Genomic DNA, 115,343 nt, shown 5'->3' with positions numbered 1-115,343 from the left:
GCCCGGTATCGCGTAGCCGACGATGATGACGGCGGAGGTGACGATGTCGAAGGCCGATCCCGCCTTCACCGCCTTGCGGATGCCGAGCGGGATGGAGATGGCGTAGGAGATCAGCGTCATCCAGAGGCCCAGCGAGACCGAGACCGGCAGCGCTTCGACGATGAGTTCCACCACGCGGCGGTCGCGGAAGAAGCTCTCGCCGAGGTCGAAGGTGAGGTAGTTGCCGATCATGATGCCGAAGCGCTCGACCGGGCCTTTGTCGAAGCCGTATTGGCGTTCCAGCTCGGCGATCAGCTCAGGGTCGATGCCCTGGGCGCCGCGGTAGCCGGAATCGCCGCCGCCCGCCCCGGCCCCGGTGCCTGCGAAATCACCCGCCGATGTGCCGCCGGAGATGCGCGCGGTGGAGCCGACATCGGTCCCGCGCAACTCGGCGATGGCCTTCTCCACCGGTCCGCCCGGCGCGAATTGGATGACGACGAACGAGATGAGCATGATGCCGAACAGGGTCGGCACCATGAGGGCCAGGCGGCGGACGATGTAGGCGAGCATCAATCAGGCTTTCGGCGCGGCGGAGCGGGGCACGGGAGGGCGAGGCGGCGTCGACGCGGCATCATGCGGAGGCGGACCACCACGTTTCGGCCACGGGAAGCTCGTACCGCGGTTTGGTTTCCGGAATGCCGAAATCGGCCTCCCAATAGGCCACCGTGTGCGAACCCTTGTACCATTGCGGGATCCAATAGTGGCCGACGCGCGTCACGCGGTCCATGGCGCGCGCGGCGGCCAGCATTTCATCCCGCGTGGAGGCCGCAAGCATCGCCGCCAGCATCGCGTCGACCACTGGGTCGGCGATGCCGGCGAGGTTGTAGGACCCTTCCGTTGCCGCCGCCTCGGACGAAAAATATTGCCGGATCGTGTCGTAAGGCGTCGGCGCGAAGGCGAAGCGCTGGGTGAGAATGTCGAAGTCGAAGTTGACGCTTCTGAGCTGGTACTGGGTGGCGTCGACAGGGGTTAACCGCGCGTCGATGCCGATCGCCCGCAGCGTGTTGGCGAAGGGCAGGAAGATGCGCTCGGACGTCGGCTCGGACGGATAGAGATATTCGACCACCAGCGGCTCGCCCGCGGCGTCGACGAGCTGGCCGTCCCGCCGCGTCCATCCGGCTTCGCTCAAAAGCTCGATGGCGCGGCGCATGTTGGTGCGGTCGCGGCCCGACCCGTCGGCCACAGGCGCGGTCCAGGCCGGGCCGAAAACGGCGGGGTCGACCTGATCGCGGAACGGCTCCAGGAGGGCGAGTTCGGCGGCGGAGGGCTCCCCCTCGGCCATCATGTCCGAGTTCATGAAGAAGGACTGGGTGCGCTTGTAGGCGCCGTAGAAGAGGTTCTGGTTGGTCCACTCGAAATCGAACGCCCAGGCGAGGGCTTCGCGGGTGCGCGGATCGGCGAACTTCGGCCGCCGGGTGTTGATGAACCACCCTTGCGCGCCGGCGGGACGGTCGTCGGGAAATTCGCGCCGCACCACGTCGCCGCGCTGGATCGCCGGGAAGGTGTACTCCGTCGCCCAGACCTTGGAGGTGAACTCCTCGCGGAAATTCTCCTTGCCGGTCTTGAACGCCTCGAAGGCCAGCGTCCGCTCGCGGTAGAAGTCCACCCGCACGCTGCCGAAATTGTTGTGGCCGCGGCCGGACGGCACATCGTCGCCCCAGAAGTCCGGCCGCTTGACGAGGGTCACGTAGCGCCCGGCGGCGAAGTCGCCCACGGTGTAGGCGCCGGAGACGACAGGCTTGTCGAGCCGCGCGGCGGTGAAGTCGTTCGCCTCGTAGTAGGCCTTGGAGAGCACCGGATAGGTGGCGACCAGCGGCGGCATGCGGTTGGAGGCGCCCTCGCGGAAGGTGATCACCGCGGTCGCCTCGTCCGCGACCTCGAGGCTGTCGATGTCACTCAGCGGACCCGCGTAGATCGGGTGACCGTTCTCGCGCAGCGTCTCCAGCGTGAAGATCACGTCGGCAGCGGTGATCGCCGTGCCGTCCGAAAAGGTGGCGCCGGGGCGTAGCGTGAAGGCGTAACGCGGCCCGTCGATCTCCACCGCCTCGGCGATCTGTCCGTAGACGGCGTCGGGCTCGTCCAGCCCGCGCACCATCAGCGAGGCGTGGCAGAGCTGCATGAGGGGCGGCGAATCCCCCCGCAGGATGAACATGTTGAAGGTGTTGAAGGTGGTGGGGTTCTGGTTGCCGCCGAAGGACGAGGGGACGAGGCGCAGCTCGCCCCCCTTGGGCGCGTCCGGGTTCACGTAGGAAAAGTGGGTGAAGTCCGGCCCGTGGCGCGGCTCGCCGAAGACGGTGAGGGCGTGGGTCGTGCGCGGGTCGGCTGTGGCCCCGGCGGCCGTGCCGTCCACGCCGGCCTGGGTGCCTTGGGCGAGGGCGGGGGTGAGGCGCCAGGCGAGCGCCCCGGCGGCGGTGGCGCCGGTCAGCTCCAGCATGCGGCGGCGGGTGAAGCGCGGCCCGGCGCGGCTCACGGGCGGCCCTCTACGGTGGCGGCCTTCGCCTCGTCGTACCACCACACGGTCGGGAACAGGGATCCAAACGGGGGCAGCGTCTCCGGGTGGGAAAAGATGTTCCACCGCGCGGTGCGCTGGTTCGGCGAATAGAACAGCGGGATGACGTAGTTGTGGGCGAGAAGCACCCGGTCCAGCGCGCGGGTGGCGGCCACCAGCTCCTCGCGGTCCTTGGCGAGGATCACCTTCTCGATCAGCGCGTCGACACCGTCGTCCTTGATGCCCGCGTAGTTCTGGCTCTGCTCCTGGTCGGCGGCCTCCGAGCCCCAGAAATAGGCCTGCTCGTTGCCGGGCGAGGTGGATTGGCCCCAGGCGAGAACCGTCATCTCGAAGTCGCGGCTGCGCACCCGCTCGACGTACTGGGTGGAGTCGACGATGCGCACGTTCATCTCGACGCCGATCAGCTTCAGGCTGTTGGCATAGGGCAGGATGTAGCGTTCGGCCGCCGGGGAATTCTCCACCATCTCGATGGTGAAGGGCTGGCCGGTGGCCGAGTTCACCATCTGCCGCCCGCGCAGCTCGTACCCGGCCTCCTGGAAGAGGGCGATGGCCTGGCGGGCATTGTCGCGCACCGCCTCGCGCGTGCCGTTCACGGGGTTGGCATAGGGCTCGGTGAAGACCTCCGGCGGGACGAGGTCCTTCACCTCCTCCAAGATCGCCAGCTCCTGCCCCTCGGGCAGTCCGGTGGACGCAAGCTCGGTCCCCATTAAGAAGGACGAGATGCGGTCATACTGATCGTAGAAGATGGTGCGCTTTTGGGCCTCGAAATCGTACATGAGGTTGAGCGCGCGGCGCACGCGCTCGTCCTGGAATTTCGGCAGGCGCAGGTTCATCACGAAGGCCTGCATGACGCCCTGGTTCTGGATCGGGAACTCTTCCTTGACGATGTCGCCCCGCTCCAGCGCGTCGCTTTCATAGGCCGTGGCCCAGTTCTTGGCGCTGTTCTCGCTGCGATAGTCGAACCGGCCGCCCTTGAAGGCTTCCACCAGGATCGTCTGGTCGCGGTAGACGTCGTAACGCATGGCGTCGAAATTGTTGGTGCCGATCTGGGTCGGGTGGTCCTTCGCCCAATATTCCTCGGCGCGCTCATATTCGACGAAGCGGCCCGGCTCGAACGCGGCGATCTTGTAGGGGCCGGAGCCGAGCGGCGGCTCCAGCGTGCCGCGGGTGATCGAGCGCTCGGTTCCGTCCGGCGCGGTACCGGTCCACCACGCTTTGGGCAGCGGCTGAAGCTGGCCGACGATGTGCGGCAGCTCGCGATTGCCGGGGCGCGCGAAGGTGAAGCGGACGACACCTTCGTCCACCACCTCGGCGGACACGACGTCCTTGTAATAGAAGGCGCGGTTGGGGTCGGCCTCCTTCTCGGCCGTCAGCGTCCATGCGACGTCCTCGGCGGTGATGGGGGTGCCGTCGTGCCACTTGGCGTCCGGGTCGATGCGGTATTCCACCCACGAATAATCGTCCGGATAGCGCATCGCGTCGGCGATCAGGCCGTAGGCGCCGGAGATGTTCTGCTCGTCCAGCGCCGGGGTCATCAGCGAATCGTAGATCAGCGACAGGCCGGGCGCCTGGTTGCCGCGCTGCAGCACCGGGTTGAACGTGTCGTAGCCGGTGGGGTCGGCGAGGCGGATGCGTCCGCCTTTGGGCGCATCCGGGTTGACGTAGCCGAAGTGGGTGAAATCGGCGGGGTAGCCGGGCTCGCCCGTCAGCGCGCTGGCGTGGCGCCATGCGGGCTCTTGCGGCGAGGGGGCCGCCTCCTGTGCCAGCGCATTCGGCGCGACGGCGATCGTCAGTAAGAGCGCCCATAGCGTGGCACGCATGTCACATCTCCACATCGTGTCTCGTGGCTTCGGACCTTATCGCCCGAAGGCAGGCGCGCAACCCGGCGCGCGTCAGTCTGTCCGAGATGTAATCGCGCGCAACGACTCGGGTTCGCTGTGATCTCGCCTTATATTGCAGCTTCTTGCGGGTGCGGCGGGCGGTGGATCGGCCTCCGGCATACGGTTCGGCCTCGCCGCATCATCGCGCCCGCCGAGAAGGCGAGACGGAAGGACGCAGGGCGTGCGGCCCGGCGGGCCGCCGCGCGCGGGGCGGGGCATCGCCGGATCGCGCTCGGTGCGGCCGGTTCCGTCAGGCGAGACCGGCCAAAGCGAGGCGGTGCATGCTGCCGGTTCGGTCTCGCAATTGTGAGACAATCGACTTTGCGCTCGATTTGCATGGGGCGTAAGTGATCCCCAGCCTGGGAGAACCCTGCCGCATGACCATGCTCTTGCCCCGCCTTCTGTCCGCGCTCGCCGTGGGCTTTGCCGCGCTGACGGCGGTCCCTGCCGCTCATGCGGGGGAGGTGGCGGCGATCGCCGGTGACCATGTGGCCGCGCGGGTGCTGCTGAAGAACGCGGCCACGGCACCGGGCGAGACGGTGGACGTCGCTCTGGCCCACCGGCTGGACGCGGGGTGGCACACCTATTGGGTGAACCCCGGCGATTCGGGCGGGCCTCCCGTGGTCACCTGGACGCTGGACGGCGGGGCGCACGGCGAGACGATCTTTCCGGCGCCTGAGCGTCTGCCTTATCCGCCGTTGATGAACCATGGCTATTCCGACAGCTTCACCCTTCTCACCAGCCTGACCGTTCCGGCGGACTGGCCCGCGGGGCGGCCCTGGCCGGTCACCCTGGCGATGGATTGGCTCGTCTGCGAGAAGATCTGCATCCCGGCGAGCGGCACGACCACATTCGACGTGCCGACGGCCGCCGCGAGCGCCGAGGATCCCGCCGTCGCCTACGATTTCGTCGAAGCCGGGTGGGATATTCCGGCAAAGAGCGACGTCGCCGCCACCTATGTGCGGGACGGCGCGTCGATCCGCCTGACGGTTCCGGGCGCGGACGCCGGCGTGGCGAGCGGCGAGGACGCCCACTTCTTCGCCTTCAACGACCGCGCGCTCGACCATGTGGCGGACCAGCCCGCGGTCGTGGCGGACGGCGCTCTGACCCTGACCCTCACACCCGGACGCGGCCGCCTGACGGGTGAGCTCGGCGGTGTCCTCACCACCTCCAAGGGGGCGATCGAGATCGTCGCCGGTGGCCCTGCCGATCCCGAGCCTGTCGCCGCGCCCGCCATCGCCACCGCCTCCACCTCCAGCGGGGCCGGCGCGGGCGAGGTCGGGGCGATGGGGGCCGGAGCGAGCGGGGCCGGAGCGAGCGGGGCCGGGGCGAGCGGTGGCGGCGGCACGACGCAGAGCGCGGCGCCCTCCTTCCGCCTGCCCGTCGCGGCGGAGAAGGCGGACGCGCCGCCGGCAGGTCCGGCAGGGCTCGGAATGTGGCAGGTGCTCGGCCTCGCCTTCCTCGGCGGTATCATCCTCAATCTGATGCCCTGCGTCTTCCCGGTGCTGGCGGTCAAGGCGCTCGGCCTCGTGTCGCATGCGGCGGCCCCCTGGCGCGCGCGGGCGGCGACGGGGGCGGCCTATATGGCGGGCATCCTCGTCAGCCTGATGGCGGTGGCGGCGGCCATGCTGGCACTGCGCGCGGGCGGCGAGGCGGTCGGCTGGGGCTTCCAGCTCCAGAGCCCCGCCTTCGTCGCGGCGATGACGCTGATCCTCTTCGCCTTCGGCCTCAACCTGTCCGGCGTCTACGAGATCGGCACCAGTTTCACGCGGCTCGGCACGCGGGGCGGCACCGGGCCGGCGGCGGCCTTCTCCACCGGCCTTCTCGCGACCGTCGTCGCGACGCCCTGCACGGCGCCCTTCATGGCCCCGGCCATGGGCGCGGCGCTGATCGCATCGCCCGCCTTCGCGCTGGCCGTGTTCGCGGCGCTCGGTCTCGGCCTCGCGCTCCCCTTCGTGCTCCTCAGCCTGATGCCGGGGCTCGCCCGCGTTCTCCCCAAGCCGGGCCTGTGGATGGTGCGCTTCAAGCAGGCCCTCGCCTTCCCGCTCTACCTCACTGCGGCGTGGCTCTTCTGGGTGCTCGCCCAGCTCGTCAGCGTGGAATCGCTGCTGCCGGCGATGGCCGCGCTTGTCCTCCTCGCCATGGCCGCGTGGCTCTATGGACTGTCGCAGCGCGGGTCCGGCTCGTCCCACCGGGTGGCCTTCGGGCTCGCGGCGGGCAGCCTGGCGCTCGCCCTCGCGGCGCTGTGGCCGGCGGTCGGCCCGTCCGCCTCGCCCGCCATGGCGCTCGGCCGGCCGGACGGCGCGCCGCTCGGCCAGCGCGTGGTGGACGGCGGCGCCGAGGAGGCCTTCAGCCCCGCGCGCCTCGCCCAGTTGCGGGCCGAGGGGCGGCCGGTCTTCCTCAACGTCACCGCGGCGTGGTGCATCACCTGCAAGGTCAACGAGCGCGTGGTCCTGTCCGGCGACGACTTCCGCGCCGCGCTCGAGGCCCGCGGCGTCACCTACATGAAGGCCGACTGGACGCGGCGTGACCCCGAGGTGACGCACCTCATCGAAGAGTTCGGACGCGCGGGCGTGCCGCTTTATGTTTACTTCCCCGCCGGGGCCGATCCCGTGGTGTTGCCGCAGCTTCTGTCCGACGACACACTGCGGGCCGCCTTCGCCAGCTGAGACGAGACCGACACCGCCGATGCGCCAGACCCTCGCGGCCCTTCTCGCCGCCTTCCTGACCGCCGCGCCCGCCACCGCGCAAGAGGCGCCGGACCCGGCCGACTGGGCCGCCGTGCTCGCCGATGCGAAGGGCGAGACCGTCGACTGGTACGCATGGGGCGGCGAAACCCACATCAACGATTATATCGCCTGGGTGGGCGAGGAGGTGGCCGCCCGCTACGGCATCACCCTCAACCACGTGAAGCTCGCCGACACGGCGGAAGCGGTGACCCGCGTCCTGGCGGAGAAGACGGCGGGGCTGACCGAGGGCGGCGCCGTCGACCTCGTGTGGATCAACGGCGAGAACTTCGCCGCGATGCAGATGAACGGCCTGCTGATGGGCGGGCGCTGGGCCGAGGCGCTGCCCAACCGCGCCCTCGTCGACATGGACCGCTATGGCGCGGCGATCGAGCGGGACTTCGGCGTCGACGTCGCCGGAGAGGAGAGCCCGTGGGGCCGGGCCCAACTTGTGATGATCTACGATGAGGCGCGCACCCCGCAGCCGCCGCGCTCGCTGGCGGAGCTGGAGGGCTTCGTGGCGGATCACCCCGGCCGCTTCACCTATCCGCAGCCGCCCAACTTCACCGGCACCACCTTCCTCAAGCAGCTCCTTCTGGACCTCGTGCCCGACCGCGCGGTGCTCTACGCCCCAGCCGGCGAGGACGCCGACGCTCTGGTGCGCGACACGCTGGTTCCGGTGCTGACGCGGCTTCATCCCAACCTGTGGCGCTCCGGTGCGGCCTTTCCCTCCGGCGTCGCGGAGACGCGGGCGCTTTATGCGGACGGTGAAATCCTTCTCGCCCTGACCGGCAATCCGTCCGACGCGGTGGCCGGAGTGGCGGACGGGCTGCTGCCACCCGCCAGCCGCGTGGCGGCGTTCACGGGCGGGACGATCGGCAACGTGCATTTCGTGGCCATCCCGGCCAATGCGGGCGACAAGGCCGGGGCGCTGGTGGTGGCCGACTTCCTCTTGTCGCCGGAGGCGCAGGCGCGCAAGGCCGACCCTGCCGTGTGGGGCGATCCCGCGGTGATCGGCCTGGAGGCGCTGGACCCGGCGGATCGCGCGCTGTTTTCGGGCGAAGTCGCGGTCGACGCGCCGACACTCGCCGAGCCGCACGTTTCGTGGACGGAGGTGATCGAGCGGGTGTGGGACGAGGCCTTCCTCCGATGACCGACGACACCGGCGCGCCCGCCCCGAAGCGCACCCGCAGCGCGAAACCCGCCGCGCCCGAGCCGCGCGCCGCCGCGCCTGTGCCGGCCGAACCGATGCCGGCAACGCCCGCAACGGCGAAGCCTCTGAAGACCAAGCCCGTGGCGACGAAGGCGGCGACCAAACCCGCGGCGAAACCCAAGGTGCCGGCGAAGACGCTGAAGCGCAGGCGCTATTCCCGGGCGGAGGCCGACGCGCTCTTCCAGCGCCTGGCCGATGCGCTGCCCGAGCCGCAGACCGAGCTCGAGTTCACCAACCCCTACACCCTCGTCGTCGCGGTGGCGCTGTCGGCCCAGGCGACCGACGTCGGCGTCAACCGGGCGACGCGCGGCCTCTTCGCCGTGGCCGACACGCCGCAAAAGATGCTGGACCTCGGCGAGGACGCGCTGAAGGAGCACATCAAGACCATCGGCCTCTTCAACACCAAGGCCAAGAACGTGATGGCGCTGTCGAAGATCCTCGTCGAGGAGTTCGGCGGCGAGGTGCCGCAAAGCCGCGAGGCGCTGCAGATGCTCCCCGGTGTCGGCCGCAAGACCGCCAACGTGGTGCTGAACGTCGCCTTCGGGCAGCCGACCATCGCGGTGGACACGCATATCTTCCGCATCGGCAACCGGCTCGGCCTCGCCCCCGGCAAGACCCCGGACGATGTCGAGGCGGCGCTGGAGAAGATCGTTCCCGAGCGCTATCTGCGCGGCGCGCATCACTGGCTGATCCTGCACGGGCGCCACGTCTGCAAGGCGCGCCGCCCGCTGTGCGAGGCGTGCGTGATCTACGACCTGTGCAAGGCGCCCGACCGCCGCGAGCTGCCGCACGCCTGATCCCGCCCCGGCCGTGGCGGAGATGGGCCTTTGCCCCGCCACGAAAAAAGGGCCCCGAAAGGCCCTTTCGTCACGTCCGCGGGTCCGCCGCCGCTCACTTGCGGCGGGGCGACCATGCGGGGTCGGAGGCGAAGCTCTGCGTCTGCAAACGCCGCTCGTTGCGGCCTGACACGTTGACGGTCCAGATGCTCGGCCCCCCCTGCGGGCCGCCGGAATCGCGGAAGAAGGCGATGACGCGGCCGTTGGGCGCCCAAGTGGGCCCCTCGTTGTGGAAGCCCGAGGTGAGAATGCGCTCGCCCGACCCGTCAGGGTTCATCACGCCGATGGCGAAGCGCCCCTGGTCCTGCTTGGTGAAGGCGATGAGGTCGCCCTTGGGGGACCAGACCGGCGTCGAATAGCGCCCCGAGCCGTACGAGATCCGCTCCGCGGGGCCGCCGTTGGCGCTCATCACGTAGAGCTGCTGTGTGCCGCCGCGGTCACTCTCGAAGACGATGCGCGAGCCGTCAGGGGAGTAGGACGGAGCGGTGTCGATCGAAGGCGAATTCGTCAGCCGGCGCGGCTGGCCGCCGTTCAGCGGCATCGCGAAGATGTTGGAGTTGCCGCCTTCCTGCAGGCTCATCACCACGGTTCCGCCGTCGGGCGAGAAGCGCGGGGCGAAGCTCATGTTGGCGGCCTTGGACAGGAGCTGGCGCCGGCCGGTCTCCACGTCGAGCAGGAAGACCTGGGGCTGGGCGCCCTCGTAGCTCATGTAGGTGACCCATTGGCCCGCGGGGCTGAAGCGCGGGGTGAGCACCAGCGTGCTGCCGTCGGTCAGATAGGTGGTGTTGTAGCCGTCCTGGTCCATGATCGCGAGGCGCTTCACGCGGGCATTCTTCGGCCCCGATTCGGCGACGTAGACGATGCGGGTGTCGAAGTAGCCCTCCTCGCCGGTGAGCCGCTCGTAGATGGCGTCGGCGACGATGTGGGCCACACGCCGCCAGTTGTCGGGCGTGGTGAAGAACTGCTGGCCGACGACCTGCTGGCCCTGAAGCGGGTCCCACAGGCGGAAGTCGACACGCAGCCGCCCACCGCCTTCCTGGACGACGGAGCCGGCGACGAGCGCCTCCGCCCCGCTGGCGCGCCAGTTGGGGAACACCGGGACGGTGTCGACGCCCATGGTGGCCGCGGCATAGGTGGCGCGGTCGACCTCGGCGAAGAGGCCGGAGCCGACGAGGTCGGCGAGAACCACCTCGGAAATCTGCTGGCCGAGAGCGTCGCCGGCTTCGAACCAGGGGATGGCGATCGGCAGCGGGCGGACGTCGCCGCCGGTGACTTCGATCGAGACGAGCGCGCGCGCCGGGGTTGCGGCGGTCCCGATCACGGCCGCGGCCGCGACCAGGAGCTGACCGAGGGCCACGGCGATTGGCCTGATGCGCGAGATCATGAGCACACCCTTTATAAATTCATCTTCGTCCTAGGGCAGGAGGGCGGCGGCGGCCACCCCGCGAGGGCCCGGACAGGGGTTTCGGCGATGTGATGGACGATGGAAGGACGGTCGGTGCCGCCGGAGCGTCGGCCCCGGCGGATGGTCTGTTGCCGGGGCTGTCCGGCGGCGGCTCACCCGAACTCGCGCGGGTCGAAGGTCACCTGGAGCTCGCGCCACAGGTCGTACTGGCCGGGCGGCAGCCAATCATAGGGCGCGCAGCGGATGACGGCGCGGCGGGCGGCTTCGGCGGCGACGTCGAAGATCGGGCCGATGCCGCGGGCGCGTACGTCGTCGATGCCGAGAAGCCCGCCGTCCGGCGCCAGGCGGAACTGGACGACGATGGCCAGCTCCTCCTCCGCGCCGATGGCGACCGGGCGGATCCAGCACTCCCTCAGGCGGTTCATGAGAACATCCGTGAAGGTCGCGGTCTGGGGCGCATCGGCGCGTCCGTTGGCGGTGCCGGCGCTCGCCTGTGCGGCGCCGCTGCCGCCGCCGGACGGCGCCGTGCGGTTGATGAGGGACGAGATGCGGTCGGCGCTGAAGGCGTCCTCGCGCGGGGTCTCGGCCCGTGCCGTGCGGGTGCGGCGGGGCGGCGGCGTGGGGCGGCTGCGCGGCACCACGGTCTCGGGCACCGGCGGGGCGGCCTCCGCGGGTTCCGCCGGCGCCTCCGCGGCCTCGACGGGTTCGGGCTCCGGCGCGGGCTCCGGCGCTTCCACCACCTCGGCGGGCGTCTCGGCCGGCTCGGGCAGCGGCTCGGGCTCCGGCAGCGGCTCGGGCTCCGGTGCAGGCGGCGGGCTTTCGACCACCTCTTCCACCGGCTCGGCCTCCTCCGGCTGCGGCTCCGGCTCGCCCGCCTCCTCGGGAGCGCTCGATTCGGCCGCGTCGGCAATCGCGTTCTCCAGCGTCGCGATGCTGTCGGCGGGCTCGTCGGTGGTGCCGGGCATGGTCTCCGGCTCGGCCGGCGTCTCGGTCTCAACCGTTTCCGGGGCGGGGGCCATCACGACCTCCTGCTCCTCCGGATCGCCCGCGGTCACGTCCGTCGCCTCGTCGATGGTGATGATCTCGATCGGCAGGGCGGCGACGGGGGGCGTCGTGAATGCCTCGCTGTTCGGCAGCGTGAGGATCGCCGCGAGCAGGATTGCCAGATGCATCAGCGCCGAGGCGATGAACGCGGCGCGCATCTCAGCTCGCCTCCTCGGTCGTCACCAAGGCGAGGCGGTGATAGCCCGCCTGATTGAGCCGGCCCATGACGCGCATGATGATGCCGTAATTGGCCGCCGCATCACCGCGCACCTGAACGCGCTCTTCCAGGTTGCCGTTCGCCTCCTGGCCGAGACGGTCGACGAGCTGGGTGATCGCCACCTCCGCGTCGTTGACGTAGATCGCCCCGTCCGTGGTGATGGAGATGGTGATCGGATTGGTGCGCCCCTCGATGGGGTTGGCGCGGCTTTCCGGCAGGTCGATCGGCACGCCCACGGTGAGGAGGGGGGCCGCGACCATGAAGATGATGAGGAGCACCAGCATCACGTCCACGAAGGGCGTGACGTTGATTTCCGCCATCGGTTGGAAGCGTTGGCGGCGGCGTCCGCGGCGGCCGCCACCTCCGCCGCTGGAAGGCATACTCATACCCATGAAAGCCTCCTAAAGCTTGGACGGGCGGTGCGCCCGATGGGAGAGGCGACGCACCCGCTGGGACGGGCGATGCGCCCCGGAATGCGGCGCCGTGCGGCGCGGCCGAGGATAGAGGGGGCGGATGAACGGGGCCTAACGGCGCTCATCGATCTCGCGCGAGAGGATCGCCAGGAACTCGTCGGCGAAGCCTTCCATCTGGCCGGAGATGCGGCCGACATCGGTGGCGAGCTTGTTGTAGAAGATGGTCGCCGGAATGGCGGCGAGAAGTCCGAGCGCGGTGGCGAAGAGCGCCTCGGCGATGCCGGGGGCGACCACCGCGAGGTTGGTCGATTCGGACGCGGCGATGGCCTGGAACGAGGACATGATGCCCCACACCGTGCCGAACAGGCCGATGAAGGGACCCGCCGAGCCGACGGAGGCGAGCACCATGAGGCCGCGCTCCATCTGCTCGCCCTCGCGCGCCAGGGTCATCGACATCACGCGGTCGATGCGGTCGGCGAGGGAGGCGAGGGCGGGGCGGTTGCCCTCGTGGCTCTTCTTCCACTCGCGCATCGCGGCGACGAAGATGGCGGCCGTTCCGTCCGGCTCGTCCTCTTCGCGCGCCTGGTAGAGCTCCTCCAGCGACTGGCCGGACCAGAAGTCGTCCTCGAAGGCGTGGATGCGCGAGCGGATGCGCCGGAACGCCACGAGCTTGTAGAAGATGATCGCCCAGCACCACAGCGACGCGAACGCAAGCCCGATCATCACGAGCTTGACGACGATGTGCGCCTGCAGGAACAGGGAGAGCAAAGAGAATTCGTCACCCATGGGGCAGATTCCTCGCGCGAGCGAAAGGAGTCGCGCCGGCAAGGGCAAGCGGTCGTCGGGCCAACCGGCTGCACGTCACGTCGAAGCACTCCAAGAACAAAAGTCACAGTCAAGCGGTCTGGCACCGCATCGAGCCGCGGTCCCTCTAACGCGTTGCGCAGTGTGTGGCTAGAGCCATGCCAGGTTGCTGATCCGCTTCAGTGTGCCGATCTGACGCGGTGTTCTCGCACCGTTCGTGGTGGTGGCGCGACGGCGCGCGAAATGCCGCGCCCCGTCCCTCGGCCGGGCATGGCTTCGCGGCGGGGTGGCGCCGTCAGATGGCGGCGAGTGCGCGCAGCACCGAGGCGTCCTCGATGCAGTAGTAGCCGGAGATGCGCGAGACGTGTCCCTCGCGTTTCCAGTCGTTGAGGACGCGGCTGACATTTTCGCGCGCGGCACCCACCATCGCGGCGAGGTCGGCCTGGCTGATCTTGTGGTGAATGAGCGTGCGCCCCTGGCCCACATCCTTGCCGAAGAGGTCCGACAGGTGCAGCAGGGTCTGCGCCACGCGGCCCGCCAGCGGCAGCAGCGAGCGCGCCGCCAGCGTCGCGTTGGATGCGCGCAACCTCTTGCCGACGATGGTCAGCATGTGCCGGTAGACGGCGGGGTGATCGTCGGCGAAGCGGTAGACGGCCGCCTTGTCGAAGAAGGCGACGCGCGAGGCTTTCGCCGCGACCACGCTCGCCGACCGCGCCTCGCCGTCGAACAGCGACATTTCGCCGAAGATGGCGCCGGGGGAGAGGAGCGCCAGCACCTGCTCGCTCTCCTCGCCGCGCAGGACGACACGGAGCGAGCCTTCGAGCAGAGCATAAAAGCCGTCACCCGGATCGCCCGCCTCGAACACCGCCTGGCCGGCCTTCACCGGCCGCGTGCGAGCGACCTTGATCAGCTCCTCGGCCAGCTCCTCGGGCAGACCGTCGAGCGCGATGCTCTGGGACAGGACCTGCGGGTTGACGCGCATGATGCCTCCCTGTGCGGCCCCGTGGCCTCTCCTGCGGCGGGCGACAACTTAGGAAGGTCTCAACCTCCTTGGCAACGCAGAATCTTGTAGGCCGGTGCTACAAATATAAAAGCCGGGCCGCGGTGGCGGTCCGGCTTCTCGTCGCGTCAGACGGGGCGGCTCAGCGCTTGACGACGACCGTCGTGCCGACCCCGACGCGGTCGTAAAGATCCATGACGTCCTCGTTGCGCATGCGGATGCAGCCGGACGACACCTCGTGGCCGATGGTCCAGGGCGCGTTGGAGCCGTGGATGCGGTAGAGGGTCGAGCCGAGATACATCGCGCGGGCGCCGAGCGGGTTCTCCGGGCCGCCTTCCATGAAGGCCGGCAGCTCGGGCTGGCGCTTGCGCATCTGCGCCGGCGGGGTCCAGCCCGGCCACTCGCGCTTCATGGTGATCTTGTGCGTGCCGGCCCACTGGAAGCCGGGGCGACCGACGCCGACGCCGTAGCGTTTGGCCATGCCGCCGTCCATCTGCAGGTAGAGATACTTCTCTTCCGTGTCGATGACGATCGTCCCCGGCTTGTAGCCGGAGAAGGACACCTCCGTCGGCAGGAAGGCCGGGTCGATCTGGCGCGAGATCGGCCGGGTCATCTGCGGCGTCACCGCGGCGGTGCGCAGCGCGGGGGCGGCCTGCACCGGCGGCGGGGCCTGACGCACGGCCGTGACGGTCCCGTTCACCGGGACGAGGCGGCCGCTGATCATGCGATATTGCGGTGTCGGGGTCGCCACGGCGGCGGACATCACGGCCGCGTCCCGCGGGTCACGCTGGGCCGTGGAGGAGGTGACGCCGGGGGCCGTGGCGGTCACCGGGGTGGCCTCGACGGTGGCGCCTGCGCGCTGCTCCTGCAGCGTCTGAAGCCACCACCGGCGGTCCGCATCGGCGGCCGCGGGCAAGACGAATGACACCGCCAACGCCACACCGATCGTGCCGCTGGCAAGATTATAGAAAGGTTTGGACATACGGCACACTCCTCCGCGCATATGCTGGTCACTCACGCTGACAGGCATGGGCATACGAGAACACCATATGTCCGCGCTGGTTATTGGTTCCCAGTCACGGGCCCGTGAGGTCGCCTTTTCACGGCCGAATGTGGCCTTATGGTTACGGCCGGGTAAACGCCGCGTGGGCTGCAATGGCCGGACGGTGCGCCATGATTTCGGGCAGTCGCAGTCGCGCATCGGCGATCACGGCCGGCAAAATCGCCGAAACCTGGTCGATCGTCATCCCGGCTTGCACCCGCGGGTCGTACAGCATGTTGAGGATATACCAGTCAAACACACTGAAGACGTTCACGTCGGAACTGTCGTTGAAGATGCTGTCGGGTAACAAATCGCTGTCGTTGGCGGGGCCGAGCGACTGGGCGATTTCCTCGACCATGCAGTGGGCGAGCGGCAGGAAGCCTTCGTCGGCGACGAGGAAGACGAACGCCTTCTCGATCCCCGCGCGACGCGCCGCGATCACGGCCGAGCAGGCATTGCTCTCCAGGAACGCCGTATCGACGCCCGGCCAGACCTTGGCGCGGATGGTCGGCACATAATCGCGCCGGGCGACGAGGAAGACGGTCATCGCCGGGTCTTCGCCGGGTGCGGCCTCGACCAGGGTGAGGCCCTCCACCGCGCCCGACAGCTCGGCCATGAAGGCCCGCACGCTGGCCGACTGGTTGGGCCGCGTCGCCGAGACGATGGTGTAGCTCACCGGGCCGGTGAACTTCTTCACGACGCTGGCCGCCTCGATATCGCGCGGGGTGGATCCGACCTCGGCTCCGAAGACGGTGAGGAGGAAGCCCTGGATGAGCTCGTCGTCGCCGTAGGGTGTCTGTGCCGCGGCCGGTGACGGGGCCGCGGACAGCGCCAACAGGGCGCAAAGGCCGATGCGTTGCACGAGGCGGGTGATCGGCCGGGCGCTCCGGCGGATCCGTCCCATCACGCAAGGGCCGCGTTGGTGCGGATGGCCGCCATCGCCGCGCGACGCCGCTCCACCGGCCACTCGCTGGTCGACTGGATGAGCACCGCGACATGGTCGCCCGTCAGGCCGTGGAGGAAGGCGTCGTAGCCCTCCGGGGTGGCGGTGTCATAGACCCAGTCGCCGAGGCAGAAGCTCTTCGTGGTCTCCGCGTGGCCGGTCTCGCCCTTCAGCACATGGCGGCAATAGATGCCGTAGATGACGTATTCGGCAAACGACGACTGGCGCAGCAGCGTCTCGTGGAAGGGCCGCCCGCCGACCTCCTCGATGCGCGCGCGCACCTCCGCCAGACGGTCGGCCCGCCAGCAGATGCCGGCGCCGATATAATTGTCGTGCGCGAACGGGAAGCGGTCGATGCCGAGAAGGTCGCAGGCGACGTCCTGCCACCCCTGGTACTGGGCGACGTTCTCGTAGATGCAGTCCGGCTCGTAGAGGAAGCGCAGCTTGCCGTCGATGAGGAAGGTCTCGGCCGAGAAGGGGCGCACGAAGGCGATGTCACTGTCGAGGAAGACGGTGCCCTCGGCGTCGGTCACCCTGTGGGCGGACATCTTGATGACCTGCTGGATGACCCAGCCGCGCGTCACCGTGAAGGACGGCGTCATGTAGAGCGGGCGCAGGCGCTTGTGCCACAGGCCGGGGATGCCGATCCGCGTCGGCAGCGGCAGCTTGGTGAGGCGCGTCGGCAGCACCTCCTCGTCGGCCATGATGCGCCGGTTCGGCCCGCCGAGCGGGGCGAACAGCGCCCGGTCCGCCGCGGGGACGATCAGGATGTGCTCCATGTCGTCGGTCATGTAGGTGTCGATCGAGCGGCAGAGGTCGGCGCAGAGGGGATAGTCGCGGCTGAAACTCGGCGTGATCAGCGCGAGGCGCATGGCGTTTGGTTCTCCCTCGCCCTCCCGCGGGGCCTCCGCCGGACGGATCCTGCGGCGCTCCGATTATGTCGCGCCTGCACGGTCAGGCAAGCGCCCGTGGTCCATTGGCCACAGGCGCCGCGCCGATCGGTGCGGGGGCGTTGGTCGAAGGCGGGCCTTATTGGGGAAGCTGGCCGTCGACGCCCTCGACGTAGAAGTTCAGGCCGAGAAGCTCACCCTCTTCGGCTTCCACGCCGTCTTCCAGCCAGACCGTGCCGTCCTGCTTGTTGATCGGCCCGGTGAAGGGCTCGAGCTCGCCGGACGCGATCGCAGCGACGGTCTCGGCCGCCTTCGCGGCGACCTCTTCGGGCATGTTGGTGAAAGGCGCCATGGCGACGTTGCCGGTGTCGAGGCCGTGCCAGCTGTCCTGCTGCTCCCACGTGCCGTTCATCACCGCGCCGACGCGCTCGATGTAGTAGGGCGCCCAGTCGTCGACGATCGCGGTGAGCTGCGTCTCAGGGCCGAAGGCGATCTGGTCGGACGCCTGGCCGAAGGCGTGCACGCCGCGCTCGGCTGCCACCTGCATCGGCGCCGTGGAGTCGGTGTGCTGGGTGATGATGTCGACGCCCTGGTCGATGAGGGCGCGGGCCGCGTCCGCCTCGCGCGGCGGGTCGAACCAGGTGTTCACCCAGATGACCTTCAGCGAGAAGTCCGGATCCACCGACTGCGCGCCCAGAAGGAAGGCGTTGATGCCGCGCACGACCTCCGGGATCGGGAAGGAGGCGATGTAGCCGGCCATCCCGGTCTCGGACACCGCGGCCGCGATCTGCCCGATCACATAGCGGCCTTCGTAGAATTTCGAGTTGTAGGTGGAGACGTTCGGGTGGTCGCGCTTGTAGCCGGTGGCGTGCTCGAACTTGATGTCGGGGAAGCGGCCGGCGACCCGGTTCGTGGCGTCCATGAAGCCGAACGATGTGGTGAAGATGATGTCGCAGCCGGAGCGGGCCATGCGCTCGATGGCGCGGGCGGCGTCGGCGCCTTCGGCCACGTTCTCCAGGAACGCGGTCTCGACCTTGTCGCCATACTCCGCTTCGACCGCCTTGCGGCCCTGGTCGTGCTGGTAGGTCCAGCCGAAATCGCCGACCGATCCGACATAGATGAAGCAGGCCTTGGTCTTGTCCTGCGCGGCGGCGGGCGTGACGGCCCCTACCGCGGCCCCGAGGGCAGCCGTGGCGGCCAGAGCGAAGAGTGGCGCAAAACGCATCATATCGGGCTCGTCTGTTGTGCGTGACGCGGGACGGTAGCGTCCCCGCAAGGCGGGCGGAAGAGCCTCGGTTGCGTCATTATTGGGCGTATTGTGCCGTTCTGGGCGGCATAAGGCCGGAGATCGTCCGGTTTTTGCCCTGCGGCCGCAGACGGCGCTTGCGTCGCAGCGCAGACTGACCGATTTTGCCCAGCGATGGTTCCCGCCCCGGCAAACGCTGTGGGGCGGGTGAAAAGGGAACACGGTGCGGCGTACCCATCAGGGACCAAGACCGTGGCTGCCCCCGCAACTGTGAGCGGTGAGCGAGATCCCCGAATGCCACTGGCCCCGGTTCATCCCGGCCGGCCGGGAAGGCGGGATCGAGCGGCGACCCGCAAGCCAGGAGACCTGCCATCGACGCCGCGGGGTTCGCCCCGCATCCCCAACTCCCTGCACGGTGGGTGCAGAAAGGACAACACATGCATATCGAACCCGGAATCGTCCACGGCGCCAAGATGATGCTCAGCCTGGCGACGGCCGCGGGCGGCGCCGTCGTCGCCGGCAAGCTCGCCTTCGACACGGTCCGCCAGGACGGTGTGAGCGCGCTTCTGAGCCGCAGCGTCATCGCGACGGCGGCCGTCTTCTGCTTCTTCCAGGTGCTGCCGCACTATCCGGTCGGCGTCTCCGAGGTCCACTTCATCCTCGGCTCCACGCTGTTCCTGATCCTGGGCGGCGGCCCGGCCGCGATCGGCCTCGCCGCCGGCCTCCTCCTCCAGGGCCTCTTCTTCGCCCCGGCGGACCTGCCGATGTACGCCGTCAACGTCACCACGCTGCTCGTCCCGCTGTGGGCCGTCAGCGTCATCGCCAAGCGGATCATCGCGCCGAACACGGCCTATGTGGACCTCACCTACCGTCAGGCGCTGGTGCTTTCGACCACCTACCAGGGCGGCATCGTCGCCTGGGTCGCCTTCTGGGCCTTCTACGGCCAGGGCTTCGGCGCGGCGAACCTCGAGAGCGTGGCCTCCTTCGGCGGCGCCTACATGCTGGTGGTTCTGGCCGAGCCGCTGGTCGACCTCGCCGTGCTGGCGGGCGCCAAGATGGGCGCGGGCGTGCTGGGCTCGGCGCTCGTCTCGCGCCGCGTCTATCAGGCGGCCTGATCCGGCGCGCCGGGCGCTGCGGCGCCCGGCGTCTCGCAAGGTCGTTTCAGAGGCTCGTTTCGGGCCAGGGCAGGGCGGCGAGCCGCCCTTCCACCGAGCGGCGCAGCGGCCGCTCCATCAGCCGGTGACGCTCCACCGGCCCCGGCATCTCCACCTGGTTCCAGATCTGCACGAAGCCGGACGGCGCATAAAAGGCCGGGTCGCCGACGAGAAGGATCGCATCCGCCTTCGTCTCAGCCGCCGCGGCAATCGACTGGTGCAGAAGCGCGCGGCCGATCCCCTGCTTGGCCGCCGTCTCCGCCACCGCCAGGGGGCCGAGAAGGTAAGCCGGGCGATCCCCCACCATCACCGCAGTCTGCCGGATGGCGCCGATCACCAGTCCATTGCGGTCGGCGACGAAGGACACGCGCGGGTCGTGCATCACCCCCTCACGCAGCCGGTAGGCCGTGCGGGAGAAGCGGCCCGGCCCGAAGGCGATGCCGTAGAGGGCTTCGACGTCCTCGTCGTCGTCCTCGTCTTCAGCGCGGATGATGAGGCCGGGCGGCAAGGGGCGTCCGCGAATGTCCTGAAAATTATGCAGCGGGAGATTATGCAGCGGAGCGAGCCGTCAGCCGGTTGAGCGTATCGTCATGAAGGCCGCTACCACGCAGCGCCGGACCCCGGCAAGAGACCGGCGCGCGCCCGAGCACACGGCGCGCGGCCTCACCGCTGGTAGGTATAGCCGCGCGCGATCTTCTCGGCGAACTCCTCGGCCGCGCGCGCCGACATCGACCCGCACCACAGGTCCTTCGTCTCGTCGATCGTGACGCCCTCGGCGGCGATATCCTCGATCTTGCGCGGGTTGCCCGTCACGAGCTGAACCGACGCGATGTCGAGCGCCTTCAAGAGCTTGCCGGCGATGTCGAAGGAGCGTTCGTCCACGTCGAAGCCGAGCGCGAGGTTCGCTTCGTCGGAGGTGTGGCGGCGCGCGGTGCGCTTGCCCTTCACGAAGCCATATTGGAGCGCCAGGCAGTCGAGCTTGGCACGCATGCCGATCCCCCGCCCCTCCTGGCGAAGGTAGATGAAGAGGCCTTCCCCGCGGGCCTGCATCTCCTCCATCGCCACGCGCATCTGGCTGCCGCAGTCGCACATGGAGGAGCCGAACGCGTCGCCCAGCAAGCATTCCGAATGGAGCCGCGTCAGAACGTTCCGGGCGCCGGAAAATTCCTGCATCACCGCCTTGTGGATGTCCGCCTCGCCCGCCCAATCGCGTTTGCTGAAGAGGATGGCGAGGTGGGGGAAATCGCCCATCGACAGGCCGAGCGGCTCGAAGGCGACGCAGGCGACGACTTCCCGCCGGATCTCCAGCGGCGTGACGGCGACGAGGTTCAGCCCGGCGAAGGAGAGGGCTTCGGACAAGTGCATCAACGTTTCATCTCCAGCAGCCCATTTAGGAATTGGGTTTGCCAATGTCGTCCCGACACACCATGGTCGGGCGGCGCCGTTATGCAACCCAGGCGCACAGCGGCGGAAGCACCCGCGACCGCCGACATGGATAGTTTGGGGCTGAACGACGGTCGCGACCAGATGGGCGACAGACCGCCGCAGGGAGACCCGCGATGACCACAACGCCCGCCGCCGGCCCCCCGGCTCACCTTCATTATGGGGCGCTCGCACGCACCTTCCACTGGGTCAGCGTGCTTGCGGTCGCCTTCATGCTCGTAACCGGGCTGACGATGACATGGCGCGGCAACGATCTCGGCATCTGGGACGGGCTCACCAACGGGCTCTATTCCAGCCACAAGCTGGTCGGCTTCCTCATCCTGTGGCTGACTCTCCTGCGGGTGCTTAACCGCTTGATATTTGGGGCGCCTCCGCCCGTGCCGATGCCCGCCTTGCAGAAGGCGGTGGCCGGGCTGACCCACGTTGCCCTTTACGGGCTCCTCGTCCTCCTGCCGCTGCTCGGGTGGTATGCGGTTTCCCTCTTCCCCGCCCGCACGGTGTTCGGCTGGTTCGATCTGCCCGCGCTCGCCGCGCCCGACAAGGTGTTCTACGAGACCGTCGCCGATTGGCACGCGACGGCGGCCTTCGTGCTGATGGGGGTCGCGGGACTTCACATCGCCGCTGCTTTTTATCACCTCATTGTGAAGCGGGACGGCGTGTTTCAACGCATGTGGGGCGGCCGTTGATCCCTCCTTCGGCAACCGTCACCGCGCTGGCCGAAGCGGCGCGGCGGGGCGACCCGATGGTGGTGGCGCAGCTCGGCCAGTCGCTCGACGGGCGCATCGCCACCCCCACGGGACATTCCCACTACATCAACGGACCGGAGGCGATCGCGCTGCTGCATGCGTTGCGCGCCAACGTCGATGCGGTGGTCATCGGCTCAGGCACCGCGCGGGCGGACGATCCGCAACTCACCGTGCGCCATGTGGAGGGACCGAACCCTGCGCGCGTCCTCATCGACCAGCGCCGCTCGGCGGGGGCCGCGCTGCGGCTGCTGGCCGACGACGGCAGCCGGCGCATCGTCTTCGGCCCGGCGCTCGCGGACGATCCGGCCGGCGTGGAAACGATCGACGCGCCCGCGCCGCTGTCGCCGGCGACGATCGTCGGCGCTCTGGCCGAGCGCGGCATGAGGCGCCTCCTCATCGAGGGCGGCGCTGCGACGGTGAGCGGCTTCATCGCCGCCGGGGCGATCGACCGGCTGATGGTGCTGGTCGGACCGATCATCATCGGCTCCGGGCCGACAGGGATCGCGCTGCCGCCGATCGCCCGGCTCGACGAGGCGATCCGCCCGGCGATGGAGGTCACGCTCCTCTCCGGCGGTGACGTCGTGTTTGATTGCGACCTGCGCCGCGGACACCGCTGAGGCTGGACACCGCTGAGGCTGGACAACGCCGAGGCTGGACACCGTCGAGGCGGGCGCCCCTGAGACGGGGGGCGCCGGAACGCGGCTGTCAGAAGGTGGCGAGGTGGTCGCGGTGGCCGACGAAGACGGTGGCCGCGGTGCGCCGTGCGGCCCGCCAATTGTCGATCGCGTCGGCCTGGTCCGGCATCATCTCGCGCGCGGCGGCGGCCCAGCCGTCGAACTTGGCTTGCATCAGCTCGTTGTCCTGACGGGCCTCCAGCCGCCACGGGCTGTCGTCCTCCAGCACGGTGGCACCATAGCGGCGCAACGTGGCGGTCAACGTGTCAGAGGCGTCCGGCCCCAGCGCACGGCCGAACGATTTCTCGCCGCGCTGGTGAGCGTTGAAGGCGTCGATCATCGCCGCGTCGAAGGGGTGATCGGGCGTCACCTTCAACCGACCGTCGTAGGTGAGAACCGAGAAGAGCGGCGTCTTCTGGCGGGCGAGGGCGCTTGCCAGCCGGTCGACGAAGGCTTCGGACACGATGTCGAACAGCGCCGAGGCGGTGACGATGTGGGGGTGCTCGGTCCACAACGGTTCGACCATCAGGTCCGCGTGGTGAAGCGCGATCCTGAGCCCGCCATGATGCTCCAGATTGACCTTGGCGCGTTTCAGAAGCTCGGCGTCGGCATCGACCAGCGTCCAGTCCTGGGGCGGGCGGATCTTGGGGAAGAGCTCGCGCACGTTGGCGCCGGTGCCGGACCCGAGGTCGATCACCTTGAGCGGCCGGGGGAGCGCGTCGGTCAGGTCGGCGAGGCGTTCGGCGAGGTCGGACCGGGCCCTGCGGTCGGCCTTCGCGCGCAGGGCCAGCCAATCGGCACTGAAGCTCATGAGAGGACCGTCTGTGTGGCGGTGGCCGATGGCGCGGTGCCGTCGCCGGCGGCGGATGGCGTGGCGCTGTGCGAGGCCGGGGCGCGGGAGGCGGCCTCCAGCCGGCGGGCGATGAGGGCGGCCGATTCGGCCCAGCTCGACGCGGAGCGGGCGGCCTCACGCGCACCGTGCGACAGGCGGGCGGCTAAAGCCGGTTCCGTCAGCACACGGCGCAGCGCTGCCGCGAGGGCGGCGGAATCGTCGACGTCGACGAGAAGGCCGGCGCTGTCCGGCACGACGGAGGGCACGGCACCTCCGCGCGTTCCGACGACCGGCAGGCCCGAGGCCATCGCTTCCAGGAAGACCATGCCGAACCCTTCATAGCGCGTTGCAAGGGAGAAGACGCTGGCGGCCCGGTAATGCGCGCGAATGTCCTCCTCGCTCAATGCGCCGGCGAGAGAGGCCCGGCCACCGAAATGCGAGATCTGCCGCTCCAACGCGGCAGTCAATGAACTATCCCAGGTTTTAGAGCCGATGACAACGGCACGCCAAGGGTGATCCATCAGGCGGCCGAGGGCATCCAGCAGAACATCATGGCCTTTGCGGCTGATGATCGAACCGACCGAGACGATCAGCGGGACCGCGTCACCCTCCGGGGACGGGTCGCGTTGCTGGAACCACGACGGATCGAGACCGGGGACGGCGACGTCGATCCGCTCCGGCGGCACGGCGTAGTCCGCCAGCAGAGTGTCGCGGGTCGGCTCGCTGGTGACGACGACACCGGCGGCGGCGGTGAGGGCCGCCGTCTCGCGGCTGCGGTGGGCGGCCGCGGCGGCGGGGGAAAGGCCCGTCTCCAGCGCCAGCGGGTGATGGATCAGCGCGACGAGCGGCGCGCGCACGCTCCGCAGCCCCTCCACCGGCAACGCGCTGAAGGCGAGGCCGTCCACCAGAACGGCGTCCGCCTCCAGCGCGGCAAGGGTCGCGATTGCCGCCTCGGCCTCCTCCGGCAGCGGGTCCGGGAAGCCGCCGTTCAGCACGACGTGGTCGACCTCGTGCCCCGCCGCGCGAAGCTCGGCGAGGATGCGTCGGTCGTAGCGATAACCCCCGGTCGGCGTGTCGATGTCGCCGGGAATCGCGAAGGCGATGCGCATCAGAGCGCGGCCTCGTACCAGGCGCGGGCGATGTGCGACTCGTTCAGCGTGACGCGGATCTTGGCGACGGCTTGTCCGTCCTCGCCGAGCGTGCCGTCACGGCAGGCGGCGGCCAGCTTGTCGAAGATCCAGCGGCACAGCACCTCGGTCGTGGAGCGCTGCGAGGCGAAGTCCGGCAGTTCGTCGAGGTTGGCGTAGTTGAGCGTCGACAGGATCGCCTTCAGCGTGTCGGTGGCAAGGCCGATGTCGATGACGATGTCGTTCGGGCCGAGCCGTTCGGCGAAGAATGCGGCGTCCACCACGAAGGTCGCCCCGTGCATCTTCTGGGCGGGTCCGAACGCCTCGCCGGGCAGACTGTGGGCGATCATGATGTGGTCGCGGACTTCGAGGGCGTACATTCAGGTCTCCGAGGAATAATCGAGGGTGATGGCGAGGGGGCCATCGTCCCGCAAGAGACGCGGCAGTGCGGCCGGCGCCTCGCTGAGCGTCAAAGAATGGGTCAGGAGATGGTCGAGGCGAGGGTCGGCGAGCAGCGACAGGGCCGCGGCGATGCGGCGCGCGAAGTCCCAGCGCGGCGCCTTGGCGGCAGGCAGTCGGCCGACTTGCGAGGAGACGATGGAGAGGCGGCGCGCGTGGAAGGGGCCGCCGAGGGGGACCGCTGTCTCACCCTCGCCGAGCCAGCTCGCCTCGACGATGCGCGCCTCGACGCCCGCCGCCTCGATCGCGGTGGCGAGCGCCGCACCGTTGCCGCTGGCGTTGATCGCGACGTCGACGTCCCGCGGCGGCTCGGCGGCGAAGCGCGCGCCGATCGCCTCGGCCACGGCGCCCTTGGCGGGGTCGCGGTCGACCACCGTCACCGTGACGGCGGGCATGCGGCCGAGGATATGGGCGACGCACAGCCCCACCACGCCGGCGCCGATGACGAGCACCCTGTCGCCGGGCGCCGCCCCCGAATCCCAGACGATGTTGAGCGCGGTCTCCATGTTGGCGGCGAGGGTGGCCCGGCGCGCCGGCACATCCTCCGGCACCCTGTTGGCGGCCCCCTCCGGAACTACGCTGAGGCTCTGATGCGGGTGGAGGGCGAACACCCGCTCGCCGATGCGCGCGGCAGGGCCCGCGACGATGCGTCCCACGAGGGCGTAGCCGTACTTCACCGGGAACGGGAAATCCCCCTCCTGAAAGGGGCAGCGCATTCGCTCGGCCTCCGAGGCGGGCACGCGCCCTTCGGCCACGAGACGCTCGGTGCCGCGGCTGATCGCGGAGTGTTCGGCGGCGATGGCGACCTCGCCCGGCCCCGGCGCGGCTGAGGGGGCGGTCCGGACGCTGAAGCGGTGCCTGCCATCACACCAAAGTGCTTTGGCTTGTCGCACCGTCATGGACGAATTCTGTGCAGTGTCCATATCGCCCGTCGTGAGGTTGAACGTCATTTCGTATCGCGCGGATGGCGCTGTCCTTGCTACGTGGTGCAGGAAGAGAAAAGGCCAACATTGCAATGGTTGAAATGACACCGGCCGGGAAACCCGCGTGGCTCTCGCCCCTTCGCGAGATCAGCGGCGGCGATGACCTGCCGAAGCGTCTCTTCCGGCGACGGATCATCTTCGCGGTCCTCAACCTCGTCACGGTGGCGGGTCTGGGGGCGGCAATGGCGGGCCTCATGTTCGGCGGCGGCATCAGCCTCAGCGGTGCGGTGATGTGGGTCGCCTTCGTCATCACCCTGCCGTGGCTCTCGATCGGGTTCTGGAACGCCATCATCGGCACCCTGCTGATCGCCCGCGGGCCGGTGCCGAACGATCCCTTGGCGTTGGACGAGGCGACCGGCAGCGCCATCACCACCCGGACCGCCATCGCGATGACGCTGCGCAACGAGGACGTCGCGGTGGCGACGCGCCGCCTCAAGCTGATGTTCGAGGAGCTGGAGGCCGAGGGCGAGGCGGAGCATTTCGACATCCACATCCTGTCCGACACCAACGACCCGGCGATCGCCGCGGAGGAGGTCGACACCGTCGCCCGTTGGCGGCGCGAGAGCGCGCGGCCGGGGCAGATCTTCTACCGCCGCCGGATGGACAATGCGGGTTACAAGGCCGGGAACATCCAGGAATTCTGCGGCCGTCACGCGAACGACTACACCTTTTTCCTGACGTTGGACGCCGACAGTTACATGTCCGCCCGCACCGTGCTGCGCCTGGTGAGAACCATGCAGGCGGCGCCGCGGGTCGGAATTTTGCAGACGCTCGCCATCGGCACGCCGTCGACGTCGATGTTCACGCGCACCTTCCAGTTCGGCATGCGCCACGGGATGCGGGCCTTCACCGCAGGCTCGGTGTGGTGGACGGGCGATTGCGGACCCTACTGGGGACACAACGCGCTGATCCGCATGGCCCCTTTCCACGCGCACTGCCACCTGCCGGTGCTGTCCGGGACGGGGCCTCTCGGCGGGGCGATCATGAGCCACGACCAGGTCGAAGCGGTGATGATGCGCCGCTGCGGCTACCATGTGCGCGTGATCGCCGAGGAGAGCGAGAGCTGGGAGGAGAACCCGCCGACGCTGCCCGACTATGTCCGCCGCGATCTCAGATGGTGCCAGGGGAACTTCCAGTATTTGTGGCTCATCGGCATGCCGGGGCTGAAGCCGATCAGCCGTCTGCAGCTCGCGCTCGCGGTCGTCATGTTCCTCGGCGCCCCGGCGTGGATGACGTTCATCGTGTTGGGTGCGCTGACCATCCTCGGCGGCGGCGTTGCGGGGGTGCCCGAGGGGTGGGGGCTCGCCCTCGTCGGCGTGGTTCTCTTCATGTGTTTCGCGCCGAAGATCATGGGCCTGCTCGCAACCATTGCGAGCCCCAACCAGTCGCGCCGTTATGGCGGGCGGGTGAAGACCGCGCTCGGCGGCCTGTTCGAGCTTTTCGCGTCGACGCTGATGGCGCCCGCGGTGGCCTTCGCGACCGCCGTCTTCGCCTTCGGCCTCCTGTTCGGCAAGCGGATCGAGTGGCAGGCGCAGGCGCGGTCCGTGCGCAGCATCACCTGGGGCGAGGCGCTGTCCACCTTCCTGCCGCAGACGCTGTTCGGCACGGCGCTCCTCGTCATCATCCTGAGCGGGGCGCCGCAGATGATCTGGTTCGCGCTGCCGGTGGTCGCCGGGCTCGTCCTCGCCGCGCCCTTCGCGGTGGTGACGGCACACCCCGCCGTCGGCCGGGCGATGACGCGGGCGGGGATCTGCGCCATCCCCGAAGAGCACGCCGAGCCGGTGTCGTTGACGCGCCTGCGCCAGACGCCGATGCCGCCCGCCGAGGTCCAGGCCGCGGCGGCCTGAGGCGGATCCGTCGATAGTGCGGATTCCCCGGCGCCTTAATCCGTCTTAGGACGGGACGGCGCCGGGTGGCGGCGATCGACGACGGATGGACGGACTATGACGGATTTACCTGCCGGTCTCGCGGCCTTTTCGCTGACGGGGCGCACCGCCCTCGTGACGGGGTCCAGCCAGGGGATCGGCTACGCGCTTGCCGAGGGTCTCGCAGCTGCGGGCGCCGCGGTGATCCTGAACGGACGTGACGCGGCCAAGCTGGACGCCGCAGCCGCCCGCCTCGCCGATGCCGGAGCCCCGGTCACGACCCTCGCCTTCGACGCGACCGACCACGCCGCCGTGCGCGCCGCGGTGGACGCGGTGGAGGCCGACGGCCGCGCCATCGACATCCTCGTCAACAACGCCGGGATGCAGCATCGCGCGCCGCTGGAGGAGTTCCCCGCCGAGGCGTTCGAGCGGCTGCTGGCGACCAACGTCACCAGCGTGTTCAACGTCGGCCAGGCGGTCGGGCGGCACATGATCGGCCGCGGGCGGGGCAAGATCGTCAACATCGCCTCGGTGCAGACGGCGCTGGCGCGGCCGGGGATCGCGCCCTACACGGCCTCCAAGGGCGCTGTCGCCAACCTCACCAAGGGCATGGCGACGGACTGGGCCAAGCACGGCCTCAACATCAACGCCATCGCGCCCGGCTATTTCGACACGCCGCTGAACGCCGCCCTTTCCAGCGACCCGGTGTTCACAGGGTGGTTGGAGAAGCGCACGCCGCAGGGCCGATGGGGCCAGCTTCCCGAGCTCGTGGGGGCGTGCGTCTTCCTGTCCTCGGAGGCGGCGAGCTTCGTCAACGGCCAGACGCTGTTCGTGGACGGCGGCATGACCGCCTGCGTCTGACCGCGGGAGGCCAGTCAGGCGGCCATGGCGGAGGGGCGGGCGATCGCGACCAGCGCCGCGTCCGCCCGGCGCCAGGCCGCGCCGGTCCAGGTGATCGGGTGAACCTCCAGGCGGCCGCCCTCGATCTCGATCAGATTGAACGAGTTGGCCTCGTCGCGGGTGCGCGAGGAGAGCGCGGTTCCGGCCTGGATCACCGTCACCTTGTGGGCAGGCTCGCCCGCCTCGGCGACGACGGCGGATTGGCCCGCCTCGGTCTGGAAGGCGGCGGCATAGGTGCGGTGAAGGTGGCCCGCGGTGACGAGGTCGACACGCTGGGTGACGAAGGCGTCCAGCGCCTTGTCGGCCCGGTGGACGATCGCCTTGGGCCGGTTGGCAAGGTCCGCACCCTCCTCGTCGAGGAAGGGGTGGTGCGCCACGACGATGCGAAAGGCACCGGGCTTGGCGCCGCGAAACCGCTCGCCGAGCCTGTTGATCTGCGTACGCGACAGGCTGCCGTGCGACCAGTCGAGCTTCAGCCGCATGCGCCGCGCGGTGTTGAGGCCGACCACGGCGACGTCGGGCCCGAACCAGGACGGCTCGAGTTCCTCGCCGACATAGCGGTGCCAGCGGCGATAGGGCCGCAGCATGCGCTCGGGGATGTTCCAGGGCGTCAGGTCGTGATTGCCGGGAACCGACAGGGTCGGGGCGTGAAGGCGGTCGATGAAGGCCCGTGCGCGAGCGAATTCGTCATGCTTTGCGGCCAGCGTCAGGTCGCCGGACAAAATCACGAGGTCGAGCTTCAGGCGGTTCAGAAAGTGGAGAAGGGACTCGGTGGTGGCCGGGTCTTCCGATCCGAAATGCAGATCGGAGACCTGTGCGATGCGCGTCACGACGCCTCCGTTACTCGGGTCTCAGGGGGGTGCTCGGCCACGGGCGGGGCGAACACCTGGATCTCGCCTTGCACGATGGTCACCTCGGCGGGGGAGGGGATCAAGGTGTCTTCGCCGTCCAGCATCGCATGCATGCGCCGGCGCGGGCCTTTGATGGTGGCGCGGGTGGCGACCACCTTGTCGATCTGATCGTCGCTGGCGAGTTGGCCGAAGGCGCCGCGCAGCAGCATGCGCGCGACATCGGCGCCGGTCTTGGGATGAATGGCGAAGATGGTCATGTTGCCGCCGTCCACCGTCTCGCGCCGGGGTCGGGGCAGCATCTGCGTGCCGAGCGTGCCGACGAGGAGGGCGAAGGACGGCGACGTCAGCTCCGTCATGCCGCCTTCGTCCCGCAGCGCCGACAGGGAGAGCTTGGGGTCGCGCGGCAGCGTCGTCAGCGCGTGAGCGGCGAGCCAGATGCGGTCGAGCGCGCTCATCTTGCCGCGGCGCGCCTCGCGGTGGACGCCGATGCGCACCGGCAGCCCGGTGAAGAGCGTGTGCAGGAAGACGTGGTTTTCCACGCAGCCATAGTCGACGTTTCGGGTGTGGCCGCTCGCGATCACCTGCGCAGCCTCGTCGGGGTCCTCGGGAATGCCGAAATCGAGGGCGAGGAGGTTCATGGTGCCGGCGGGCAGGATGCCGATCGGCCGGCCGTGGCCGCGGTGCGTCTCGATGGTGGCGCGGATGGTGCCGTCACCGCCGGACACGATGATGATGTCGTCCGGCGCCTCGCGGCTGGCGACGAGCTGCTCGCCGAGGTCGCCGGGCATCGGGTTGACGGTGATGCCCGCACGCTCGAGCGTCGCGATCGTCGCGTCCCTGGCGCCCTGCGAGGTGAGGTGGCGGCCGGAAGAGGCGTTGAAAATCAGAGCTGCCGACGGCATCGGTTTTTCCGCGAATGGTGTAAGCGTCCAACGCGCGAGGCTTGTGATTTGTTGCGTGGCGGCGTGTTTTGCGTGCGGTGGCCCCATCGCCGGGTGTTCACGCGGGCCATTGGCGCTTAAGGGGACGGGAGTCGGCGAAGGGGGCTGTTCGTGCGTGAGCGTTGGCGGCGGATCGGTGATGAGGCCTTGTTGGCGGCGGGCGCCGTGGGCGAGCGGCTGGGCGAGGCTTTCGCGCCGTCGCTGCGGCTCGGCGTCACCGGCCTGTCGCGCTCCGGCAAGACGGTGTTCCTGGCGACGCTCGTTCACAACCTCGTCCATGGCGGCCGCCTCCCCTTGTTCGCGCCCTATGCCGAGGGGCGTCTCTCCTCCGCCGGGCTCGCCCCGCAGCCGGACGACGAGGTGCCTCGCTTCCCATACGAGGACCACGTCCGCGCGCTGGTGGACGACAGGGTGTGGCCGCGCTCGACCCACAAGATCGCCCAGCTTCGGGTGACGATCGAGTATGAGAGCGCGCGGGTCTTCTCGCGCCGCTTCGGTGCCGGGAAGCTGCACCTCGACCTGGTGGATTATCCGGGCGAATGGCTGCTCGACCTTCCCTTGATGCATCTCGACTACCGCCAATGGTCGCGCGAGGCGATGGAGGAGGCGGCGCGCCGTCCGGCCGACGCCGCGCCCTTCCGCGCCGCGCTGGAGGGGATCGACCCCGAGGCCCCGGCGCGCGAGGCGGACGCCCAGCGCCTCGCCGAAGCCTTCACGCGCTACCTGAAGGACGCGCGGGCGGACCCCAACGCGCTCGCCTCGCTGCCGCCCGGCCGTTTCCTGATGCCGGGCGACATGGAGGGTTCGCCCGCGCTCACCTTCGCGCCGCTGCCTCTGAGCGCCGAAGAGGCCGCGCAAGGCTCGCTTCACGCCATGATGGAACGGCGCTACGAGAGCTATAAGACCCACGTCGTCAAACCCTTCTTCAAGGATCACTTCGCAAGGCTCGACCGGCAGATTGTTCTGGTGGACGTGCTGGCGGCGCTGAACGGCGGGCCGCAGGCGCTGGACGAGCTGCGCCGGGCGCTGCGCGCGGTTCTCGCCTGTTTCCGCACCGGCAAGATGTCCTTCCTCGGCGCGCTGGTGGACCGGCGGATCCAGAAGATCCTGTTCGTCGCCACCAAGGCCGACCACATCCACCACGCCGATCACGACCGGCTGGAGCGCATCCTGCGCCACCTCGTCGCCGAGGCGATAGACGCGGCCGAGTTCGCCGGGGCCGAGGTGGACGTGATGGCGATGGCGGCGGTGCGTGCCACCCGCGAAGCCTCGGTGACGCGCGGCGGGGAGACCTATCTCACCATCGCCGGAACGCCGATGGAGGGGCAGAAGATCGGCGACCGCGTGTTCGACGGCATCAAGGAAGTCGGCCTCTTTCCGGGCGATCTGCCGGACGATCCGCGCGCCGTGTTCGAGGCGCCGCGCGACGAATATGGCGTCACGACGCTCCGCTTCCGGCCGGGCAAGATCGAGACGGAGGGGGCGCTGACGCTCTCGCTGCCCCATATTCGTCTGGACCGCGTGCTTCAGTATCTGATCGGGGACCGTCTGCAATGACCAAGCGCCGCCCCATCGTCTTCGATATCGAAGATGTCGAGTTCGACGAGGACGACGACGATTTCGCGCCGGAGTCCGACGCCTTCGGGGCACTGTCCGACCCCGATCCGCGTCAGCCGCACATGCAGCCGCCGCCCGCGGCCGCGCCGGCACCGCGGCGGGGGCCGGCGGCCGAGCCGCGTGCCGCCTTCGCGTCCGACAACGCCGCCGCGCGGGGCTCGGCCGAGCCCGCTTCGGAGCGTGCGCGGCCGTCCGCGGTTGGTCAGAACGCGCCGTTCGAGGCGGACGATCGCGCCGCCGGCGGCTGGGACGGCGAGGATTGGGACGATGCCGCGGACGCCGCCTATTCCGGCGCCGCGACGGCCGAGGGCGCGCCGTCCGGCGGGGCTGCGGCGCAAGGCGGGCGCACCGCTGGGCGCACCGCCCCGCGCGACGGGGGCGGCCTCTTCCGCCGCCGCGGCACCGCACGGCAAAGGGGCGATGCACGGTCCCGCCGCGAGGCGGAGCCGATCGCCGTGCCCGAGGCGCGCGGCGCCGCCGTCGTCACGCCAGAGCCGCTGAAGCGCCGCCGCCGCTGGAGCTGGCTCGGCCTCTTCACCGCCGGCATTTCCGGCCTCACGGGCCTCGCCCTCACCGTCTCCCTCTTCGCCTTCGTGGAGGACCTCTTCGCCCGCGGGCCGTGGCTCGGCTACCTCGCCGCCTCGCTGGCGGTGCTGGCCACCACCGGCCTCGTCGGCATGATCCTGCGCGAGTGGCTGGCCATCCGCCACCTCAAGGTGCTGGAGGACCTGCGCCGCCGGGCCGACGACGTCATCACCACCGACGACCCGCGCGACGCGAGAGCCGTCATCACCGACCTCATCGCCACCTACGAGGACCGGCCGACCTTGGCGCGCGGCCGCAAGTCGATGAAGGGCCACATGCGCGAGGTGATCGACGGGCGTGACCTCATCGCGCTGGGCGAACGGGAGATGCTGGCCCAGCTCGACCGGCAGGCGGTGACGCAGATCGTCTCGGCCGCGCGCCGTGTGGCGGCGGTCACGGCGCTGTCGCCGCGCGCGCTGGTGGATGTCGGCTACGTCATCTTCGCCTCGCTCTCCATGGTGCGGCAGATCGCGACGATCTATGGCGGGCGGCCTGGGACGCTCGGCTTCCTGCGCGTGCTGCGCCACGCCATCGCCCACCTCGCGGTGACCGGCGGCATGGCGGCCACCGATTCCCTCATCGGCGAAGTGATCGGCAAGGGCATCGCGGCCAAGCTCTCGGCGCGCCTCGGCGAAGGCATCGTCAACGGCCTCATGACGGCGCGCCTCGGCCTCGCCGCGCTCGACGTGTTGCGCCCGCTGCCCTTCCACGGCACCCGCCGCCCGCGCATCAACGACGTGATGAGCGAGATCGCCAAGATCGCGCCCAAAGACGACAAGTGAGCGACGGCGGCGGCCGGTCCGCCGCCCGCTGGCGCGCCGTGGCCGCGTGGGGCTTCGCGGTCTTCTTCCTCACCGCGGGTGTCCTGCATTTCGTCGCGGTGGAGGCGTTTGCGCGCATCGTCCCGCCGTGGCTGCCGGCGCCGGAAGCCATCGTGCGGCTCACCGGGGCGATGGAGATCGCCTTCGCCGCCGGCCTCGCCGTCCCGCGCTGGCGCCGCGTCACGGGCCGGGTGCTGGCGCTCTATCTCCTCGCCGTGCTGCCGGCCAACGTCTACATGGCGCTGGAGCGCATCCCGGTCGGCGGGGCCGTTCTGCCGGACTGGGCGCTGTGGGGCCGCGTCGCGCTGCAATTCCCGCTGATCGCCGCCATCCTCGCCGTCACCGCCGCGCCGCTCCGCTCCTCGCACAAGGAGCGCTCGCCGACAGGCCCGTCCTGATGCTACACCGATGGGACCGAGGCGGAGGCCGGCGATGTTCACACCCCTGTTCGAGGGCCTGCGCGCCGAGGGCGTCCCGGTCTCCCTGCGCGAATATCTCACGCTGCTGGAGGCGATGAAGGACGGCCTGGGCGATGGCGACGTCGAGACCTTCTACTACCTCGCCCGCGCCACCCTGGTGAAGGACGAGACGAAGATCGACGCCTTCGACCGCGTGTTCGGCCGCGTCTTCAAGGGCCTTTCCGCCCTGTCCGACGCGCCGGACGGGGTCGACGTCGCCGAGCTGCCGGAGGAGTGGCTGAAGCTCCTCGCCGACCGCGTGTTCACGCCGGAGGAGAAGGCGGCGATCGAGGCGCTGGGCGGGTTCGAGAAGCTGATGGAGACGCTGAAGGAGCGCCTGAAGGAGCAGGAAGGGCGCCACCAGGGCGGCAACAAGTGGATCGGCACCGGCGGCACGTCGCCCTTCGGCCACGGCGGCTACAACCCGGAAGGGGTCAGGATCGGCGGGCCGGGCCGCCATCGCCGCGCGGTGAAGGTCTGGGAGAAGCGCGAGTTCCGCGATCTCGACGGCGACACGGAGATCGGCACCCGCGCCATCCGCATCGCCCTGCGCAAGCTGCGCAAGCTCGCCCGCACCGGCGCGGCGGAGGAGCTGGACCTTCCCGAAACCATCTCCTCCACCGCGCGCGAAGGTTTTCTCGACGTCAAAACCCGGCGCGAGCGGCAGAATTCCATGCGTATCCTGCTGCTTTTGGATATCGGCGGGTCGATGGACGACCACGTGAAGGTCTGCGAAGAGCTCTTCTCTGCGGCCAAATCCGAGTTCAATTCGCTGACGCAGTTTTATTTCCACAATTGCGTTTATGAAGGGCTGTGGACCTCCAACGCCCGGCGCCGGACCGAGCAGACGCCAACGCTCGACATCATCCGTCGCTTTCCCGCCGATACGCGGCTGATCATCGTCGGTGATGCGGCGATGAGCCCTTATGAAGTGGTCGCGCCCGGCGGCTCCGTGGAGCATTGGAACGCCGAGGCTGGCGCGGTTTGGATGCAACGTCTTCTCGGACATTTTACCAAAGCTGCATGGATCAACCCCGTTCGGGGTGATTTATGGCAGTATACGCAGTCGACGGAGATCCTGCGGGAGGTGATGGGCGGGCGCATGTACGAGTTGACCCTGTCCGGCCTCGATCAGGCGGTCGACGCGCTGCGACGCTGACGTGTGACGGCGGGGCGGACGAGGCGAGGCCGTCTGTCGCCCGCGCAAAGCTGACGGGGCCGACGATGGACGCCATGCATTCGACCCAGCCGAGGACCACGGCGCCCGCTGCGGACCCGCACGAGGCGCCCGCCGCCGCGCCGGGACCGCGACGGCCGCTTCTCATCTGGCTGCGCGAGTTCGCGGGCTTCCCGATCCCACCCGACCACGAGGCGCCGCGGCGTGCCCTGCCGCGCTCGCGTTTCATACCGCTGTCGCGCCAGGCGGTGGCGGTGGACCTCTGCCACGACATTCCGGGCGAAAAGGACGGCCAGACCTTCGCCATGATGGCGCTGAAGCTGGAGCGTCACCGCAACCACGACTATCGCCAGCTCGCCGCCGAGCTGCGCCGCGTCTACCTGCCGTTCAGCCCGGACACCGACACGGTGAAGGTCTGCCAGTTCACCGCCGAAGAGGCCGCCGCGATGCAGGCGCGCCTTGCCGAGATGACCGCGCATCTTCTGACGCGGGCGAACTATTCGCCCCTGTCCACCGCCGAGATCAACGCGATCCTGAATGAGCAGTCGAGCTATTCCCTGCGGATCGAGGTGGATCTGGACGAGTACGACATTCTCCAGGTCTACGGGCGCGACGTCTATTCCACGCACCATACCGTGCGGCGGCCCGAGACGGCCTATCTGCTGTCCTACAGCTATGACGTTCCGGTCTATCGCCGCCTCTTCGTGCTGTTGAAGCTGAAGTCGAACGCGGACCGGGCGGCCGAGATCGCCGCCGCCGAGAACGTGCCGCTGAAGACGGCCGAGAAGAGGGTGGCCAAGCGGCGCAAGGGGCTGCCGACGGGCACCTCGACCGAGAACATCTACATCAAGGTCTTCAAGGACATGCCCGAGCATGACCTGCAGATCCTCTTTCCCCTGCGCCGCGTGCAGTTCCGCCCGTTCGACAAGCTGAAGTTCTATGCGACGGCGGGCGGCGGCACGCTGTTCGGCCTCTTCTCCACCACCGGCAAGGTGGTTGCGGCGACCAACCCGTTCGCGGCGGTGGGCGCGCTGGTGGCCTTCGGCGGTCTCGTCGCGCGGCAGGTGACCGGCTTCTTCAACCAGCGCAACCGCTACATGATGGAGCTGTCGCAAAAGCTCTTCTTCCACAACCTTGCCAACAATCGGGCGGCGATCACGCTTCTGGTCGACCGTGCGGAGGAGGAGGACATGAAGGAGGATCTCATCACCCTCTACCACCTCGCCGGGGAGACGGTGGAGCAGGCGGACGTTGCCCGCCGCAAGGCCGAGATCGACGCTCTTCTGGCCGAGCGCTACAAGGTCGAGGTGGACTTCGAGATCGACGATGCCTTGCGCCGCCTGACGGCCGACGGCGCCGTCACCCAGAGCGGAACGAGCTACATTTTCCCGACCTTCGCCGCCGCCGCGCAGCACTATGACAGGCTGATCAAGCTGCACGATGCGGAGGATGTGCGCCACATCCAGGAGGACGAGGCGCCGGGTGCGTGCGAGGCGGTGGAGGCGGTCGAAGCCTGACCGCCGCCGCGTACGGGACCGGCGTCAGGGGTTGATCAGACCGTCGAACTTCAGCGTGTCGAGCCCGAAGCCGAGGGTGAAGACGGCGGCCGTGGCGGTCGGGAAGCCGCGCGACAGGGCGCCGCCGTCCTGGCCGGCGAAATCCATCGACAGCTCGTGGACGGTAGGATTGTGGCCGATGACGAGAACGCGCTGGCCGCTCGTCTTGCGCAGCATGTCGCGCAGGTCGACCGTCTCGGCCTCGTAGATCGAGCGGCGCAGGTGGACCACGCAGTCGCCCGGCACATGGCGCATCACCGCGGCCAGCGTGTCGCGCGTGCGGCGGGCGGCGGAGCAGAGCACCGTGTCGGGGGCGAGGCCGTGGGCGGCGAGCTGGCTCGCCGTGGAGTCGGCCTCCGCCCAGCCGCGCTCGACCAGCTCGCGGTCATAGTCGCTCTTGCCCTCGCCGACCTCGGCCTTCGCGTGGCGCATGATGATGAAATAGCGCATCAGCGGCGGGCCCTGTCGAGGAAGGCGAGGCGCTCGAACAGGTGGACGTCCTGCTCGTTCTTCACCAGAGCGCCGTGCAGCGGGGGCAGGATGTTGCCGGACTTCTTCTCCGCGATCGCCGCCGGGTCGAGGTCTTCGACGACGAGGAGCTTGATCCAGTCGAGCAGCTCGGACGTGGACGGACGCTTCTTCAGGCCCGGAACCTCGCGGATCTGGAAGAAGGTTTCGAGCGCGACGCGCAAGAGGTCCTTCTTCAGGTCCGGGAAGTGGACGGTGACGATCTCGGCCAGCGTCTCGGCGTCGGGGAACTTGATGTAGTGGAAGAAGCAGCGGCGCAGGAAGGCGTCCGGCAGCTCCTTCTCGTTGTTGGACGTGATGATGACGATCGGCCGCCGCACCGCCTTCACGTGCTCGCCGGTCTCCAGAACGTCGAACTCCATGCGGTCGAGTTCGAGGAGGAGATCGTTGGGGAACTCGATGTCGGCCTTGTCGATCTCGTCGATCAAGAGGACCGGGCGCTCGGGCGCGACGAAGGACTCCCAGAGCTTCCCGCGGCGGATGTAGTTGGCGATGTCGGACACGCGCGGGTCGCCGAGCTGGCTGTCCCGCAGCCGGGCGACGGCGTCGTATTCGTAGAGCCCCTCACGCGCTTTTGTCGTCGATTTGATGTGCCATTCGATGAGCGGGGTGCCCATGGCGGCGGCGACCTCGTGGGCGAGGACGGACTTGCCGGTGCCCGGCTCGCCTTTGACGAGGAGCGGCCGCTCCAGGGCGATGGCGGCATTGACGGCGATCGCGAGGTCCTTCGTCGCGACGTAGGTGTCCGAGCCTTGGAAACGCATGGCACCTCTCGTGCAGCGGGGATGATCTGGGGCCGTGGAAAGGGGGGAGACCGGGGAAAAATGGCCTCTTCGGCGTGTCCGGACCGGCTCTGTCTCGGCACCGATTTGCATGAGGGCTGGCCGCACCTTCGGTGTCAAGGCGAGAGGCTGAAAATCCGCGTTGCGGCTGTTTTCGGGCAAACGGCGCCGATCCTGCATTCGCGACGGTAGTCGGGTGCACCGACGGATATGCAAGCGCGGCACAAGCATCATTAATCGCTTAACGGATTGTCCTATTTGCCCCTTCCAGCTTGCATTTGTTCCGTAAGAGTGTATTGCGAAGGCGCACTAGCGGGGGTGATCACGCGTGGTTGAGACGGTCAAAGAACGGGTCAACGACGACTATCGTCCGAGCGAGGACGAACCGTTCATGAACGAGCGGCAGAGAGAATATTTTCGCAAGAAACTGCTGGATTGGCGGTCGGATATATTGCGGGAATCGAAGTTCACATTGGATCAGATGGCCGAGCGGGAACGGAATCATCCGGACCTGACGGATCGTGCGACGTCGGAAGCCGATCACGCGATCGAGCTTCGGGCCCGCGACCGGCAACGCAAGCTGATCGCCAAGATCGACGCCGCCTTGTCGCGGATCGACGATGGTTCTTACGGCTATTGCGAAGAGTCGGGCGAACCCATCGGCATCCGCCGGCTGGACGCGCGGCCCATCGCCACGCTCTCCATCGAAGCGCAGGAGCGGCACGAGCGCCGCGAGCGCATCCACCGGGACGATTGATCCACCGCGCGGGGTGCCGATCGGCGCCCCATCGCGTGTTCGACCGGTCGAGGCTTCCGCGGCACACCCGCAGAGGCCCGCCGTGCGCACCCCGTCAGCGGCTGCGCACCCGTCACGATGATCGGCCCGGCGTCTCATAGAGGCGGTCGGCCGGTGCGGCGGCAGTAAAGCGCCGCGCCGGAGAGCGACAACGGCGCCGCCCTGACGTGTGACACCAGCGACAGAGCGTGACTTAGTCGCCGAGCCGGAGCGCGACACGGACGTCGCGCCGAAGAGGGGCAGCAATGCCGCCGTGGAGCGGGCGAAACCGCGACGAATCAGGCAAAATGGAGCGATGAACGCAATACCGCCCCGTCTCGCCGAAGATCGACCGCCGCATGGGACGCAGCCGGCCTCGACCGCCGGCGCTTCAGGCCCTCTCGGCTCCTCCGCGGCGACGAGGGCGCGGCCGACACTCGACACCAGCGCCCTCACCGCACTCGCCTTCGCAGGGCTCTCCGCCGCGGCGATAACCGTTGCGTTCGACGGGCCGGACGTCCTCGCCGGTGTGATGGCGATCGCCTCAGCCGGGGCCGCAGCTCTCGGCGCCTTCCGCCTCGGCCGTCCCCCGGCCCGTGACCTTCCCGCCGCGCACCTTTCCGCCGCAGACCTGCCGGGCGCGCACCTCACGGCCGCCGCGCCGATGGCCGTCACCACCATCACGGGCGACCTCGTCGCCGCGAACGCCGCCTTTGCGGACCTGATGGCCGCCCGCAGCGCCCCCGCCCATCCGGACGCTCTCGCCGCCAGCCCCGAAGCGGCGCTTGCCCTCTTCACCCTGCGGCGCGAGGCCATCGCCACCGGTCATGCCGAAGGCTTCCTGCCGCCGGACCTCTTCGCCCGCCTCACCGTGCGCGACAACCGCCTCGTCCATACGTTCGAGCCGTCGGTATCCGCGGGCGCGGCGGCCGAGGGGCTTTCGGCGGGGATCGTCGACATCATCCCCGCGGCGGCCGCCGTGGTGGACCGCACTGGCGCCGTCCTCGCCGCAAACGCCCGCTGCCACGACCTTCTCGGCCACGCCGCCCCCGCGGCCAACTTGGCCGAGGGTCTCGCGGCGGAAGAGGGGGTTTTCGCCCGCCTCGTCGCCCAGGCGCACAAGCACGGGTCCGGCCGGGCCGACGCTGCGCTCAAGGCCATCGAAGGGCGCCGCGTGCGCCTCACCGCGAGCCCCTTTCCGGGCCGCGAGGACGCCGCCATGGTCGTCCTCGCCGACGTGACGGACCAGTCGGAGCTGGAAGCGCAGATCGCGCAGAGCCAGAAGATGCAGGCGATCGGCCAGCTCGCCGGCGGCATCGCCCACGATTTCAACAACGTGCTGCAGGCGATCATCGGCTTCTCGGACCTGCTCCTTCAAAGCCACAGGCCGTCCGACCCCGCCTTCCGCGACATCATGAACATCAAACAGTCGGCGCAGCGCGCGGCGGGGCTGGTCAAGCAGCTCCTCGCCTTCTCGCGCCGGCAGACGCTGCGCCCCACCGTCCTCAACCTCAACGACGTGATCGCCGATTCCTCGATCATGCTCGACCGCCTGCTGGGCGAGACGATCAAGCTGGAGGTCGCCTACGGGCGCGATCTGTGGCCGGTTCTGGCCGACCTGTCCCAGCTCGAGCAGGTGGTGATCAACCTCTCCGTCAATGCGCGCGACGCCATGAAGGGCGGCGGCAAATTGATGATCCGCACCCGCAACGTGCCGGCGGGCGAGATCGAGGGCGACGGTGCCGAGGACCTCGCCGGCGACGCGGTGCTGATCGAGGTGGAGGACGTCGGCACCGGCATGCCGCAGGACATGCTGGACAAGATTTTCGAGCCCTTCTTCACCACAAAGGCGACCGGCGAGGGCACGGGGCTCGGCCTGTCGACGGTCTACGGCATCGTCAAGCAGACCGGCGGCACGCTCGCGGTGACGAGCCGGGTGGGGGAGGGCACAACCTTCCGCATCTATCTGCCGCGCACCGAGGCGGTGGAACGCGCCCCCTCCGCGGTGTCCGATGGTGATCGCCCGTCCCAGGCCGCCGACCTCACCGGCTCGGCGACGCTGCTCCTGGTGGAGGACGAGGAGGCCATCCGCGCCTTCGCCGCCCGCGCATTGTCGGCCAAGGGCTACACGGTGCTGTCCGCCTCGTCGGGCGTGGAGGCGTTCGAAATTTTCGAGGAGGAGGGCGGCGCGATCGACCTCTTGGTGACCGATGTCATCATGCCCGAGCTCGACGGGCCGAGCCTCGTCAAGAAGGTGCGCGAGGTGCGGCCGGACCTCAAGGTGCTGTTCATGTCCGGCTACGCGGACGGCGCCTCGCTAGACGAGCTTCCCGCGGCGCAGTTCCTCCCCAAACCCTTCACCCTCAAGGCATTGGCCGAAGCGGTGAAGCGCGAGCTGGGCCGTTCCTGAAGCGACCGCGCCGCCGGGGTGCGCCATCCTTCCTGTGTGAATCTCGGCGGGCGGGTTCAGCGTCCCCCGTCCGGCGCGTTAGGTTGGCGCTGCCAGAGCAGGTCACGCGCTCAATTTTGTTTGGTAAACGCAATCTTAACGTGCCGAACATATTGCGAACGCTGAATTTTTGTGAAACACTGAAATCAGTCAGGATGGGCTTAACAGAATGAAGCGCAAAGGATCCGGCATGGCGCAATCAGATCTACGCCTGGTTGAGGGGTCGTCCGTGGATAAGACCAAAGCGTTGACCGCCGCGATCAGCCAGATCGAGCGCTCCTTCGGCAAGGGCTCGATCATGAAGCTCGGCGCGGGGCAGACGATCGAGGTGGAGACCGTATCCACAGGGTCGCTCGGCCTCGACATCGCGCTCGGCATCGGCGGTCTGCCCAAGGGCCGCATCGTCGAGATTTACGGGCCGGAATCGTCGGGCAAGACGACGTTGGCGCTGCACACCATCGCCGAGGCGCAGAAGAAGGGCGGCATCTGCGCCTTCATCGACGCCGAGCACGCGCTCGACCCGATCTATGCCCGCAAGCTGGGCGTCCAGGTGGACGATCTCTTGATCTCGCAGCCCGACGCGGGCGAGCAGGCGCTGGAAATCGCCGACACGCTGGTGCGCTCCGGCGCGGTGGACGTTCTCGTCGTCGACTCCGTCGCAGCCCTCACCCCGCGGGCCGAGCTTGAGGGCGAGATGGGCGACCAGCTCCCCGGCCTCCAGGCGCGCCTGATGTCCCAGGCGCTCCGGAAGCTGACCGGCTCCATCTCGCGCAGCCACACCATGGTCATCTTCATCAACCAAATCCGCATGAAGATCGGCGTGATGTTCGGCTCGCCCGAGACGACCACCGGCGGCAACGCGCTGAAATTCTACTCCTCCGTGCGTCTCGACATCCGCCGCATCGGCGCCATCAAGGACCGTGACGAGGTGGTCGGCAACCAGACCCGCGTGAAGGTGGTGAAGAACAAGCTCGCCCCGCCGTTCCGCGAGGTCGAGTTCGACATCATGTACGGCGAGGGCGTCTCCAAGCTCGGTGAGCTTCTGGACCTCGGCGTGAAGGCCGGCATCGTCGAGAAGTCGGGCGCCTGGTTCTCCTACGACACCCAGCGGCTCGGCCAGGGGCGCGAGAATTCCAAGCAGTTCCTGCGCGACAATCCGGAGATTGCCAACGCGATCGAGATGGCGGTGCGCCAGTCCGCCGGCATCATCGCCGACAAGATCGCCGGTGCGCCGGAGCCCGACGGCGACGCCGAAAGCCCGGACGACGACGACAGCTTCGCCGCCGAATAAGCCCGCGGCGGCACGCGACACCTGAGGAAAGGCCGGAGCGATCCCGCCTTTTTTCGTGCCGCAGGCCCGCGCGGCCGGTGCCGGATCACGGTCCCCGCGGGCGGCTATTCGTTTCGCAGAAATCAGCTTCGCGCGAGCCTCGGCCGCTACCGTCGTCTCACCGTCTCGGGCGGATCCGGGCGAACGGAGGCGATCCATGACTGCTGCACTGCCGATCAACCGCATCCTCATCTCGGCGCAGAAGCTCGCCGACGCGGGCCAGTACCTCGAAGCGCACGCGGCCTACCTCGAAATCCTCTCGCGATTCCCCGAAAATGTCCGCGCCCGCGACGGGCTGAAGGCGCTGACCGAGCCGGCCCGCATCGTTCCGCACGAGGGCGACTCAGCGGCCAATCTCGCCAAGGCGATGGGCCGCATGAAGGCGCTCGCGGTCGCCGGCGCGCATGCCGAGGCGCTGCAGATCGCGCGCCCCCTCGCCGCGCGCTACCCGGACGCGGTGGAGTTGCAATTCGCCCTCGGCATCATCGAGGAGCGGCTCGGCAACCGCGCCGCCGCCATCGCCGCCCACACCGCTGCCATCAAGGCCCAACCGACCTTCACCGCGGCCCTCCTGCGCCTCGCGACGCTGCTCGCCGACATCGGCGAGTTCAAGGCGGGCATCGCCTTCAACATGGAAGCGGTGCGCGTGGAGCCGTTCAACGCCGACATGCACCGCCTTCTCGGCGCGGCGCTGATGCGCGCGGGCGACGCGGCGAAGGCCGCCTCGGCGTTCGGCGCCGCGATCGCGCTCGCTCCGGCCGAGTGGACGCTCCTCACCGACCGCGGCCTTGCCCACCACCACGCCGGCGCCTACGCCGCGGCGCTTGCCGACTATGACCGTGCTCTCCACCTCGTCCGCGACGATGCGGCGGCGGCCGAGATCCACATCAAGCGCGGCAACGCCCTGCGCGACTGCCTGCGCCACGAGGACGCGGCCGCCGCCTTCCGCACCGCGCTGGCGCACGAGCCGCAGTCCGAGGTCGCGCTCTGCAATCTCGGCCAGGTGCTGGGCGAGATGGGCCGCGCGGGGGAGGCGGCGGAGACGCTGCGGGCGGCCCTCGCCATCGACCCGGCCTACGCTAGCGCCCACGCCAACCTCGCCAACTGGACCACCTACCGCGCCGGTCACCCGCACATCGCCGAGATGGAGGCGCTGCTGGAGCAAGAGCAGCGGTCAGGCGCGCGCACCCGCCTGAACTTCGCCCTCGGCACCGCCTACGACGCGACCGGCCAGTCCGAGCGCGCCTTCGCCCACCTTTCCGCCGCCAACGCCGCCCGCTATGCCGAGCGGCCCTACGACCCGGACCATGTGGAGCGTCAATTCGCGGCGATCGCCAAGGTGTTCGAGGCGGGGGCCCTGCCCGCCTGGCAGGGGAGGACCGACGACGGCCCGCGCCCCCTCTTCATCGTCGGCATGCCGCGGTCCGGATCCAGCCTCGCCGAGCAGATCCTGGCGGCCCATCCGGAGGTCGACGGAGCAGGGGAAACCGGCGCCTTCGAGAGGGCCGCGCAGCCGTTGATCGCGGGTCTCGAAGCCGGGGAGGCGCCGTGCCAGGCGATCATCGGCGAAGTGCGCGCGGCCTACCGTGCGGCGATCGCCGAACTTCCGCTGTCGGCTCCGGTGGTGGTGGACAAGAGCCTCTCCAACACGCGCCGGGTCGGCCTCATCGCGGCGGTCTTCCCGGAAGCCCGCTTCGTCCTCATGTCGCGCGACGCCGTCGCCACGGGCTGGTCGATCTATAAGCACGACTTCACCGGCGCCGGGAATTCCTATGCGAGCGATCTCGCCGCGATCGGGCATTATATGCGCCAGGAGGCCGCGCTGGTGGCCCGCTGGGGTCAGCTCTTCCCCGGCCGCATCCTGCCGCTCGACTATCGCGATCTCACCGAGGAACCCGCGGTGACGACGCGCATGCTGCTGGCCTTCTGCGGCTTGAAGTTCAACCCGGCCTGCCTCGCCCCCCATATGGTGGAGCGCCCGGTGATGACGGCGAGCGCCGGGCAGGTTCGTCAGCCCATCTACGCCGGAAGCTCGGCGGTGTGGCAGCGTTATGCAGCGCACCTCGGCCCGCTCATCATGGCGCTGGGCGACCTCGGCGGCGATGCCGCGGCGGTGGCACGGGCCGCACGCAGCGCCGTCCGCGCCGCCTGAAACAGGCCGGGCGCGGCCCCGCCCACGCCCGCCGCGTGTGGCCTTCCCGCATCAATAGGCCGGCCACAACCTGTTCAGGCAAAAAAGTGCCGTTGCACGGTGCAGGATCAGCTTATACCGCTCCTCAGAAACGTGCGTGGGGAGCTAATTTATGTTCAAGCGAAGCATGGCCGCCTTGGCCATGGTGGTCGGCCTCGCGGGGCCGGCGTCCGCCGATACGATCGGCTATGCCGACGCGATCACCCTTCTCGCCAACAGCTGCGGCAGCGATATCGGCAAATATTGCCCTAAAGCCAACCTCGGCAATTGGGAGATCGGTCGCTGCCTCATGCAGAACCGTGCGAACCTTTCCGGCCAATGTGCGGCCGACCTCGTGCGGGTGGGCCAGTCGATCGAAGCGCGCAAGGCGGCTCAGGCGAGCGCCGAGCAGATTTGCGCCACCGATATCCGCCGCCGCTGTCCGATGACCGAGGCGGGGCGTGGCCGCGTCCTGCAGTGCCTGCTGAAGGCGGAGCGTACCGTCAGCGCGGCGTGCAATGCCGCCATCACCAATGCCGGCTGGCGCTGAGGGGAAGATCTGACATGAAGCACATCGTTCTTCTCGCCGCTCTGGCGCTGGCCGCCTCCACGGGCGCGAACGCCCAGCAGCGGATCGACCGCAACCAGATCATCAACAGCCTCTACCAGACTGAAGCGACGGTGGCCCGGCTCGATCCGATCGCGCTCGAGGCGGCTGCGGCTGCCGCGGCGGCCAGCGGTGGCGACAACGCCCCCGGCCCGCTCTCGGACAGCCTGTCCGCCTACCCGCAGCTCAGCATCGAGATCAACTTCGACCGTGGTTCGGCGCGTATCCGGCCGGAAAGCTACCACGCGGTCGGCCTCATCGCGGACGCGCTGCACACGCCTTATCTGATGGGTCAGCGCCTCGTCATCGTCGGCCACACCGACGCCACCGGCGGGCGGGAGTTGAATTTCAACCTCAGCAAGCAGCGCGCTGCGTCGATCTACGACGCGCTGACGACGACGTTCAACGTTCCGGCCGCAGGTCTCGTGGCGATCGGCCTGGGCGAGGAGCAGCTTCAGGACCCGGCCAATCCGGACAGCGGCGTGAACCGCCGCGTCCAGATCATCAATCTGGGCGAATGACCTGCGCGGCCGCCACTGGGGCGGCCGCCTTTTTTGAACAGACGGGCCGCCGCTCAGGCGGCCACGCTCGGACTATACGGGCCGCCGCTCAGGCGGCCGCGCTTGGACCCCTCCGGCCGCTGCTCAGGCGGCCGCACGCTCGTCCTTGAGGCTGGCGGCGAAGTCAGGATAGGTCTCCGCCAGCTCGTCCAGAACGCGGCCGTGGAGGAGGCGCATCGCCTCCGCCCGCGGCTGCGGCGTTTCGGCCGGGGCTGCCGCATGGTCGAAGCCGAAGCCCGTAGCGGCCTCGATCTCCCGCAGGCTGTGGCCGGGGTGGACGCTGCGCAGCGCGAAGCGGCGCCGCTCCTTGTCGAAGTCGAACAGCCCCTTGCCGGTCAGGAGCGCGTAAGGCCCGCCGGTGCGGAAGGTGCCGGGATCGCTGACCCCCGGCGCGGACACGAAATCCACCTTCGGCACGAAGACCCGCGGGCTGTGCTCCTCGCGGAAGAGGATCACCCGCGGCACCACGAAATAGAGGTAGGCCGAGCCGAAGGAGCCGGGCCAGCGGACGTCGGTCTCAGGATAGGTGCCGGTGCCGACGAGGTTGATGTTGGCCTCCCCGTCGATCTGGCCGCCGCCGAGGAAGAAGGCGTCGATGCGCCCCTGGGCGGCACAGTCAAACAGCTCCACCCCGCCGTTGGTGAAGAAGTTGTGGCGCACCGAGCCGAGGATGGAGAGCCGCACCGGCGGCTTGCCCTCCGTTTCGTTCAGCGCGCGCCGCAGCATCGCCCCCGCCGCGGGGATGGGCGAGGACGCGCCGACGGCGACGTGGCGCACGCCGTCCAACAGGTCGGCGATGGTGGCGATCAGGATCTCGCGGGGGGAGGCGCCCGGCGCCGCGCTCATGCCGGCACCTCACCGGTGAGGGCGGCGACGTAGTCGGCGAACGCGGCCGGATCGCGCGCGGCTTTGGCGTAGGCGCGCATGGCGGCGGTGTCGGTTTCGTACTCGCCCCACAGCGCGCAGGGGGCAGCACCGCCGGGGGCGACGCCGATCGCGTCCACATAGAGCGCCGGGAGGGTGCCCGCCGCGCTCTCCTCGCTCGCCATCAGGTCGCCTTCGACGATCCGTTCCACGGTGACGATGGTGGAGCGCGCCGCATAGGCCATGGTTGCGAGCTCGCGGCGACGGCCGATCTTCACGTTGCCGAAGCGGTCGGCGGCTGGCGCGTGGAAAAGCGCCACGTCGGGGGCGAGGGCGGGGATGAGGACGACGGGATCGCGCTCATCGGCGAAGGGATTGTCGATCACCCGCCAGTCCTGGCGGTTGGCGAGGATGTCCGAGCCGATGAGGCCGCGCAGCGGTAGGAATGGCATCCCTTTTTGCGCGGCGATGAGCCCGGCGTGGATGGCCGGGCAGGTGGCGTCCATCAGCCGGATCGTCCCGCTTTTAACCGCGCGATTAAAAGCCGGGGCACCTCCCGCTTCGCCGAGGGTCACGGCGCTGGTCTCGACCGTGGCGACGGCCCCGGCGCCGATCAGAATGTCGGCCTGGATGCCGCTGGTGGGCACGCACACGAGGTGAAGGCCGTGGGCACCACGTTTGAGCAGCGGCGCCACCATCGCCATGGAAACGCCCGCATAGTCGGCCGGGATGGCGAGGCGCGCGCCGTCGGGGATCAGCGCCGCCAAAACATCGAGCGGTTGGGAGATGGGCATCGGGCCTCGCGCGGTCCTTCTCTTGGTGTGGCGGATGTTGTCTCGCGAAGCCGGGGGACAGGGCAAGAGGCCGAGTGAAGAGGAGGCGCAGGTTACGCGGCGGTGAACCACGGGAACCGGGTGGTCGCGACGGAATTATTACAGCGAAGGAGATTTTTCATTATGGCACCGACCATCACGATGCGCCGTGGCCGTGACCGAACCTATTCGGCAGCGCCGTCTACGGCGGAACTCGACAAGCTTGCCCACCTCCTCGACTCGAAGTTCAGCTTTATGGGGATCCGGTTCGGCCTCGACTCGATCCTCGGCATCGTTCCGGGCATCGGCGATGCGGCGGGTCTCGCCATCTCGGCCTATATTCTGGGCCAGGGGTACCGGATGGGCGCCCGCAAGCGCACCCTTGCCCGCATGGCCATGAATGTCGCCGGTGATACGGTGGTGGGGTCGATCCCCCTCGTCGGCACCGTGGCCGATGTGTTCTGGAAGGCCAACAACTCCAACATGCGGATGTTGAAGCGGGATCTGGCGCGGCCTGGGGTCGTCCGGCGCCACTGACGCTCCAACGATCCCGAAAAAGCGGCGGGCCCGGCAAAACCGGGCCCGCTTTTTCGTGTGGTCTGGAGGGGAGAGGTGCGTCGGCCGCGGGGCCCCCTCCGTCACATCCGCCTCCGGCTGAGGCGCCGCCGTTAGTTCAGGCGGCGCTTTCCATTGCGGCGGCGATGGCGGCGATCGCTTCGTCCGCCTTGTCGGCATCGGGGCCGCCGGCCTGGGCCATGTCCGGCCGTCCGCCGCCGCCCTTGCCGCCCAGCGCAGCCGAGCCGACGCGCACCAGGTCGACGGCGCTGAACCGCGCGACGAGGTCCTTCGACACGGTGACGACGACCGAGGCGCGGCCCTCCTCGCGGCCGACGATGGCGACCACGGCGGAGCCCGCCGCCTCGCGCGCCTCGTCGGCGAGGCCCTTCAGCGCCTTGCCGGGGAGGCCGTCGACCACGCGGCCGACGAAGGCGACGCCGCCGATCTCGCGCGCAGCCTCCGCCTGGGCGGGACCGGCGAGGGCCAGCTTCTTCTTCGTCTCCTCGAGCTCGCGCTCCAGGCGGCGGCGCTCTTCCACCAGCACCTCGACGCGCGCGGGCGCCTCGTCCGGTGCGACGCGCATGGCGGAGGCAACGGCGCGCAGGCCGGTGCGCGCGGCCGTCAGATGGCGCCGCGCGGTCTCGCCCGTCAGCGCCTCGATACGCCTGACGCCCGAGGACACCGCCGATTCTTCGACGATGGTGATGAGGCCGATGTCGCCGGTGCGGGTGACGTGGATGCCGCCGCACAGCTCCACCGAGAAGCGGCGGTTGCCCTCCTGCCGACCGCCGCCGGGGGCGGTGTCCCTGCCCATGGAGACGACGCGGACCTCGTCGCCATACTTCTCGCCGAACAGGGCGCGGGCGCCGGACTCGATGGCATCGTCGACGCCCATCACGCGGGTGTCGACGACGTCGTTGGCGCGCACGGCCTGGTTGGCGGCGCGCTCCACGGCGGCGATCTCCTCCTCGGTGATCGGTTTCGGCTGAGCGAAGTCGAAGCGCAGCCGTTCCGGCGCCACCAGCGAGCCCTTCTGGGCGACGTGATCGCCCAGCACACGGCGCAGGCACTCGTGCAGGATGTGCGTGGCAGAGTGGTTGGCGCGGATCATGTCGCGCCGCGCGTCCTCCACCTGCAGCGTCACAGCGTCGCCCACCTTCAGCGTGCCGGCTTCGAGCGTGCCGCGGTGGACGAAGAGCCCGTCCGCGGCCTTGGTCGTGTCGCTGACGGCAAAGCGCGTGTCACCCACAGTGACGGTGCCGGTGTCGCCCACCTGGCCGCCCGATTCGGCGTAGAAGGGCGTCTGGTTAAAGACGAGGCGGGCCTCCTGGCCGGCGGTGAGCGTCTGAACCTCCGCCCCGTCCACCACGATGGCGGCGACGGTGGCGTCGGCCCGCGTGGTGTCGTAGCCGAGGAATTCGGTCGGCCCGGCGCGGTCGCGCACGGCGAACCAGACGCGCTCGTCCGCCGCGTCGCCCGAGCCCGACCAGTTGGCGCGGGCCTTGGCCTTCTGCGCCTCCATCGCGGTCTCGAACCCGGCGCGGTCGACCTTGATGCCGCGCGGGCGCAGCGCGTCCTCGGTCAGATCGTAGGGGAAGCCGTAGGTGTCGTAGAGGGTGAAGGCGGTCTCGCCCGGCAGCGCGGCGCCTTCGGTGAGGCCGGTGGTGGCCTCCTCCAGCAGCGAAAGGCCGCGCGACAGGGTGCGCCCGAAGCGGACCTCCTCGGCCTCCGTGGTCTCGACGATCAGCGCCTCGGCCCGCACCAGCTCGGGATAGGCCTGGCCCATCTCGCGCGTCAGCGCCGGGACGAGCTTGTGCAGCACCGGCTTGGTGGCGCCCAGCATGTTGGCGTGGCGCATGGCGCGGCGCATGATGCGGCGCAGCACGTAGCCGCGGCCCTCGTTGGAGGGCAGCACGCCGTCCGCCATCAGGAAGCCGAGCGCGCGCAGGTGGTCGGCGATGACCTTGAAGGACGGGTTGAGCGTGCCGTCCTCGTTCCGGGACTTCACGCCGATCGCGTCCTCGGTGGCGGCGATCAGGCCGCGGAAGAGGTCGATCTCGTAATTGTCGTGGACGCCCTGGAGGATGGTGGCGATGCGCTCCAACCCCATGCCGGTGTCGATCGACGGGCGCGGCAGATCCAGCCGTTCGGACGGCGAGAGCTGCTCATATTGCATGAAGACGAGGTTCCAGATCTCGATGAACCTGTCGCCGTCTTCCTCCGGCGAGCCCGGAGGCCCGCCCCAGATGTGGTCGCCGTGGTCGTAGAAGATTTCCGAGCACGGGCCGCAGGGGCCGGTGTCGCCCATGCGCCAGAAGTTGTCGTCGGTCGGGATGCGGATGATCTTCGAGTCCGGCAGGCCGGCGATTTTCTTCCACAGCTCGAAGGCTTCGTCGTCCTCGGCATAGACGGTGGCGAGGAGCCGGTCCGCGGGGAGGCCGAATTCCTTGGTGACGAGGGTCCAGGCGAGCTCGATCGCACGATCCTTGAAATAGTCGCCGAAGGAGAAATTCCCCAGCATTTCAAAGAAGGTGTGGTGGCGGGCGGTGTAGCCCACATTTTCCAGATCGTTGTGCTTGCCGCCGGCGCGGACGCACTTCTGGGACGTGACCGCGCGGTTGTAGGGCCGGTGTTCGGCCCCCGTGAACACGTTCTTGAACTGCACCATCCCTGCGTTGGTGAACAGCAGGGTCGGGTCGTTGCGTGGCACGAGCGGCGACGAGGCGACCGGCTCATGGCCAGCCTCCTCAAAATATTGCAGAAACTTCGTGCGGATCTCGTTGACGCCGCTCACGAATGACCCCTCCGACGGTCGTGCCGGCCGATCGCCGCGGCGATCCCATGCGGGCACTGATGTTTTTCATGGTTCCTCAGGTAGCGAGAGTGGCCCGTCTTGTCACCCTCGGACGCGGGGGTGGCGGGTCCGCCGCGTCACCCAAGTGCCGCATTTGCATAAGGTTTGGTCTTGCGAAAGACGTTTCCGCATGCATTGTAGCGCTAAGTGAAAGAAGGATCTAAAAAGATCCAAGGGGAGGTTCGGTGGCGTTCGATCCAATCGATTGGCCACGCGCTAAGGACGGTTCCGCCGCTCTTAGCCGGCTTTGTTGCGCGCACTGGGGTGGACCTTCTGTGGACATCACAGAGCGAGGCCCTGAACATTGACGGATATCGCGATCGAGACTGAAGGGCTGACGAAGCAATTCGGCGGTTTCTATGCCGTTCAAGGCGTCAATCTTCAGGTTAAACGGCACACCATTCATGCGCTGATCGGTCCCAACGGGGCCGGGAAGAGCACCTGTTTCAACCTTATCACGAAGTTCCTTCAGCCGAGCTCGGGGAAAATCCGGCTCAACGGACAGGACATCACGACCACCAAGCCCGCTGCCCTGGCGCGCCGCGGCATGGTGCGCTCGTTCCAGATTTCCTCGGTCTTCCCGCACCTGACGTGCGCGGAGAACGTGCGCGTCGCCCTGCAGCGGCAGATGCACAACTCGTTCAAGTTCTGGAAGCCGGAAAGCGTGCTCCACGAACTCGACGACGAGGTCGACGAGATTCTGAAATCGGTCGGGCTGTGGGACATGCGCGGCGCCATGGCGGTGGAGCTGTCCTATGGCCGCAAGCGCCTGCTGGAGCTTGCGACGACGCTCGCCCTGAAGCCCGAGGTTCTCTTGTTCGACGAGCCGATGGCGGGGATGTCCACCGGCGACATCCAGATGGTGGTCGACCTCATCCGCAAGGCGGCCGAAGGGCGCACCGTGCTGATGGTGGAGCACAACATGGGCGTGGTGGCGGACCTGTCGGACACCATCACCGTTCTGCAGCGCGGCCAGGTGCTGGCCGAGGGGTCCTACGAAGAGGTCTCCAACAACCCCGAAGTGCGCGCCGCCTACATGGGAGGCCACGCATGACCGAGCCGCTGCTGAAGGTCGCCGGCCTCAACGCCTGGTACGGCGAAAGCCACATCCTGCACGGCATGGATTTCGAGGTGCGGCCGGGCGAGGTCGTCACGCTGATCGGCCGCAACGGCGCCGGCAAGACGACGACGCTGCGCGCCATCATGGGGATGGTGAAGAACCGCACCGGCTCCGTCCTTCTGGGCGGCACCGAGACGGTGAAGATGCCGGCCGAGCGGGTCGCCCGCCTCGGTATCGCCATCTGCCCGGAGGAGCGGGGGATCTTCTCCTCGCTCAACGTGACGGAGAACCTGACCCTGCCGCCGGTGATCGCCGAGGGCGGCATGTCGCTGGAGGAGGTGTACAGCCTTTTCCCGATCCTGAAGGAGCGCGGCAAGAGCCAGGGCACCAAACTCTCGGGCGGTGAGCAGCAGATGCTCGCCATCGCCAGAATTCTGCGCACCGGCGCCAAGCTCCTGATGCTCGACGAGCCGACGGAGGGTCTTGCACCGGTGATCGTGGAGCAGATCGGCAAAACGATCCAAGAACTGAGAAAACGCGACTTCACCATCCTGCTGGTGGAGCAGAACTTCCGCTTCGCATCGTCCGTGGCGGACCGGCACTACGTCGTCGAGCATGGCAACGTGATCGACGAGATCGCCAACGAGGCGATCGACCAGAACCGTGAGAAGCTGACCCAGTATCTGGGCGTCTGACGGTCGAACCAACGAAAATTCAATAAGGGGAGTGAGTCACATGGGTCTGAAGAAAGCCCTTCTGGCAGGTGTCGCGGGTCTGGCGATGACTGCGAGCGCGCAGGCGCAATATTCCAACGACGGCATCACCATCGGCGTCCTCACCGACATGTCCGGCGTTTATGCCGACGTCGGCGGCCAGGGCTCGGTCGTGGCCGCGCAGATGGCGCTGGAAGATTTCGGCGACTTCAACGGCAAGCCGGTGAACCTCGTGTCCGCCGACCACCAGAACAAGGCCGACATCGGCGCCAACATCGCCCGCCAGTGGGCCGATACTGACGGTGTCGACGCGATCTTCGACATCCTGAACTCGGCGGTGGGCCTCGCCGTGCAGCAGGTCGCGACCGAGAAGAACATCGTGTCGATGAACTCCGGCGCCGCCACCACCGCGCTCACCAACGAGCAGTGCTCGCCCAACGGCGTCCACTACGTCTACGACACCTACGCGCTGGCCACCGGCACCGGCGGCGCGATGGTGAAGGAAGGCGGCGATTCCTGGTTCTTCATCGTCGCCGACTACGCCTTCGGCCATGCGCTCGAGGCCGACACCTCCAACGCCGTGAAGAACGCCGGCGGTGAGATCCTCGGCTCGGTGCGCGCGCCGCTGTCCAACCAGGACTTCTCGTCCTTCCTGCTGCAGGCCCAGGCGTCCGGCGCCAAGGTCATCGGCCTCGCCAACGCGGGTGGCGACACCGTCAACTCCATCAAGCAGGCGCAGGAATTCGGCATCGTGGCGGCGGGTCAGTCGCTGGCCGGCCTCCTCATCTTCCTCACCGACATCCACGCCCTCGGCCTCGAGACGACGGCCGGTCTGACGATCACCACCGGCTGGTACTGGGACCTCAACGACGAGACCCGCGCCTTCTCCGAGCGGTTCGCCGAGCGTCACAACGGCGTCAAGCCGACGATGGTTCAGGCGGGCGTCTATTCGTCGGTGATGAACTATCTGAAGGCGGCGCAGGATGCCGGCACGGACGACGGCAAGAAGGTCGTCGACCAGCTCCAGACGATGGAGATCAACGACGTGTTCGCGCAGGGCGGCAAGATCCGCGAGGACGGTCTGCACTTCCACGACATGTACCTGGCTCAGATCAAGAGCCCCGAGGAGTCGAAGGGCCCCTGGGACTACTACAACATCGTCTCGACCATTCCGGCGGCCGAAGCCTATCAGGCGCTGGAAGACGTGCGCTGCCCGACGCTGAACAACTAAGCCACCCCTCCGGTAACGAGAGCCGGCCCCGTCGCCCGGGGCCGGCAACCCCGCGAAAGGTTTCCTCGTGATCGAATTCCTTGGCGTCCCGCTGCCGCTCTTCATGGGCCAGCTGCTCATCGGGCTTATCAACGGGTCGTTCTATGCCGTCCTTTCGCTGGGGCTGGCTCTGATCTTCGGCCTTCTCAACATCGTAAACTTCGCCCACGGCGCGCTTTACATGGTGGGGGCCTTCGTCGCCTATCTTCTGCTGCAGTTCATCGGCATCGGCTATTGGCCGGCTCTGATCCTGGCCCCGGTCATCGTCGCCGGGCTGGGCATGCTGATCGAGCGCTTCCTGCTGCGCCCGCTGCACGACCTCGACCATCTCTACGGCCTGCTCCTGACCTTCGGTCTGGCGCTGGTGCTGGAAGGCACCTTCCGCCACTTCTACGGCGTGTCGGGCATGCCCTATTCCATCCCCGATTCGCTCGCCGGGGCGCAGCGACTGATGGTGCCCACCTGGCTGACGGGTGAAGACCCCGTCTTCATGATGGCGCTGCCCAATTATCGCGCCTGGGTGATCGTCGCCTCGCTCATCGTCTGCACCGCCACCTGGATCCTCATCGAGCGCACCAAGCTCGGCGCGCTGATGCGGGCGGCCACCGAGAAGCCCGACCTCGTGCGCGCCTTCGGCGTCAACGTTCCGGCCCTCATCACGCTGACCTACGGGCTGGGCGTCGGCCTCGCCGCCTTCGCCGGCGTGCTCGCCGCGCCGATCTACTCGGTGAACCCGATCATGGGCTCCAACATCATCATCGTGGTGTTCGCCATCGTCGTGATCGGCGGCCTCGGATCCATCGGCGGGGCGATCGTCTCCGGCTTCCTGCTCGGCGTCATCGAGGGCATCACCAAGGTCTTCTATCCCGAGGCGTCCAACGTCGTGATCTTCGTCGTGATGGCCATCGTTCTCATCGTCCGCCCGGCGGGCCTGTTCGGAAAGGGCGCGTGATGGCTTCCAAGACCAGCGGAAACTGGAAGGGCTGGGCGCAGTTCGCCGTGGCGATCGCCGCGCTCATCGTGCTGCCCTTCTTCCTCTACCCGGTGTTCCTGGCGAAGGTGTTGTGCTTCGCGCTCTTCGCGGCGGCCTTCAACCTCCTGCTCGGCTTCGCGGGGCTTCTGTCCTTCGGCCATGCCGCCTTCTTCGGCTTCTCCGCCTACGTCTCGGCGCACGCGGCCAAGGAGTGGGGCTTCACCCCGGAGCTCGCGATCCTGGCGGGGACCGTCGTGGCGGCCTTCCTGGGCGCGGTCATCGGCCTTCTCGCCATCCGCCGGCAGGGCATCTACTTCGCCATGGTGACCTTGGCGCTGGCGCAGATGGTCTTCTTCATCTGCATCCAGGCCCCGTTCACCCACGGTGAAGACGGCATCCAGGGCGTGCCGCGCGGCCACTTCCTCGGCATCGTCGACCTCGAATCCAACTTCGCCATCTACTACTTCGTCCTCGCCGTCTTCCTGATCGGCGTGATGGTCATCTACCGGACGGTCCATTCCCCCTTCGGCCAGGTGCTGAAGTCGATCCGCGAGAACGAGCCCCGCGCCATCTCGCTGGGGTATGACGCGGACCGGTACAAGCTGATGGCCTTCATCCTGTCGGCGACGATCGCGGGGATGGCCGGGTCCACCAAGGTGCTGGTGTTCAAGCTCGCATCGTTGACGGACGTGGCGTGGCAGATGTCGGGAGAGGTGGTGCTGATGACGATCCTCGGCGGTGTCGGGACGATGCTGGGGCCGATCGTCGGCGCCTCGATCATCGTCACCATGCAGAACTATCTCGCCGAGGTGGGGCAGTTGACGCTGATCATTCAGGGCCTCGTCTTCATGTTCTGCGTGCTGCTCTTCCGGCGCGGCATCGTCGGTGAGATCAAGCACCGCTGGACCCAGATGCGCGGCGGCAAGGACGAGCCGGCGCACCTCAGCCCCGGCAAGGCCACCGGCGAGACGGACGGCGCCCCGGTCACCCATGGCTAAGCTGGTCCGGGGCGCGCTGCACCCCGGACAGCACTCTGTCGCCGAAGCGCGAACGCCCGGATCCAGCCGCGCTTCGCGGGCGCGGACGTCCAAATTCTGCCGCGCCTCGCGGGCGCGGCGATGACCCACGTCCTGATCACCGGAGCGGCCGGCTTTATCGGCCGCGCGGTGGTCGACGCCCTGGCCGCCCGCGTGGCGGCGGGGGGATCGGGCCGCCTCGCTCAGCTTTCGACCCTCACCCTGTTCGACCGCGCCCCGGCGAACGCGCGGGTCGAGGGGGCGGCCACCAAGGTCGCGCTCGGCAACATGGTCGCCACCGACCTTGCCGGTCTCGTCTCCCCGGCGGACATCATCATCCACCTCGCCGCGTCGCTGACCTTGGCGGCCGAGACCGATGTGCCCGGTGGGTTCGACATCAACCTTCACGCCGCGCTGCGGCTCATCGAGGCGGCGGGGCGGAGCGGGCGCCATCCCGTCCTCGTCTTCTCCTCCAGCATCGCCGTCTTCGGCGGCGCGCTCCCAGAGCGTGTCAGCGAGGCGACCCGTCCTGCACCGGCGACGTGCTACGGCACCGCCAAGGCGATGGTGGAGCTTGCGCTGGCCGACGCCACCCGCCGCGGGGCGGTGGACGGGCGAACGCTGCGCATCCCGATCGTCGTCACACGGCCGGGCGTGCCCACCAGCATGGTGTCCGACATCGTCGCCGAACTGATCCGCGGTCCGCTGCTCGGCCGCGACGTGGTGTCCCCGTTGGACCCGGACCGGCCCTTCGCGATCGTCACCGCCGAGCGCGTCTCCAACACCCTGCTGGACCTTGCCGAGCGTCCCGCCGCGCACCTTCCCGCGGACCGTGTCGTGCATCAGCCGGGGTTGACGGTGACGCCGCGCATGCTGGTCGACAGCCTGGCCCGCGTGGCTGGGACGGACGTCGCCGAGCGTGTCACCTTTGCGCCCGACCCGGCCGTTGCCGCGGTCGTCGCCGGCTGGCCGAGCGTCTTCGCCAGCGATGCGCCGAGCCCGCCCGGCGCCGACGCCGACGTCGACAAGGTCGTCGCGGCCGCCGCACGCCGGTTCTTCAAAGCCTGACAGTCCGGACCAGAGGGTCTCGTCGAAGCACCTGCGTGGCAGACGCGGGCGGCAGCGGTCCCGGCCGCGAGGCCCCATGGTCGGAAGGGTTCGCCCGTCACGCCGCGCTGCGGGGCGGGCCGCTGGGGACGCGGCGCCTCATCCCCTTTCCAATCGGCCGCCGCGTGCTCTAAGCCTCGCTGTCTGGAGGATGGCGTGGCGACTTTTCGTTTTCTGCACGCGGCCGACCTGCACCTCGGCAGCCCCTTCAAGGGCCTCACCGTGCGCGACGCGGCGGTCGCGGCGCGCTTTGCCGAGGCGACCCGCACCGCCTTCACCCGCCTCGTCGACGAGGCGCTGGCCGCCCGCGTCGCCTTCGCCGTCATCGCCGGCGACATCTATGACGGGGCGTGGAAGGACAACAGCGTCGGCCTGTTCTTCAACCGCGAGATCGCGCGCCTGTCGCGGGCGGGGATCCCGGTATATCTCCTGCGCGGCAACCACGATGCCGAAAGCGTCGTCACCAAGACCATCGCGCTCCCCGACGGCGTTCACGAATTCCCCACCGGAACCGCCGCGACGTTCACGCTGCCGGAGCTGAAGGTCGCGCTCCACGGGCGCGGTTTCGCCGAGCGCGCCGCCGAAGAGAACCTCGTCGCCACCTATCCGGCGCCGGTGGCCGGTCACCTCAATATCGGCGTCCTCCACACCTCGCTGACCGGCCACACGGCCCACGCCACCTACGCGCCCTGCACCGTCGAGGAGCTGGCCGCGCGCGGTTACGACTATTGGGCGCTCGGCCACGTCCATGACTTTCAGCGCGTGGCGGAGGATCCGGTGGTGGTCTTCCCCGGCAACATCCAAGGCCGCAGCGTGCGCGAGACGGGGGAGAAGGGCGCCGTCATCGTCACCGTGGAGGACGGGCGGGTGGCGGACGTGGAACGGCTCATCGTCGACGAGGCGCGCTGGGGCCTCGCGGGGGTGGACATCACGGGCGCGCAGGAGCTGGCCGAGGTGCTGACCGCCGTGGAGGCCGCCGTCGCCGCGGAGACCGCGGGGCTCGGCGAGCGCACCATGGCGCTGCGCGTGCGGCTGACCGGGACCACCCCTTTGCGGGCGGCGCTCCTCGGCGCCCGCGGCCAATTGCGCGACGATGTCGAGGCCGCCTGCCAGCGCGTCCACGCCGATGTGTGGCTGGAGGCGGTCAAGCTCGACCTCACCGCACCGGACGGCCCGGCGCCGGACCTCGGCTTCGACCTCGCCGCCTCGCTGGACGCGCTCGCCGCCGACCCGGAATTCACCGCCCGTGCCGAGGCGCTGGTCGGCGAAATCGCCGTGAAACTGCCGGGCGGGCGCGCCGCGGAGGAGGCGCCGCTGGGTGACGACCTCGCCGCCTTGATCGCCGAGGCGGCGGCCCTCGTGGCGCTCAGGGCGCGCGGCTGATGCGCTTCTCCCGTCTCGCCTTCATCCGCTATGCCGGCTACACCGACCGCACGTTGACATTCGCGCCGGACGCCGCGCTCCACGTCGTCTACGGTCCCAACGAGGCGGGCAAGTCGTCCGCCCTCGCCGCGATCTCCGACCTTCTGTTCGGCTTTCCGCACGCCATCTCCGCCGACTTCCTGCACGATGCGGGCAAGCTGAGGCTGGGCGCCACGCTCACCGGCCGGTCGGGCGAGACGATCGCCTTCCGCCGCCGCCGCGGCCGCAAGGACACGCTGCTTGAGGACCAGGACGGCGACGTCGCGATGCGCGACGATGCGCTGGCCCCGTGGCTGGGCGGGCTGACGCGCGACATCTTCGCCGCCTCCTTCGGCCTCAACTCCGACACGCTGCGGGCGGGGGCGGAGGATATGCTGAAGCCGGGCGGCGAGCTCGGCTCGGTGGTGATGGCGGCGGCGTCCGGTCTCACCGGCCTCGCCGCGTTGCGCGGGGCGCTCGATGAGGAAGCGGGCCTCCTCTACAAGCCGCAGGGCCGCAAGCTCGCCCTCAACGAAGCGCGCGACAGGTTCACCGTCGCCGAGAAGGCGGAGCGGGCCGGCGAGTTGAAGGGCAGCGCCTGGCGCGAGCTGAACAAGGCGATCGCCGAGGCGGAGGCGACCCTCGCCGAGACGCGCAAGGCGCGCGAGGCGGTGGTCGCCGAAGAAAAGCGCATCGACACCCTGAGCGCGCTGCGCAGCGTGGTGGCCGAGATCGACGCGGGCGCCGAGGTGCTGGCGGGCTTCGCGGACCTTTCCGCCGTGCCGCCGGGGCTGGCGGACGACCTCTCCGCCCACCTCGCCGCCCTCGCCGAGGCCGAACGGCGCCGCGGCGAGGCGGCCGACGCTGTGGACGCCGCCCGCCGCCGCCACGGCGCGATCACGGTCGACGAGGCGATGGCGGCCGCCGCAGCGAAGGTGCAGGCGGTGCTGGCCGAGAGCGGCGCTTACGCTGCGGTGCTGGACGAGCGTCCCGCCGTGGTGCGAGCGCGCGAGGAAGCGGCGGCCGAGATCGCCGCCTGTGCGCGCCGTCTCGGCCTTCATGCGGCGGGCGACGATCCGCCGGGGCTCGCCGCGCGCCAGCCTGCCGACGCCGCCCTCGGCCGCGCCGCGGACGCCGCCGCCGCGGTGCGCGAGGCGGATGCGGCGCTGCAGGCCAACGCCCGCGCCGCCGCCGCGGCCAGGAGCGCGCTCGCCGGCCTCGGCGATGCCGCGGGGCCGTCCCTCACCGATCCGCGGCCCGCCAAGGCGAGCCTTGCCGCACTCGCCGACCGGCTGACCGCGCTGAAGGCACGCCCCGGCATGGCGGCCGCCCTCGCCGGTGTGCGGCGCGCGGTGGAGGAGGGGGCCGCGGCGCTCGTCCCCGTCCCCGATCTCGCCGACCCCGGCCTTGCCGCGTTGCCCGAGGCCGCCCGCCTCGCCAGTCACGTCGAGCGGCTGCGCGAGATCGAGCGCACGGGACGCGAGGCGCAGGCGCGACTGCGCGAGCAGAAGGCCAAGCACGATGTCGTGGCCCAGCGCATCGCCGCCGCGGAAGCCGCGGGGCCGGTGCCGAGCGCCGAGGCGATCACCGCCGCCCGCAGAGCCCGCGACGCCGCCCTCGGCGCGCTGGCGGACGCCGCCACCGGCGCCGCGCCGCTGCTGGACGCAGGCGCCGCCGACACCGGCCGCCGCCTGACCCGCGAGGCGGACGACCTGTCCGACCAAGCCTTCGCCGAGGCAAAGCGGGTCGAGACCTACGCGGCGCTGAAAGCCGAGGCGGCCGAGCTTGCCACCGACATCGCCCGGCGCGAGGCCGACATCGCCGACATGCGCGCCGACCTCGCCGCCGAGCGCGAGGCCTTTCGCGCCCCCTTCCTGGCGCTGGGGCTGGAGCCCGGCCGCACCGACGAGATGGTGGAATGGCGCCGCCGCGTCGCGGACCTCCTCGAAAAGCGGGTCGAAGCGGATAGCCTCGCCGACGAGCTCGCCGCGCTGGCCGCCGAAGACGCGGCGACGACGAAGGCCCTCGCCGCCATCGGCGCGCACGTCGGCCTGACCCTGGACGAGCTTCCGGCCGATGCGATGGCCGCGCGGCTCGCCGGCCGCATCGGGGAACTCGAGGACGCCTGGGCCGCCGGGCAGCAGACTCTCGGCCGCCGCGACCACCTTCTCGGCGAGATCGCCCGCCTGGAGGCCGAGGCCGTGCGCGGCGCCGAGGTGCGCGAGACTGCCGCCGCTGCCCTCGCCGCCGCCGCCGAGGGGATCGGTCTCTCCGGCGCGGCGACGCCGTCCGAGGTGGACATCACCATCGGCCTCTGGCGCGAGCTTCCGGCGCTGGCGGCGCGCGAGGCCGCCGCCGTGCGCCGTCTTGAGACGCTGAGCGAGACCAAGGCGCGGTTCGAGGCGGGGGTCGCCGCGCTCGTCGATGCGCTGGCGCCGGACCTTGCCGGAGTCGCCCCGGCCGCCGCCTGCGCCGAACTCGCCGAGCGCGCCGCCGCCGCCCGTGCCGCGCGCGAGCGCCGCGCCGCCGCCGCCGAAACGCTGGTGACCGCCGAAGAGATCCTCACCGAGCGGACCGCCGTGCTCGCCCGCACCGAGGCCGCCGCCGACGCCGCATTCGCCCACCTGCCGGACGGCGACCGCGTGCAGCTCGCCGCCCGCCTCCACCAGCGCGACGAGGCGGACGCCGGTCTGAAGGCCTGCCGCCGCCGTTTCGCCGAGATCGCCCCCGGCGAGGACGAGGCGGACGTGCGCGCCCAGCTCGCCCGGCTCGATCCCAACGCCGCCGGGGCGCGGCGGGATGAGCTTTCCCGCGAGGCCGCGCGGCTCGGCGAGGAAGAGAACGTCGCCTACGCGGCGTTGCGCGAGAAGCGGGGCGAGCGGGACAGGCTCGGCACAGGCGGCGGCACCGAGCAGGCGGTGTTCGACAAGAACGCCGCCGCCGCCGAGGCCGAGGGCATCGCCCGCAACTGGGCCGTCCTCAAAATCGCCTCCTCGCTGCTTTCGGCGGCGATCGAGCGGCAGCGCCAGCTTCACCATGGCCCGTTGATCGAGCGGGCGGGGGCGCTCTTCGCGATGCTCACCAACGGCGCCTATGACGGGCTCGCCCAGCGCATCGACGAGAACGACCGGCTGCAGCTCTACGCCGCCAAGGACGGCGACGTTCTGGACCGCGCCGCGCTGTCGGACGGGACGCGCGATCAGCTCTTCCTGGCGCTGCGCCTCGCCATCGTCGAGGATTATGCGAGCCGCAACGAGCCGGCGCCCTTCATCGGCGACGACATCTTCCAGACCTTCGACGACGACCGCACGGCCGCCGGCCTCGCGGCGCTGGCCGACTTCGGCGCAACGGTGCAGCCGATCCTCTTTGCCCACCACCGCAGCGTGGTCGACATCGCACGCGAGCGGCTCGGCGAACGTGTCGACGTGATTGAGCTCGGCTGATCTTCGCCACGGGCGCCGCACCGTGCTATAGGCGGATCAAAAGAGAGCCTGGGAGGCCAATGTGAACGTTCTGGAACGCCTGATCGGTGATGTGACGCTGCCCAACATGGTGCGCGTGCGCCAGAAGTTCGCCGACGATCACATCGCCGACGTCGCTGCCGCCGTGCTGGAGGGCCTTGCCGCCCCGGCCATCACCGGCCGCGTGACGCCGGGCATGTCGATCGCCATCGCCGTCGGCAGCCGCGGCCTCGCCGATCTGCCGATCCTCGTCGCCGCCACGGTGAAGGGGCTGAAGGCGATGGGGGCGGAGCCCTTCATCGTCCCCGCGATGGGGAGCCACGGCGGCGCGACGGCCGAGGGGCAGGCGCTGCTTCTCAACGGTCTCGGCGTCACCGAGGAGGCGGTCGGCGCGCCGATCCGCTCGTCGATGGAAACCGTCTCGCTCGGCACCCTGCCCAACGGCCTGCCGGTGTTGATGGACCGCCACGCCTTCGAGGCGGACGGGATCGTCGTCATCAACCGCATCAAGGCGCACACCTCCTTCTCGGCTCCGATCGAATCGGGCCTCGCCAAGATGATCACCATCGGCCTCGGCAAGCAGGAGGGGGCGGCGAGCTGTCACGCCATGGGCTTCGGCTACATGGCCGACAACGTGGTCGACATGGCGAAGATCAAGCTCGACCAGTGCAAGATCCTCTTCGGCGTCGCCACGGTGGAGAACTCCTACGACAAGATCTGCACCGTCGCCGTGGTGCCGGCCGAGGACATCCTGACGCGCGAGCCGGAGCTTCTGAAGGAATCCAAGGCGCGCATGCCGCGCATCATGTTCAACCCGCTCGACGTTCTGGTGGTCGACTGGATGGGCAAGGAATTTTCCGGCACCGGGATGGACCCCAACATCACCGGCCGCGCCTCCACCACGCTGGTTCAGGGCACCTTGACGACAACGCGCATGGTGGTGCTGGACCTGACGAAGAAGGGCGGCGGCAACGCCACAGGCATCGGCCTGGCGGACGTGACGACGCGCAAACTGTTCGAGAAGATGGACCTCGTCGCCACCTACGCGAACCACATCACGTCGACCGTGCTGTCGGGCGCCAGGATCCCGATGATCATGGAGACGGACAAGCTCGCCATCATGGCGGCGATCCGCACCTGCAACGCGCTCGACATGAGCAAGCTGCGCGTGGTGCGGGTCCCCAACACGCTGCACATCGGCGAAATATCCATCTCCGAGGCGCTGCTGGACGAGGCGCGGGCGAACCCGGACATCGAGATCCTGTCGGATCCCGAGCCGATGCAATTCGACGCTTCGGGGACGATCGCCGAGTTCGCCCTCGTCCACTGACGTGACACCGTTCCACGTTCATCTCGACCCCGTGGGGGGCGCGGCGGGTGACATGTTCGCCGCCGCGATGCTGGCCGCACGGCCGGATCTCGCCCCCCGCGTCTTCGCCGACACCGCCGCCGTGCTGCCGGACGGCCTCAGCGCAACGCTGACCGACGGCACGTCCGGCGCGCTCACCGGCTGCCGCTTCGCCCTCACCGGCAAGGCGGACGGGCGCCCCACCACCTACGCCGCCTTCCGCGATCGCATCGCCGCCGCGGGCCTGTCGCACGGGACGGCGGCGGCGGCGCAGGACATGCTCAAGCGTCTCGCCCGCGCGGAGGCGGCGATCCACGACGTGCCGCTGGAGCGCGTCCATTTTCACGAGATCGCCGACTGGGACACGCTGATGGACCTCGTCGCGGCGGGCTCCATCATGGCCGCGATGGGTGCCACGTGGAGCATCGGCCCGCTGCCGCTGGGGCGCGGCCAGGTGCGCACGGCGCACGGCGCGCTGCCGGTGCCGGCGCCCGCGACCGCCGCCATCCTGAGCGGCTACGACTGGCACGACGACGGCATCCCCGGTGAGAGGGTGACGCCGACGGGGGCGGCCATCCTCGCCGGGCTGACCGGCGGGGCAGGGAGCGGGACGCATCCGGGCGGCCGGCTGACGGCGGTGGGCCATGGGCTCGGCACGCGGCCGCTTCCGGGTGTGCCCAACGTTCTGAGGGCCACCGTGTTCGAGACGGCGGCGGCCCGGTCGGAACGCACCGAGATCCTGTCTTTCGAGGTGGACGACATGACCGGCGAGGAGATCGCCACGGCGGCGGACCGGCTGCGCACCGTGCACGGGGTGCGCGATCTGGTGCTGATCCCGGCCTTCGGCAAGAAGGGCCGGCCGGTGACGCGGATCGAGGTGCAGGCGGACCCCGCCTTCGCCGCCGCGGTGGTGGAGGAGGTGTTTGCGCAGACCTCCACCTTGGGCGTGCGCCGGCAGGAGATGCGGCGCGATATTCTGCCGCGCGCGAAGGATTTGGCGCAGGGGCATCCGGTGAAGTCGGCGCTGCGGCCCGGCGGTGTGGTCACCACGAAGATCGAGCAGGACGCCTTGACGGACGAGACGCTCGACGCGCGCCGCCGCACCGCCCGCGAGGCCGAGCAATGAGCGCGGCGGAAGCGGTGGCCGACGCGGTTGCGAAGGCGGCGCCGGACGTTGAGGCCGCGCGGGCCCGGCTCGACGCGGCGCTGGCGGATGCCCCCGGCGGCTGGACGATCGCCGTCTCCGGCGGCGTCGATTCCATGACGCTGGCGACGCTCGCCCACCGCCGGCTCGGCGCGGCGCCGCTGATGGTCCACGCCACCTCGCCCGCAGTCCCGTCCGACGCGCGGTCGCGGGTGGAGGCTCACGCGGCGGCCGAGGGCTGGCGGCTGACGGTGATCGACGCGGGCGAGTTCGCCGACGCGGACTACCGCGCCAACCCGGTGAACCGCTGCTATTTCTGCAAATCCCGCCTCTATGGGGCGATCGACGCGGTGATCCGCGCCTCGGCCGGTGGCGCGGTCGCCTCGGGCACCAACATGGACGATCTCGGCGACTACCGTCCCGGCCTCGCGGCGGCGGAGGAGAAGCGGGTGCGCCATCCCTTCGTGGAAGCCGCGATCGACAAGCGCCTGGTGCGGGCGTTGGCGGCGGCGGAGGGGCTCGCTTTCGCGGCGCTGCCAGCGCAGCCGTGCCTGTCGAGCCGGGTGGAGACGGGGATTGCGATCCAGCCCGCGGACCTTGCGTTCATCGACACGCTCGAGGCGCGGCTGCGCGCTGCGCTGGCGGGGCCCGTCGCGGTGCGGGTGCGTCTCAGGCGGGCGGGTATCGCTGTAGAGACGGGTGCCGCGGCGGCGCAATGGGGTCCGCTGGAGGCGCTGGCGGCGGAGGCGTGTGCCGCGTCGGGCCGGCCGTTCCTGGGCGTCGAGCCGTACCGAATGGGCTCGGCCTTCCTGAAGGCCGCGCTTTGACCGGATTGGACGCGCCAGCGATCATGGACTGGGACCGCGAGGCGCGCACGGGGCTTCCGGAGGCGGTCTTCGCGGCCGGCAAGACCCCGGCGCAGATCGAGGCGATCGTGGCGGACGCCGGGGAGCGCCGCCTGCTGCTGACCCGTCTCGACGCCGCCCGCCATGCCGCGCTGACCCCGGCGACCCGCGACGCGCTCGACTATCACCCGCTTTCGGCCACGGCGATCCTGAACGGCTGCGCTGCGGCGCGGCCGGGCCGCATCGCGGTGGTGACGGGCGGCCTTGCCGACATGCCGGCCGCCACCGAGGCGCTGCGGACGCTGGCCTTCTGCGGCGTGACGGCCGAGCTCGTCGCCGATGTCGGCGTCGCGGGGCTGTGGCGTCTGATGGGCCGTCTCGACGAGATCCGCGCCGCCGACGTGGTGATCGCGGTGGCCGGCATGGAGGGGGCGATTTTCTCGGTTCTGGCGGGGCTGGTCGCGGCGCCGATCATCGCTTTGCCGGTGTCGGTCGGCACGGGGGTGAGCGAAGGGGGGCGTCTGGCGCTTCACTCGGCGCTGGGGAGCTGTGCACCGGGGCTCGTCGCGGTGAACATCGACAACGGCTTCGGCGCGGCGCAGGCGGCGCTGAGGATTTTGGGCCCTCGTCCGCCCGCATCGTGATGCGCTGAAGGAGAAGGGCGGGGTCAAGGTTTCGCCCGGACCCGCGCGCAGTCCGCCCTCTCAAGGGCGGGCGAGCACGGGGAGGACGGAGCCTTGACGCCGCCCGTCTCCTTCACAGCCTTGTAACAGGTGGTCGGTCTCGGGCTTCTTAGCCCGAACTGGCCGCCTGCCCGTCAACCGCGGTGCTCCGCGGTTGAGGCATGGCCGCGCTCATGTCCGCAAGCGGACATGAGTGGCGAAGCGGAGGGAGCGCGAGGGGGGAACTCCCCTCGCTGCAGCGGATCCACCGGCACGGAGCTCGGTGGAACGCCGGTGGGTGCTGCAGCCCGTTTCAGCAGCCGACGTCAGGCGAGGCGCTGGGTGTGCCACGCCACATGCTCGGCCATGAAGGTCGAGATGAAGTAGTACGAGTGGTCGTAGCCCTGTTGGGTGCGCAGGGTGAGGTCGATCCCGGCGTCGGCGCAGGCTTTGGCGAGGAGCTCGGGCCTCAGCTGGGTGATGACGAACGTATCGGACTCGCCCTGGTCGACCAGGATTTCCGGCACCCGAGCCCCGTCCTCGATGAGCGCGACGGCGTCGTATTGGCGCCAGGCGGCCGTGTCGGCGCCCAGGTAGGCGGGCAGCGCCTTGCGGCCCCACGGCACCTGTGATGGGGCGACGATCGGCGCGAAGGCGGACACGCTCCGATAGCGGGCCGGATTGCGCAGGGCGATGGTGAGCGCGCCGTGGCCGCCCATCGAGTGGCCGAAGATCGACTGGCGATCCGCGGCCGCGGGGAAGTTGGCGGCGACGAGGGCGGGAAGCTCCTCCTCGACATAGGTTTTCATTTGGTAGTGGGGTGCCCAGGGCGCCTCGGTGGCGTCGACATAGAAGCCGGCGCCTTGGCCGAGGTCGTAGGCCTCGTCGTCGGCGACATCTTCGCCGCGCGGGCTGGTGTCGGGGCATACGACGATGACGCCCGCTTGCGCGGCGGCCTCGCGATATTCGCCCTTTTCCATCACGTTGGCGTGGGTGCAGGTCAGGCCGCTGAGGTAGGTGAGGACGGGGACGGGGCCGCTGGCTGCCTGGGGCGGCAGGTAGACCGCGAAGGTCATGGCGGTGCCGGTGGCTGCCGAAGCGTGGCGGCAGACGAGCTGTTCACCGCCGAACGCGGCCCAGCGCGAAACGATCTCCATGGGACGTCTACTTCGTTGTGGTTTCAAGGTGGTGGCGGAGGGTTTCCGCCTCGTGCCCGTCGCTGATGACGAGGCAGCCGTTCAGGATGGGCTCGCGCACGACGATCGGCGCACCGACGGGGTTGCCGTTCCACCGCACGACGATCTCTTCGGACACGAGCTCGCTGGTGAAGCGGGCGAGTTCGCGGCCGGCGTCGGCGGTGAAGCAGAAGGCCACCCCTCCGGCGACCCCGGTTTCGACCGAACCGACCTGGCTCGGCGTGAACATCAGCGTTTCATGCGGGGACGAGAGGGTGAGCGTGTTTGCGGCGGCCGTTCCTGCGGGCGCCAGCGCGCACGCGGCGAGGGCCGTGAGGCCGATGCGCCGGGCGAGCCGGTGCCGGAAGGCTGCCGCGCACCTCAATAGAGGACCACCGAGCGGATGGACTCACCGGCGTGCATGAGGTCGAAGCCCTTGTTGATGTCGTCGAGCGGCATGGTGTGCGTGATCAGATCGTCGATATTGATCTTACCATCCATGTACCAATCGACAATCTTCGGAACGTCGGTGCGACCGCGTGCGCCGCCGAAGGCCGAGCCGCGCCAGGTGCGGCCGGTGACGAGCTGGAAGGGGCGGGTGGCGATCTCGGCGCCGGCGGGGGCGACGCCGATGATGATCGATTCGCCCCAGCCTTTGTGCGCGCATTCCAGCGCTTGGCGCATGGTGTTGACGTTGCCGATGCACTCGAACGAGTAGTCGACGCCGCCGTTGGTGAGGTCGATGATCGCCTGGACGACCTTGTCGCGGCCGACGGTGTCCGGGTTCACGAAGTCGGTCATGCCGAATTTTTTGGCAAGCGGCACTTTGTCTTCGTTGAGGTCGACGCCGATGATGCGGTCCGCGCCGACCATTTTGGCGCCCTGGATGACGTTGAGGCCGATGCCGCCGAGGCCGAACACGGCGACGGTGGAGCCGGGCTCGACCTTGGCGGTATAGATCACGGCGCCGATGCCGGTGGTGACGCCGCAGCCGATATAGCAGACCTTGTCGAAGGGCGCGTCGGGGCGGATCTTGGCGAGGCTGATCTCGGGCAGGACGGTGAAGTTGGAGAAGGTGGAGCAGCCCATGTAGTGGAAGATGGGGCGTCCATCGAGCGAGAAGCGGCTGGTGCCGTCGGGCATCAGGCCTTGCCCCTGAGTGGCGCGAACGCGCTGGCACAGGTTGGTTTTCGGGTTGAGACAATACTCGCAGGTGCGGCACTCTGCGGTATAGAGCGGGATGACGTGGTCGCCCTTTTTGAGCGTGGTGACGCCGGGGCCGACGTCGACCACCACGCCTGCGCCTTCGTGGCCGAGGATCGCCGGGAAAATCCCTTCCGGGTCGGCGCCGGAGCGGGTGAACTCGTCGGTATGGCATAGTCCGGTGGCTTTGACCTCGACCAGCACTTCGCCTTCGCGCGGCCCGTCGAGGTCCACGGTGACGATTTCAAGCGGCTTGTCGGCCTCGAACGCGACGGCGGCGCGGGTCTTCATAAGCTTTGCCTTTCTTCGATGCGCCGTGTGACGCGAATTGGCGGCACAGAACCAACTTCGCCGGATTGTTGCAAGCCTCTGTCTTCGTTAAGATAACGCCGCTACCATTGAGCGCGTGCGACACGCTCGCCGGCATATGTTTGATTTTGCCAATCCAGTGTTTTTTGCTAATGAAAATTATCAGCCAATTGAGTGTATGATGTTGGACCGTAGCCTCGGCCTCGAGCTCGAAAATCAGCTCTGTTTTGCCCTTTACGCGGCCTCCAATGCGGTGACGCGGATTTACAGGCCGCTTCTGGCGCGGTTGGGACTGACCTACCCGCAGTATTTGGTGATGATCGTCCTATGGCAGGACGGTGCGCGGCCGATCGGCAAGATTGCCGAGCGGCTGCGTCTCGGTCCGAGCGCGATCGTTCCGCTGGTCGACCAATTGCAGCGGCATGGTTTCGTGCAACGGCGCCGCGACAGCGCGGACCGGCGCATGGTCTTCATCGAGCTGACCGAGGCGGGCGCGGCGATGGAGCGGCAGGTCGCCGCCGCGCGCGACGCTGTGGTGTGCCGCCTCGCGATGGAGGACGAGCAGCTCTCCGCGCTGAGGGCCGAGCTGACCCACCTGACCGCGCGTCTCGCCGAAGTGGAGGACGCCGAGGCGTTCTGAGCGCTCGCCGGCCAAGCCTGCCGGTGGTCCAGTGAGGGCCACCGAACCGTCGGTGGCAGACTTCAGGGCCACCGAACCGTCGGTGGCATGGACGACAAAATCGACGCGACATTGCCGCCGGTCTTGAGGCCGAACAGCGTGCCGCGGTCATAGAGCAGATTGAATTCCACGTAGCGTCCGCGCCGGGCCTGCTGCTCCATGCGGTCCGCCTCGGTCCAGGCTTCACCCATCGTCTCGCGCACGATGGACGCATAGACGTCCATGAAGGTGGTGCCGATGTCGCGGATGAGGGCGAAGTCCGCCTCCCAGTCGCCCGACGCCAGGTAGTCGGTGAAGACGCCGCCGATGCCGCGCATCTCGCCCCGGTGGGGGAGATAAAAATACTCGTCGCACCACGCCTTGTCCCGCGCATAGTCGCCCACTGGATGGCGGGCATAGGCATCGCGGAAGGCGCTGTGGAAGCGCTGCGTGTGCGGGTGGTCCTGGCCGCGGCGGCGATCCAGCATCGGAGTCAGATCAGCTCCGCCGCCGAACCATTGGCGCGTCGTCACCACGTAGCGGGTGTTGATGTGGACGGTCGGCACGTGCGGGTTCAGCGGGTGGGCGATCAAGGAGATGCCGCTCGCCCAGAAGCGCGGATCGTCCGCCGCGCCGGGGATCTGCTTGGCGAAATCGCCCGAAAAGGTCCCGTGCACGGTGGAGGTGTGGACGCCCGCCTTCTCGAACAGCCGGCCCGCCAGCATGCCCATCACGCCGCCGCCGCCCTTCGCGCCGTCATGGTCGGTGCGCTCCCACGGCTCGCGGGTGAAGCGGCCAGGCGGAGTGTCGCCGTAGGAGGGGAGGCCGGCGGCCTCGTCCTCCAGCGTCTCGAACAGGGTGTGGATGTCGTCGCGCAGCCGCTCGAACCAGCTCTTCGCGCGCTCCTGCCAGTGGGCCAGGGTGGCGGCGTCGGGCTTGGGCCCGCCCTTCACATCGTTCATTCTAGTCCTCTCGTGGTCACGGCGCCGCTCGACACGGTGGCCGCCATCAACGCGATCCCGACCGCCACGGCAAGGTTGAGGGAACGCGCACCGGGCACGAGGGGGATGCGCACGCGCGCATCGGCGGCGGCGTGGACGGCGTCCGGAACCCCGGCGCTTTCTTGACCGAAGAGGAGGGTGTCGTCTTCATGGAAGGCGAAGTCGTGGAGGAGGGTGTCGGCGCGGGTCGTCAGAAGGACGATCCGGCCGGGGACGGCGGCCTTGAAGGCGTCGAAGGTCGGATGGCGCGTCAACGGGACGGAGGCGGCATAGTCGAGGCCCGCGCGGCGTACGGCACGGTCGGAGAGGTCGAAGGCGGCCGGGCCGACGATGTGGGCCGAGGCGCCGAAGCAGGCGAGAGTGCGCAGGATCGCCGCGGTATTCTGGGGGATCTCGGGCTGGAAAAGTGCGACATTCATGCCCGAGTCTCCGGTTGTTTGCAGGTTGGAACCATCGCACTCTAATTTCAGGTGTTTCTGGAAAGACGATCCGTTTAGAACCCTTTGTGGCTGACTGTCGATGTGGGACGAGTCTAGACATGACCCGCGCGGACAGGCATGGCATTGCGGCGATAAGCGCGATCAGGAATATGGGAGAGGGCGGTCGTGGCGACCACGGAAACGAATGACGGGCATGGAGAGGCGCACGGTGAAACGCGGCGCGACTTCCTCTACATCGCGACAGGTGCCGTGGCTGCGGTCGGCATCGGTTCGATTGCTTGGCCTTTTATTGATCAGATGAACCCGGACGCGGCCTCGCTCGCGCTGGCCTCCACCTCGGTCGACATTTCGGCGTTGGGTGAAGGCGAGTCGATGACGGTGATGTGGCGCGGCAAGCCGGTCTTCATCCGCAAGCGCACGCCGACCGAGGTCGAAGAGGCGAAAGAGGTCCCCCTCTCCGAGCTTCGCGACACGGATGCGCGCAACCCCAACATCGGCACCGGCGAGGCGACCGACGCCAACCGGGCCGTGCAGGGGCGCGAGGATCTTCTCGTGATGATCGGCGTGTGCACCCATCTCGGTTGCATTCCGCTCGGCCAAGCGGGCGATTTCGACGGCTGGTTCTGCCCGTGCCACGGCTCGCACTACGACACGGCGGGCCGTATCCGCCGGGGCCCTGCGCCGGAGAATCTGGCCATCCCGCCATACTCCTTCCCTGACGAGTCCACCCTCGTCGTCGGCTAATTAGAACAAGAGGACCGACATGGCCGGGCACGGACCCAAAACCCACTTCAAGAATCCGGCGGTGCGCTGGCTGGATTCGCGTCTGCCGATCGTCTCGATGATGAACGATCAGGCGATCGTCTTTCCGACGCCGAAGAACCTCAACTACATGTGGACCTTCGGCGCGATCCTGACGTTCATGCTGGTGACGATGATCGTCACCGGCATCACGCTGGCGATGCACTATGCCGCCAACACGGCGATCGCCTTCGACCAGGTCGAGAAGATCATGCGCGACGTCAATTTCGGTTGGCTGCTGCGCTACATCCACGCCGTGGGCGCGTCGATGTTCTTCTTCGCGGTGTACATGCACATCGCCCGTGGCCTCTACTACGGTTCTTACAAGGCCCCGCGCGAAGTGTTGTGGATGCTGGGTGTCATCATCCTCATCCTGATGATGGCAACCGCCTTCATGGGCTACGTGCTCCCCTGGGGGCAGATGTCCGGCTGGGGCGCCACCGTCATCACCAACCTGTTCTCCGCCATCCCGCTGGTCGGCCCGTCGATCACCGAATGGCTGTGGGGCGGGTTCGCCGTCGACAACGCGACGCTCAACCGCTTCTTCGCGCTGCACTATCTGCTGCCCTTCGTGATCGCGGGTGTCGTCATCCTGCACATCTGGGCGCTGCACGTGGCGGGCAACAACAATCCGACCGGCGTGTCGGTGAAGTCCTCGAAGGACACCGTCCCGTTCAGCCCGTACCTGACGATCAAGGACGGCTTCGCGATCGTGATCTTCATGATCCTCTACGCGTGGTTCGTGTTCTACGTGCCGAACTATCTCGGCCATCCGGACAACTACATTCAGTTCAACCCGCTGGTGACGCCGGCCCACATCGTCCCCGAATGGTACCTCCTGCCGTTCTACGCGATGCTGCGCGCCATTCCGGACAAACTCGGCGGCGTCATCGTGATGTTCGCGTCGCTGCTCATCCTTCTGGTGATCCCCTGGCTCGACACGTCGCGCGTCCGTTCGGCCCGCTACCGTCCGATGTTCAAGATCGCCTTCTGGATCTGGGTCGTGACCTGCATCGCGCTCGGCTATCTCGGCGCCATGCCCGCGGAAGGCATCTACGTGATCCTGGCGCGGATCTTCACGCTCTACTACTTCGGCTTCTTCCTCATCCTGATGCCCGTGCTCGGCATCATCGAGACGCCGAAGCCGCTGCCGAATTCGATCGCGGACGACGTCCTCGCCAAGTCGAAGAAGAAACACGCCGACGTTCACACCGGCTCCGGGGCGGGGACGCCCGAAGGTGCCGCCGCCGCGCCGAAGAAGGATTGACCGATGCTTGAGACGAGACCCACGCCGCTTGCCCGGATCGGCAAGCTCGTCGGCACCGCCGGGCTCTCGGTCGCGCTTCTGTGCGGCGCGGGGACGGCCCTGGCGCTGCTGGCGGCTCCCGCCAGCGCCGCCGAGGAGGGCGGCCACCACATCGAGAAGCAGGACTGGACCTTCGCGGGCATCTTCGGCCAGTACGATCAGGCCCAGCTGCAGCGCGGCCTCAAGGTCTATCGTGAGGCGTGCTCGGCCTGCCACTCGATGAAGATGGTGCCGTTCCGGACCCTCGCCTCGCACCAGGGTCCGAACTTCTCCGAAGAGGCGATGGAGCAGATCGCGTCCGAGTACACGATCACGGACATCTCCAACGAGGACGGCCAGCCCTTCGACCGTCCGGGCCGGCCGACGGATTATTTCCCGTCGCCCTATCCGAACGCCGCCGCTGCGGCCGCGGCCAACGGCGCCGCCCCGCCGGACTTTTCGCTGATCGCCAAGGCGCGTGCCACGCACCGCGGCTTCCCCGGCTTCATCACCGACGCCTTCGCAGGCTACTCCGAGGCCGGACCGGACTACATCTACGCCCTTCTGCAGGGGTACGAAGAGCCGCCGGAAGGCGTCGAGGGCGCGCCGGGCCAGTATTACAACCCGGTGTTCGTCAACGGCGACTGGATCGCCATGCCGCCCCCGCTGGAGGACGGCCGCGTCGAGTATGACGACGGCAGCCCCGAGACGCTGGAGCAGTACTCCGCCGACATCTCCGCCTTCCTGATGTGGGCCGCCGAGCCGCACCTCGAAGAGCGCAAGCAGATCGGCTTCCGCGTGATGATCTTCCTCATCGTCTTCGCTGTGCTCCTCTTCATGACGAAGAAGAAGCTCTGGCGGAACGTGGAACACTGACCGCGCACCGGCCGTACCCCGCGGCCGGCCCCAACGGACCACCGACCCCGTGATCGGCCGCGCTTCGTCCCGAAGCGCGGCCGATCCGCGTTTACGCACCCGGTCCGGACGCCGCCCGCCAGCGCGCTCCCCGGCGTACCCGTGCCGCAGTTTTTCCCGCGGCGCCGTACGGCAGCGCTGCCGGCAGACTAGCGCCCCGGCGATCCCGGCGCACCCACGCCGCGACGGTCGCGGCGGGCTCGCGCTGCTACACCCCCGGCGGACCTCCGCCGTCTGCTCCTGCCTACCTGCGCCGCAGTACTTGCGATGGGCCTGCGTCGCAGTACTCCGGGTGGCCTGCGTCGCAACGCTCCCGGCGGATCAGCGTCTCGGCGCCCCCGGCGGAGCCGTACCGTAGCAGCCCGGTGGAGCGGCACCGCGGCGCCCCCGGCGGAACCGCGCGGCGGCATTCCTGGCGGACCCGCGCCGAATGGCCCCCGCGGATCGGCGTCGCAATGCCCAAGGACGAAGTGCCCGGGCCGTTCTGTCGCACGTGCGAGCCGTGGCAACGGGGCGGCTCGTGAACGCACTTGTCTGCGATGTTAAATGCGTCATCTCATCGTCGATATGATCTGTTATCGGCATGATGTCCCGAGGTCTGCCAGCCGAGGGCGCCACACCCTATGCACGCGACACCGCCTACCTGTCCGACTCCGTCTCGTCCGCCTCCCAACGCCCCGCACCGCCTGCCGCTGCCCGGCCATCACATCCATCAGCCGCTACAGGCACCGCACCGCCCGCCGCTTCGCTCGCTCCACCTAAAACGTACCGCACCACCCGCCGCGCGCCCGCTCCACCCAAACGCTCCGCACCCCCGCCGACCCGCGCGACACCCCAGCACCCGCCGGCCCAGACCCGCGGCACGACCGAAGGACCCTCGTGATGCCTCCGACCTCCGCCACGCCGACGCATGCGGCGGAACCGAACCGTCCAGGCCCCGACGACGGGGTTCTGGTGCTGGTCGTCGGACCGAGCGGGGTGGGCAAGGATTCGCTGATCGACGGCGCGCGCCCGCGCCTCCCCGCCAGCCTGTTCCACTTCGCCCGCCGCGTCGTCACACGCCCGCGCGAGGCCGGGGGCGAGGACCACGAGCCGATGACCCTCGCCGACTTCGAGGCGGCGGAGGCGGGCGGGGCCTTCGCCGTCACCTGGGGCGCCCACGGCCTGCGCTACGGCATCCGCCACGCCGCCCTCGCCCCGCTGCGTGATGGGCGCAACGTCATCGTCAATGCCTCGCGCCAATCGCTCGCCGCCTTCGCCGCCATCGCCGGGCGGGTGGTGGTCGTGTCGGTCACGGCGCCGCCGGCGATCGTGCGCGCCCGGCTGGAGGCGCGGGGGCGCGAGGACGCGGCCGAGGTTGCCGAGCGTCTCGGCCGCCAGGTCCCGCTGGTCGGCGCGCAGAATATCGCCGTCATCGACAATGGCGGCGCGCTCGCCGAGGGGGTCGGCCGGTTCGCCGCCGCAGTGCTCGGCGCGGCGCGGCTGCCGCTCACCGTCACGCGCCTGCCGCTCAGCCTGCCGGGCGGCCCGGTGGCGCTTCTCAACCAGGCCGCCCTCCCGCTGACCGCGGGTCAGCTCTCGCCGGGCACCACCGCCGAACTCCGCGCGGCCGATCCCGGCCCGTCCCCGGCGGGCACCAGCACGGCAGCGCGAGGCGGGATGCGCGTCGCCATCGCCACCGCCGCGGACGACGCTTTGGTGGCGCCGGGCGAGGTCGGCCTTCCTGCGGGCGTTGCGCCGGACCTTGCCGCCGGCGCCGTGGTCACCCTGCGCCCCGCCCGCGCCGCCGCCAGCCGCGATGCGCTGCGGCGCAAGGTCGCCGGCGCGGCGCTCGGCGCGGCCGAGATCGGCGCCATCGTCGAGGACATCGCGGCCGGGCGCTACAGCGAGGCGGAGGTGGCGGGCTTCCTCGTCGCCGCCGCGCGTGGCCTTTCGCCCGACGAGGTGGCCGCCTTCACCGCAGCGCGCGCCGGCCTCGTTCCGCGCCTCGCCTGGGACGCGCCCCTGGTGCTCGACAAGCATTCCATGGGCGGCGTCCCCGGCGATCCGGCGAGCCTCATCGTGGTGCCGATCGTCGCCGCCGCGGGCCAGATCATCCCCAAGACCTCGTCCCGCGCGATCACATCGGCGGCCGGGACCGCGGACATCATGGAGTGCGCGGCCGCGGTGGACCTCACGCCGGACGACCTGCGGCGCACGGTGGCGGCGGCCGGCGGGGCGATCGCCTGGAGCGGACGCATCGCCCACAGCGCGCTCGACGACGTGATGAACGCCATCAACCGCCCGCTCGGCATCGCGTCCGCCGAGCTCGATGTGGCCTCCATCCTCTCCAAAAAGCGCGCGGCGGGGGCGACCCACGTGATCGTCGACATCCCCGTCGGCCCCGCGGTGAAGGTGAAGACGGCGGAGGATGCGCGCCGCCTCGCCGCGCTCTTCACGGCCACGGGCGCGGCCGTGGGGCTGACCGTCGTGGCGCTGCCGAGCGACGGGCGCCAGCCCATCGGCCGCGGTGTCGGCCCGGCGCTGGAGCTTCAGGACGCGCTGGCCGTCTTGCAGAACAATGCCGATGCGCCGGAGCCGCTGCGGGCCAAGGCGCTCGCAATCGCCGGCCGCCTGCTCGACCTCGTGCCCGAGGTCGCGGCGCGGCCGGGTGGCGGCGCGGCCCGCGCGGCCGAGCTTCTCGCCTCTGGCGCAGCGCTGGCGTCGTTCGAGGCGATCGCGGAGGCGCAGGGGCCGCACCCGCGCGCGCGCCCGGGCGCCTTTCGCCGCGAACTCCTCGCCCCGCGCAGCGGCACGGTGGCGGCCGTCGACATCTTCGCCGTGGCGGGGTTGGCGCGCGCGGTGGGGGCACCGGCGGACAAGGGGGCGGGCGTGCGCCTGATCGCCCGGCCGGGCGACGAGGTGCGCGAAGGTGCGCCGTTTGCCGAGGTGACGGCGACGAGCCAGCACGGCATCGACATCATTCGCGCCGAGGCGGCCGGCGACGTCTACAAGATCGCCTGAACGGGGGCGGCCTATCCGGCGATCGCGACGACCAGGAAGGAGATGACGAGGTCGACCGCGATCAGCGCCACCGCCACCTCGATCGTCACCCCGAGCGATATGCGGATGATGAGGAAGTGGTAGCGGACCGCCACCATCAGCGCGACGAGGGTGGCGATGATGGCCATCTGGTCGCCGAGGAAGCCGGCCCCCTGCAGCACGATGGGGATCGTCACGATGACCCAGCTGATCGGCGCCGCCCAGTTGCGGGCGACGACGTAGGACACGTAGCTCTTGCTGATGCCGAGCGGTTTGGCGAGCGCGGCGAGGATGATGGGAAACAGCACCCAGTCCAGCGCCAGGGCGGGAAGGCGGCTCAGAAAGGCCTCGAACAGCGGCGGCTGCACCGCGATGCGCGACAGGGCGAGCAGCGAGATCGCGTCGATGGGCAGAATGAGGAGGAGGGCCCCGAAGGAGCGCCAGAAGCCCTCGAGGCTGCGGTCCAGAAGGTCGAGTCCGTCGCGCCGGTTGCGAAAGAGGCGCCATGCACCTTCGAGGGATCGGCTGATTTCGGCGACGGTCATCGCCGGCGCCCCCGCATGCGCGGCGCCTGGCGGTGGGCGCAAGGAGGGCGCGGGGCGCGCATCAGCCGGCGAGCACCGCGTCGATGATGGCGCGGTAGGCGGCGGTCAGGCGCGTCAGCTCGGCGATGGAGGTGCGCTCGTTCACCTGGTGCATCGTGTCGCCGACGCCGCCGAATTCCACGACGGGGCAGTAGTCCTTGATGAAGCGCGCGTCGGAGGTGCCGCCGCCGGTGGTTGCCTCGGGCGTGACCCCGGTGGTGGCGCGGATGGCGCCGGTGACGGCGGCGATCAGCGCATCGTCCTTGGTGCGGAAGGCGCCGCCGTGGCTCGGCTGCCAGGCGATGTCCACCGCCATGTCGCCCGCCGCGCCGGTGATGCGGCGGATCAGCTCGGCGCGCAGGGCGTCCGGCTCCCAGAGGTCGTTGAAGCGCACGTTGAAGCGCAGTCGCCCGGACTCGGGGATGACGTTCCACGCCGGGTTGGCGATGTCGATGGAGACGATTTCGAGGTTGGTCGGCAGGAACTGCGCGGTGCCCTCGTCGAGCGGGGCTTTCAGCGCCTGGCCGATCGCGAGGAGGGCGGGAACCGGGCTCGCGGCGAGGTGCTGATAGGCGACGTGGCCCTGGCGGCCGGTCACCGTCACCTCGGCCGACATGGAGCCGCGGCGGCCGATCTTGATGGTGTCGCCCAGCACCTTCACCGAGGTCGGCTCACCGACGATGGCGGCGTCGATCCGTGTGCGCTCGGCGGCCCAGGCGATCAGAGGCGCGGTGCCGTCGACGGCCGCGCCCTCCTCATCACCGGTGATGATGAAGGAGAGCTGGCCCTCGCCGCGGTCCGGCGCGCCTGTGGCGGCCCAGTCGGCGGCGGCGGTGATCATCGCCGCGACGGCGCCCTTCATGTCCTGCGCGCCGCGGCCGTAGAGCGTGTCGCCGTCGACGGAGGCGGCGAAGGGCGCGTGCGACCAGGCGTCCGGGTTGCCGGCGGGCACGACGTCGACATGGCCGGCGAGCGCGAGGTGGCGGCCGCCGGTGCCGATGTGGGCGTAGAGGTTTTCGATCGGCGTGCCGGCGCTGTCGAACATCATGCGCGTCACGGTGAAACCGGCCGCCGTCAGCGCACCTTCGACGAGGTCGAAGGCGGCGGGGCCGGCGGGGGTGACGCTTTCGGCGCGGATCAGCTCACGTGCGAGCGGGAGAGAGTCGAGTTCGCTCATGCGCGGCCCCGTTGGTTGGGGCCTGGCCCGTACATGTTCGGCCCCTTCTCCCCCGGCACGACGCCGATGATGAAGAACACCAGAAGGCTGATGAAGGGGATGGCGAGGAGCACGGAGGCCCACCCGGTGACGCCGCGGTCGTGCAGGCGTTTGACGGCCAGCGCGACCTGGATCCACATCAGCGCGGCGAAGGCGAACATCGCGGCGGGGTTGCCCGGCCGGATCTCGGCCGTCTCCGCGTCGACGACGATGATCGGCACCGCCATGGCCAGCGGCACCGTGAGGGCGAGGCACAGCAGGTTGCTGAGCCAGAAGACCTCACGGTTGATGCGACCGTCGAGGGCGAACATGGCCCACAGGACACTGGGCGGACGCGGTCCGGACGGGGAGCCGGATGGACGGTCGGGCAAAGCGGTTCTTAGTCCCTGAGAAGTTCGTTGATCGACGTCTTGGAGCGGGTGCGCTCGTCGACGCGCTTCACGATGATGGCGGCGGCCAGCGACATCTTCATATCGCCGGCGGCCTTGGTTTCCACCGAACCGGGCACGACGACGGAGTAGGGCGGCACTTCGCCCATGAAGACTTCGCCGGTGGCGCGGTCGATGATGCGGGTGGAGGCGCCGAGGAAGACGCCCATGGAGAGGACGGAGCCCTTGCCGACGCGCACGCCCTCGGCGACCTCGGACCGGGCGCCGATGAAGCAGTCGTCCTCGATGACGACGGGCGCGGCCTGCAGCGGCTCAAGCACACCGCCGATGCCTGCGCCGCCGGAGATGTGGCAGTTCTTGCCGATCTGCGCGCAGGAGCCGACGGTGGCCCAGGTGTCGACCATCGTGCCCTCGTCGACATAGGCGCCGAGGTTGACGAAGGACGGCATCAGGACGACGCCGGGGGCGATGAAGGCGGAGCGGCGCACGATGGAGCCCGGCACGGCGCGGAAGCCGGCCTGCTCGAAGTCGACCGCGCCCCAACCGTCGAACTTCGAGGGCACCTTGTCCCACCAGGTGGCCGAGCCCGGCCCGCCTTCGATGGTCTCCATCGGGTTGAGGCGGAAGGACAGGAGCACGGCCTTCTTCAGCCACTCGTTGACCTGCCAGCCGTTCGCGGTCGGCTCGGCGACGCGCATCACGCCGCGGTCGAGGAGGCCGAGCGCTTTTTCCACGGCGTCGCGGACCATGCCGGTGGTGCGGATGGTGACGGATGCGCGCTCGTCGAAGGCGGCGTCGATGGTGGCCGCGAGGCGGTCGCGTTCTGAAGGCGTGATCTGCATGGCTATCCGGGTTCGGCTTTTGGGAAGGACATAAGAGATCTCGCCAGCGTTGCCTAGCGGGCGCATCCGCCTAAGGAGGCCATGTGTTCTAGGCAGCAGATATAACGTGGACGGCGTGCGCGGGGAGAGGCGGTTTAGCGCAGGCCTCCCGCCGCCGGTGAGCCGCCGGCCCGTGCCCCGGCAACCGGTGACACGCTGGGACGGACCGTTGAGGAACGGCAGGGAGGATGGACCCCGCCGCCGCGTCATCGGCGAGCGCCGCCCGTCGCGCTTCGGCCGGTTCCGCCGCGGCGCTATGGTCGAGCAGTAGCGCTCGGCGGGGAGGGGGCCGGCGGCGAGGGGGCAGGCGGGCCGAGCGTCAGAAGGCGGGGACCGGGGCGTGGCCGGTGGCGATACGCTCCAGGAAGCCTGCCAGGTCGTCCGTCACATATTCGACGTGCGGGGCGGTCTGGCCTTCCAGCTCCCAGTCCTCGCGGAACACCTCGCGCGTCCCTTCAGGCACCACGAGGACGGTGCGCATGCCGTTCTCGTGCGGCACGGCGAGGTTGCGGGACAGATCCTCGAACATCGCCGCGCGGCTGGGGTCGATGCCGTGCATCTGCCAGAACTTGGCGTAGGTGTCGGCGTGGGGCTTGGGGATGAGGTCGGCGGCGACGATGTCGAAGATGTCTTCGAAATGGGCGTGGACGCCGATCCGCTCGGCGATCGCGCGTGCGTGGGCGGTGGTGCCGTTGGTCATGATGAAGCGGCGGCCGGGAAGCCCCTCGAGCGCAGAGGCCAGGCGCGGGTCGGGCACCACGCGCGAATGGTCGATGTCGTGGACGAATTCGAGGAAACCGTCGGGGTTGATGCCGTGCTCGACCATCAGCCCGCGCAGGGTGGTGCCGTAGCGCTTATAGTAGTCTTTCTGGAGAGCCCGTGCGGCGTCGCGCTCCATGTCGAGCAGCTTGCCGACGAATTCGCTCATCTTCTGGTCGACTTGGGCGAACAGGTCCGTGTGCGGCGGATAGAGCGTGTTGTCGAGGTCGAAGATCCAGGTGTCGACGTCCGCGAAGGGTTTCAGATCGCGCGGATTGGCGATCGGGCTTTCGGACGGGAGCGGGGTAGGGTGGGCCATGGCGTCTCCGGCTGTCCCGGACGGGCGGAAGCCGACCGGACCGGGAGCCTACACGCGATCGGCCCTGATGCAAAAGGCGGTTTCGCCACACCGGATCGGGCGGGGCGAGGCCCGCCCCAGCCCAGCTCCAGCCCCGTCCTACACCGGCCTGCTCAGGCGACGGCCTCAGCGGGTGATGAGGGTGCCCGCGCCGCCGTCGGTGAAGAGCTCCAGCAGCACCGCGTGGGGCGTCTTGCCGTTGAGGATGACGACGCCGTCCACGCCCCGCTCCAGCGCGGCGATGCAGGTCTCCACCTTCGGCACCATGCCGCCGGAGATGACGCCGGACGCCATCAGCCGGCGCGCCTCGGCGACCGTCAGCTCGCGGATGAGGTTCTTATCGCCATCCAGCACACCGTCCACGTCGGTGAGGAAGAGGAGGCGCGTTGCCCCCAGCGCGCCGGCGATGGCGCCCGCGAAGGTGTCGGCGTTGATGTTGTAGGTCTCGCCGTCCGCGCCCTGGGCGACGGGGGCGATGACGGGGATGATCTCCTGCTTGGCGAGAACGTCCAGCACGTCGCGCCGGACTTCGACGGGTTCGCCGACGAAGCCGAGATCGACCACCTTCTCGATGTTGGAGTCGGTGTCGCGGGTGGTGCGCTTCAGCGGCTCGGCGAGCACCATGCGCCCGTCCTTGCCGCACAGCCCCACCGCGCGCCCGCCGGCCGCGTTGATGGTGGAGACGATGTCTTTGTTGATCGACCCGGCCAGCACCATCTCGACGATCTCGACCGTCTCGTGGGTGGTGACACGCAGGCCGTCGCGGAACTCGGACTTGATGCCGAGCCGGTCGAGCATCTGGCCGATCTGCGGGCCGCCGCCGTGGACGACGACGGCGTTGATGCCGGCGAGGGTCAGTAAAGTGATGTCTTCGGCGAAGTCGCGGCCCAGCTCCGGGTCGCCCATGGCGTGGCCGCCATATTTCACGACGATGGTCTTGTCGTCGTAGCGCAGCATGTAGGGGAGCGCGGTGGCGATGATCTCGGCCCGCAGCGGGGCGTCCGCGGGCAGGTTGTCGGCGGGGCTGGAGTCCGAGTTCGGCATGGGAAGCGTCTTTCGTGTTGCCCGCAGGTGCTAGCCCGAGGCCGCGCCCCTTGCAAGACGCGCCGCGCCCGCGTGCGAGATCGCGCCCGCGTGCACGATGAGGCGGACAAGGGTCCGCCCCATCTGCCGCGCCGCTTCAGTTGGCGGAGAGGCGCTGCTCCACCTCGGCGCGGCGGCGGGAGAGGTCGGACACCTCGGCCATCGCGGCGTCGATGTCGCCGGTGCGCGAGATGATGCGGCGGCGCACCTCCGCCCCTTCCGGCGTCGAGGCGTCGATGGCCTCCAGGTTGTCGCGGTCGAATTCCACGGCGCGGCGCAGGGCGTCGATCTCCTGTTCACGCTGGGCGATCGTGCGGTCGATCGCGGCGATCTCGGCGGTGAGGGCGCGGATGCCCTCCAGCCGCTCGCGGGTCTCCGCGTCGATCGCCCCGCCGGAGGAAAGCACCTCCTCGATCACCGGCGCGGGGAGGCTCGCCAAAAGATAGCGCTCCATGATCGGCCGCTCGGCGGTGACGGTGAGCGTGTGCTGCCCGGCCGGCAGCGCGACGCGGATGCGCGCGCGGCCCTCGTCGATGGTCACGACCTCGGGCGACAGGCCCTCGCCGGTGGCGCTGACGGTGTCGTTGCCGAGCCGCGCGATGTCGGTGACGAGGGTGGTCGCCTCACTGGCGGCCACGGTGAGGGTGGTCGTCTCCACCTCGCTGCGGCGGATGACGAGGCTGCCGCCGCGAAGGCTCGCCGTCGTCAGCGTGCGGTTGGCGCGCGACTGGGTGGTTGCCTTCAGGTCGGCGGACACGGCGAAGGGCAGGATCCGCGGCTCGCCCCCGTCCGCCCCGCCGAAGCGCGCGTCGCCGACGAAGCCGTCCTGATCGTAGACGGCGATGAGGCCGCCCGGCACGGTTGCTTCAGCGTCGAACGTCATTTCCAGGCTGTCGAAGGGCTGCGCGCCGCCGAGGAGGTCGAGATAGGTGATCCGCTGAATGTCCTCGTCGCCCGACAGGAAGGGGACGGTGAGGGTGCGGCCCGCGGCGAGGTCGATGGCGCCCGCGACGGGGAAGATGGTCGCGGCGGTGCCGGCCTCCGCGGGCGCGCCGGTGACGAGATCGGCGACGGGCATCGGCGCCGCCTCGGCGGCGGGGCCACGGCGGAACATGCGCCCCGCGTCGGCGCGCGGCGGGGCGGCGGCGGCGAATTGGGCCGTCTCCTCGGCGGCGACGATGCCGGTCTCTGCGGTGCGGCCGACCTCGAACGGCGCGTCGGGCCTGCGGGTGCGCAGCGGCGAATAGACGTCCTGGCTGTAGGCGACGGGGGTGCCGACGGCGAGGCGCAGGTCGATGCCGGTCCAGTCGAGCCCCGTGGTGTTTTCGAGCGTCGCCCAGCCCTGCAGGTTCACCTTGCCGCCCTCGCCGATGACGGCGCGGTAGGAGGGGCGCCACACCGTGGTGGGCACCACGAAGGAGAAGCCGGCCTCGGCGGGCTCGGCGAGGCGGACGGTGAGATCGCGCCGCCCGTCGTCGACGCTTTCCCCCAGCGCGGGGATGAGTTCGGCCATCGCCTCGGCCAGCGCCGGACCCTCGATGGCGATGTGCTCCAGCGACGGGAAGACGGCGAATGCGACCTCGCCCGCCGGGGTGGCGACGGCGGCGCGCAGGCCCGGTTTCTCGGGCGTCTGGTCGCTGCCGGGGACGGTGACCGGGCTGAAGGCGAGGAGGGTGCCCGACAAGGTACGCGGCCCGCCCGACAGCGTGACCTCCTTGCCGATGAGCGCCGTGAGGATGGTGGTGGGATCGGCGAGGTTGCCCGCGAGCAGCCGCCCGGTGGCGGAGCGCGCGCCGACCGGCTCGGCGGCCTCGAGGTCGATGGAGACGACCGGGGCGGGGCCGGTGACGAGGAGGGTGCGCAGGACGTCCGCCACCTGCGGCCGCTCGATGGCGAGGTTCATGGCCGACGCCGGGCCGGCCATGCGGCCTTCCACCTGGGCGAGGCCTCCGGTGGCCAGCGTCACGCGCGTGACCGCGACGGCCGCGGCGCGGGCAGTTTCGGCGCGGGCAGTTTCGGGGCGGCTGGTTTCGGCGGGGGTGGTCTCGGCGGCGGTGCCTTCGCCCGGTACGACGCCTTGGATGGCGTTCGGCCGCCCGTCGCTCGGCCCGTTGGCGGACTGTGCCCAGGCGGCGCCGCCGGTCCATCCGGCCGGGACCAGGCTGGTGGAGATTAACAGGGCGGCGGCTAGTGCGCCCAAACGCGATGCTCTCACGGCAATTCACTCCCTCGTCCGGTTGCGGGGCCTGCGCTAGCACGCGGCAGATCGGCCCGCCTAGGTGGTCCGTCCGGCCTCCGCGCGACGGCGGCCGGGCCGCCCTCAGATGAGGCCGCGCACGTGAAGTGGGCGTGAATGGGGCCTCCGCGCCGCAGGGGCGGGCGCCGCTGGCGCGGCGCCCCGACCGATCGTTCAGGCGGGCGCAGCGGCCAGTTTCTCCCGCAGGGCGGTCTTCAACACCTTGCCGTAGTTGTTCTTCGGCAGCGTCTCGATGGCGATGTAGGTCTTGGGCCGCTTGAAACGGGCAATCGCCTCCTGGCACAGCGCGTCCAGGGCCTCGTGATCCACCGGCCCCGCGCGGCCGACCACGAAGGCCACCACCTCCTCGCCCCAGTCGGGATGCGGCCGGCCGATGACCGCCACCTCGGCAACGTCCGGATGGGTCAGGAGAACCTCCTCCACCTCCCGCGGATAGATGTTGGTGCCGCCCGACACGATCATGTCCTTGGACCGGTCTTTGAGGGTGAGGAAGCCCTCGGCATCGAGTGCGCCGAGGTCGCCGGTCCAGAGCCAGCCGTCGCGGATCGCCGAGGCGGTCGCCTCCGGATTTCGCCAGTAGCCCTGCATCACGGTGGGACCGCGGCAGACCACCTCGCCGATGTCGCCGCAATCCACGTCGCGGCCCATCGGGTCCACGGTGCGCACCTCCATGGAGGACATGGCGAATCCGACCGAGCCGAGCCGCTCGGCCCAGCGCGGGTGCGTGCGGTCGGCGACGAGGCGCCGGGGAAGGGCGGTGATCGTCATCGGCGATTCGCCCTGGCCGTAGATCTGCACGAAGCGCGGCCCGAACTGGCGCACGGCCCGTTCGATGTCGGCCCCGTACATCGGCCCGCCGCCGTAGGCGATGGTGCGGATGCCGGTGCCGTCGTGTCCCGTCGCTTCGGCATGGATGACGAGGCGGCGCACCATGGTCGGCGCGGCGAACATGTGAAGGTTGCCGACGCTCTCCGCCAGCTCCAGAATTTCCGCCGGGTCGAACCCGCCCGAGCGCGGGATCACGTGGCGTGCCCCTTTCATGACGTGCATCAGCGCGTAGAGGCCGGCGCCGTGGGAGAGCGGCGCGGCATAGAGGGTGGCGTCGTCGGAGTGCACCTCGTCCACATCGGCGAGATAGGTGAGGCTCATGGCGATGAGGTTGGCCGCCGACAGCATGACACCCTTGGGCCGCCCCGTGGTGCCGGAGGTGTAGAAGAGCCACGCGAGGTCGTCGCTCTCCATCGGCTCGGGCGCCGCGAGAGGCGACGTCGCGGCCAGCGCGTCCACATCATCCCCGGTGAGGATGGGGACGCTCAGTTGCGGCGTTTCCTCGCCCGTGACGCAGAAGCGGGCGCCCGCGTGACCGGCGATATAGTCGGCCTCTTTCGGGTGCAATTTGGCGTTGATAGGTACGATGGCCGCGCCGGCCCACCAGGCGCCCCACATGAGCGGCAGATAGTCCGCACAATTCTTCATGAAGATGGCGAGCCGGTCGCCGCGGGAGAGACCTCTGCATCTCAGCCCCGCGGCGATGCGCGCGGCGCGGTCGGCAAAGGCGGCATAGTCGGCAATCGGTTGATCACCATGGAACAGAGCCGGGGCCTCGGGGGTGAGGATGGCGGCGCGCTGCAGCCAGTTCGCGAGATTCATGGTTCCTCCCAAAACCGTCGATTTGATTCAGGATCATAGACATGTTCGCTGGTAGAGTGCGGGGACCTGCTGTGGCGAAAATGTGAAATTTGAGGTTGCATTGTGGCGGCCTCTGAGGTTGGCTGACGCCGTTGTCCGAGGAGGCGCGCGTGAACAGGTTGAGGGTCGTGTCCGGCGATTTCGTTTGCGGGCCCCATCACCGCCTTGCGGTGAACGGTCACGCGGTCGACGTGCGCATGAGCGAGGGGCGAGGGTTTGTCCGTCGATCCCGACTCTTGCGCTATAGCGCGCCGGATGTCGAGGCGGTGAAGTGTGGCGGCGTGGTCGGGCGGCGGCGCGTCGGGGCGGCGTTGCTGGCGGTCGTGGTGCTGCTGCCGCTCGGCCCGTTCGCGCTGCTCGGCCTGTGCGCCCTTCTGTCGAAGCGCGAGTGGACGACCTTCTGGTGTGCCTTCAAGGACGGACGCACGTTCATCGGCGAGCTGCCGAGCACCCATTATGACCGTCTGGTCGACGCGGTGAACACCTATCACGTGAGCCGGCAGGATGCGGCGGAATGGTTGCCGGTGTCGCGCCTCGGCCATGCGGTCCCGCGTCCGCGCGGCGACGCGGCACTGGAACGCGGGTGGAAGCGCGCGCGGACCGTCCCGGTGGACGTTGCGGCGCCGGACCATGCTGTCGTGACGGCGAGCGCCGCGCGCCGCAGCAAGCCGGCCGGTCGGCGCAAGGCCGCGGCCGCAGGGGCGGGTGGCGGTGCAAGCGGAGCCGCGCCGGCCGGTGTGAGAGAGGCGCCCGCCGCTTCGGCGCCCGCGGCTTCGGTGCCTGGCGTCGACCCGCCGGTCCCCTCCGTCGCGAGCGGCCCGTCGTCTCTGCCTGAGACGCCCCGAGCGATGGCGCGGACCATCGCCCCGGCGCCGCCGCGCTTCGGCTGGACCCGCCGGCGCGACCACATGGCCGGCCCCGTCGCGGCGCCGAATGCGGCAGAGGTCGCCGCCGATGAGGAGAATGCTGAGGCCGCTGCGCCGACCGCCGCAGGGACCCGCGCGGAACGGAAGGCGCGGACCGCTCCCCCCGGCGAGGTTCCGTCGGCCGATCGCCGCGCCGAGCACGCGAGCGCCGATAGTCGGATTGCGCCGGGTGAGCGTCATTATGTTGCCGTTCCTCGTCTATGCGAGGCCGTCACGGTGGCCTGGAGCCCGGCGAACGACCCGGACCCGGTCGACGACGGTCACTTCGACGGCGCCTGCGGTGCGGTGGACGGCGCGCCGGTCCGCCTGCCGCTGGCGGACGTGCCGACCGCTTACGAATTGAGGAACCCCGGCGCGGACACCGCAGCGCTCGCCCGCAGCGCCTCACGCTGACGCTGACCGCCGCGCCTCACGCTGACGCTCGCGCTGACCGCCGCGCCAGCGGTCATGCTCTCCGGTGGTGCTGGGCCGATCCGGCGCTGCACCCCCCTCGGACGTCAGCCGTGGCGCCCCCGGCGCGGCCGCATGTGCCGCCGCGCCCCGCCCCGCAACTGGCCCTCGCGACAGGGCCTCGTAACAGCGTTCGTTTGCGGCTCAGCCGGTCACGCCGATCGGCCAGGGCGAAAACTCCTCCTCGCCCACGCCAAGCGCCTCGCTCTTGGACTTCTCGCCCGATGCGATGCGCAGAATGTGCGCGAAAATCTCCTCGCCCATCGCCTCCAGCGACTTCTGCCCGTCGATCACCTGACCGCAATTGATGTCCATGTCGCCCGTCATGCGGGTGAACATCGGCGTGTTGGTGGCGAGCTTGATCGTCGGCGCCGGGAACGACCCGAAGCACGAGCCGCGCCCGGTGGTGAAGCAGACGATGTTCGCCCCGCCGGCGATCTGCCCCGTCGCCGACACCGGATCGAAGCCCGGCGTGTCCATGATCACGAGGCCCTTCGTGGTCACCGGCTCGGCATAGTGGAACACGCCTTCGATGCCCGCCGAGCCGCCCTTCTTGGACCCGCCCAACGCCTTCTCGATGATGTTGGCGAGGCCGCCCACCTGGTTGCCGGGCGAGACGACGCCGTTCATCTGCGTGTCGCGCCCCTTGGTGTAGTCGAGCCACCAGTTGATGCGGTCGATGAATTTTTCGCCCACCTCGCGCGACTTCATCCGCGCCGTCAGCGTGTGCTCCACGCCGTAGAGCTCCGGCGTCTCCGACAGCATGGCCGTGCCGCCGTGGCGCACCAGGATGTCGACCGCCTTGCCCAGCGCCGGATTGGCGGACAGGCCGGAGAAGCCGTCCGACCCGCCGCATTGCAGGCCGATCGTGATGTGCTCCGCCGAGCACGGCTCGCGCGTCACCTGGTTGGCGATCGGCAGCATCTCGCGCACCGCCTTCTTGCCCGCCTCGACCGCGGCCGCCGTGCCGCCGACGTCCTGCATCGTCACCGCGTGCAGCATCTTGCCGGCCGCCAGGCTCTGCTCCTCGAAGAATTTCGGCAGGTTGTTGCGCTCGCAGCCGAGCGAGAAGACCACCGCGCCGGCGATGTTGGGATGTTTGATCGTGCCGCCGAGGGTGCGGCGCAGCAGGTCCATCGGCTCGCCGGTCAGCTCCATGCCGCAGCCCTGCTCGTGCACGAAGGCCACCACGCCGTCCACGTTGGGATAGTCGGCCAGCCGGTCCTCGTCGAAATAGGCGGCCACCTTGCGCGCGACCGTGGCCGAGCAGTTCACGGTGATGAAGAGGCCGATATAGTTCCGCGTCGCCACAGACCCGTCAGGCCGCTTGATGCCCATGAAGGTGGCGCGCTCGGCAGGGGGGAGAAGTTCGGTCGGGCGGTAGTCTTCGCCGAAGCGATAGTCCTTCTTAACCGCACCATTCAAGACGTTGTGGACGTGGAGATAAGCGCCCGGCTGAAGATCGTCCCCCGCGAAACCGATCACGGTGGAATATTTCAGGATCGGCTCGCCCTTGGCGATGAAACGCGTCGCGATCTTGTGGCCGAGCGGGATGTCGGCCAGCGCCGTCACGCCCTCAGAGCCGATTTCAGTACCCGCGGCGATCGGCTCGCGCGCCACGACGACGTTGTCTTCGGGGTCGAGGCGGATGACGGGATCGTTCGGGCGGACGGGAGTCTCCAAGAGGTCGCTCATGTGGCACTCGCTTCTTAAGCTTGACTGGCTTCTTCAGGTTGACGTTGCGCGTTTTGTGCGGTCGAAGTCTATGATGGATGAGGGGTAAGATTATATGCTGTCGAAAATAAATCTGACGTTCATCATTATTTGTCTCGCGGGCTGCTCACCGTCCAACCCGTTCGGTGTCGCCAGCACCGCGCCGGCAGGCAATTCCGCGCCGCTGGAACGGCGGATCGACACCGCCGCACAGCCGGCCGGGACCGGCGTCGCGTCCACGGAAAGGGTGGTCGTCACCCGCTCCTCCGGCGCTCCGGTCGTCACCGAGAGCACGTGGCAGGGGCCGACCACGGTTTTGATCCGCGGCGACGGGATCGGCACCGACCCCGCCGTGCTGCAGCGCGCTGCCAGCCTTGCCTTGTCGGAAGGCTACCAGCGCTTCGAGCTCAGCTATGGCACGGGCCCGGGCGACGTGCGCTATATCCGCCGCGCACCCGGCCCCGGCTCGCGCGGGCTGGAGCCGGTGATCGCCGCCGCGCCCGACACCGGCGCCACCGTGGTCCTCCTCAACCCCGGCGATGACGGCTTCGGCCATGCCTACGACGCGCAGACGATCCTCACCCAATTCGGACGCGCCTATTGACCATCAGCGCCCGTTCGCCGCGCGCCAGGCCTTGAACCTGTCGAGGTTCTCCTCCTTGGTCGCGGGGTAGAGGCCGACGATCGTCTCACCTTCGCGCACCTTCTCGATGGCGAAGTCCTCGTAGGCGGTCATCTCGGTCGCCTCCGCGGCCACCTCGTCGGCGATCGCGGCGGGGATGATGATCACCGAATCGTCGTCCCCCACGACGATGTCGCCCGGAAAGACCGGCGCGTCGCCGCAGCCGATCGGCCCGTTGATCTCGATCGCCTCGTTCAGCGTCAGATTCGTCGGCGAGGAGGGGCGGTTGTGGTAGGCGTGAATGGCGAGCTCGCCGATGTTCATCGCATCGCGGAAGCCGCCGTCCGTCACCACGCCTTCCACGCCGCGCATCATCAGCCGGGTGATCAGGATGTCGCCGGCCGAGGCCGCGTTGGCGCTCTTGCGCGAGTCCATCACCAGCACCGCACCCGCCGGGCAGATCTCGATGGCCTTCCTCTGCGGGTGCTCCGGATTGCGGAACTCCACCAACTGGTTGCGATCCTCGCGCGCGGGCATGTAGCGCAGCGTGAAGGCCGGCCCCACCATGTTGCGCCCCTTGGCCTTCACCGGCCGCACATCCTGGATCACCTGCCCCCTCAGCCCGCGCTTGTAGAGCGCCGTCGCCAGGGTCGCCACGGACACATGGCGCAGTGCCTCGATGCTTTCAGGCTTTACGGGGGTCGCGTCGGTCATGTCAGCCTCGTCGAAGTGGGGCGCCCGGGGAGGGGGGCGGTCAGTGGATCGCGGGCTCGGGCACCTTCGGCCCGGCCTCGGTCAAAAGGAAGTCGAAGTCGCAGCCGTCGTTGGCCTGCATGATGTGTTTGGAGAACATCACCCCGTAGCCACGCCCATAGCGCGGCTCCGGCGCCACCCAGGCTGCCTTGCGCCGCGCCAACTCCTCGTCGCTCACCCGCATGTTCAGGCTGCGGTTCGGCACGTCGAGGTCGATGATGTCGCCGTTCTGCAGCAGCGCCAGAGGCCCGCCGACGAAGGATTCGGGCGCGACATGAAGGATGCACGCGCCGTAGGAGGTGCCGGACATGCGGGCGTCGGACAGGCGCACCATGTCGCGGTGGCCCTTCTTCAGGAGCGCCTTGGGCATCGGGATCATGCCCCACTCGGGCATCCCCGGGCCGCCCTGGGGACCGGCGTTGCGCAGGACCAGCACCGTGTCCGGCGTCATCGGGTGATCCTCGTCGTTGATGATCGCCTTCAGATCGTCGTAGCTGTCCGCCACCAGCGCAGGCCCGGAGTGGACGAGATAGTCGGGGTTGCAGGCGGCCGGCTTGATCACCGCCCCGTCTGGCGCCAGGTTGCCGCGCAGCACCGCGAGCGAGCCCTCGTGATAGACCGGGTTGGACAGCGGGCGGATCACGTCGTCGTTGAACACGCGCGCGGTCTCGAACCCTTCGGCCAGCGTTTGACCGGAGACGGTGAGGGCGCCACCGTCCAGCTTCTCGGCGAGGTTCTTCATCAGCGCGCGCAGGCCGCCGGCGTAGAAGAAGTCCTCCATCAGGTAGCCCTTGCCGGCGGGCCGCACGTTGGCGATCACCGGCGTGGTGCGGCCGATGGCGTCCAGATCGTCGAGCCCCAGCGGGATCCCCGCGCGCCGCGCCATGGCGATGACGTGGATGATCGCGTTGGTGGAACAGCCGGTCGCCATCGCCACCGTCACCGCGTTCTTGACCGAGGCTTCGGTGATGATCTCGTCCGGCGTCAGGTCCTCCCACACCATCTCGACGATGCGCCGACCGCAGGCCGCGGACATGCGCTGATGGTTGGAATCGGCCGCCGGGATGGACGATGCGCCGGGCAGCGTCAGCCCCAGCGCCTCGGCGATGGCGGTCATGGTGGAGGCGGTGCCCATCGTCATGCAGTGGCCGTAGGAGCGGGCGATGCCGCCTTCCACGCCCTGCCATTCCTCGGACGAGATGGTGCCCGCGCGCCGCTCGTCCCAGAACTTCCACGCATCTGTGCCGGAGCCGAGGGCCTGGCCGGCATAGTTGCCGCGCAGCATCGGCCCGGCAGGGAGGAAGACGAAGGGGAGCCCCATCGACACGGCGCCCATGACGAGGCCGGGGGTGGTCTTGTCGCAGCCGCCCATCAGCACCGCGCCGTCGACCGGGTGGGAGCGGAGCAGCTCCTCCACCTCCATCGCCAGCATGTTGCGGTAGAGCATGGTGGTCGGCTTGACGAAATTCTCGGCGAGCGAGAGGGCCGGGATCTCGATCGGCATGCCGCCGGCCTGGTGGATGCCGCGCTTCACCCACTCCACCCGGTCCTTGAAATGGGCATGGCAGGGCTGGATGTCGGACCAGGTGTTGAGGATGGCGATCACCGGCCGCCCCGCCCAGTCCTCCGGCGCATAGCCCATCTGCATCATGCGCGAGCGGTGGCCGAAGGAGCGCAGATCGTCCGGCGCCATCCACCGGGCGGAGCGCAACTCCTCGTAGGTCTTACGGCTTTTGGTCCGCGCGGCGGGTGTGCTGGGCTTGGTCATAAGCGTATGGTCGCCGACGCCGATCGGGACCGGCCGAACCGCCCCGAAAGCGCTCCTCCCGCGCTCGCACCCGTGCCGGCCGGCCGATCGTTCGCTGAGGCGCCGCGTGATCCGCAGGCGTTCGGCAGACCGGACACGTCAGGTGCGTACACCGGAGCGGCGTCCTCTCCCCATTGTTATCTTTATGGGATCCCAGGGATTTCCGGAGATCACTCCTGCGGTTGATATATTAATCTGTTGCCATGTGCAAGCTTCTGGGGTGGTATGAAAGCATAACCTTTGTGGGCGACAACCAGGAGTCGCCAGGCCCCCCACGGCCGGGCGGGAGGAGTCGCGACGTGACGCGAATTGAACAACGCTTCGGTGCCGCGCGCGCCATCGCCGCCGGTCCGCACGGAACGGCGGCGGGGCGCATCTACGAGGATCTGCGCCTGCGCATCATCACCGTGGAGATCGCGCCGGACACTGTGCTCTCGCGCGCCAGCCTTGCCAAGGACTATGGCGTGAGCCAGACCCCCGTGCGCGAGGCGCTGCAGCGGCTGGAGCAGGACGGCCTGGTCGAAACCTTCCCGCAGTCCCGCACCGTCGTCACCCGGATCGACGCGGACGCCCTCATCGAATCCCACTTCCTGCGGCGCGCCGTGGAGACCGAGGTCGTGCGCCAGCTCGCCATCCGCCACACCGACGAGACCTTGAGCGAGCTCGAGGCCTTCATCGCCATGCAGGAGACGCTGATCGAGAACCCGGCCCAGGTGACGATGTTCTACGATCTCGACGAGAACTTCCACCGCGCCCTGTTCGCCGGGATCGGCTATGTGGGCCTTCACAACATGATCCGCTCGCGCTCCGGCCATCTGGACCGCGCGCGCCGGCTCGACATGCCCCGCCGCGCGAAGATGCGCGAGATCGTCGATGGTCACATCGCCATTCTCGAGGCGGTCCGGCGCGGTGACCCGGACGCTGCCGAGGTTGCCATGCGCGATCACCTGTCCGGCACGCTGAAGCGCATCTCCCATCTGCGCGAGGCGAACCCGGACGTTTTCGAGCAGGGCGGCGGCTGAGCGGCATACCGCTGCGTCGCAAAATCATCCCGCACCTTTGCGCGGACGCACGGTTTTCCGACTCCTCCCGCGGCGTCCGGCTCGCAATCGGCCGGCCGCGCGCCTAGGTGCACAGCCATAGAGAAGTGAAGGCCCTGCGATGACCGAGACGCTGTTTACCCCCGGTGCCCTTGGCGCCCTGAAGATCAAGAACCGTGTGCTGATGGCGCCGCTGACCCGCAACCGCGCCCGGCGCGACGGCGACGTCCCCTTCGCGATGCACGCCAAATATTATGCGCAGCGCGCGTCCGCCGGGCTCATCATCTCGGAAGGCACGCAGATCTCCCCCGTCGGCAAGGGCTATATCGACACGCCCGGCATCTATTCGGCCGACCAGATCGCCGGGTGGCGCCAGGTGACGGACGCCGTCCACGAGGCGGGCGGCCTGATCGTGGCGCAGCTCTGGCACGTCGGGCGCGTCAGCCACGTGTCGCTGCAGCCGGGCGGTGCGGCGCCGGTCGGCCCGTCCGCCATCCGCGCCGACGCGAAGACCTTCATCGACGGCGGCTTCGCGGAGACGTCGGCGCCGCGCGCCCTCTCGGTCGACGAGATCGGCGAGATCCGCGGCCAATATGCCGCCGCCGCCCGCAACGCCATGGAGGCCGGCTTCGATGGGGTGGAGCTGCACGCGGCCAACGGCTACCTCGTCGACCAGTTCATTCGCGACGGGTCCAACCAGCGCGACGACGACTATGGCGGCACACTCCAAAAGCGCCTGCGCTTCTTGCGGGAGGTGCTGGAGTCGATCACCGGCGCCATGGACGCCGACCGTGTCGGTGTGCGCCTCGCCCCCTTCTCCAACGGCAACGGCATCTCCGACAGCGACCCGATGACGACCTTCTCAGCCGCGATCGAGGCGATGAACCCGTTCGGCCTCGCCTACCTTCACATGATCGAAGGGCAGATCCGCACCACCGAGGAGGCCGGGCGCGCCGAGGTGGCCGAACTCCGCACCCACTTCGACGGCGGCTACGTCGCCAACAACGGCTACACGCGGCAAATGGCCATCGACGTGGTGGCGAGCGGGCGCGCGGATGCCGTGGCGTTCGGGCGCGATTTCATCGCCAATCCGGACCTGCCGAAGCGATTGGAGTTGAACGCTCCGTTGAATGAGCAGGATCGTGACACATTCTACGGGGGAGACGAGCGCGGCTACACGGACTACCCGTTCTTGGCCTCCGCGCCGGCTTGACGAGACAACGAGGGATATACCATGCGACGCACGGCATCTGCGGTTTGGAAGGGCAAGCTTCCCGCGGGCAGCGGCACCGTCTCCACCGAGACGAACACGCTGAACAACACGCCCTATTCGTTCCAGACCCGCTTCGAGAACGAGAAGACCGGCACTAACCCAGAGGAGCTTCTCGGCGCAGCGCACGCGGGCTGCTTCTCCATGGCGTTCGCCTTCGCCCTGCAGCAGGCCGAGTTTGATCCGCAAGAGATCAGCACCCGCGCCGAGGTGGAGGTGGTGAACGTCCCGGAGGGCTTCGAGATCCCCACCGTGTCGCTCTTCGTCGAGGCGACCGTTCCGGGCATCTCGGAAGAGAAGTTCCAGGAGATCGCCACCTACGCCAAGGAGAACTGCCCGCTCTCCAAGGTGCTGAAGGCCGAAATTTCGATGGAAGCCACGCTGAAAAGCTGACCCCGGCGCGATAACGCTCCACGCAAAAAGGCCCGCCGGATCACTCCGGCGGGCCGACGTTTTTTGCGGGTGGGGAAGGCGGTCAGGCGGCGATGCGCTCGTGACGGCCTTCCTCGACCTCCTCGATGATCTTGGCGCAGAAGGCGTCGAGATCGCCCGGATTGCGCGACGTGATCAGCGCCTGGTCGCAGACGACGGACTTGTCGTACCAGTTGGCGCCGGCGTTGACGAGGTCGGTCTTGATCGAGTGGTAGGACGTCATGTCCCGGCCCTTCACCACGTCGGCTTCCACCAGCACCCACGGCCCGTGGCAGATGGCGGCGACCGTCTTGCCGGTGTTGAAGAAGGCGCGCACGAAATCGACCGCCTTGGCATCGGTGCGCAGAACGTCCGGGTTGATCTGCCCGCCCGGAAGAACCAGCGCGTCGAAGTCGGACGGGGACACCTGATCGACCGTGGTGTCGACGGTGACGCTCTCGCCCCAGTCGGTCTTGTCCCAGCTCTTGATCTCGCCGGGCTTCAGGGAAACCACCGTCACCTTGGCGCCGGCTTCGGTAAGCTGGCGGCGCGGCTCGAACAGCTCGGACTTCTCGAACCCATCGGTGGCGAGGATGGCGATACGGGCCTCATGAATGTTCGGCATGGTGTACTCCTTTACGTGCAGAGGCCGGCCGGAGCCGGCGACCGCGTGTCAGGCAGCACCGCATGGCGGTGCCGCGTCCGGGGAGATAACGCTGTTCACCCCGCACCGGGTTTCGCTTGGGGGCGGCCGGTGGGCCGGAATGTCGCAGCGGCGGGTCTCGCGGCCATGGGGAGACGGGGGAGGGGTCGACGGAAGCCGGGAGGCCAGAGCAGGTGCTCAGGCGGCGGGGTCCGGTCGGGCGGTCTCGCTGGTGACGGGCACCACGTCGACCGCGTGGTGGCTCCAGTGGTTGCCGGAAGTGCGCATCACGCCGCGCACGGGGGCAACGTCCGAATAATCGCGCCCGCGGCCGATGACGATGTGATCGGCCCCCGCCAGAACGGCGTTGGTGGGGTCGTAATCCACCCAGCCGACATCGGGGCCGCACCAGGCGCAGACCCAGGCATGCATCGCGTCCGCCCCGGCAAGGCGCGGCTGGCCCGGCGGCGGGTCCGTGCGCAGGCAGCCGGACACGTAACCCGCCGGAATGCCGATGCCCCGCAGCGCCGCAATCATGATGTGCGAGAAATCCTGGCAGACGCCGCGGCGGGCCTTGAAGGCCTCCATCATCGGCGTCTCCACCGTCGTCGCGCCCGGCTGATAGGTCCAATCCCGGTTGATCGCCTTGCCGATCGCCTCCACCGCCTCCAGCACGCTGCGCGCGTCCTTGGTGTGCGTGCGTCCATACTCCGACATTTCGCCGACGATGGGGACGCGCCGCGACGCGCCGACGAAATGGTGCGGCGATCCGGGATCCAGACGGCGGTAGGCGGCGATGTCCTCGGCAAGCCGCGCCACGGAGGGCGACATGTCGAGCCGACGCCCGCGCTCGTAGCGGTGGACGCGCGAGGTGACGGTGAAGGTGATGTCCCGGTGCGCCTCGTGAAAGGCGACCTCGACGGCGTTGTTGCGGAAGAAGTCGCTGCGGGTGGTGCGCTCGTTCGGCGTTGGCGTGACGGCGAGGCTGCCGGCGACGAGGCGCTGCTCGCCGATGAGGTCCGCCGGCATCAGTCGCACGATGTTGCGGCTGGCGCTCGCCGCGTTGTCGAACCGGTAGGTGACGGTGAGGGACACATCGTACTGCATGGCGGCGACCTTACCGGAAATAGGCATCGGCCAGGAGGTCGGAGATGGCTGACAGGTCGCCTTCCAGCCGCACCAGCGCCGAGGAATCGAAGCGCTCGGGTGTCTGCACCGCAACGTCGGTCCGGGTCTGCAACGCGGCGCGCTGCAGCGGGGAGAGCTGGCGATGCGTCTCGCCCCCCGGCAGCGTGCCGAGGTGAGACCAGATCTCGTTGAGCTGGTAGATGACCGAGCGCGGGTTGAGCGGGTCGAGGGCGAGGAGGTCCACCACCGTCGCCCGGTTGGTGGCGACGGCGTAGCGGCGGCGGTGGCTCATCTCGCTGTCCGCCACCTCGACGGCGAGGTCGAGCGCGCCGTCGGGCGCGTCCTCGTCGGCGAACTGGGCGAGGAGGCCGGTGAGCGACATCGCCCGCTCCAGCGAACGGCCGATCGACATGAAGCGCCAGCCGATGAAGCGGTACATGTTGTCGTGCACCAGCCCGGTGAAGCCGGACAGGCTGCGCAGGATCAGCGACAGGGCGCGCGCCGTGTCATCGCCGAATGAGGGCCGCGCATTGAGGCGGTGGACGGTCTTGGCGAGCTCGTCCAGCGCCGCCCACCCGTCGACCGAGAAACGGTCGCGCACGTTGGACGCGGCGCGGGCGGCAGACTCCAGCGTCTCGCGCACGCCGGCGGGGATCGGCTGGTGCGGGTCGCTGCCGAGCCAGGTGAGATATTCGGCCGATCGGCGCAGCAGCGGCGTGTCCTCGGCGATCGATTCGGCGACGCGCACATGGTGGGCGCGCAGGAGCCGCACGCGATATTCGGCGCGCTCCACATAACGGCCCAGCCAGTAGAGGCTATCGGCCGCGCGGCTCGGCAGCATGGACTGCTGTTGGCGCAGATAGGGGCCGGACGCGGGGAACAGCATCGACTCCGCCGGCACCTCGGACTTGGAGACGACCCACACGTCAGCCGCCGAGCCGCCGTTCTGCATCGTCAACGTCACCGCGTCGCCCGCGGGGCCGATGCGCGCGAAGCCGCCGGGCATGATCGTCCACCCCTCGCGCGTGCGGGCGAGGAAGACGCGCAGGCTCATCGGCCGCGGGACCAGCTTGCCGTCCGCGTCGAGCGCCGGGGTGGTGGACAGCGTCACCGTCTCCTGCGCCACCAGTTGCTCGGCGTTCCGGTCGATCCACTTGGAGAGGGCGAGGCGTGCGGCGGGGTCGGTCGCGGGCGGGGCGGACACGTCGTCGAAGTCGAACAGAAGCCGCGTGGCGTAGGCGTTGCCGATCGTCATGCGGTGGGCGTTGGCCTTCACGTAGTCACGCTCCTCGGCCTGGCCACACCACCATGTGGCGATGTTGGGGATGCTGAGCGGCTCGCCCAGCAGCTCCTCGGCCAGACGCGGCATGAAGGCGAGCAGCGCCCGCGTCTCCAGAACGCCGGACCCCAGCGCGTTGACCAGCGTCACCCCGCCGGAGCGCACCGCGCCCAGCATGCCGGGGGTGCCGATCGCGGACGTCTCCTCCAGCTCCAAGGGGTCCGCCCAGATGGAATCGAGCCGCCGCCACAGGACGCTGACCGGCTGCAGCCCGGCGACGGTGCGCACCATCAGCCGCCCGTCCACCACAGTCAGATCGTCGCCTTCCAAGAGCATGAAGCCGAGATAGCGGGCGATGTAGGCGTGTTCGAAATAGGTGTCGTTCAGCGGCCCCGGCGTCAGGATGCCGACGCGCGACAGCTCCGAGTCGCGCAGGTTGATCAGCGCGTCGCGGAAGCCGCGGAAGAAGCCGGCCAGGCGGTGGACGTTGGCGCGCGCGAAGTGGTCCTTGTAGACGCGCGTGGTGGCGATGCGGTTCTCCAGCGCGAAGCCGGCGCCCGACGGGGCCTGCGTGCGGTCGCCCAGCACCCACCACTGACCCTGCGGCCCGCGCCCGATGTCGAACGCCACGAAGTGCAGATAATGCCCGCCGCGCGGCACGACGCCCGAGAGCGGCCGCAGCCATTCCGGATTCTGCGCCAGCATCGCCGGCGGCAGATGGCCCCGCTCCACAAGGCGGTTGGGGCCGTAGATGTCGGCGATGATCTTTTCCAGAAGCTCGGCCCGCTGGATCAGCCCTTCGCCGATCGCGTTCCACTCGTCCTCGTCGATGATGACGGGGACGTGGGACAGCGGCCAGTCCCGCTCGGACGTGTCCGGCGTGCCGTACTGGCGATAGTAGACGCCGGCATCGCGCAGATATTGGTCGCCGCGCATCTGGCGGGCACGGAATTCGTCCTCGCTCATCCCGGCGACGGCTTCGATGAAGCCGCGCCAGGCCGGGCGGATGGATCCATCCGCCTCGAGCAGCTCGTCCGGCACCGCGGTCGACGTCTCGTAGCTGGAGAGAAGACGCGCGACCGCGTCTTCGGCGTCCTCGTCGGAGCCGGTCAACGCCATCGGCTAGTAGCCGTACGAACGACGCAGATCGAGGGTCAGAGGATACTCCGCATTGGGGATTTCAGGGGCGGGTGCGTAGAGCCCCGGAGTATGTCCGCGCGGCTCGAAGCGCGCAAGGCGGCGCGACTCGGCCTCGTAGCCGTTCACCGGGAAGGTCTCGTGCGCCCGGCCACCCGGATGCGACACGTGATAGGTGCAGCCGCCGATCGCCTTGCCGGTCCAGGTGTCGAAGATGTCGAAGGTGAGCGGCGTGTCCACCGGGGTAACGGGGTGGAGCGCCATCGGCGGCTGCCACGCCTTGAAGCGCACCCCGCCGACGGAAACACCGTTCATCTTGGTCTTCGTCAGCGGCACCGGACGGCGGTTGCAGGCGACGACGTACCGTTCCGGGTCCGCCGCCGTCAGCTTCACCTGCACGCGCTCGGTGGACGAATCGGTATAGCGCACCGTGCCGCCGATCGCGCCGACCTCGCCCAGGACGTGCCACGGCTCCAGCGCCTGGCGCACCTCCAGGTGGACGTTGTCGATCTCCGTCTCGCCGCAGAAGGGGAAGCGGAATTCGGCCTGTGCCTCGTACCATTCGGGCCGCATCTCGAACCCGTGCTCGCGTAGGTCGTCCAGCACCTCCATGAAGTCCTCCCAGATGAAGTGGGGGAGCATGAAGCGGTCGTGCAGGCTGGTGCCCCAGCGGGTGAGCTTTCCGCGGGCCGGGTTCTGCCAGAACCGGGCGATCAGCGCGCGCAGCAGCAACTGCTGGGCGAGCGACATGCGCGCGTCGGGCGGCATCTCGAAACCGCGGAACTCGATGAGGCCGAGCCGCCCGGTGGGGCCGTCGGGCGAATAGAGCTTGTCGATGCAGATTTCCGAGCGGTGGGTGTTGCCGGTGACGTCCACCAGGATGTTGCGCAGGAGACGGTCGGTCAGCCACGGCAGCGGCGGGTGGCCGCCTTCGCCGGGCGCCGGCATCTGCGCCAGCGCCACTTCCAGCTCGTAAAGGTGGTCGGCGCGGTTCTCGTCGACGCGCGGCGCCTGGCTCGTCGGGCCGATGAAGAGGCCGGAGAAGAGGTAGCTGAGCGACGGGTGGCGCTGCCAATGCAGGATCAGCGAGCGCAACACGTCCGGCCGGCGCAGGAAGGGCGAGTCTAGCGTCGTCGCGCCGCCGACCACCACGTGGTTGCCGCCGCCGGTGCCGGTGTGGCGCCCGTCCACCATGAATTTGTCGGCGCCGAGCCGCGATTTGCGGGCGGCGTCATAGACACCCTCGGTGATCGCCACGCAGTCGGCCCATGAATGGGCGGGCTGGATGTTCACCTCGATCACGCCCGGATCCGGCGCGACGCGGATCACGTTCAGCCGCGGGTCCGTCGGCGGCGCATAACCCTCGATGTGGACCGGGAGCTTGGACTCCTTCGCCGCATGCTCGATGGCGGCGAGAAGCTCCAGATAATCCTCCACCCGCTCCACCGGCGGGATGAAGACGCAGAGCCGCCCGTCCCGCACCTCCACCGAGAGGGCGGTGCGCACATAGCCGTCGATCTCCGGCCCCACCGCCTGCTGTACGACCGGCTGCACCGGCGTCGCGGCGGTGAACTTGGCGCGCGGCTGGCCCTCCATCTCCGCCTCCATGGCGGAGGGGTCGCGATAGTCGGGCAGATCGTCCAGCGGCAGCGTGGGATCCTGGATGTTGATGTAGGGATATTGGGCCGGCGACAGGTAGGGCAGCGAGGTCAGCGGCAGGCGGTAGCCGAGCGAGGAATCGCCCGGCACGAGGTAGAGGAAGCCGCGCCGGGTGCGCCACCGCTCCGACATCCACCGCCCCGCGAAGGACCGGCTCTGCCAGCGCTGCACCGGAAGGACGAAGCCGGTGGGCGTCGTCAGCCCGCGGTCGAACACCTTGGCGATGCGCGCGCGCGCCTCCGCGTCGTCCAGCTTGGAGTTGGCGGGGGTGACGTTGTCCGGAAGGTTCGCCTCCCGCAGCAGCCATTCGGCCGGATCCTCGTAGGCCGGGACGACGAACGTCTCATCGATGCCGAGCGTGTCCGCGATGGTGCCGAGCAGCGTCTTGGCGTCCTCGGTCTTCACCCCCGTGTCGGCGCCTTCGCGGGCGATCAGGTTGGGGTCGTCCCACAAGGGCACACCGTCGCGGCGCCAGTAAAGCGAGAAGGTCCAGCGCGGCAGAGTCTCGCCCGGATACCACTTGCCCTGGCCGTAGTGCAGGAAGCCGCCGGGGGCGAACGTGTCGCGCAGGCGGCGGATGAGGTCGTCGGCCCGGTCGCGCTTGTGCGGCCCCACGGCGTCGGAATTCCACTCGTCGGACTCGTAGTCGTCGATCGACACGAAGGTCGGCTCGCCGCCCATGGTGAGGCGCACGTCCCCTGCGTCGAGCGCCGCATCGACCTTCTGCCCGACGCGGTTCAGCGCCTCCCACGATTCGTCGCTGAACGGCTTGGTGATGCGCGGATGCTCGGCGACGCGGAACACCTTCATGTCGAAGGCGAAGTCCACCTCGGCCTTGGTCGCCATGCCGGTGATCGGCGCGGCGTTCTTGTAATGCGGCGTGGCGGCAAGCGGGATGTGGCTCTCGCCCGTCAAAAGGCCGGACGTCGGGTCGAGGCCGACCCAGCCCGCGCCCGGAATATAGGCCTCGCACCAGGCGTGCAGGTCGGTGAAGTCGACGTCGGTGCCGGACGGTCCATCCAGCGCCTCGAGGTCGGGCTTGAGCTGGATGAGGTAGCCCGAGCAGAACCGCGCCGCGATGCCGAGATGGCGCAGCGCCTGGACCAGCAGCCACGAGGAGTCGCGGCACGAGCCCTTGCCGGTCTCGAACGTCTCTTCCGGCGTCTGAACGCCTGGTTCCATGCGGATGACGTAGCTCACCTCGTTGGCGATGCGCTGGTTCAGCATCACCAGGAAGTCGACGATGCGCATCTCCGCGTTGCGGTCGATCGTCGAGAGGAACTTCGTCAGGTGCGGCCCGGCCGGCTCGGCGGCCAGGTAGATGGACAGATCGTCCTTGATGTCGGGGCTGTAGGTGAAGGGATAGTGCTCGGCACTCTCCTCGACGAAGAAGTCGAACGGGTTGTAGACCGACATGTCGGCCACGACGTCGACTTCGATCTTGAACTCACGCACCGGCTCGGGAAACACAAGCCGCGCCATCCAGTTGCCGTAAGGGTCCTGCTGGTGGTTGATGAAATGATTGGCCGGCGAAATCTTCAGCGAATGCGAGATGACGCGGGTTCGCGAATGGGGTGCTGGACGCAGCCTGACGATCTGCGGGCCGAGTGTCACCGGCCGGTCGTACTTGTAGTGGGTCAGGTGGTAGATGGCAGCCTTGATCGACATTGTCTCTCGCGTCTTCGCTGGTGAAGCGACACTTGGTCTTTCACAGTTCGCTCAGACGCACAAACTATGCCGGAAACGCTGCCTGTTGAGAGGGGCACGCAACATTAAATCGGCCCGCAGGGGATTTTTCCCGCCCTGGTCGCGGAGATAGGGGGGCTGCCGAGGTTCACGAGTGGCCGGGGGGGGGGGGGGGGGGGGGGAGGGGGCCCGCCGCGTCCGCCGCCACCTCAGGCGGCCACGGGCGTCTTCACATCGACCCGGTCGAGGAAGGCGGCGAACCGTTCCACGAAGGTCGTGAGGAAGGCCTTGGTCGTCTCGTCGGTGACGGTGAAGTCGTCGTCGATCAGGCCTGGCTTAGTCTGGAAGTAGACCTCCGGCTGGCCCATCACCAGCATGTCGAGCACCGTGCAGATGTAGCGCAGATGCGACTGCGCGACCGCCGTGCCGATCGCGCCCGGCGTCGTCCCCATGACGGCGGCCGGTTTGCCCACCCACGCGTTCTGTCCGTAAGGCTTGGATGCCCAGGACAGCGCGTTCACGAGGATCGGCGGCAGCGAGCGGTTGAACTCAGGGGTGACGAAGAGAACGGCCTCGGCCGCGGCGATCTTCTCCTTGAAGACGGTGACCGCCTCGGGCGTGTCCGCCCACAGGTCGTCGTTGTACATCGGCAGGCCGCTGATATCGACGAAGTCGAATGCGAGGCGCCCTTGGGCGAGCTTCTCGACGGCGCGGGCGAGCTTGAGGTTGATCGAGCCCGTGCGGGCGCTCCCAACGATGACGGTGACGGTTTTCATCGGAAACTCCGGTATCGCAAAGTGACTGCCCCGTGAGTTATAGGGATGGGCGACCACCACAAGACGGCACTTTGAGGTAACCATGGTGAAATCGAAGGAACCCGCCTACGAGTTCAGGGGCCAATGTTGCCGTCCCGTGAAGGAGCTCCTCTCGCGGATCGGCGGAAAATGGACCGTTCTGGTCGTCACGCGCCTCGCCGACGGGCCGCGCCGCTTCTCCGACCTGAAACGCGAAATCGACGACATCAGCCAGAAGATGCTGACTGCCACGCTGCGGGATCTGGAGCGCGACGGGTTCGTTCGGCGGACCGTGACCCCGTCCATCCCGCCGCGCGTGGACTACGAGTTGACCGAACTCGGGACCGATCTTTTGACGCCGCTGGAGGCGCTCGGCGCGTGGGCTGTGCGCAACCAGTTCCGGGTGGACGAGGCGCGCGCCCGGTTCGAGGGCGGCACCGCCGGAGCGCGCACCAGCGGCACCGACGAGGAGAGCCGCGCGGGGCTGTGAGCCCGGCGCCGACGCATCGCCGCGGCCGTGCCGGGTTGAGCCGCTGCAGCGAGGGCATCCCCCCTCGCGTTCCACCCGCCGCATACCTTCGGACGAATGGCTCCCGCATACAAAAACGGCGCCCGATGAGGGCGCCGTTTGCATTCGGACCGGTGGAGCGTTTGGGGGGCGGCGGCGGTCAGGCCGCCGACGCCTCCATGTTGCGCCGGCCCTTGCCCAGCTTCAGCGCCGAGCCGAGAAGGCCGAGGTCTGAGATGAGCGCCATCCGCTCCTGCGGGGCGAGCCAGCTCGCCAGCTCCTCCAAGGTCTGCGCCTCGCCCACCTTCGCCTGGGTCAGCGCCCGCGTCGGGTCGAAGTGGCCGCGGCCGCGCTGCTCCGGCTCCAGCGCGCCGAGGTGCGCGTCGCACAGGGTCGGGTCCTCCGCCAGCGTGATCAGCGCGTCCGAGGGGAGGGCCTCCGGGAAGGCGTCAGCCTCGCGCTGGGCCATCAGCAGCACCTCGGGAGGCGCCGATTCCTGCGGCGTCACCATGGCGTTCATCCGGCGCATGCGGCGGCCGAGCGTGAAGGAGCCGCACAGCTTGGAGATCGGCGCCGCCAGGATCAGCGCGAACAGCGTCGGCGACATCCACGCCGCCAGGGTAGGCGAGTGGGCGAGCGCGATCAGCGCCAGCGCCACGCCGCACGCGATGTGGACGCTGTGGAACATGAACGCCGCACGCCAGCAGATGCTCTGACCCTGACGCGCCTGCGGCAACCAGCCGACCGCACGGCCGAGCAGGATGGAGAGCACGATCCCCGTCTGCGCGATCATCATGATCGGCGCGATGAGGGTCGAGATCAGAAGCTCTAGGAAGGAGGAGCCGACGACGCCGAGCGGACCACCGCAGCCCTTGCGCAGCCGCGCATCGAACAGCGCCTGCACCATGGCGATGACCTTGGGCAGCAGGAGGACGCCGAGCGAGATGATGAAGAGGGTCACCATCCGCTCGGTGTCGAACGCCGGCCAGGTCGGGAACAGCGAAAAGCTGGTCGGGAAATATTCAGGGCGGATCAGCGTCGCCTGCACCGACAGGGCGACGCCGGTGAGGAGCATCAACAGCCAGACCGGGCTCATCACGTAGGCGAGGATGCCGATGACGAAGTGCAGCCGCGAGCAGGTCGCAAAGCCATTCGCGCCGACGAGGCGGGCATGCTGCAGGTTGCCCTGCGCCCACCTGCGGTCGCGCTTGATGACACCGAAGAGGTCCGTCGGCGCGCCCTCGTAGGAGCCGGTGATGTCCGGACGCATGGTCACGGTCCACCCGGCGCGGCGGATGAGCGCCGCCTCGACGAAATCGTGGCTGAGGATCGTCCCGCCGAACGGAGGCTTGCCCGGAAGGTCCGGCAGGCCCGCCGCGGAGGCGAAGGCCGCCACGCGGATGATCGCGTTGTGTCCCCAATAGTTGCCGTCCTCGCCCTGCCAGGCGGCGATGCCCTTGGAGACGACCGGGCCGGTGACCGTGTTGGCGAACTGCTGGGCGCGGGCATAAGGCGTCGTCGCGCCGATCAGCGACGGGCTCGTCTGGATGATGCCGGCGCGCGGGTCCGCGATCATCGCCGCGCGCAGGCGGGCGAGGGAGTCGCCGGTAATCAGGCTGTCGGCGTCGAGCATGATCATGTGCTCGTAACGCCCGCCCCAACGGCGCACGAAATCGGCCACGTTGCCGGCCTTGCGGTGCGTGTTGTCGCGGCGGCGGCGGTACCACACCTTCGTCGGCCCGCACTTGGCGCGCAGGATCGACAGCGCCCGCTCCTCGGCGATCCAGGTCTCCGCGTTCGTCGTATCGGAGACGATGAAGACTTCGAACCGGGTGCGAAGGCGCTCCGGCAGGTCGGTCACCATGGCCGCCAGCGCCGAGAAGACCTCGCGCGGATCCTCGTTGTAGACGGGCATGACGATCGCCGTCAGGCCACCGTCGGCGTAGATGTCCTCCGACTTGCCGCGCGGGGCGAAGAGGCTCGCCAGCGCGTTGGCGGCGGAAAAGCCGATCCAAGCGAAGGCGACCGCGAAGACTGCGAGCAGCCCCCACTCGAGGAAGGCCATGCCGCCGACCTTGGCGACCGCATACATCTCGCTCACGCCGAACGCGGCGAGGCCGAGTGTGACGATGATGAGCGTCGCCCGCGCCGCCATCGTAGACAGGCGCGGACGCTGAAAGTCGTGGGCCGGAAGGCCGCGCGTCTTGAAAGATTGCTCCGGCATCGCCAGCGGCGCCGGCGGCGGAGTAGCGGTCAGTCTCTGCATTGAGCCTAGCGTGTCCATCGGTAAAGCCATCGCTCGCCTGGGGGTCCACTTTCCGGCACGAGCGCCAACCTCATCTCGCTGAGATCGGCGTCATCCGGGTCAAACTCGAAAGTTACGCGCAGGATATCCCGAGTCGGGAGAGGATATTGCGTGAGATTCGATGTCGACCCGGCGGACACGGCGAGATCCACGCCAAGGTTCTCGATCGAAGACCCCCGCAAGAGGTAATCTACGACTATAAGGTATCTATCGTCGGAAAGGTTCCGGCCGATACGGGTATTGATGACCTGGGGGCCGGGCGCGGCGACCTGCGGGAGGCTCTCCCAATGGATCCTGTAGGCCAGGTCAAAGGGGCGGCCGCGCTCGGGCTGGACTGCCGGTTGCCAGTAGGCGACGATGTTGTCGTTCCACTCTCTCGTCGTCGGGATCTCAAATAGGACAACCGAGCCCTTTCCCCAAGACCCTCGAGGCTCCACCCATGCAGAAGTTCTCAGCTCGAAGCGAGCTTCCGCATCCTCGTAGTCGGTGAAATTGCGCTTGCGTTGAACGAGCCCGAAACCTTGCGGGTTCTCGTCGACGAAGGCTGAGACCTCCAGCCGGCTCGGATTGTCGAGCGGCCGCCACAGCCACTCCCCGTTGCCCCGCAAAATGGACAGGCCGTCCGAGTCGTGCACCGCGTCGCGGTAGTCGTTGTACTCGTTCCGGTTGATGTCCGAGAAGAGGAACATCGACGAGAAGGGCGCAAAACCGATAGTGCGGATGGTGCGGCGCGGAAACAGCGTCAGCTCGACGTCGGTATAGGTGGCGTCGCCCGGCGCGAGGGTGAACTTGTAGAGCCCGGTCGTCGACGGCGAATCGAGCAGCGCAAAGACGGTGATGGCCGCGGCATCGTCCGGCGCCTCGACGATCCAGAAGGCGCGGAAGACGGGGAACTCTTCGCCGGTCGGAACGCCGGTGTCGATGGCGAGGCCGCGGGCGGCGAGGCCGTAGGTTTCCCCCCGGCCGACCGCGCGGAAGTAGCTCGCCCCCTGGAAGCTGGCGAATTCGCGCAGCGCCCCGTCGTCGGCCACGCCGGACTGGAGGTTGAAGCCGGAGAAGGGGAGATCACCCGAAGGAAAGCCGTCCTTCGCGGCGTCACCCACCACGTAGCTATCGGCCTTGTAGACCACCTTCTGCGCGCTCTCCCCGCGCACAACCCAGAGCTCGACCGGCTGATTGTAGACGAAGCCGGGCAGCAACGCCTCGAAGGCGAAGCGGTTGTCCGGCGCGATCGGCTGCGGCCAGGCGGGACCCGGCTGGATCTGACGATAGGTGGAGAAGTCCATGCTCGTGAGTGAGCCCGGAACCTCGCCGCGGCGGTCTTCGTAGTCCCGCTGCGACAGGGCTTCGGCCAGTTCGCGCAGGCGGGCGACGGAGAAGGGCACGGTCTCGCCGTAGAGGGCGGGATCGGTGCTGATCTCTTCACGGGAGCGTGCGAGTGCCTGCGAGACGAAACGAGGTAAAGCACCGGCAGCGCCAGCCCAAGCCCACACGGCGGCGGCGCCGGTGACGAAGAGTCGCCGGTCAATCCTCATCAACACTCTCCTTACCCCCTGTCATTGCAGGGGGAATGTGCCGCCTTTGTGGCACCGCCAGACTCGTCCTTAACCGAACACCAAAAAGGCCCGAAGGGTTGCGCCTTAAGGTGCAGATTGTGCTCTGAATTTGGCCTGAAGGCTCTCCACCAAAGGCACGTCCGCGGCCGGCATCTCCAGCGTGGACAGGGCATCGGGCGTAACGAACCTCAGGTCCGCCACTTCGATCGGCCGCGGCACGCCGCGCCAGCGGCGCACGACGTAGAGCGGCATCATCAGGTGGAAGTCGTCGTAGGTGTGGCTGGCGAAGGTCAGCGGCTCCAGCGCCTCGGGGGCGACGGTGACGCCGATTTCCTCGTCGAGCTCGCGGCAGAGTGCCGCTTCGGGTGTTTCGCCCGGGTCGATCTTGCCGCCGGGAAATTCCCACAGACCGGCGAGGGATTTGCCCTCCGGCCGCTGGGTGACGAGGATCTGGCCCGCCTCGTCGATCAAGGCGGCCGCAACCACCAGGACGATGCGCATCAGCTGCGATAGTCCCCGTTGATGGCGACGTACTCCTTGGTGAGGTCGCACGTCCACACCGTATCGCGCCCGGTGCCGAGGCCGAGGTCCACGCGGATGGCGATCTCAGGCTGTTTCATCACCGCGGAGGCGGCGGCCTCGGAATAATCGGGGTCGCGCTCACCGTCGACGGCGACGCGGACGTCGCCGAAATAGATCGCCAGGCGGTCGCGGTCAGCCGGCTCGCCGGCTTTGCCCACGGCCATGACGATGCGGCCCCAGTTGGCGTCCTCGCCGGCGATGGCGGTCTTCACCAGCGGCGAATCGGCGATCGACTTGGCGATCTTAAAGGCGGACCGGTCGCTCTCGGCCCCGTCCACGGTGACGGCGACGAACTTGGTGCAGCCTTCGCCGTCCTTGGTCACCCAGTGGGCGAGGGCGAGCATCAGATCGTCCAGCGCGGCGGCGAAGGCGGCCGCATCGTCGGACCCGGCGGCGACGGTGATGCCCGACGCGCCGGTGGCGAAGGCGAGCACGGTGTCGGAGGTCGACGTGTCGCTGTCGATCGTCACCTTGTTGAAGCTCTTCGCAGCGCCCGCGGAGAGGAAGCCCTGAAGGTCGGCCGCACCGATGGCGGCGTCGGTCGCGATGAAGGACAGCATCGTCGCCATGTCGGGGGCGATCATGCCGGCGCCCTTGGCGATGCCGGTGATCGTCACCGTGCCGCCGGTGAGCGAAACGGTGCGGCTTTCGGCCTTGGGAAAGGTGTCCGTGGTCATGATGGCGCGGGCCGCGTCCGCCCAGCCTTCAGGGGCGAGGCGGGCGGCGGCATCGTCCATCACGCCGCCGAACCGTTCGGCGGGCAACGGCTCGCCGATGACGCCGGTGGAGGCGAGGAAGACGTCCTCCGGCGCGATGCCCAGCGCCTTGGCGGCAAGGTCGGCCGACAGCGCGGTGGAGGCGCGGCCCTTCTTGCCGGTGAAGGCGTTCGCGTTGCCGGAATTGACCAGAAGCGCCCGCGCCGTGCCGCGCGGCAACTGCGTGCGGCACCACTCCACCGGCGCCGAAGGGCAGCGCGACGTGGTGAAGACACCGGCGACCGTGGTGCCTTCGTCGAACGCCATCAACAGGACGTCGGTGCGGTTCTTGTACTTGATCCCCGCGGCGGCCGTGGCGATTCGGACCCCGGCGACCATCGGCGGCTCGGCTAGGGTTGCAGGCGCAAAGGGGGAAGGGGTCATCGGTCTCGGTCTCGGCAGCTCACGCACACGCGCCATACGCCAATTCCGTGGAATCTTAAAGCGGTGATCGTATGCCGCGATGCATGTCCTGCCCGGCGCCCGCGTCATGAGGACCGCCGGCCGAGACGGGCAGGCGCCGCCTTCGCGGGGCCTGCCCTGTCCGCCCGCCTTATTGCGGCGCGGGAACCGGGGCGTTCGGGTCGACCGGCGGGGCCGGGACGGCGTTCGTCTCGGCCGGGGTGGTCGCCGGGTTCGGCAGCGGCACACCGCCCGCGGTCTCGATGTCGGCGTCGGCCTTCAGCGCCTCCACGGCGGAGACGTAGGCGTCACGGACCAGAAGCTGCTGGATCTGCCCGGCGACCTGCTCCAGCGGCGGAACCGGCACCTCGCTCTTTTCGTCGAGCTTGATGATATGCCAGCCGAACTGCGACTGGACCGGCTCCTCGGTGATCTCGCCGACCTCGAGCGCGAAGGCCGCGTCCTCGAACGGCTTGACCATGCGGCCGCGGGTGAAGTTGCCGAGCGAGCCGCCGCGTGCGGCCGACCCCGGATCCTTCGAGTGCTCCTCGGCCAGCTTGGCGAAATCGGCGCCGTCATTGAGCTGGGCGATGAGGTCCTTCGCCTCTTCCTCGGTCTCGACCAGGATGTGGCTCGCCGAAAGCTGCTCCTTCGGCAGCTTGGCCACCTCCTCGTCATAACGGCTTTTCACCGCCTCTTCGGTGATGGTGCCGGCGACGACGCCGGTCATGTAACCTTCCTGCAGCGCCTGCATGCGCTGGAAGGCCATGCGGCGCTGAAAATCGGGGTCCTGGTCGAGACCCTCCTTCTCGGCCGCATCGGCCATCAGCGCCATGTCGATCAGCAGCGAAAGAATCATTTCGTCGCGCTGGTCGGCGGGCATGCGCTGCACCGCGTCGCCCAGTGCGGCGCGCGCATAGGTCACGTCACCGGCGGTAATCTCGTCGCCGTTGACGGTCGCAAGGACCTGATCCGCGGCCGGATTGTTTTGGGCGAAAGCGGCGGAAACGAGGAAGGCCGAGGCGGCCATCGCACTCAGCGTGCGCTTTATCATGGGGGATGTCCTTCGGTGTGGGGCCGGCCTCTCGTTTGACATGGCCCAGCCCCAAACATATGTCGGATCGCGCGCGGCAGACATTCTCATTGCCGCCTATCGCGCCGGTTCATATCGTGGCCGACGCCGCTCCGCATAGAGGTAAGGACATCCTGGATGCTCGGCACCCTGACCAAACGCATCTTCGGCTCGGCGAACGACCGCCGCGTCAAGGGCTACCGCAGCCGAGTGGATGCGATCAATGCCGCCGAGCCAGAGTTCGAGCGGCTGACCGACGCACAGCTCAAAGCGAAGACCGACGAACTCAAGGCCCAGCTCGCCGCCGGCAAGAGCCTGGACGATATTCTCGTCCCCGCCTTCGCCACTGTCCGCGAGGCCGCCAAACGGGTCATCGGCCAGCGACATTATGACGTTCAGCTCATCGGCGGCATGGTTCTTCACGAGAACTCGATCGCCGAAATGAAGACTGGCGAAGGCAAGACCCTCGTCGCCACGCTCGCCGTCTATCTCAACGCGCTCGCCGCCAAGGGCGTCCACGTCGTCACCGTGAACGACTACCTCGCCACCCGCGACGCGGAGTGGATGGGCCGCATCTACCGCTTCCTCGGCATGTCGACGGGCATCATCGTCCACGGCAAGTCCGACGCCGAGCGCAAGGCCGCTTACGAGGCGGACATCACCTACGGCACCAACAACGAATTCGGCTTCGATTATCTGCGCGACAATCTGAAGTACGACATCCGCCAGATGGTGCAGCGCCCGCACTTCTACGCCATCGTCGACGAGGTGGACTCCATCCTCATCGACGAGGCGCGCACGCCGCTCATCATCTCCGGCCCGCTGGAAGACCGTTCCGAGTTCTACAACACCATCGACACGTTCATCCCCGGCCTCACGCCCGAGGATTTCGAAGTCGACGAGAAGACGAAGTCCGCCCACTTCACCGAGGCCGGCAACGAGAAGCTGGAAGGCATCCTCGCCGACGCCAAGCTCCTGAAGGGCGACTCGCTCTACGACGCGCAGAACGTCTCTGTGGTGCACCACCTGCAGCAGGCTTTGCGCGCCCACAAGCTCTTCCAGCGCGACCGCGACTACATCGTCAAGAACGGTGAGGTCATCATCATCGACGAGTTCACCGGCCGCATGATGCCGGGCCGCCGCTACGGCGAAGGCCTGCACCAGGCCCTGGAGGCGAAGGAAAAGCAGCCGATCCAGCCGGAGAACCAGACGGTCGCGTCGATCACCTTCCAGAACTATTTCCGGATGTACGAGAAACTCGCCGGCATGACCGGCACCGCCGACACCGAGGCGGAAGAGTTCATGGACATCTACAAGCTCGACGTCGTCTCCATCCCGACCAACCTGCCGATCCAGCGCAAGGACGAGGACGACCAGGTCTACCGGACGCAGGAAGAGAAATATAAGGCCGTCGTCGAGGAGATCCGCGCCGCCCACGCCAAGGGCCAGCCGATCCTCGTCGGGACGACGTCGATCGAAAAGTCCGAGCTTCTGGCCGACCGTCTGAAGAAAGAAGGCTTCAAGCAGCGCGACGTGACCGCAGCCGACGCCGCCGTGAAGATCGGCGTCGACCAGGGCGGCAAGCCCACCTTCCAGGTGCTGAACGCCCGCTTCCACGAGCAGGAGGCGAAGATCATCTCCCAGGCCGGTGTGCCGGGGGCGATCACCATCGCCACCAACATGGCCGGCCGCGGTACCGACATTCAGCTCGGCGGTAATGCCGACATGCTGATCGAAGAAGAGCTCGGCCTGCTTCCCGAGGGCGAGGAGCCGACCCCCGAGCGCGCCGCCAAGGAGGCGGAGATCCGCGCCACCGTCGCCAGCGCGAAGCAGAAGGCGCTCGACGCGGGCGGCCTGTTCGTCCTCGCCACCGAGCGTCACGAATCGCGCCGCATCGACAATCAGTTGCGCGGCCGCTCCGGCCGTCAGGGCGACCCCGGCCGCTCGCGCTTCTACCTGTCCCTCCAGGACGACCTGATGCGCATCTTCGGGTCCGAGCGCATGGACGGCATGCTCACGCGCCTCGGCCTCGAGGAAGGCGAGGCGATCGTCCACCCCTGGATCAACCGCGCCCTGGAAAAGGCGCAGCAGAAGGTCGAGGCCCGCAACTTCGACGCGCGCAAGAACGTCCTCAAATACGACGACGTGATGAATGACCAGCGCAAGGTCATCTTCGAGCAGCGCCGCGAGCTGATGCAGGACGAAGAGGTTCGCGAGACCATCAACGGCATGCGCCACGAGGTGATCGACGCGATCGTCGCCAAGCACATCCCCGAGAAGGCCTATCCCGAGCAGTGGGACACCGAGGGGCTGCACAACGAGGTGCGGCAGATCTTCGGCATCGAGCTGCCGGTGAAGGAGTGGGCCAACGAGGAGGGGATCGCCGACGAGGAGATCCGCGAGCGCCTGAAGACCGCCGCCGACGAGGCCGCCGCCAAGAAGGTCGCCAAATACGGCACCGAGATGTGGCGCCAGGTCGAAAAGTCGGTCCTGCTGCAGACGCTGGACCACCTCTGGCGCGAGCATATCGCCCATCTCGACCACCTGCGCTCGGTGATCGGCTTCCGCGGCTACGCCCAGCGTGATCCGCTGAACGAGTACAAGACCGAGGCCTTCTCGCTGTTCGAGGCGCTTCTGGTCGAGCTGCGGACCGTCGTCACCGGCCAGCTGATGCACATCGAGATCCAGATGCGCGACGGCCCGCCGCCGATGACCCCGCCCGAGGATCCGTCCGAGCTGGAGACGCACCACATCGACCCCCTGACCGGCGACGATGATGCGGCGACTTCCTACGACTACGGGTCAGACGGGAGCGTGGCCGAGGCCCGTGCGGCGCGCCGTACCGCGCCCGATCGCGTGGCCGAGGATCCGTCGACATGGGGCAAGGTCTCACGCAACGAACCCTGCCCCTGCGGCTCCGGGAAGAAGTTCAAGCACTGTCACGGCCGCGTGGCCTGACGGTCCCGGCCGCGTCCCAGCCTGTAAATTCCGCTCAAGCTGATCGAGCTTGAGCGGACGGAAATGCTCATGACTTCAGAGGCGGCGCTCTTTCCGCTTTGGTCGAACAGCCCAGGCGAACGGAGCGCTCGGCCGGCATCGACCCGCCTCGCTCGGCGCGGACCGGGTGCGCCTTCCGCGGCGAAGGCGGTGTTGAAGCTCGGCCCGGCCGCACGCCTGGTGTGAGGCGCCCGACGCGCGCCTGCGGAGGCCGTCTCCGCTCCGGCATCGCGGCACCGAAGCGACACGCCGCACCAATCTTTGCGCGCGAACGACCCTCGGCGCACGATTGACGTTGCCAGCCGTACCATCCCTATCGTCTAATCATCCCTCGGCTTAATTGAACCAGGTGGCTTTCCCCGCGCTCCCACGGCAGCACCGTGCCGCAGGGCGGACCCCTGATCAGAGCCCAGAGCGCGCCGGCTCTGCCGAGGGGCGCCGATCCGCATCACGGCAACGCGGGCGGACGGCTCTCGCGGGCGAAGCGCTGCTGGGCGAAGGGTGGATGAGCGTGGCACGGCCGCAGATCACGGCATTCGTGGACTTGCCGGAGAGACACCGGTGGATGTGATGGAGCGCACCGGCCGCGGCGCGGTCGACGGCCTCGCCCTCGCGCGCACCCTCACCGCCGTCGCCCTCAAAGCCACGAACGGCGAAGAGCTCCTCGCCGCCTTCGGTCGCGCGCTCAACGACGCCGGGGTTCCCGTGTCGCGCGTCTCGGTCGCCTGGCGCGCCCTTCATCCGCTGATCTACGCCAAGTTCATCAACTGGCGCGACGACGGCGCCCTCGCCGGCGGGGAGATGACCCACGAGGCCGCCGCCCATCGCGACGGCGCGCACAGCGTGCTGCGCCACGTGGTGGAGAATGAGCTGACCTTCTACCGGGCGGACTTGCGGCCCCCCGCCCAGCCTTTCGATCTCCTCCGTGAGCTGCGCGGCGAGGGGCACACGGATTATGTCGCCTCGATCGCGAAATTCGGCGGTGCGCATATCGACCACGGCGTCATGCGGGGCGTCTTCTTCAGCTTCTGCACCCGCGCGCCGGACGGGTTCGACGACGCCGCCATCGACGCCGTGCTGAACCTCTTGCCGACGCTCGCCCTCGGCTTCCGCTCCATCATCGAGATGGCGATGGGCGAGGCGCTGGCGGCCACCTATCTCGGCCCTCTCGCCGCCGAGCGGGTGCTGGGCGGGGCCATCCGGCGCGGCGATGCGGAGGTGATCCCCGCCGCCATCTGGTACAGCGACATGCGCGCCTTCACCCCTCTCGCCGAGGAGGTGCCTCTGGACGAGACCATCGGCTTCCTCAACGAGGTGTTCGAGGCGACCGCGGGCGCCGTGGGCGATGCGGGCGGCCAGGTGCTCGACTTCATCGGTGACGCGGTCCTCGGGATCTTCCCGATCCAGGACGACGGACTGCGCCGCGCCCTCGGCGCACTCGACGACAGCTTGCAGCGCCTCACCGCGCTGCGCTCGCGCGTCCTGTCCGGCGATGCCCCTCCGGCGATGAAAGCCACCGCGCGCGAAGGCCTCGTCGGCATTGCCCTCGCGGTGGGCGACGTGCGCTTCGGCAACATCGGGACGCCCCGCCGTCTGTCCTTCTCCGTCATCGGCCCCACGGTGAACATGGTCGCCCGCATCGAGGCGCTGACGAAGATGCTGCGCGAGCCGGTCCTCGTCTCCGCCCCCGTGGCCGACCTCGCGCCCGATCGCTTCGTCCTGCGCGGCGCCTTCAACCTCGAGGGCGTGCGCGATCGCCGCGCCCTCTATGGTCTCGCCAAACGCTGACACGGCGGCGGGCGGCACCGCCGCAGGCTCGGGTCTCTCCAAGGAACAGCGGCGTCCGTCCCTCGGATCCGCCCTCGCCGCGTGGCCCTGCACCGGACGAGAGCAGGGTGCAAGGGCCGCTTGTGTTTTGCTGTTGACGGGCCCCGCCGTCAGTATGGGGCCGCGGCCGGCGGCGACAACCGCCGGCCGCGGGAGGGGACGGATCGAAGGGACGCAGGCCCCCGTGAGACCGGATGGGAGGCCGGAGCGAAGTGTGATCGCCCCTCTCTTCTCCTCGAAGCCTGGACGGATACCGGGGCCACCGAGCCCGCATCCACAAGCATAGGAGCGAAGAGTGACCCAGAATAAACT

96 protein-coding genes and 1 riboswitch (1 of these 97 running past the window's edge) are annotated in these 115,343 nt (G+C 69.1%); of the genes, 45 read left to right on the top strand and 51 right to left on the bottom strand.

Annotated elements, in window-relative coordinates:
* From BIX52_RS15310 to BIX52_RS15300, 3 genes are all read right to left on the bottom strand, one after another.
* Positions 1-549 carry the 5' end (the start) of a microcin C ABC transporter permease YejB gene (locus BIX52_RS15310; RefSeq protein WP_075221964.1) on the bottom strand. 555 nt of this gene lie to the left of the window's left edge, so the window shows 549 of its 1,104 coding nt (coding positions 1-549); it begins with the start codon at positions 547-549; the stop codon falls past the left edge of the window.
* Positions 550-610: 61 nt separating this feature from the next.
* Positions 611-2,509 (bottom strand): extracellular solute-binding protein, encoded by a 1,899-nt coding sequence (locus BIX52_RS15305; protein WP_342743839.1) that lies wholly within the window; start codon positions 2,507-2,509, stop codon positions 611-613.
* Positions 2,506-4,368 carry an extracellular solute-binding protein gene (locus BIX52_RS15300; protein WP_075221963.1) on the bottom strand — a complete coding sequence of 621 codons (1,863 nt, stop codon included), beginning with the start codon at positions 4,366-4,368 and terminating at the stop codon, positions 2,506-2,508. The genes BIX52_RS15305 and BIX52_RS15300 overlap by 4 nt, the downstream gene beginning before the upstream one ends.
* 437 nt (positions 4,369-4,805) lie before the next feature.
* On the opposite strand from BIX52_RS15300, the gene BIX52_RS15295 reads away from it, so the two are divergent.
* From BIX52_RS15295 to nth, 3 genes are read left to right on the top strand one after another with little or no spacing between them, the layout of a single operon-like run.
* Positions 4,806-7,097 carry a protein-disulfide reductase DsbD family protein gene (locus tag BIX52_RS15295; RefSeq protein WP_075221962.1) on the top strand — a complete coding sequence of 764 codons (2,292 nt, stop codon included), beginning with the start codon at positions 4,806-4,808 and terminating at the stop codon, positions 7,095-7,097.
* Positions 7,098-7,116: 19 nt separating this feature from the next.
* Positions 7,117-8,307, top strand: a complete 1,191-nt coding sequence (locus tag BIX52_RS15290) for an ABC transporter substrate-binding protein (RefSeq protein ID WP_075221961.1) — start codon at positions 7,117-7,119, stop codon at positions 8,305-8,307.
* Positions 8,304-9,164 carry an endonuclease III gene (gene nth, locus BIX52_RS15285; RefSeq protein WP_075221960.1) on the top strand — a complete coding sequence of 287 codons (861 nt, stop codon included), beginning with the start codon at positions 8,304-8,306 and terminating at the stop codon, positions 9,162-9,164. Before BIX52_RS15290 ends, nth begins: the two co-directional genes overlap by 4 nt.
* 94 nt (positions 9,165-9,258) lie before the next feature.
* On the opposite strand, the gene tolB is transcribed toward nth, so the two are convergent.
* The 9 genes from tolB to BIX52_RS15240 form a co-directional block, all read right to left on the bottom strand.
* A complete protein-coding gene (gene tolB, locus BIX52_RS15280) occupies positions 9,259-10,587 on the bottom strand; it encodes a Tol-Pal system beta propeller repeat protein TolB (protein WP_075222112.1) in 1,329 nt (442 codons plus the stop codon).
* A gap of 173 nt (positions 10,588-10,760) precedes the next feature.
* Positions 10,761-11,810 carry a hypothetical protein gene (locus BIX52_RS15275; protein WP_075221959.1) on the bottom strand — a complete coding sequence of 350 codons (1,050 nt, stop codon included), beginning with the start codon at positions 11,808-11,810 and terminating at the stop codon, positions 10,761-10,763.
* A gap of 1 nt (position 11,811) precedes the next feature.
* On the bottom strand, positions 11,812-12,189 hold the full coding sequence (locus BIX52_RS15270; protein WP_483860501.1) for an ExbD/TolR family protein: 378 nt from the start codon (positions 12,187-12,189) through the stop codon (positions 11,812-11,814).
* 204 nt (positions 12,190-12,393) lie between these two features.
* A complete protein-coding gene (gene tolQ / locus BIX52_RS15265; RefSeq protein WP_075221957.1) occupies positions 12,394-13,068 on the bottom strand; it encodes a protein TolQ in 675 nt (224 codons plus the stop codon).
* Positions 13,069-13,381: 313 nt separating this feature from the next.
* Positions 13,382-14,068, bottom strand: a complete 687-nt coding sequence (locus BIX52_RS15260) for a Crp/Fnr family transcriptional regulator (protein WP_075221956.1) — start codon at positions 14,066-14,068, stop codon at positions 13,382-13,384.
* A 160-nt stretch (positions 14,069-14,228) separates the two neighbouring features.
* On the bottom strand, positions 14,229-15,068 hold the full coding sequence (locus tag BIX52_RS15255) for a L,D-transpeptidase (protein WP_171973590.1): 840 nt from the start codon (positions 15,066-15,068) through the stop codon (positions 14,229-14,231).
* 142 nt (positions 15,069-15,210) lie between these two features.
* Complete coding sequence (locus BIX52_RS15250) at positions 15,211-16,032, bottom strand: DUF2927 domain-containing protein (RefSeq protein ID WP_075221955.1); 822 nt, start codon at positions 16,030-16,032, stop codon at positions 15,211-15,213.
* Entirely contained in the window at positions 16,032-16,943 is a 912-nt protein-coding gene (locus BIX52_RS15245) for a DUF6492 family protein (protein WP_075221954.1), read from the bottom strand. Before BIX52_RS15245 ends, BIX52_RS15250 begins: the two co-directional genes overlap by 1 nt.
* Before the next feature lie 157 nt (positions 16,944-17,100).
* The gene (locus tag BIX52_RS15240) at positions 17,101-18,186 is read right to left on the bottom strand and encodes a BMP family ABC transporter substrate-binding protein (protein ID WP_425426690.1); all 1,086 of its coding nucleotides are present in this window, start codon (positions 18,184-18,186) and stop codon (positions 17,101-17,103) included.
* Positions 18,187-18,365: 179 nt separating this feature from the next.
* Positions 18,366-18,595: riboswitch (cobalamin riboswitch) on the top strand.
* 49 nt (positions 18,596-18,644) lie between these two features.
* On the opposite strand from BIX52_RS15240, the gene BIX52_RS15235 reads away from it, so the two are divergent.
* Positions 18,645-19,322 (top strand): energy-coupling factor ABC transporter permease, encoded by a 678-nt coding sequence (locus tag BIX52_RS15235; protein WP_075221952.1) that lies wholly within the window; start codon positions 18,645-18,647, stop codon positions 19,320-19,322.
* Between the two features lie 46 nt (positions 19,323-19,368).
* Here the strand turns inward: BIX52_RS15235 and BIX52_RS15230 are convergent, their stop codons facing one another.
* Positions 19,369-19,869, bottom strand: coding sequence for a GNAT family N-acetyltransferase (locus BIX52_RS15230; protein WP_075221951.1), 501 nt, complete (start codon positions 19,867-19,869; stop codon positions 19,369-19,371).
* A 155-nt stretch (positions 19,870-20,024) separates the two neighbouring features.
* Positions 20,025-20,726 (bottom strand): GTP cyclohydrolase II RibA, encoded by a 702-nt coding sequence (gene ribA, locus BIX52_RS15225; protein ID WP_075221950.1) that lies wholly within the window; start codon positions 20,724-20,726, stop codon positions 20,025-20,027.
* A 194-nt stretch (positions 20,727-20,920) separates the two neighbouring features.
* Here ribA and BIX52_RS15220 point away from each other — a divergent pair, with 194 nt between their 5' ends.
* Entirely contained in the window at positions 20,921-21,490 is a 570-nt protein-coding gene (locus tag BIX52_RS15220; RefSeq protein ID WP_075221949.1) for a cytochrome b, read from the top strand.
* Positions 21,487-22,167 carry a RibD family protein gene (locus tag BIX52_RS15215; RefSeq protein WP_205647770.1) on the top strand — a complete coding sequence of 227 codons (681 nt, stop codon included), beginning with the start codon at positions 21,487-21,489 and terminating at the stop codon, positions 22,165-22,167. The genes BIX52_RS15220 and BIX52_RS15215 overlap by 4 nt, the downstream gene beginning before the upstream one ends.
* Positions 22,168-22,255: 88 nt before the next feature.
* Here the strand turns inward: BIX52_RS15215 and BIX52_RS15210 are convergent, their stop codons facing one another.
* Genes BIX52_RS15210 through BIX52_RS15195 form a run of 4 tightly spaced genes read right to left on the bottom strand, consistent with a single transcriptional unit; the run spans position 22,256 to position 25,592 of the window.
* A complete protein-coding gene (locus BIX52_RS15210; RefSeq protein ID WP_075221948.1) occupies positions 22,256-23,035 on the bottom strand; it encodes a methyltransferase domain-containing protein in 780 nt (259 codons plus the stop codon).
* Positions 23,032-24,165 carry a glycosyltransferase family 4 protein gene (locus BIX52_RS15205; protein ID WP_075221947.1) on the bottom strand — a complete coding sequence of 378 codons (1,134 nt, stop codon included), beginning with the start codon at positions 24,163-24,165 and terminating at the stop codon, positions 23,032-23,034. Before BIX52_RS15205 ends, BIX52_RS15210 begins: the two co-directional genes overlap by 4 nt.
* Complete coding sequence (locus BIX52_RS15200) at positions 24,165-24,563, bottom strand: 6-pyruvoyl trahydropterin synthase family protein (RefSeq protein ID WP_075221946.1); 399 nt, start codon at positions 24,561-24,563, stop codon at positions 24,165-24,167. The genes BIX52_RS15205 and BIX52_RS15200 overlap by 1 nt, the downstream gene beginning before the upstream one ends.
* Entirely contained in the window at positions 24,564-25,592 is a 1,029-nt protein-coding gene (locus BIX52_RS15195; RefSeq protein ID WP_205647771.1) for a zinc-dependent alcohol dehydrogenase, read from the bottom strand.
* A gap of 65 nt (positions 25,593-25,657) precedes the next feature.
* On the opposite strand from BIX52_RS15195, the gene mdoH (BIX52_RS15190) reads away from it, so the two are divergent.
* On the top strand, positions 25,658-27,472 hold the full coding sequence (mdoH, locus tag BIX52_RS15190) for a glucans biosynthesis glucosyltransferase MdoH (protein ID WP_157956235.1): 1,815 nt from the start codon (positions 25,658-25,660) through the stop codon (positions 27,470-27,472).
* Positions 27,473-27,568: 96 nt separating this feature from the next.
* Positions 27,569-28,351, top strand: a complete 783-nt coding sequence (locus tag BIX52_RS15185; RefSeq protein ID WP_075221945.1) for an SDR family oxidoreductase — start codon at positions 27,569-27,571, stop codon at positions 28,349-28,351.
* Positions 28,352-28,365: 14 nt separating this feature from the next.
* On the opposite strand, the gene BIX52_RS15180 is transcribed toward BIX52_RS15185, so the two are convergent.
* A complete protein-coding gene (locus BIX52_RS15180) occupies positions 28,366-29,220 on the bottom strand; it encodes a metallophosphoesterase family protein (protein ID WP_075221944.1) in 855 nt (284 codons plus the stop codon).
* A complete protein-coding gene (locus BIX52_RS15175) occupies positions 29,217-30,143 on the bottom strand; it encodes a diacylglycerol/lipid kinase family protein (protein WP_075221943.1) in 927 nt (308 codons plus the stop codon). Before BIX52_RS15175 ends, BIX52_RS15180 begins: the two co-directional genes overlap by 4 nt.
* 150 nt (positions 30,144-30,293) lie before the next feature.
* On the opposite strand from BIX52_RS15175, the gene BIX52_RS15170 reads away from it, so the two are divergent.
* The 5 genes from BIX52_RS15170 (at position 30,294) to BIX52_RS15150 (ending at position 36,357) form a co-directional block, all read left to right on the top strand.
* Complete coding sequence (locus BIX52_RS15170; RefSeq protein WP_075221942.1) at positions 30,294-31,739, top strand: YcjX family GTP-binding protein; 1,446 nt, start codon at positions 30,294-30,296, stop codon at positions 31,737-31,739.
* Positions 31,736-33,166, top strand: coding sequence for a YcjF family protein (locus tag BIX52_RS15165; protein ID WP_083660310.1), 1,431 nt, complete (start codon positions 31,736-31,738; stop codon positions 33,164-33,166). The genes BIX52_RS15170 and BIX52_RS15165 overlap by 4 nt, the downstream gene beginning before the upstream one ends.
* Positions 33,163-33,603 carry a DoxX family protein gene (locus BIX52_RS15160; RefSeq protein WP_075221941.1) on the top strand — a complete coding sequence of 147 codons (441 nt, stop codon included), beginning with the start codon at positions 33,163-33,165 and terminating at the stop codon, positions 33,601-33,603. Before BIX52_RS15165 ends, BIX52_RS15160 begins: the two co-directional genes overlap by 4 nt.
* A 34-nt stretch (positions 33,604-33,637) precedes the next feature.
* Positions 33,638-34,822, top strand: coding sequence for a vWA domain-containing protein (locus tag BIX52_RS15155; RefSeq protein ID WP_075221940.1), 1,185 nt, complete (start codon positions 33,638-33,640; stop codon positions 34,820-34,822).
* 65 nt (positions 34,823-34,887) lie between these two features.
* A complete protein-coding gene (locus BIX52_RS15150; RefSeq protein WP_075221939.1) occupies positions 34,888-36,357 on the top strand; it encodes a TMEM143 family protein in 1,470 nt (489 codons plus the stop codon).
* Positions 36,358-36,381: 24 nt separating this feature from the next.
* Here the strand turns inward: BIX52_RS15150 and BIX52_RS15145 are convergent, their stop codons facing one another.
* Both BIX52_RS15145 and BIX52_RS15140 read right to left on the bottom strand, forming a co-directional pair.
* Positions 36,382-36,846, bottom strand: coding sequence for a SixA phosphatase family protein (locus BIX52_RS15145; protein ID WP_075221938.1), 465 nt, complete (start codon positions 36,844-36,846; stop codon positions 36,382-36,384).
* Entirely contained in the window at positions 36,846-37,688 is an 843-nt protein-coding gene (locus tag BIX52_RS15140; protein ID WP_075221937.1) for an AAA family ATPase, read from the bottom strand. Before BIX52_RS15140 ends, BIX52_RS15145 begins: the two co-directional genes overlap by 1 nt.
* Before the next feature lie 409 nt (positions 37,689-38,097).
* On the opposite strand from BIX52_RS15140, the gene dksA reads away from it, so the two are divergent.
* From dksA to BIX52_RS15110, 6 genes are all read left to right on the top strand, one after another.
* Positions 38,098-38,463: an RNA polymerase-binding protein DksA gene (gene dksA / locus BIX52_RS15135; protein ID WP_075222108.1), complete on the top strand. Its 366-nt coding sequence runs from the start codon at positions 38,098-38,100 to the stop codon at positions 38,461-38,463.
* Between the two features lie 334 nt (positions 38,464-38,797).
* Positions 38,798-40,891 carry a hybrid sensor histidine kinase/response regulator gene (locus BIX52_RS15130; protein WP_075221936.1) on the top strand — a complete coding sequence of 698 codons (2,094 nt, stop codon included), beginning with the start codon at positions 38,798-38,800 and terminating at the stop codon, positions 40,889-40,891.
* A 229-nt stretch (positions 40,892-41,120) separates the two neighbouring features.
* Complete coding sequence (gene recA / locus BIX52_RS15125) at positions 41,121-42,221, top strand: recombinase RecA (RefSeq protein ID WP_075222107.1); 1,101 nt, start codon at positions 41,121-41,123, stop codon at positions 42,219-42,221.
* A 196-nt stretch (positions 42,222-42,417) separates the two neighbouring features.
* Positions 42,418-44,412, top strand: coding sequence for a tetratricopeptide repeat-containing sulfotransferase family protein (locus tag BIX52_RS15120; RefSeq protein ID WP_075221935.1), 1,995 nt, complete (start codon positions 42,418-42,420; stop codon positions 44,410-44,412).
* Between the two features lie 151 nt (positions 44,413-44,563).
* The gene (locus BIX52_RS15115) at positions 44,564-44,980 is read left to right on the top strand and encodes a hypothetical protein (protein WP_075221934.1); all 417 of its coding nucleotides are present in this window, start codon (positions 44,564-44,566) and stop codon (positions 44,978-44,980) included.
* Positions 44,981-44,994: 14 nt separating this feature from the next.
* The gene (locus BIX52_RS15110; protein WP_075221933.1) at positions 44,995-45,558 is read left to right on the top strand and encodes an OmpA family protein; all 564 of its coding nucleotides are present in this window, start codon (positions 44,995-44,997) and stop codon (positions 45,556-45,558) included.
* Between the two features lie 123 nt (positions 45,559-45,681).
* Here BIX52_RS15110 and BIX52_RS15105 read toward each other — a convergent pair whose 3' ends face one another.
* Together BIX52_RS15105 and BIX52_RS15100 are read right to left on the bottom strand one after the other, a co-directional pair.
* On the bottom strand, positions 45,682-46,443 hold the full coding sequence (locus BIX52_RS15105) for a CoA transferase (RefSeq protein ID WP_075221932.1): 762 nt from the start codon (positions 46,441-46,443) through the stop codon (positions 45,682-45,684).
* On the bottom strand, positions 46,440-47,255 hold the full coding sequence (locus BIX52_RS15100; RefSeq protein ID WP_075221931.1) for a CoA transferase subunit A: 816 nt from the start codon (positions 47,253-47,255) through the stop codon (positions 46,440-46,442). The genes BIX52_RS15105 and BIX52_RS15100 overlap by 4 nt, the downstream gene beginning before the upstream one ends.
* A 162-nt stretch (positions 47,256-47,417) precedes the next feature.
* On the opposite strand from BIX52_RS15100, the gene BIX52_RS15095 reads away from it, so the two are divergent.
* Positions 47,418-47,810 (top strand): DUF4112 domain-containing protein, encoded by a 393-nt coding sequence (locus BIX52_RS15095; protein ID WP_208990510.1) that lies wholly within the window; start codon positions 47,418-47,420, stop codon positions 47,808-47,810.
* A gap of 136 nt (positions 47,811-47,946) precedes the next feature.
* Here BIX52_RS15095 and alaS read toward each other — a convergent pair whose 3' ends face one another.
* Positions 47,947-50,625 carry an alanine--tRNA ligase gene (gene alaS, locus BIX52_RS15090; RefSeq protein WP_075221930.1) on the bottom strand — a complete coding sequence of 893 codons (2,679 nt, stop codon included), beginning with the start codon at positions 50,623-50,625 and terminating at the stop codon, positions 47,947-47,949.
* Positions 50,626-50,989: 364 nt separating this feature from the next.
* On the opposite strand from alaS, the gene BIX52_RS15085 reads away from it, so the two are divergent.
* From BIX52_RS15085 to larB, 12 genes are all read left to right on the top strand, one after another.
* Positions 50,990-51,739, top strand: a complete 750-nt coding sequence (locus BIX52_RS15085; RefSeq protein WP_075221929.1) for an ABC transporter ATP-binding protein — start codon at positions 50,990-50,992, stop codon at positions 51,737-51,739.
* Complete coding sequence (locus BIX52_RS15080) at positions 51,736-52,440, top strand: ABC transporter ATP-binding protein (RefSeq protein WP_075221928.1); 705 nt, start codon at positions 51,736-51,738, stop codon at positions 52,438-52,440. The genes BIX52_RS15085 and BIX52_RS15080 overlap by 4 nt, the downstream gene beginning before the upstream one ends.
* Positions 52,441-52,480: 40 nt before the next feature.
* The gene (locus BIX52_RS15075) at positions 52,481-53,689 is read left to right on the top strand and encodes an ABC transporter substrate-binding protein (protein WP_075221927.1); all 1,209 of its coding nucleotides are present in this window, start codon (positions 52,481-52,483) and stop codon (positions 53,687-53,689) included.
* 67 nt (positions 53,690-53,756) lie between these two features.
* Positions 53,757-54,680, top strand: coding sequence for a branched-chain amino acid ABC transporter permease (locus BIX52_RS15070; RefSeq protein WP_425426689.1), 924 nt, complete (start codon positions 53,757-53,759; stop codon positions 54,678-54,680).
* Positions 54,680-55,699 (top strand): branched-chain amino acid ABC transporter permease, encoded by a 1,020-nt coding sequence (locus BIX52_RS15065; protein ID WP_083660307.1) that lies wholly within the window; start codon positions 54,680-54,682, stop codon positions 55,697-55,699. Before BIX52_RS15070 ends, BIX52_RS15065 begins: the two co-directional genes overlap by 1 nt.
* 120 nt (positions 55,700-55,819) lie before the next feature.
* Positions 55,820-56,785, top strand: coding sequence for an NAD-dependent epimerase/dehydratase family protein (locus BIX52_RS15060; protein ID WP_075221926.1), 966 nt, complete (start codon positions 55,820-55,822; stop codon positions 56,783-56,785).
* Between the two features lie 195 nt (positions 56,786-56,980).
* Positions 56,981-58,207: a metallophosphoesterase family protein gene (locus tag BIX52_RS15055; RefSeq protein ID WP_075221925.1), complete on the top strand. Its 1,227-nt coding sequence runs from the start codon at positions 56,981-56,983 to the stop codon at positions 58,205-58,207.
* Complete coding sequence (locus BIX52_RS23955) at positions 58,207-61,668, top strand: YhaN family protein (protein ID WP_075221924.1); 3,462 nt, start codon at positions 58,207-58,209, stop codon at positions 61,666-61,668. Before BIX52_RS15055 ends, BIX52_RS23955 begins: the two co-directional genes overlap by 1 nt.
* Positions 61,669-61,729: 61 nt before the next feature.
* Positions 61,730-63,016, top strand: coding sequence for a nickel pincer cofactor-dependent isomerase, group 22 (locus tag BIX52_RS15045; protein WP_075221923.1), 1,287 nt, complete (start codon positions 61,730-61,732; stop codon positions 63,014-63,016).
* A gap of 1 nt (position 63,017) precedes the next feature.
* Complete coding sequence (larC, locus tag BIX52_RS15040) at positions 63,018-64,160, top strand: nickel pincer cofactor biosynthesis protein LarC (RefSeq protein WP_245803209.1); 1,143 nt, start codon at positions 63,018-63,020, stop codon at positions 64,158-64,160.
* Positions 64,157-65,005 carry an ATP-dependent sacrificial sulfur transferase LarE gene (gene larE, locus BIX52_RS15035; RefSeq protein WP_211098187.1) on the top strand — a complete coding sequence of 283 codons (849 nt, stop codon included), beginning with the start codon at positions 64,157-64,159 and terminating at the stop codon, positions 65,003-65,005. Before larC ends, larE begins: the two co-directional genes overlap by 4 nt.
* A gap of 23 nt (positions 65,006-65,028) precedes the next feature.
* Positions 65,029-65,667, top strand: coding sequence for a nickel pincer cofactor biosynthesis protein LarB (gene larB, locus BIX52_RS15030; RefSeq protein WP_075221922.1), 639 nt, complete (start codon positions 65,029-65,031; stop codon positions 65,665-65,667).
* A 344-nt stretch (positions 65,668-66,011) separates the two neighbouring features.
* On the opposite strand, the gene fghA is transcribed toward larB, so the two are convergent.
* The 3 genes from fghA to BIX52_RS15015 form a co-directional block, all read right to left on the bottom strand.
* Complete coding sequence (fghA, locus tag BIX52_RS15025) at positions 66,012-66,842, bottom strand: S-formylglutathione hydrolase (protein ID WP_075221921.1); 831 nt, start codon at positions 66,840-66,842, stop codon at positions 66,012-66,014.
* Between the two features lie 7 nt (positions 66,843-66,849).
* The gene (locus BIX52_RS15020) at positions 66,850-67,110 is read right to left on the bottom strand and encodes a hypothetical protein (RefSeq protein WP_075221920.1); all 261 of its coding nucleotides are present in this window, start codon (positions 67,108-67,110) and stop codon (positions 66,850-66,852) included.
* Between the two features lie 131 nt (positions 67,111-67,241).
* Positions 67,242-68,354: an S-(hydroxymethyl)glutathione dehydrogenase/class III alcohol dehydrogenase gene (locus BIX52_RS15015; protein WP_075221919.1), complete on the bottom strand. Its 1,113-nt coding sequence runs from the start codon at positions 68,352-68,354 to the stop codon at positions 67,242-67,244.
* Between the two features lie 136 nt (positions 68,355-68,490).
* On the opposite strand from BIX52_RS15015, the gene BIX52_RS15010 reads away from it, so the two are divergent.
* Positions 68,491-69,012 (top strand): MarR family winged helix-turn-helix transcriptional regulator, encoded by a 522-nt coding sequence (locus BIX52_RS15010; protein ID WP_211098186.1) that lies wholly within the window; start codon positions 68,491-68,493, stop codon positions 69,010-69,012.
* Between the two features lie 62 nt (positions 69,013-69,074).
* On the opposite strand, the gene hemF is transcribed toward BIX52_RS15010, so the two are convergent.
* Positions 69,075-69,992: an oxygen-dependent coproporphyrinogen oxidase gene (gene hemF, locus BIX52_RS15005; RefSeq protein WP_075221918.1), complete on the bottom strand. Its 918-nt coding sequence runs from the start codon at positions 69,990-69,992 to the stop codon at positions 69,075-69,077.
* A complete protein-coding gene (locus BIX52_RS15000; protein WP_075221917.1) occupies positions 69,989-70,450 on the bottom strand; it encodes a tRNA (cytidine(34)-2'-O)-methyltransferase in 462 nt (153 codons plus the stop codon). The genes hemF and BIX52_RS15000 overlap by 4 nt, the downstream gene beginning before the upstream one ends.
* A 186-nt stretch (positions 70,451-70,636) precedes the next feature.
* On the opposite strand from BIX52_RS15000, the gene petA reads away from it, so the two are divergent.
* The 4 genes from petA to phnN all read left to right on the top strand — a co-directional run bounded on the left by petA (position 70,637) and on the right by phnN (position 76,475).
* Positions 70,637-71,215: a ubiquinol-cytochrome c reductase iron-sulfur subunit gene (gene petA, locus BIX52_RS14995; RefSeq protein ID WP_075221916.1), complete on the top strand. Its 579-nt coding sequence runs from the start codon at positions 70,637-70,639 to the stop codon at positions 71,213-71,215.
* Between the two features lie 19 nt (positions 71,216-71,234).
* Positions 71,235-72,539 carry a cytochrome b gene (locus BIX52_RS14990; RefSeq protein WP_075221915.1) on the top strand — a complete coding sequence of 435 codons (1,305 nt, stop codon included), beginning with the start codon at positions 71,235-71,237 and terminating at the stop codon, positions 72,537-72,539.
* Positions 72,540-72,542: 3 nt separating this feature from the next.
* Positions 72,543-73,433 carry a cytochrome c1 gene (locus BIX52_RS14985; RefSeq protein ID WP_083660305.1) on the top strand — a complete coding sequence of 297 codons (891 nt, stop codon included), beginning with the start codon at positions 72,543-72,545 and terminating at the stop codon, positions 73,431-73,433.
* 921 nt (positions 73,434-74,354) lie between these two features.
* Entirely contained in the window at positions 74,355-76,475 is a 2,121-nt protein-coding gene (phnN, locus tag BIX52_RS14980) for a phosphonate metabolism protein/1,5-bisphosphokinase (PRPP-forming) PhnN (protein WP_083660303.1), read from the top strand.
* Between the two features lie 11 nt (positions 76,476-76,486).
* Here the strand turns inward: phnN and BIX52_RS14975 are convergent, their stop codons facing one another.
* The 8 genes from BIX52_RS14975 to BIX52_RS14940 form a co-directional block, all read right to left on the bottom strand.
* Positions 76,487-77,038, bottom strand: coding sequence for a hypothetical protein (locus tag BIX52_RS14975; protein WP_075221914.1), 552 nt, complete (start codon positions 77,036-77,038; stop codon positions 76,487-76,489).
* Between the two features lie 61 nt (positions 77,039-77,099).
* Positions 77,100-78,254 carry a succinyl-diaminopimelate desuccinylase gene (gene dapE, locus BIX52_RS14970; protein ID WP_075221913.1) on the bottom strand — a complete coding sequence of 385 codons (1,155 nt, stop codon included), beginning with the start codon at positions 78,252-78,254 and terminating at the stop codon, positions 77,100-77,102.
* Positions 78,251-78,604, bottom strand: coding sequence for a DUF805 domain-containing protein (locus tag BIX52_RS14965; RefSeq protein WP_075221912.1), 354 nt, complete (start codon positions 78,602-78,604; stop codon positions 78,251-78,253). The genes dapE and BIX52_RS14965 overlap by 4 nt, the downstream gene beginning before the upstream one ends.
* Positions 78,605-78,672: 68 nt before the next feature.
* Positions 78,673-79,524: a 2,3,4,5-tetrahydropyridine-2,6-dicarboxylate N-succinyltransferase gene (gene dapD, locus BIX52_RS14960; protein WP_075221911.1), complete on the bottom strand. Its 852-nt coding sequence runs from the start codon at positions 79,522-79,524 to the stop codon at positions 78,673-78,675.
* Between the two features lie 358 nt (positions 79,525-79,882).
* Positions 79,883-80,641, bottom strand: a complete 759-nt coding sequence (locus BIX52_RS14955) for a pyrimidine 5'-nucleotidase (protein WP_075221910.1) — start codon at positions 80,639-80,641, stop codon at positions 79,883-79,885.
* A 165-nt stretch (positions 80,642-80,806) separates the two neighbouring features.
* The gene (gene argB, locus BIX52_RS14950) at positions 80,807-81,637 is read right to left on the bottom strand and encodes an acetylglutamate kinase (RefSeq protein WP_205647785.1); all 831 of its coding nucleotides are present in this window, start codon (positions 81,635-81,637) and stop codon (positions 80,807-80,809) included.
* A 223-nt stretch (positions 81,638-81,860) separates the two neighbouring features.
* Entirely contained in the window at positions 81,861-83,963 is a 2,103-nt protein-coding gene (locus BIX52_RS14945; RefSeq protein ID WP_075221908.1) for a hypothetical protein, read from the bottom strand.
* A gap of 210 nt (positions 83,964-84,173) precedes the next feature.
* Positions 84,174-85,670: an AMP-binding protein gene (locus BIX52_RS14940; protein WP_075221907.1), complete on the bottom strand. Its 1,497-nt coding sequence runs from the start codon at positions 85,668-85,670 to the stop codon at positions 84,174-84,176.
* Positions 85,671-85,945: 275 nt separating this feature from the next.
* On the opposite strand from BIX52_RS14940, the gene BIX52_RS14935 reads away from it, so the two are divergent.
* Complete coding sequence (locus BIX52_RS14935; RefSeq protein WP_075221906.1) at positions 85,946-87,028, top strand: hypothetical protein; 1,083 nt, start codon at positions 85,946-85,948, stop codon at positions 87,026-87,028.
* A gap of 201 nt (positions 87,029-87,229) precedes the next feature.
* On the opposite strand, the gene BIX52_RS14930 is transcribed toward BIX52_RS14935, so the two are convergent.
* Entirely contained in the window at positions 87,230-88,780 is a 1,551-nt protein-coding gene (locus tag BIX52_RS14930; RefSeq protein WP_075221905.1) for a UxaA family hydrolase, read from the bottom strand.
* Positions 88,781-88,874: 94 nt separating this feature from the next.
* Between BIX52_RS14930 and BIX52_RS14925 the strand changes: the two genes are divergently transcribed.
* On the top strand, positions 88,875-89,402 hold the full coding sequence (locus BIX52_RS14925) for a hypothetical protein (RefSeq protein ID WP_075221904.1): 528 nt from the start codon (positions 88,875-88,877) through the stop codon (positions 89,400-89,402).
* Between the two features lie 3 nt (positions 89,403-89,405).
* Here BIX52_RS14925 and BIX52_RS14920 read toward each other — a convergent pair whose 3' ends face one another.
* Together BIX52_RS14920 and araD are read right to left on the bottom strand one after the other, a co-directional pair.
* Positions 89,406-90,134: a ribonuclease activity regulator RraA gene (locus BIX52_RS14920; protein ID WP_075221903.1), complete on the bottom strand. Its 729-nt coding sequence runs from the start codon at positions 90,132-90,134 to the stop codon at positions 89,406-89,408.
* A gap of 40 nt (positions 90,135-90,174) precedes the next feature.
* Positions 90,175-91,941 carry an L-arabinonate dehydratase gene (gene araD, locus BIX52_RS14915; protein WP_075221902.1) on the bottom strand — a complete coding sequence of 589 codons (1,767 nt, stop codon included), beginning with the start codon at positions 91,939-91,941 and terminating at the stop codon, positions 90,175-90,177.
* A 338-nt stretch (positions 91,942-92,279) separates the two neighbouring features.
* Between araD and BIX52_RS14910 the strand changes: the two genes are divergently transcribed.
* The 3 genes from BIX52_RS14910 to BIX52_RS14900 all read left to right on the top strand — a co-directional run bounded on the left by BIX52_RS14910 (position 92,280) and on the right by BIX52_RS14900 (position 94,683).
* A complete protein-coding gene (locus BIX52_RS14910) occupies positions 92,280-93,002 on the top strand; it encodes a GntR family transcriptional regulator (RefSeq protein WP_208990508.1) in 723 nt (240 codons plus the stop codon).
* A 139-nt stretch (positions 93,003-93,141) separates the two neighbouring features.
* Positions 93,142-94,233: an alkene reductase gene (locus tag BIX52_RS14905; RefSeq protein WP_075221901.1), complete on the top strand. Its 1,092-nt coding sequence runs from the start codon at positions 93,142-93,144 to the stop codon at positions 94,231-94,233.
* 21 nt (positions 94,234-94,254) lie between these two features.
* The gene (locus tag BIX52_RS14900) at positions 94,255-94,683 is read left to right on the top strand and encodes an OsmC family protein (RefSeq protein WP_075221900.1); all 429 of its coding nucleotides are present in this window, start codon (positions 94,255-94,257) and stop codon (positions 94,681-94,683) included.
* An 82-nt stretch (positions 94,684-94,765) separates the two neighbouring features.
* On the opposite strand, the gene BIX52_RS14895 is transcribed toward BIX52_RS14900, so the two are convergent.
* From BIX52_RS14895 to BIX52_RS14875, 5 genes are all read right to left on the bottom strand, one after another.
* Positions 94,766-95,326: a type 1 glutamine amidotransferase domain-containing protein gene (locus BIX52_RS14895; protein ID WP_075221899.1), complete on the bottom strand. Its 561-nt coding sequence runs from the start codon at positions 95,324-95,326 to the stop codon at positions 94,766-94,768.
* Positions 95,327-95,542: 216 nt separating this feature from the next.
* Positions 95,543-96,451, bottom strand: a complete 909-nt coding sequence (locus BIX52_RS14890) for a transglutaminase family protein (protein ID WP_075221898.1) — start codon at positions 96,449-96,451, stop codon at positions 95,543-95,545.
* Between the two features lie 10 nt (positions 96,452-96,461).
* A complete protein-coding gene (locus BIX52_RS14885) occupies positions 96,462-98,870 on the bottom strand; it encodes a circularly permuted type 2 ATP-grasp protein (RefSeq protein WP_075221897.1) in 2,409 nt (802 codons plus the stop codon).
* 3 nt (positions 98,871-98,873) lie between these two features.
* Complete coding sequence (locus BIX52_RS14880) at positions 98,874-102,215, bottom strand: transglutaminase family protein (RefSeq protein ID WP_075221896.1); 3,342 nt, start codon at positions 102,213-102,215, stop codon at positions 98,874-98,876.
* Positions 102,216-102,442: 227 nt separating this feature from the next.
* Entirely contained in the window at positions 102,443-103,009 is a 567-nt protein-coding gene (locus BIX52_RS14875; RefSeq protein ID WP_075221895.1) for an NADPH-dependent FMN reductase, read from the bottom strand.
* Between the two features lie 82 nt (positions 103,010-103,091).
* Here BIX52_RS14875 and BIX52_RS14870 point away from each other — a divergent pair, with 82 nt between their 5' ends.
* Positions 103,092-103,517, top strand: coding sequence for a winged helix-turn-helix transcriptional regulator (locus BIX52_RS14870; protein WP_075221894.1), 426 nt, complete (start codon positions 103,092-103,094; stop codon positions 103,515-103,517).
* Positions 103,518-103,695: 178 nt separating this feature from the next.
* Here BIX52_RS14870 and mdoH (BIX52_RS14865) read toward each other — a convergent pair whose 3' ends face one another.
* The 5 genes from mdoH (BIX52_RS14865) to BIX52_RS14845 form a co-directional block, all read right to left on the bottom strand.
* Complete coding sequence (gene mdoH / locus BIX52_RS14865) at positions 103,696-105,801, bottom strand: glucans biosynthesis glucosyltransferase MdoH (protein WP_157956237.1); 2,106 nt, start codon at positions 105,799-105,801, stop codon at positions 103,696-103,698.
* Positions 105,802-105,806: 5 nt separating this feature from the next.
* Positions 105,807-107,375, bottom strand: coding sequence for an OpgD/OpgG family glucan biosynthesis protein (locus BIX52_RS14860; RefSeq protein ID WP_075221892.1), 1,569 nt, complete (start codon positions 107,373-107,375; stop codon positions 105,807-105,809).
* A gap of 105 nt (positions 107,376-107,480) precedes the next feature.
* Positions 107,481-107,897, bottom strand: coding sequence for a (deoxy)nucleoside triphosphate pyrophosphohydrolase (locus tag BIX52_RS14855; RefSeq protein WP_075221891.1), 417 nt, complete (start codon positions 107,895-107,897; stop codon positions 107,481-107,483).
* On the bottom strand, positions 107,897-109,117 hold the full coding sequence (gene argJ / locus BIX52_RS14850) for a bifunctional glutamate N-acetyltransferase/amino-acid acetyltransferase ArgJ (protein ID WP_075221890.1): 1,221 nt from the start codon (positions 109,115-109,117) through the stop codon (positions 107,897-107,899). The genes BIX52_RS14855 and argJ overlap by 1 nt, the downstream gene beginning before the upstream one ends.
* A gap of 169 nt (positions 109,118-109,286) precedes the next feature.
* Complete coding sequence (locus BIX52_RS14845) at positions 109,287-110,189, bottom strand: peptidylprolyl isomerase (protein ID WP_075221889.1); 903 nt, start codon at positions 110,187-110,189, stop codon at positions 109,287-109,289.
* Between the two features lie 156 nt (positions 110,190-110,345).
* On the opposite strand from BIX52_RS14845, the gene secA reads away from it, so the two are divergent.
* The gene (secA, locus tag BIX52_RS14840; RefSeq protein WP_075221888.1) at positions 110,346-113,165 is read left to right on the top strand and encodes a preprotein translocase subunit SecA; all 2,820 of its coding nucleotides are present in this window, start codon (positions 110,346-110,348) and stop codon (positions 113,163-113,165) included.
* Positions 113,166-113,765: 600 nt separating this feature from the next.
* Positions 113,766-114,992, top strand: coding sequence for an adenylate/guanylate cyclase domain-containing protein (locus tag BIX52_RS14835; protein ID WP_108676508.1), 1,227 nt, complete (start codon positions 113,766-113,768; stop codon positions 114,990-114,992).
* Positions 114,993-115,343 lie beyond the last annotated feature (351 nt).

Source organism: Acuticoccus yangtzensis, from assembly GCF_001927245.1.
GTDB classification, from domain to species: Bacteria; Pseudomonadota; Alphaproteobacteria; order Rhizobiales; family Amorphaceae; genus Acuticoccus; species Acuticoccus yangtzensis.
This window is presented reverse-complemented; position numbering and strand designations above follow the sequence as displayed.

Excerpts from the sequence above, each read along its gene's own strand:
- BIX52_RS14925 (WP_075221904.1), top strand. The coding sequence starts at position 88,875 with ATGCTGTCGAAAATAAATCTGACGTTCATCATTATTTGTCTCGCGGGC.
- nth (WP_075221960.1), top strand. The coding sequence starts at position 8,304 with ATGACCGACGACACCGGCGCGCCCGCCCCGAAGCGCACCCGCAGCGCG.
- BIX52_RS14905 (WP_075221901.1), top strand. The coding sequence starts at position 93,142 with ATGACCGAGACGCTGTTTACCCCCGGTGCCCTTGGCGCCCTGAAGATC.
- argB (WP_205647785.1), bottom strand. The coding sequence starts at position 81,637 with ATGCTGCGCTACGACGACAAGACCATCGTCGTGAAATATGGCGGCCAC.
- BIX52_RS14845 (WP_075221889.1), bottom strand. The coding sequence starts at position 110,189 with ATGATAAAGCGCACGCTGAGTGCGATGGCCGCCTCGGCCTTCCTCGTT.
- BIX52_RS15210 (WP_075221948.1), bottom strand. The coding sequence starts at position 23,035 with ATGAGCTTCAGTGCCGATTGGCTGGCCCTGCGCGCGAAGGCCGACCGC.
- BIX52_RS15270 (WP_483860501.1), bottom strand. The coding sequence starts at position 12,189 with ATGGCGGAAATCAACGTCACGCCCTTCGTGGACGTGATGCTGGTGCTC.
- BIX52_RS15080 (WP_075221928.1), top strand. The coding sequence starts at position 51,736 with ATGACCGAGCCGCTGCTGAAGGTCGCCGGCCTCAACGCCTGGTACGGC.
- dapE (WP_075221913.1), bottom strand. The coding sequence starts at position 78,254 with ATGAGCGAACTCGACTCTCTCCCGCTCGCACGTGAGCTGATCCGCGCC.
- BIX52_RS15105 (WP_075221932.1), bottom strand. The coding sequence starts at position 46,443 with ATGAGCGCGGCGCCGGGCGCCTCCCCCCGCGAGATCCTGATCGCCACC.
- BIX52_RS14990 (WP_075221915.1), top strand. The coding sequence starts at position 71,235 with ATGGCCGGGCACGGACCCAAAACCCACTTCAAGAATCCGGCGGTGCGC.
- BIX52_RS14870 (WP_075221894.1), top strand. The coding sequence starts at position 103,092 with ATGGTGAAATCGAAGGAACCCGCCTACGAGTTCAGGGGCCAATGTTGC.
- BIX52_RS15150 (WP_075221939.1), top strand. The coding sequence starts at position 34,888 with ATGGACGCCATGCATTCGACCCAGCCGAGGACCACGGCGCCCGCTGCG.
- BIX52_RS15065 (WP_083660307.1), top strand. The coding sequence starts at position 54,680 with ATGGCTTCCAAGACCAGCGGAAACTGGAAGGGCTGGGCGCAGTTCGCC.
- BIX52_RS15155 (WP_075221940.1), top strand. The coding sequence starts at position 33,638 with ATGTTCACACCCCTGTTCGAGGGCCTGCGCGCCGAGGGCGTCCCGGTC.
- BIX52_RS15115 (WP_075221934.1), top strand. The coding sequence starts at position 44,564 with ATGTTCAAGCGAAGCATGGCCGCCTTGGCCATGGTGGTCGGCCTCGCG.
- BIX52_RS15235 (WP_075221952.1), top strand. The coding sequence starts at position 18,645 with ATGCATATCGAACCCGGAATCGTCCACGGCGCCAAGATGATGCTCAGC.
- BIX52_RS15275 (WP_075221959.1), bottom strand. The coding sequence starts at position 11,810 with ATGCGCGCCGCGTTCATCGCCTCGGCGCTGATGCATCTGGCAATCCTG.
- BIX52_RS15250 (WP_075221955.1), bottom strand. The coding sequence starts at position 16,032 with ATGGGACGGATCCGCCGGAGCGCCCGGCCGATCACCCGCCTCGTGCAA.
- BIX52_RS14855 (WP_075221891.1), bottom strand. The coding sequence starts at position 107,897 with ATGCGCATCGTCCTGGTGGTTGCGGCCGCCTTGATCGACGAGGCGGGC.
- BIX52_RS15185 (WP_075221945.1), top strand. The coding sequence starts at position 27,569 with ATGACGGATTTACCTGCCGGTCTCGCGGCCTTTTCGCTGACGGGGCGC.
- BIX52_RS15245 (WP_075221954.1), bottom strand. The coding sequence starts at position 16,943 with ATGCGCCTCGCGCTGATCACGCCGAGTTTCAGCCGCGACTATCCCCTC.
- BIX52_RS14930 (WP_075221905.1), bottom strand. The coding sequence starts at position 88,780 with ATGAGCGACCTCTTGGAGACTCCCGTCCGCCCGAACGATCCCGTCATC.
- BIX52_RS14890 (WP_075221898.1), bottom strand. The coding sequence starts at position 96,451 with ATGCAGTACGATGTGTCCCTCACCGTCACCTACCGGTTCGACAACGCG.
- BIX52_RS15195 (WP_205647771.1), bottom strand. The coding sequence starts at position 25,592 with ATGACGTTCAACCTCACGACGGGCGATATGGACACTGCACAGAATTCG.
- BIX52_RS15295 (WP_075221962.1), top strand. The coding sequence starts at position 4,806 with ATGACCATGCTCTTGCCCCGCCTTCTGTCCGCGCTCGCCGTGGGCTTT.
- argJ (WP_075221890.1), bottom strand. The coding sequence starts at position 109,117 with ATGACCCCTTCCCCCTTTGCGCCTGCAACCCTAGCCGAGCCGCCGATG.
- BIX52_RS15120 (WP_075221935.1), top strand. The coding sequence starts at position 42,418 with ATGACTGCTGCACTGCCGATCAACCGCATCCTCATCTCGGCGCAGAAG.
- BIX52_RS15000 (WP_075221917.1), bottom strand. The coding sequence starts at position 70,450 with ATGAATGTCGCACTTTTCCAGCCCGAGATCCCCCAGAATACCGCGGCG.
- BIX52_RS15205 (WP_075221947.1), bottom strand. The coding sequence starts at position 24,165 with ATGCGCATCGCCTTCGCGATTCCCGGCGACATCGACACGCCGACCGGG.
- BIX52_RS14920 (WP_075221903.1), bottom strand. The coding sequence starts at position 90,134 with ATGACCGACGCGACCCCCGTAAAGCCTGAAAGCATCGAGGCACTGCGC.
- BIX52_RS15175 (WP_075221943.1), bottom strand. The coding sequence starts at position 30,143 with ATGCCGTCGGCAGCTCTGATTTTCAACGCCTCTTCCGGCCGCCACCTC.
- araD (WP_075221902.1), bottom strand. The coding sequence starts at position 91,941 with ATGACCAAGCCCAGCACACCCGCCGCGCGGACCAAAAGCCGTAAGACC.
- BIX52_RS15100 (WP_075221931.1), bottom strand. The coding sequence starts at position 47,255 with ATGCCCATCTCCCAACCGCTCGATGTTTTGGCGGCGCTGATCCCCGAC.
- BIX52_RS15095 (WP_208990510.1), top strand. The coding sequence starts at position 47,418 with ATGGCACCGACCATCACGATGCGCCGTGGCCGTGACCGAACCTATTCG.
- BIX52_RS15140 (WP_075221937.1), bottom strand. The coding sequence starts at position 37,688 with ATGCGTTTCCAAGGCTCGGACACCTACGTCGCGACGAAGGACCTCGCG.
- BIX52_RS15255 (WP_171973590.1), bottom strand. The coding sequence starts at position 15,068 with ATGTCCAAACCTTTCTATAATCTTGCCAGCGGCACGATCGGTGTGGCG.
- BIX52_RS14860 (WP_075221892.1), bottom strand. The coding sequence starts at position 107,375 with ATGAGGATTGACCGGCGACTCTTCGTCACCGGCGCCGCCGCCGTGTGG.
- secA (WP_075221888.1), top strand. The coding sequence starts at position 110,346 with ATGCTCGGCACCCTGACCAAACGCATCTTCGGCTCGGCGAACGACCGC.
- dapD (WP_075221911.1), bottom strand. The coding sequence starts at position 79,524 with ATGCAGATCACGCCTTCAGAACGCGACCGCCTCGCGGCCACCATCGAC.
- mdoH (WP_157956235.1), top strand. The coding sequence starts at position 25,658 with ATGGTTGAAATGACACCGGCCGGGAAACCCGCGTGGCTCTCGCCCCTT.
- BIX52_RS14885 (WP_075221897.1), bottom strand. The coding sequence starts at position 98,870 with ATGGCGTTGACCGGCTCCGACGAGGACGCCGAAGACGCGGTCGCGCGT.
- BIX52_RS15165 (WP_083660310.1), top strand. The coding sequence starts at position 31,736 with ATGACCAAGCGCCGCCCCATCGTCTTCGATATCGAAGATGTCGAGTTC.
- BIX52_RS15145 (WP_075221938.1), bottom strand. The coding sequence starts at position 36,846 with ATGCGCTATTTCATCATCATGCGCCACGCGAAGGCCGAGGTCGGCGAG.
- BIX52_RS15130 (WP_075221936.1), top strand. The coding sequence starts at position 38,798 with ATGAACGCAATACCGCCCCGTCTCGCCGAAGATCGACCGCCGCATGGG.
- BIX52_RS15075 (WP_075221927.1), top strand. The coding sequence starts at position 52,481 with ATGGGTCTGAAGAAAGCCCTTCTGGCAGGTGTCGCGGGTCTGGCGATG.
- BIX52_RS15240 (WP_425426690.1), bottom strand. The coding sequence starts at position 18,186 with ATGCGTTTTGCGCCACTCTTCGCTCTGGCCGCCACGGCTGCCCTCGGG.
- BIX52_RS14880 (WP_075221896.1), bottom strand. The coding sequence starts at position 102,215 with ATGTCGATCAAGGCTGCCATCTACCACCTGACCCACTACAAGTACGAC.
- BIX52_RS14975 (WP_075221914.1), bottom strand. The coding sequence starts at position 77,038 with ATGACCGTCGCCGAAATCAGCCGATCCCTCGAAGGTGCATGGCGCCTC.
- ribA (WP_075221950.1), bottom strand. The coding sequence starts at position 20,726 with ATGCACTTGTCCGAAGCCCTCTCCTTCGCCGGGCTGAACCTCGTCGCC.
- fghA (WP_075221921.1), bottom strand. The coding sequence starts at position 66,842 with ATGGAGATCGTTTCGCGCTGGGCCGCGTTCGGCGGTGAACAGCTCGTC.
- BIX52_RS15060 (WP_075221926.1), top strand. The coding sequence starts at position 55,820 with ATGACCCACGTCCTGATCACCGGAGCGGCCGGCTTTATCGGCCGCGCG.
- BIX52_RS23955 (WP_075221924.1), top strand. The coding sequence starts at position 58,207 with ATGCGCTTCTCCCGTCTCGCCTTCATCCGCTATGCCGGCTACACCGAC.
- BIX52_RS15300 (WP_075221963.1), bottom strand. The coding sequence starts at position 4,368 with ATGCGTGCCACGCTATGGGCGCTCTTACTGACGATCGCCGTCGCGCCG.
- BIX52_RS14895 (WP_075221899.1), bottom strand. The coding sequence starts at position 95,326 with ATGCCGAACATTCATGAGGCCCGTATCGCCATCCTCGCCACCGATGGG.
- larB (WP_075221922.1), top strand. The coding sequence starts at position 65,029 with ATGGACTGGGACCGCGAGGCGCGCACGGGGCTTCCGGAGGCGGTCTTC.
- BIX52_RS15260 (WP_075221956.1), bottom strand. The coding sequence starts at position 14,068 with ATGCGCGTCAACCCGCAGGTCCTGTCCCAGAGCATCGCGCTCGACGGT.
- recA (WP_075222107.1), top strand. The coding sequence starts at position 41,121 with ATGGCGCAATCAGATCTACGCCTGGTTGAGGGGTCGTCCGTGGATAAG.
- dksA (WP_075222108.1), top strand. The coding sequence starts at position 38,098 with ATGAACGAGCGGCAGAGAGAATATTTTCGCAAGAAACTGCTGGATTGG.
- BIX52_RS14985 (WP_083660305.1), top strand. The coding sequence starts at position 72,543 with ATGCTTGAGACGAGACCCACGCCGCTTGCCCGGATCGGCAAGCTCGTC.
- tolB (WP_075222112.1), bottom strand. The coding sequence starts at position 10,587 with ATGATCTCGCGCATCAGGCCAATCGCCGTGGCCCTCGGTCAGCTCCTG.
- tolQ (WP_075221957.1), bottom strand. The coding sequence starts at position 13,068 with ATGGGTGACGAATTCTCTTTGCTCTCCCTGTTCCTGCAGGCGCACATC.
- BIX52_RS15220 (WP_075221949.1), top strand. The coding sequence starts at position 20,921 with ATGACCACAACGCCCGCCGCCGGCCCCCCGGCTCACCTTCATTATGGG.
- BIX52_RS14940 (WP_075221907.1), bottom strand. The coding sequence starts at position 85,670 with ATGAATCTCGCGAACTGGCTGCAGCGCGCCGCCATCCTCACCCCCGAG.
- BIX52_RS15020 (WP_075221920.1), bottom strand. The coding sequence starts at position 67,110 with ATGTTCACGCCGAGCCAGGTCGGTTCGGTCGAAACCGGGGTCGCCGGA.
- BIX52_RS14900 (WP_075221900.1), top strand. The coding sequence starts at position 94,255 with ATGCGACGCACGGCATCTGCGGTTTGGAAGGGCAAGCTTCCCGCGGGC.
- BIX52_RS15010 (WP_211098186.1), top strand. The coding sequence starts at position 68,491 with ATGTTTGATTTTGCCAATCCAGTGTTTTTTGCTAATGAAAATTATCAG.
- BIX52_RS15110 (WP_075221933.1), top strand. The coding sequence starts at position 44,995 with ATGAAGCACATCGTTCTTCTCGCCGCTCTGGCGCTGGCCGCCTCCACG.
- hemF (WP_075221918.1), bottom strand. The coding sequence starts at position 69,992 with ATGAACGATGTGAAGGGCGGGCCCAAGCCCGACGCCGCCACCCTGGCC.
- BIX52_RS14875 (WP_075221895.1), bottom strand. The coding sequence starts at position 103,009 with ATGAAAACCGTCACCGTCATCGTTGGGAGCGCCCGCACGGGCTCGATC.
- phnN (WP_083660303.1), top strand. The coding sequence starts at position 74,355 with ATGCCTCCGACCTCCGCCACGCCGACGCATGCGGCGGAACCGAACCGT.
- BIX52_RS15200 (WP_075221946.1), bottom strand. The coding sequence starts at position 24,563 with ATGTACGCCCTCGAAGTCCGCGACCACATCATGATCGCCCACAGTCTG.
- BIX52_RS15290 (WP_075221961.1), top strand. The coding sequence starts at position 7,117 with ATGCGCCAGACCCTCGCGGCCCTTCTCGCCGCCTTCCTGACCGCCGCG.
- BIX52_RS15015 (WP_075221919.1), bottom strand. The coding sequence starts at position 68,354 with ATGAAGACCCGCGCCGCCGTCGCGTTCGAGGCCGACAAGCCGCTTGAA.
- larE (WP_211098187.1), top strand. The coding sequence starts at position 64,157 with ATGAGCGCGGCGGAAGCGGTGGCCGACGCGGTTGCGAAGGCGGCGCCG.
- BIX52_RS14955 (WP_075221910.1), bottom strand. The coding sequence starts at position 80,641 with ATGGCCCACCCTACCCCGCTCCCGTCCGAAAGCCCGATCGCCAATCCG.
- mdoH (WP_157956237.1), bottom strand. The coding sequence starts at position 105,801 with ATGCAGAGACTGACCGCTACTCCGCCGCCGGCGCCGCTGGCGATGCCG.
- BIX52_RS14965 (WP_075221912.1), bottom strand. The coding sequence starts at position 78,604 with ATGTTCGCCCTCGACGGTCGCATCAACCGTGAGGTCTTCTGGCTCAGC.